We start from the raw sequence: 100423 nt of genomic DNA on the forward strand, positions 1-100423 counted from the left end.
GCCGCCGAGTACCCGTCGTTGACGTTGACAGTCCCGGCCAGCAGCCGCCGCCCCACTGATTCACCGTGGCGGGCGGACCAGACGCTGGCGTTGAGCCCGTAGCGGGAGTCGTTGGCGAGGGCCACCGCATCGTCGTCGTCCTCTACCTGATAGATGCTGACCACGGGCCCGAACGTTTCCTCCCGTGCGACGATCATGTCCTCCGTGACGCCGGTCAGGATGGTGGGCTCGTAGAAGTACGGGCCAAGGTCGGGCCGGGCGCGGCCGCCCGTGACAAGCCGGGCACCCTTCGAGAGCGCGTCCTGGACGTGGGTGGTCACCCTGTCCAGCTGTCTCTGGCCGGTGAGCGACCCCATATCGATGTTCCAGCCCGGGCCTGTGCCCAAACGAATCCCTTCCATCTGCTTGGTGAAGGCGGCCACGAACTCCTCGAAGACGGCTCGGTGGGCGTAGATCCGTTCCATGCTGATGCACAGCTGGCCCGAATTGGAGAAGCAGCCCTGTGCTGCGCCCCTGGCCGCCTTTTCAAGGTCCGCGTCTGCGAGGACGAGCATGGCGTTCTTCCCGCCGAGTTCAGCGGAGAAACCTATGAGCCGCTCGGCGCATTGCTTCGCCACGAGCTTTCCGGTCTCGGAAGAACCGGTGAACATGAGGAAGTCGGCCGCGCCAATCAGCGCGGAGCCCAGTGCCGGTCCCGGCCCGGTGACAATCTGGAAGAGGTCCCGCGGAAGCCCTGCCTCCTGCAGCAGCTCCAAGGCCAGCAGCGCTGTGAACGGGGTCTGCGAATCAGGTTTGAGGACCACTCCGTTGCCGGCCAGCAGGGCGGGGATCGCGTCCGAGACGGCGAGCGTGAACGGATAGTTCCACGGGCTGATGATCCCCACCACGCCCTTCGGGAGCCGGTGTTCCACGGTCCGGGTCAGGCCAGGCGCCGCGCCGGTGCGGCGGGCCGGCCGCAGGCACCGTTCCGCAGTGCGCTCGTAATACACCGCGGTGAGGGCGGCATCCGCCAGTTCCTCGAACGCGTTAAGCCGCGACTTGCCGCTCTCAACCTGGATCAGGTCAAGGATCCCGGCCTCCCGCTCGAGGAGCAGCCGGCGGAAACGCCGGACGACCGCGCGGCGCTCCCTGATGGGAACAGCGGCCCACTCACGCTGGGCTGCCCGGGCGCCGGCAACCGCCGCGGCGACGTCGCCGGGAGTGCAGATGGGCACTTCCCCCACGATGCCGCCGTCGAACGGCGAATAGGATGGCTGGGCCGGCCGGCCGGACGCGCTGGCCACAAGGCCCGCCAGGAGTGCCGGAGTTGTCTGCGGCTTCAGGCCGGTTACCGCCCGTGCCGGGCGCGGATCCTTCGTGCTGGTCATCGTGATCCTTCAGCCCTCAGGTGCCCGGTGGCCGGTACTTGATCTCTCCGGCTTTTTGCAGGGCTTCCATCGTGTCCTCGACGCTCATGAGCACTGTCGTTTCGAGTGAGCTGAGTGCGCCGCCTCCGCTGATGGCCAGCGCTACTGCGGCCATCGAGACGTTGTCCGGAGCTTCCCAGAGGTTGTAGCCGTCATGGCTGCCGAAGGCGTACCAGAATCCGTGAAGCTTCCCGCCCACTGATTCGATGTAGGCCTGCGCCGCTTTTCGCCGGTCTTCGGGGTTGCTAATCAGCCGGCCCCAGGTCTCGGGTGTGTAGCTGAACTTTGACAGATAAAGCGGCATCTTCTCATCCTTTGGTCGTGACGGGAGGTGCGGATCCACTCAGGATGGCAGTGCGCCGCCCCGAGGGCAACGGCCTGGTTCGCACTGCGCGGTACGCTCGGCACATGGTGCAGCGGCATAAGTATTACTACGGCGATGACGCCGGCCAGTGGGGTGAGCTGTTCCTTCCCGAACTGGCCGACGGCGGTACGCACCGAGGCGTGGTGGTGGTAATCCACGGGGGGTATTGGCGCTCGCAGTACGGGGCGGAGCTGGGGGAGCCGCTGGCAGAAGACCTTGCCGCTTACGGGCTGGCGGCGTGGAACCTGGAGTACCGGCGCGTCGGAAACGGCGGCGGCTGGCCCCATACCTTCCAGGACATTCTGGCGGGCATCGACAAGCTGGAGGACCTGGCCGCACCCCATGCTTTGGATCTGGCCAAGGTTGTGGCGCTGGGGCATTCCGCCGGCGGGCAGCTTGCGGTGTGGGCGGCAGGCCGGGACCGCCTGCGCCAGCGGGGGCTGGAGGCTGAGCACCGCGAGGTCGCGGCATCTGCCGACGGCGTCCGCCTCACCGGGGTGGTGAGCCAGTCCGGTGTCCTGAACCTCGCCGAGGCTGAAAGGCTCAATCTCAGCAATGGTGCGGTGGCCAACCTGCTGGGCGGGGCGTCGTCGGAACTCCCCGGCCGGCACCGGTACGCGGACCCGATGGCCGCGCTGCCGCTGAACGCTCCCGTCTATGCCGTCCACGCGGCGGAGGACGACGATGTGCCGCTGGCCTTGTCCACTGCCTACGCAGAGGCGAGCCTGCCGGGGCCGGTGCCGGCGCAGCTGGTGGTGGTTCCCGGCGACCACTTCGCACTGATCGGTCCCGAGGCGCCTGCATATGCAAAGTGCCGTGAACTGGTCCAGGAGCTGCTGGCTCCAGGGGAGCAAGGTGCCTAGTCTTTTCACGTGAGGCCGCCGAATGTCCTGCCACCCTTTGCCCCGGCGGTCCTACCGCTTGGCGGGCCCCGTCGACTCCCGGAAAACCAGCTCCATGGGGTCGAGCGCAAGGGTTTCCGTTGTGGTCGAAACGCCCCGTATCCGGGCTATAAGTTCGCTCATGCTCCGCGCCCCGAGCGCTTCGACGTCCATATGGACCGTGGACAAGGACGGGATGAAGTACCTTGACTCTGCCATGTCGTCCCAACCGAACACGCTGACCTGGCCGGGCACGGAGATGCCATGCTCATGCAGGGCCCGGATCACGCCCATGGCCATGGTGTCGTTTGCTGACACCACCGCCGTCACATCCTCCAGGGAGGCGATCTCCTGCCCCGCGGCGTAGCCGGAGGCCGACGACCAGTCACCTGCTGCTACCCCCGACGACACCAGGCCCAGCCGGGCGACGGTTTCCTCATAGACGGCCAGGCGGTTCCGGGCGGACGGCCAGGCAGCGGGACCGGCCACGTGGAAAAAGTTCCGGTGGCCCAAGGACGCCAGATGCTCCACGATCCTGGCAACGGCAGAACCGTCCGCCAGGCTGCCGCGGGCGCGCATGCGGTTGTCATACTCACCGGCAACCACCATGGGAACGCCCGGGTTTTGGTCCGGGAGTGCGCCGAGTTTGGCGGGCCGGGGGACGAAGGACAGGACACCTGCGATGTCTTCGCCGGCCAGCAGTCCCTGCAGCCGTTGCGCCCGGGCTTCGGCGCTTCCCTCCATGGCCAGGACGTCGATGCGGAAGCCGGCCGCGTGCGCAGTCTCCGCGGCGCCGCTCAGCATGCGGAGGGGGAAGTACAGGGACGCTTCCGGCACCACCACCACAATGCGGTACAGCTGGCGGGACCTCAGGGACCTGGCAGCGAGGTTGGGGGTGTAGTTGAGCTCCAGCAACGCCTTCTCAACGCGTTCCACCGTAGCTGGCTTGAGCTTGGCCTTGTCCTTCAAATACCGGGACACGGTCTGGTGGGACACGCCGGCCAGTTCTGCCACGTCATAGATAGTGGGTGCCTTCGACCGGCCCGGTCCTACAGCTGGTTGCACCATGGCGTCCCTTCAGGTTTTCGTCCTGCGGTTGTCGCGGGAGGGACCCGGCTCCAGCCTAATCCCTCCCGCTTCGCCGCAGCCGCACCCATCCCCTGGCTCAAGCAGGGGTGCCGGAGTCCCACTTCCGCAGCATCCCGCACATCCCGAAGAGCCGCTCTGTGCCGGCGGGCGCTGTCCGGGACACGGCTGCATCCCTGAAGTGGCTGAACCGGCCCTCGGCGAGGTCCGCGAGCCACTGCTCGGTCCGCGCCGCTTCCGGTGCGATCGTCCCGGTCCAGAGCTCCCGCCACGCCGGGACCCGTGACTGGACCAGCCGGACCGCGGCGCGGTGAAATTGCTCGACGGCGTCAAAGTCACCCGCCTGGGCAGCCTCCTTCAGCCGCTGGTAGCCTGCCAGAGCCGCGTCCCGTCTGGTGAGCGCAGCGGAAGCCAGCCCCTCCGGGGCCGAGCCGGTCCCGCCGTCGAGCCGTGCGGTCCGCTCATACCGTTCAGCATCGGCTACAACATCCGCCTCGAACGTGAGGACGGCATCGCCTGCCTCCGGCAGCCCGCCGTTCTGCATGATGGCAAGGATGTCCAGGCTGCCGCTGTTCACCAGGCGGTGAATGGTTCCGGGGCTGAACCACAGGAGGTCGTCCGGTGCAAGGTCATGGGATTCGTAACCTGAGGCAGTGACCGTTTCAACCCGCCCGGTTCCGGCCAGCACCAGGTAGGCCTCGGTGGAGACCGTGTGCATGTGCGGGGAACCGCCGCACACGCCGTCGAGCGATTCCCAGTCGTAGACGTTAAGGCGGGTGAGGGCCACCGCCCCCGGGAAGGGGGCGGCCTGCCGCAGGACGGTCATGCGTTGGATACCGCCTCCTGCTGCAGGGAAGCCGCGCCGGCCGCCGCGAGGGCTTCGAGCCTCTCCTGGTCGGAGTCGCCGTCGGCTATCACAACCGCATAGCGGTTCACCATGGTGTCCCCGGCTGCGAAGGTGACTTCCTTGCTGAAGAACGGCGCCGGGCCGAAGCAGGCAAATGGCTCCGAGCGGGCGAACCACTCGGGCGGGTGCTGGGCGTTGCTGGTGTCGTCGGCGATCAGCACCGTGGAGTGGCGGCAGCTGTCATCGTGCTGGCCCACGAAGGCGAGCCATGGTCCGCGGGTTCCGCGCAATGCTTCACCCGTTGCTCCGCCGGGTCCTTCAATCCGGCCGCCGGCAAACTCCCGGGGACCGCGCCAGAACAGGCCACCGTAGCCGGCGTTCTCCCGGCCTTCCGTCGTGGGCGAGCCGATCTGGACATCCCGTCCGGAGACGTTGGTCATGGCCGTTTCAAACACCAGGGTCCAGGAGTCGCCGCCGGGGCCGGGGAGGATCCGGATGGTACGCGTTTCATCAACCACGTGTTTCCCGTCCTGCGTCCACCAGGTCAGCGCATGAGCGAAACGGAACGCCCCGCCGGCGAGCCCGGCCTCAATGACGCGTTCGTGCCGCATGCGCCCGTTGTTGGGAAGCCATGTGTAGTCTTTTCCGCGACGGTAGCTGGGCCCGCCCCAAAAGTTGTCCTCGCCGAAGTGGGGCAGGGACCAGGCAATGCCCTTGTGCCACACATGGTCCCAGGGGCGGTAGACACTGACTGTTTCCCCGGCCGTGGTGCGCAGCGGATGGAAGAACGGCCGCGGCGATTCGCGCTGTTCGTCCGTGGCGTCATAGGTGTAGGTGGCGATCTCGAGGTCCCCGAGGGATACGGTCAGGGACTGGTTGTTGTCGCGCCAGTTGAGTGCTGTTGATGTGCTCATGCGTTCAGTGCTTCCTCTTGCTTCCAGGGTTCAAGGTGGCCGTCCATCCGGGTGAAGAACGGGCTGTCTTCGCCGATCTGGCCACGGGCGACGGTTCTGCCGCTGACGCTGGACGCATAGATTGCGGCCGCCAGTTCCATGGTGGCATAGGCATCCTTCACGGAGACCGGCGCGGGCTCCCCGTTGTGTAGGCTGCGGACGATGGCCGCGTACTGGGCGTTATGGCCGCTTGGCTGGTCCTCCCCCTGGGCCCAGGCGTCGACGACGCCGTTCTGGCCTGGTGCCGGCGTCACCGTCCAGTTGTGGTCGCTGTAGCCGTAGAGATGGTCCAGTTCCACCGTCGCATTTTCATAGTCCAGCCGAAGGTAGGAGGTTTCCCGCGGGGAGATTACGGAGTTGATGACCGTGGCAAACGCGCCGGACTCGAAGCGGACCACCGCCGCGGACGCATCCTCGGTGTCCGTCTTCCGCGCCAGTTTCCCTGCGAAGGCGGTCACCTCGGACCAGGGTCCCCACAGGTGCAGGAGGAGGTCGAACTGGTGGATGCCGTGGCCCATGGTGGGGCCGCCTCCCTCGACGTCCCAGAGGCCGCGCCACGGCACATCGAAGTAGGGCTGGTCACGGAACCACAGGGTGTTGCAGGTTCCGACGAGCTGCTTGCCCAGCGCACCGGACTGCTGCAGTGCCAGCAGCCGCTGGGCGCCGGAGCCGAACCGGTGCTGGAAGATGCAGCTCAGGGAACCGGCGGACTCTGCCTCGGCGGCCTCGAGCCGGCGCATCTGGCTCAGGGACAGGGCCGGCGGCTTTTCGATGACCGCGTGCAGGCCGCGCGCGAGTGCCTCCAGGGCCAGTGGGAAGTGGCTGGACGGGGGAGTGCAGATGGCTACGAGATCCAGCGGACCGCCGTCGAGCGCTTCTGCCAGGCTCGATGCAGTCCTGGCGACACCCCACTTGTGGGCGAAGGCCTCCGAGCGCGTGGGGTCCACGTCGATGGCCACGGCCAGCTCGATGCCTGGCTGCTGCTTGAGTGCCTCGGCGTGGGCATTGGCGATGCCGCCGGTGCCGATGAATGCGACGCGAAGGGGAGTGCCGGCGTCGTGATTGTTCTTCGTAGTCACGTCTACTTCCGGAGTGAGGATGAGAGTTCGTCGATGAAGGGCTGGGCGGCTTTTTCCGGGGTGGTGCGGTCAAAGAGAATGTCCGAGGTGTAGCGGCTGAGGATGTCCGTGATGGTGCTTCCGCCCGAGGGCGTGATGGGCGGGGCCGGCCGGACCTCCTCGGCGATGTCATTGGTGAAGGCGATCGCGGCCTTGTCCGTAGCGTTAAGCTTGGGGGAGATGGCCTCGCGGACCCTGGCGTTGGCGGGAATGCCGCGTTCAGTCAGCATGATGTCGCCCGCGGTCTGGCTGTTGGTGAGGTAGTTGAGGAACTTTTCAGCGGCTTTCTGGTGCTTGGTGCGGGAGGAGACGGACCAGAACATGGATGGCTTGTAGTAGGCGCCGCGTTCCTTGGCGCTGGACTCACCGGGCAGGCGGAGCAGTTTCAGTTCGTGGCCGCTGGCGCCCGAGTAGGCGGTGAGCTGGGTGCTGAAGACACCGGAGAAGCCCATCTCATTCTTGGCGAGCGGGGTCTGGTTCAGCGAAGCGCTGGCACTTTCGATGATGGCCGACGGCTTGGGCCCGGCGCCGGATGTCGAAAGGTCACGGACGTTCTGCCAGAACGAGACGAGCGTTTCAGGCTTGATGACCACCTTTCCGTCGTCGTCGTAGAGCCGGTCGCCGTGCTGCCGCGCCCAGATGTAGAGGTCCTGGTCGCCGTACTGCACACCGACACCCGTGCCTGCGCCGCTTTGGCTGACCTGCTGGCCGATCTTCTTGTAGTCCTCCCAGGTCCAGGTGGTGTCATCCGGCAGCGGCACGCCGGCCTTGGCCAGGACGGCAGGGTTGGCGGCGATGCAGAACGTGGCGATGCCCGTGACCAGCCCCACGAGCTCGCCGTCCACCTCCCCGCTCTTGAGGGTGTCCGGGTCCATGCCGGACGTATCCAGTCCGCTCAACTTCTTTATGTCCAGCAGGGCGCCGCGGTCGCCGTATTCGCGGACGTATTTCTCGTCCATCTGGATGATGTCCGGAGCATCGTTCGCGGCCACCTGCGTGGCGAGTTTGTCCCAGTAGCCGGTCCAGTCGCTGTACTCGCCCACAACAGTGATGTTGGGGTTTTCCGCCTCGAAGGCTTCAATGACTTGCTGGGTTGCCTTCTGGCGTGCATCGCCGCCCCACCAGGTGAAGCGGATGGTGACGGGTCCGGTTTCGTCGGCGGCGGGAGTGCCGCCGCCGGCACATCCGGACAGTGCCAGGACGGAAGCGGTGACGGCGGCGGAGAGCTTCAGGTAGCTGCGGCGCGTGGGGTTATAGCTCATAAAAGACCTTTCCAGGGTGGCGTCATCTTTGACGGTTGCGTGATGCCTGTGGTGGGGTGCCCGTGGATCAGGGAAGGGTGGAAGCTCCTTCGCAGGAGAATCGCGAATCGCTGCCTGGCCAGAAAAGTGATCGGTAACACAATTATGGTGATCGATAACTTTCTTGTCAACGACCTATCGCTGCTCCCATTGCCGGAACTGGGGCAGAGCGGGAGCTGACGGGCATCAGCGTCATCGTGCTTAGCAACGTGCTGGTCAGCCGGTCCTCTGGCAGAGTATGAGCATGCTCACAGTTATTGGCGAAGGCCTCGTCGACGTTGTCCAGCGCGCCTCCGGTATCGAAGCCCATGTCGGCGGCAGCCCGCTGAATGTCGCGGTGGGCCTGGCCCGCCTTGACCACCCCGTGCAGTTCATCGGCCGCTACGGCCGGGACGCGTATGGCGATTCCGTCGCGGCGCACCTGCGCGCCAGTTCCGTGATGCTGCCCCTGGGCCCGGATGAGCTGCCCACCAGCGTGGCCACCGCCCTGATTGACGACGACGGCGCCGCCACCTACACGTTCGACCTCGCCTGGGAGCTTCCCGGCATCGCCGATCGGCTGGCGTTTATGTTGCAGGGCACCACTCTGCTGCACACCGGTTCCATCGCCACCATGCTGGCGCCCGGTGCCACGGATGTGCTGGCCGCCGTCGAATACGCGCACCCGCGTGCCACCATCAGCTTCGACCCCAACTGCCGGCCGAGCATCATCGCCGATGTGGCCTATGCGCGCCGCCACGCGGAAAAATTCGTGACCCTCGCGGATGTGGTGAAGGCTTCGGACGAGGACCTGGCCTGGCTCTACCCGGAGCTGGACGTGCTCGACGCCGCGCGTAATTGGCTGGAGCTGGGCGGTAATGAAGGGCCCGCCATGGTGGTGGTCACCCGCGGAGCTGACGGGCCGTGGGGTGTTACCCGGGCGGGCGAGGCGCAGGTGGAGGCTCCGCGGGTTGAGGTGGCGGACACTGTGGGCGCAGGTGATTCCTTCATGGCTGCGCTGCTCTCCGGCCTGGTGGACCGCGGCCTGGACGGCGCACAAAACCGCAAGGACCTCCGGGAACTCCCCGCCGAGGGACTCGCTGAACTCCTGGCCCACGCGGCCAAGGCGGCGGCCGTTACGGTGTCACGGCCAGGCGCCAACCCGCCCACGCGCGCTGAGCTCAACGGGTCCTCGGGGGAGTAGCTGTCCCAACCTCATGCCTCGCAAACCTTGGCCGGTCGGCCACGGAAACACTGCCATCTGTCCCGTGGATACCAGCTATTCCAAATGCCTGATTCCTGAATAGTCCAACGGTTGTCACAGTGAGGGAAGTCACTTTTCAGCGCCTGAACCGCGCTGATCCCTCCGTGACCATCAAGAGGCTAAGGAAAATTCAATGGAGAATGTTCAGCTCACGGGTACTGCCAGGAATGAGGTACCGGCCCCTTCAGGGACCCGAAAGGCCGGGCGGATCCAGGCGGCCCTCCTCGTAGCCGGCAGTTGCATGCCGGTACTGGGAGCGGTCTTGCTGGCGCCCATCCTTCCCACCCTGAACCAGGCATTTGCCGACACCCCGGGAGTGGCCATCCTGGTCCCGCTCACCCTCACCCTGCCGGCGTTGTTTGTGGCGCTTTTTTCACCCCTGGCCGGCTACGTTGCCGATCGTTTGGGCCGAAAGCAACTCCTGGTGTTCGCAATGCTGGCATACGCTGCCTTCGGGACTGCACCGCTCTGGCTGGACAGTCTCGAAACAATCGCGCTGTCCAGGGTGGGCGTTGGCATCGCGGAAGCCGCCATTATGACCTGCTGCACCACGCTTCTCACGGACTACTACAAGGGTGAACAGCGGAACAAGTATCTCGGCCTGCAGACCATGGTCAGCGCTCTCGCCGCCACCGCATTTTTCGCGCTCGGCGGGGCCCTGGGCAGCATCAGCTGGCGGACGCCGTTCTGGCTCTACGCGGCCAGTGCCGTGATCGTCATTCCTATGGTTTTCAAGCTTTGGGAACCGGCAAAGAGCCAGCGCCCGACGGCGGTCCGGACGCCGGTGCCATGGCGGCAGATCGGTGCGCCCGCCGCCGTGACGCTGTTCGGCGGGATTGTGTTTTACGCCCTCATCGTTCACCTGCCGTATGTCATCACCGGCCTGGGGGTTGCCGACGCGGCACTCATCGGCCTCGCCGCAGCCATCGCATCCCTGGCCACCGCTGCTGGCGCCATTTCCTTCCGCTTCCTGGCAAAGCTGGGCACGAAGAACCTGCTGGCGCTCGCCTTCGGACTGGCCGCCGTCGGACTCTCACTCGTTTCCGTCGCAGGGAATGTTCCGCTGGCGATTGCCGGTGCTGTCATTGCCAGCGCAGGAACCGGCGTCCTGCTGCCCACCCTCCTGACCTGGGCCGTAAACGGACTCGAATACCAGCAGCGGGGCCGCGGCACGGGCATCTGGACCAGCACGTTGTTCATCGGCCAGTTCCTGACCCCCATCGTCCTCGGAGTGGCAGCGGCAGCGCTGGGCAGCCTTAGCTTCGCCTTGGGCGCTTTGGGCATCGCGTGCGCGGTGGCACTCCTGGCCGTCCTGGTCCGGGGGCCTCGGACGGTGTCCGCCAGCCACTAGAAGCCCGGGGAACGGTCACGTATGTGTTCTTTTAGGTTGCCGCTTGGGTCAGGCTTCCAAACCCGTGGCCACCGAACTGGAAGCCCTGGTCCAATCCTGCGCATCGAGAGGCTCTCGATGCGCAGGATGTGCGCGGCCTTGGATTCGTTTTGCCGCGCATCAACGCCGCTGGCCGCCTCCATTTGCACCCTCATTGAGGCTCACTGAGGGCGGCCTCCAGGGATGGGATCCCGTCCAGCAAGGGGAGCCGGACGGCGATATCGGGGTGAAACGGCATGTGGTCCCTTTACTGGGAGATTGTGACTACTTAGCTTGTGGTGATCAGGAGACGGACCCTCACGGCGCTGATGTACTTGTCGGAAAGGATCTCGAGGCGTTCGTCCCCGTTGAGGTATCTCCCTTCCTGTAAACCGGTGGAGGTCAAAACCAGCTCCCGGACTGAATCAAGCTCTACTTCAGATCCTGGCTTGTGGAAATCCACCTGCGCTCCTTGGCCAACGACGACGAACTCACTGGGACTGATGGCGAGGACCATGCCGAAAGGACGGCCGTCTCCTGGAGTGGGGCCATGGGTTGCGGCAACCGTTTCTCCGGGGAGTTCCGGCGCCGGCGGAACCCGCACACCAGCGTCCAGGAGCATATTTTCGAGGAGCTTCCTGGCATTGCGGACGCTAATGGTTACACCAGCCATTACAGCGCTAATGGAGTCTTCGTCCTGGTCAAGGGCGAAGCCGAAAATCCGGCCATCGCGCTGGGCGTCGACTATTTCTGGAGTAAGGGAAGTGATGATTCTGGATGCTGTGCTGAACTGGTTGCCTTCCCTGCCTTCTTCTACACCGAAGACGTTGTAGCCGAGACCTCCAAAGCCGCCGATTGCCAAAAACGCGTCTCCGGCACGGAAGCGGGCTTCAGGGATGAACAACGGGTTAAGGTCGGAGGCATACTGCCGCATAACTTCTGCCGCGTTGGGGACGTAAATATCAGGTGCCAGGAAGTCAAGGGCCGGCGCAGCAGCCCGCCAGACCGGGATCATTCTGGCGGTCGGACCCCCGCTTGGGTACTGGCCGGGCATGTCCTGGCCGCGTTGGGGGCCAAGCCAGGCGTTCGCGTATGCGGGAAGGGGCAGAATCGCTTTTCCGGCAGCCGCTAAACCTCCCACAAAGGACGCAAATCCCCAGGCCATGAAAGTCTCTTCACCAACGGGATTGTCATCGCCGAAATGGTCCGCCCAGCTCATGCTGCCGTCCGGATTTGCGCCGAGGACCTGCACAAATTCCGGGTCAAAAGAATCCGGTGCTTCGGAAACCGCAGCAATCAGTTCCTCGGGGAGCGGTGCATTCCAGATGGCTTCGGCCAGCGCGTTGTGGTCCCTTCCTGCGCCCAGCAGCCCTACTTCGTTTTCAACCTGAACCATGATTACTGTATGGTCCGGATCGATCAGGGCCACATGCCTCATGAGAGACGTGTAAGCAGTGCGGTCCGCCTCAAAAAGGTCGCGCGAGAATACGGACAGGCTTGGCCTCGGCATGGATCCGGGGTAAGAGAAGGGCGTCTTCAGGGGTTTGACGCCCCTGTCCGCGCGTGGGAAGCGTTTCCGGTCGGCACGCACCCAACTGGGGGCATAGGTGGAGGAAGCGTTCTTGAACGCCCCAAACCAAATCAATACCAGACGGACGCCAGTGGACCGAGCATCTTCCACCAACCCGTCCACGATCGAAAAGTCGAGCTGTCCTTCCACCGGTTCGACTTGTTCCCATGACACAGGAGCGATAACGGAGTTAATGCCGGCCGTTGCCAGTTTGTCCCAGATAGGCGACATGTAGTCCCGATCGGATGCGCTTGAATTATGCAATTCCCCACCGATGCAGAGGAACGGCTTCTCTTCAACGATGAGCCGGGTGTGGCTGCCAATTCGCTCCAGGCGCGGGAGGTTTCGTGCATCCACTCCTGATTGAGGGGTAACTTTTTCCTGAACTATGGGGTCCGGGTTGGACATGGTGATTGGTCCTCATTCTTTGGTTGTCGGGGAAGTGGCCTATTTCAGGGGTTCCGATGACCGCTGGGCCCTGTTAGGTCAGGAGGAAACGACCTTAAGGCTGAAACCTTGGGAGGAGACGCCGTCGCCAATCTCTATACGGAACTCTCCTGGCTCCACGATGTATCCGGTATGGGGATCGTTGGTCCAGAAGCCGAGATCATCAAAGCCGACTGTTAGTGACACATGGCGTTCTTGTCCGGCAGGTACGGAGACCCGGTTAAAGCCTCGCAGCCGTCTGACAGGCTGGGTAACACTTGCCACGAGGTCCGAGACGTACAACTGGACCACTTCGTCGCCATCTCTAGTCCCGGTGTTGTGAACGATCGTGGTGAAAGAAAGCTTTGCTCCATCTTTGAGCTCATCCAACGTGACCGAAAGTGCCTGATCGGGTGATGCTTCAAGCTCAAACGACGTATAGCTGAGCCCATACCCAAAGCCGAATTGTGGCCCAAGCTCCAAGTCCAGGTACTTCGATTTGTAGTAGTCATCGGTGTTGTTAGGCCCGGTCAGCCCGACGTCGGGCTGGTTGTTAGAGAGTCTTCCTCCCGTGCGGGCAGGCCGGCCTGTGGACTCGTGGTTGTAGTAGATGGGAATCTGACCAACGGATCGCGGGAAAGACATGGGAAGCTTGCCGCCGGGATTCACTGCTCCTGTAAGCACATCCGCAATAGCGGTTCCGGCCTCGGTGCCCAGGTGCCACGCCACAAGGAGGTCGGGACAGTCATCGATCCAGTCGCTGACCACGAGTGGGCGTCCCGTCATCAACACCACCGCCATGGGGGTGCCGGTGCGCGCTATCGCCTGGATCAACGCGGTCTGGTCACCAGGGAGGTCCAAGGAACTGCGTGAGCTGGCTTCGCCAGAAATTGAGCTGGGTTCGCCGACGGCGACAATCACTACGTCAGCCTCGGCAGCGGCTTGGGCAGCTTCCTCTTGCAGGGCAGGGTCCGAATCAAAGAATGCAGCCCCCGGAAGTGTCGTAATTATGGAGTTCGGGAGAGCTGCAGTGAGGGACTCAAAGATGGACGACGTCGTTGGCGATGCGAAGTACTGCACCCACGCTCCGAGGTGGTCTCTGCTTTCGGCATATGGGCCCACCAGAAGTACGCGTTGTCCCCGCGGTGCGAGGGGAAGGACTGCCCCATCGTTCTTTAGCAGGACCGTGCAGCGTGCGGCCGTGGCCCTTGCTGCTGACAGCGAGGCCTCGTCAGGGCCGGTCGAGGCCCGGGACTCGTCGACATAGGGGTTCTCGAACAGGCCCAGTGCTTGCTTTAGACGAAGCACACGAAGTACCGCGTCGTCCAGGCGTGCGGGGTCCAGGTCGCCGTCGCGGATAATGGGCTCGCCATCGTTGAGCAGGGAGCCGCCCATCTCCACATCGAGCCCGGCCGAAAGTGCGAGCCGTCCTGCGTCGGCTGGGTTGGCGGCGACGCCATGCTCAACCAACTCGCCAACGCCCCCTGCGTCAGCAACGACGATGCCGGCATGGTCCCACTCGTTTTTCAGGACGCCCGTCAGCATCTGTCGGTTGGCGTGCATGGGTACACCCGATACCGCATTGAAACTCGCCATGACACTGGCGACTCCCGCTTCAACCGCGACCCTGAAGGGCTCCAGGTACACGTTGCGAAGCCGTTGGATGGAAATGTCTGTGGTGTTGTAGTCGCGGCCTCCCTCGGCGGCGCTGTAGCCAACGAAATGTTTGGCGCAGGCGGCGATGGACTCATCCGAGGAGAGGTCGTCGCCTTGGTATCCCCGGATCTTGGCCTCCCCAAGGAGGGCGTTGAGATAAGGGTCTTCACCAAACCCTTCAACCACGCGTCCCCAGCGTGGGTCCCGGGATACATCTATCATCGGGGAAAAGGTCCAGTTGACTCCCGTGGACCGGGCTTCCTTGGCAGAGAGGCGGGCGTCAGCCGCTGCGACCTCCGGGTCGAAGCTGGCTGCTTGCGCCAGGGGAGTGGGAAAGATCGTGAACTGACCATGGACCACGTCGAGGCCGATCAGGAGCGGGATGCCGTGCGGGCTCTCCTCGACGGCCAGCCGTTGAAGCGCATTGGTGGCCTTCGCCGCCGCAGGCCAGAAGAGTGCACCTGCTCCATTTCGTGCAAGGTTTCCGGACTCGGCCGGGTCGGGCCTCCAGACGATCTGGAGCTGTGCGAGCTTCTCCGCGTGGGTCATCGCGGCCAGGATCTGTTCCGGAGTTGAAATTAGTTTCAACTGACTGTTCCTTCCAGGGTCGCTGTCTGGGTCGGCTTGACGCGGACCTCGTGTCTTATGAAATCAAGCGTTCGCATGATGCCGAGGGTGTCGCCGAGTGGCATCACGGAGCTCTGCAACTTGCCGGTTTCAAGAAGTGAGTGGAACTCGAGAATTTCGTATTTGAGTCCGCCGCCAACTATCGGCGTGTGGATGAGGTGGGACTGCATGAGCCCCGGCCCCGAGGGGTTGTAGCGTGAAACAGTCAGTTCGTGTGGACAATGGTGCGGGGCCGGCAGCTGGATGTAGCCCTCGGTCCCCAGTATCCGTGCGTCATTGGGAAGCACTGTGGACATTGAGGAGCTGATGTTTCCGGTTGCGCCGTCACCGAAGGACAAAAGGGCCGTTGTGTCCAGGTCCACCCCGCTGGTGCTGCTGCGGCCGAACGCGGCTACGGCCGGCTCATTGCCGAGGAGCCAGTGCGAGAGCTGAACAGGGTAAACGCCCATCTCCAGCAGACTTCCGCCGCCCAGCGCAAGATTGTACAACTGTGGCCGTGCCCGCGGACCAGCCTCCGGAATCGGGAAACCGAAGGACGCTTCAACCTTTCGAACCTCTCCGATGGCGCCGTCGTCCACCAGCCGCTTCAGCTCAACGTAGGCAGGAAGGAAGCGGGACCACATGGCCTCCATTAGGATTGTCCCGGTTCGCTTGGCGGTTCGAGCCAGGTCCAGGGCTTCGGCGTGGGTAGAAGTGAACGGTTTCTCAACCAAGACGTGTTTGCCCGCCTCCATAAACAGCGTGGCGTGCTCATGGTGCAGTCCTGCCGGGGTGGAAACGTACACCGCGTCTATGGTGTGGTCACGGGCAAGGTCTTGAAATGACAGGTGCTGCTTCGGGATGCCGAGTTCGGAACAGAACTTTGCTGAGGCTGCGGTGGTACGGGATGCAGCAGCAGTGAGCGAGGCTGAGGGTACTTCAGCCAGGGTCCGCGCGAATTCCCGGGCGATGGTTCCCGTGCCGGCAAGCCCCCATCTCACAGTCGTGTTGTCGGGCATGCTAATCCTTCGCTTGCAGTGCCAGGTTGGCCGGGTTGGCAGCGTTGTCTGCGGGGGCGGCGGCTTCGTCCGAAAGGCGTCCATCAGGCAGCAGTAACGCTGCAATGAAGCCCAGGATGTAGATGCCGGCCAGTGCAAGGAAAACGGGAGAAAACACGTCGTGGTAAATCGACGCGATCTCGGCCTGCAAGGCGGAGTCTGCGGCGTGGACCAGGGCCGGCGTGAGGGTGTCGGAATCAAGCCCGGTTGGCAGGAGCGCTGCGACCCCGAACCCCACCACACCACCCACTACGGCTGAGCCGATGGTGGATCCGATTTGGCCGCTAAGCCCGGCGGTTGCGGTTGCGGTGCCGAGTTCACTGCGTGGTGCAGCACTTTGCACGATGGCAATGGCGAGGCTCATGAACGCTCCCGTGCCGAGGCCGACGAACGCCATGATCAACGCCGGGACCCACAGCGGCGCACCCTCCGGAAGCACGGACATAGCCCCGAGTCCCAGGGCTCCCATCACCGTACCGACGATCGGAAATACACGGTAGCGGCCCGTCCTCGAAGCGAGCCAACCCGTCACAAGATTGCCCACCAACATTCCAAGCACGGTTGCGATGGGAACCAGCCCTGAGATGGTGGCACTCACGCCATATGCCATCTGGAAGTACGTTGGCAGGTACGCCGTAGCTGAGATGAGTCCGGCACCCATGACTGCTGATAGTCCCACACCTGCACTGAAAGTGCGGTTGCGAAACAGGTGAACCGGGATGATGGGGTTCTGCTGGCCACGCTCGACGGCGACAAGACCGGCTAACGCTGCTAGGCCTGCTCCAACGGCGACCCATGCTGACGAGTTGCCTGAGCTGAACCAAGCAACTGCCAGCACCACCGCCACGAGGACAGCTGTGAGCAGGAGCGCTCCAACGACGTCGAACCGTCGTTTGCCCGCTGGGTCGATGTGGGGAACGGCAATGACCGCCAGGAGAAGCGCGGCCAGCCCCACCGGAACGTTGATCCAAAACACCCAAGGCCACCCCCAGTGGTCTGTGATCAGACCCCCGAGGAGCGGCCCGATCAGAATCGCCACCGGAAATGCTGCGCCGATGAGTGATAAATATTGGGGACGTTGCCTTGGGGTTGTTACCTCGGCAACGATCGTCTGCGACATCAGCTGGAGACCCGCGGCGCTCATGCCCTGGAGGACTCTCGCAACGACAAGCTGCGTCATGTCATGGGCGAGTCCACAAACGAAGGAAGCGGCAACAAAGCCGACCAGCGCAACGAGGAAGACCATCCGTGGACCGACTCGATCGCCCAGCCCCCCGAGGACCGGAAGCAGGACAGTACTTGCCAGCGTGTAGCCGACCACAACCCAGCTCATGTGCTGGAGGGCTCTAAGTTCCCCGGCAACAGTGGCCAATGACGTCGAAACGATGGTGTGGTCCAGTGCTCCAAGGAACGACACCGCCAGGAGCGCTGCCATGAGGAGCCGGAGACGTGTGGGAGAAATCGGGGCCGTGCTGCTGCGGCGGGCTACGGTCACGGCGTCCCGGCGATCTCGGCCTCCAGGCGATGAAGAAGTGCATGCTGCCGGCGCACCTGTTCAATGGAACGGTAAGGCAACCTATCGCCTTCGTACTCGCTGGACAGGTAACCCGACCATTCGCTGTCCTTCAAGGTTTGAAGGATCTCGCGCCAAGGTATCTGGCCGTCGACGAGGTTCTCGTCGACGTCGAAGAACTTGGCTTGGATGAACGATACGTAGGGGAGGACATCCACTAGGTCCGACATGGGAACGGCAAGGGGTTTACGCCATCCTTCTTCCTGGGCTTCTTCGCTGAGGCCGTCGTGCTTGGCGGTGGTGATTGCCCTTTGGAAGATGCCGGTGTCGATGAGCAGGCGGAAGTTCTTTGATCCGGTTCGCTCGATGAAGGCGATGTACTCGTCCACCACCGGGTGCTTGATGGGAGTGGGCGCATGGATTTCCGGGCAAATGATGAGATCCAGCTCGGCTGCGAGATCGAGGTTGCGCTCGATCACTTCCTCCCAGATCGGATGGGGACGCAGGTCCATGGACACTACACCGATCTTCGGGCGGATTGAGGTGAATCCGAGGCGATGGGCCAGACGAAGATCACGAGCCAGCATCCCGGCGCCCTCATCGGCGGTGAGGTCGCGGTCACGCCACATGCTCGAGTCGATCCACGACCCGTAGTTGGTGGGCTCCAGCTGGTATTTTTCGAGCAACCCGTACCATTGGTCAATCCATGCGGTGGACGGTTCCGGATAGTTGGGCACGTGACCTTCACCCAGGATCTCAATCCCGGTGGCGCCGATGTCAGCTATTTGTGCCATGGCGTCTTCGAGGGTGAGGACGGTGTTGATGTCACCGGTGTAGCTGTAGAGGGAGACGCCGTACTTGAGGTTGCTCATGCGAGGACCGTGACCTTTCGCTGGGACGTGAAAATGGACGGTTGAAATTCAGCCGGAATGTAGGGTGCGTGCAGCGCAATATCAACGCGAACATCATGGACACCTACGGCCAGGCCGCCTGCGAGCGGCACCATGACGGTGGCCACTTCATCGAGCTGCCAGCGGACATCGGTGGACTGGCGCAGTTCCTGGATGCTGAAGGTGCGTCCCTGGAGTGTCCAGCGCGGTACTTCCCGGCTCCATTCCTGACCGTCCACGGTGACAGCCACCCCGTCGATGAGGCTTCCCCAGACGCCTCGGTAGTTGGGCATGCGCAGGGCTATCTCGAAGCCGATAATGTCGGTTCCTTCCTGGACGTTGCGAAAGCCCCGGCTTTGGATCAGTTCTCGTTCGAGGACCATGTTTTCCTCACTTCTCTGTGGACGTGGAGTTGATTGATTCGGCGATGTGGCGTGCACCGGCGACGGCCAGGGCCACCCCGGTCAACGTGGGGTTGCAGGCTGTAGGAGTGGGAATGACACCGTTCCCGGCAACGAACAACCCTCTGACGTCCCACACCTGTCCGGTGGGATCGCACACAGCGGTGCCGTCGTTGGATGTCCCCATCCGCAGGGTGCCTTGGTAGTGGAGGGAGGCTCCGGCATGAAAGGTGAGCGGTTCATCGCCCAGTGGTTCTCCCAAGGACCGGGCAGCGGCAACCACCGATTGGCGTGCTGCGGACAGTGTCTGCTCGTCACGTTCGGTGAAGGTGTAGTGGATGTTCATTGCCGGCAGCCCATAGGCATCCGTGGTGTCTTCGGAGAAGACAACGCGGTCCGACGCTTGAAGGTCTTTGGCGCAGAACCACCCCAGCCCCACGATCGAACCAGGGATGACGTCCCCTGAAATGGGCACGGGCGACGCGTCGAGTTGCATGACCTGTCCATGAAAGGGCTGCTCATCAGTGAAGGGCACCCAGCTCACACCGCTTTGGGCGGTGATGGTGGTGTCGTGTGACGAGGCAGCGGGTACATCATCCACGACGCCGGTCAACCGGACAGCGTGGACAATCTGAGGCTGGTCGTTCAGGTACCGGCCGAGTGCTTCGGGGCGGATACCGGAGGCGAAGAGCAGCTGCGGACCGCGGAGGGCATCGGCGGCAACTACGACGTACCGGGCAGCAATTTCATGCTCGTCTCCCGTCTTGTCGTCGCGAACCCGCAGACCGCTGACCTGATCTCCGTCGGTCAGCACCCGCACAACCACGCTTTCGTCGAACAAACGGGCCTGCGGGTTGTTCCGTGTTTCATCGCCGAACACCACGTCAGCTCCGGACCAAATGAACCTGCCGTCGTCAGTGCGGCGTACGGCCAGCGGCATGGGCTGCACGCGGCGGTCAGGGGCGCGGCCGGCGTCAATGGCTGAGGCCAGCCGTGAACGGACGAGGTCTGCCAGGGGAGCGTCAGCCAAGGCCTCCGCGCTCACGGAGAGGAGACGTTCTGCCTCGGTCAGGAGTTCGTCCATGTTCGGAAGGAAGGCAATTCGCTCGCTCGCGCCTGGACGTGGGCATGCGCCGGTCCAGTGCGCCGCCATTCCGCCAACATTGCTGGAGAATGCAAGACCCGGCAGTCCAGCCTCGCCGGGCTGCTGCCAGCCGTCATCGAGGAGGAAGGTGCCGGGCCGCACAGGGCGTGCGACGTCGCGTGCGTACTCTGCGAGGTTCCCGCCGGTTGTCAGGGCGCTCACTCTTCCCTCCGAACGGCGCTGGGCAACTTCGCGGTCCTGCACACTTGCGATGTTTTTCACGTGGGATCCGGGCGGATCACTGATGGTGGGTCCGGCCTCAAAGATGGCAATGCTCGACTGGGGGCTGAGCTCGGAGAGTATCCGTGCATAAGTGGCGCCGGCGGGGCCACTGCCGATGATTGCGACGTCGACGCCGGCCGGATAAGGGCGCGCTGAAGGTACTGCTGTGGTGGTCATGCTGTTCTCCAGGAGTCTGTAGAAGGGAGGGCTTCACGCCCTGGTGTTTGCTCAGCGGGCAGCTGTCGACAGTGCAGGTTGAGCGTCAAGAAAAAGTCGTCGTTCCCGGCGCCGCTCGGCTTGCCGGGCCGGGTTGGCGATGGGGGAGACCAGGAGGAGGGCCTTCGTGTAGGCATGGTGCGGCTTGGCAATAACCTGTTCCGTGATGCCGGTCTCCACGATTTCTCCGCGTCGCATCACTGCCACGCGCTCGCTGATGTGCCGCACCACATCCAGATCGTGGGTCACAAACAGGAGCGAAACCCCGGTCTGCTCTTGTATGTCGGAGAAAAGTTGAAGAACCCGTGCCTGGGTGGACAGGTCCAGTGCGCTGACGGGCTCATCACACACAATGAGCTTGGGATTCCTGCACAGGGACCGGGCAATGGCGATGCGTTGCCGCTGGCCGCCCGAGAACTCGCGCGGATAGCGGGTACTCGCGTTGGAGGGCAAATTCACTACATCGAGGAGTTCCCGAACCCGCCGTTGAGCATCAGTCCGGGAGGTGCCGGATACCTGCATGGGCTCCGACAAAATGTCGCTGATGGTCATTGACGGATTCAATGAGGTATAAGGATCCTGAAACACCACCTGAATGTCGCTGCTCAGTGCCCGGCGTTCCTTCTTACTGAGCTTGGTGATTGACCTGCCGTCGAAACGGATGTCGCCGCCGGTCACGGGCGCGAGCCCGAGCACGGCACGGCCGATGGTTGACTTACCAGATCCGGACTCGCCTACGAGTCCCAGGGTTTCCCCGGGGTTGATGTCCAGGCTCACGCCTTTCAACGCCCGGAATGTCCGTTTTCTGCCGAACCCGCCCACCCTGTAGTCGACCGTCAGGTCCGTGATCCGCAGGAGGGGCTCAGCTTCGGGCAGCGTCTGGCTAAGGAAAGTCATCGTGCACCTTCTATCTCGGTGGTCAGGCCTGGGGCGAGGGGATGGCCGGTTAGTGCCTTTGACGTTGAATCGAGCGCAGAGTCCAAGAGGAGCCGCGTGTACTCTTCCTGGGGGTTGTTGAACAGCTCAGTCACGGCAGCTACCTCCACAATTTCTCCATTGCGCATCACGGCCACTTGATCGCACAGATCCGCGACGACGCCGAAGTTGTGGGTCACCAGGACCACACCCATGCCGCGTTCTGCCTGAAGGCTGCGAATCAGGTCCAGCACGTCGGCCTGCACAGTAACGTCCAGGGCGGTGGTGGGTTCGTCGGCAATGAGCAGTTCAGGATTGCAGGAAACGGCTCCGGCAATGAGCACGCGCTGCGCCATTCCGCCTGAGACTTGATGCGGGTAGGACTTGAAGACCCGCTCCGGATCAGGAATGCCTACGCGGGCTAGCAGTTTGATGGCTTCATCTTTTGCAGCCTTCGCTGAGATTCCCAAATGGTGTTGCATTGGCTCGGTGAGTTGGAACCCGATGCGGAAGGCGGGATCGAGGTTACTCATGGGCTCCTGGGGGATGTACCCGATCCGGGCGCCACGTAGGCGATTGCGCTCCTTTCGAGTCATCCCCAGCAGATCCGCTCCGGCGAAACTCAACGTCCCCGCACTCATCTCGGCTTGACCGGGCAAGAGTCCCAGGACCGAGAAGGCAGTTTGTGATTTACCGGAGCCTGATTCTCCCACCAGGCCAAGGATCTGGCCGCGCTCCACCTTCAAGGAAATGCCTTTGACGACGCCGGACTTCTCACCGTTGGGGCGGGGGTAGGAAACCCGGAGATCGTCGATGACCAGGAGTGCGTCGCCAGGATCCACAGGCGCTTTCTTCATTGGCCGTGCAGGTTCAGGAGTTGTACTGGCATGCTTTGCAGCTTTTACTTTCCTGGCGGGGCCGGCAGACGATCCGTAGTTCGCCAAAGCGTCGCGGAAGCCGTTTCCTACCAAGGTGCAGGCCATGACCGTCAACACCAGGGCAACGCTTGGCCAGAGGAGCAGCCAGGGAGCGTTGAAGATGTTCTGCGATGCGTCATTGAGCATCAGGCCCCAACTGGCCTTGTCAGAGGAGCCAAGGCCAAGGAAGGCGATGCCTGCTTCGATTCCTATGCCGGCGCCTGCCAACAATGCCGCCTGGATGATGGTGGGCGTGATGACTACCGGAAGGATGTGACGAACCATGATGCGGATATCGCTCAAGCCGGAGACCCGGGCTGCGTCCACGTACAACTCTTCGCGCACGGCCCGGACCGAGCCGCGGATGAGAAGAAACACCGAGGGGGCGATCAGTATGCCGAATACCACCAGCGCAAGTGAGGTGCTGCGTCCTACACGGGCCAGCACTACAAGGAGCACAACGATTGCCGGCAGCGATAGCAGGGCGCCGCTGATCCACATGCTGACACCGTCGATCCACCCTTGGCGGTAACCCGCCAAGAGTCCGGTGGGTACTCCAATCAGCAAACTCACAGCGATAACGATCGCGGCACTTGAAAGGCTGGTCTGGGCGCCGTAGACGAGGTTTGCCAGTACGTCGCGGCCCACGCCATCAGCTCCCAAAGGATGCTCGGGGGTGAAAGGCGGTGCCAGGACATCGGCGAGGCGGGTGGCCGTGGGATCGTAGGAAGAGATCAATGGTGCGAGGATCGCCACGATCACCAGCAAGGCGAGGAACACCAACGAGATCACTGCTGCGGGTTCACGAAGGAACTTCTTGAACAGTTTGTCGCCTTGGGGTGCGGAGCTAACCACTTCCAGCGACTTGCGGGTGCCGGTGACGAGGTTATCGGTCATGAGACACGAACTTTCGGATTGATCCAGCCTTGTGCCAGATCGACGAGGAGATTGACGACGACGACGAGCACCACTGTGACCAGGACGATCCCGAGCACAACGGGCAGGTCGCCACGGCCGGCAGAGTTGTTGGCCTGGGTGCCGATCCCGGGGATGTTGAAAACTTTCTCAATGATCACCGAACTGGAGATGGCCACGATGAACATCAGAGAAACCGTGGTGAGGCTCGGGCCTGCGGCGCTGCGTAAAGCATGCTTCACCACGACGCTTCGCTCGGGGAGGCCACGGCTGCGCAGTGTCCGGACAAAGTCCTGCTGCATAACATCGATCATTGATCCCCGGACCTGCAGGGCAATGGAAGCTAAAGAACCTAAAGCCAACGCAATGACCGGGAGTGTGATGGAGGCGAGCCACTTGCCGGGAGAGTCGGTGAAGGCAGTGAACCCGGTAGCCGGGAGCAAGCGAAGTTGGACAGCGAAAACCAAGGCCAGGACCAGGGCCACCAGGAAACCGGGAATTGCCTGAACCAGGGTGGACACCACCTGGAGACCGCGATCAAGTCGTCCCCGGCGTAAAGCAGCTGTTACCCCGATCAGGGTTCCGAAACAGGCAGCGAGGACCAGTGATCCGATCACCATGGAAAGGGTGGGCGGGAGTGTTTGGGAGAGTAATTCTCCTACCGGCTGGTTGGTGAACCAGGACCGGCCCAAATCTCCACGTACGGCTGATCCGAGCCACTGGAAGTATTGCGTGATCAACGGTTCATCGAGGCCCAGTTGTTGGCGCTTGGCCTCCACCTGTTCGGCCGAAGCCACTGGTCCCAGAACCTGACGGACAGGGTCTTGCCCCGTGAGGTTCAGGAGGAAGAACGTTGCTGTGGAAATAACGAACATGAGCACCAGTCCTGAGGCCAGGCGGCGAAGGATAAACATCAGCACGGCAGCTCCTTGGGCTTCGGGAAGATGACGGATGGGCAGGGGGAGGCCGGCCCGGATGGACCGGCCACCCATGTACTACTGCGTGGGAGTAAGGCCCCAGAGCGGCGGCATAGTGGAATAACGCTGCGGCGTAACCGTGATTTCGGCGCTGCTCGCGAAGACGTTGTCAGACTGGATGTAGGGCGCAAACCAGGCTTGGTCCACCACATAGGTGTTCAGTTGACGGAACGTTTCGGTTTGGGCCTCACCGGTTTCGCCTTGGGCCTTGTTGATCAGATCGGCCACAGTGGGATCGGAGACGCGGAACGGGTTCCAGAGTGACTCGGGAGTGAGTGCGATCTGGGCGAAATCCCATGGGCGCGGGCTGTTGAGCCCGAAAATCGCTGCGGGATACTTTCCTGCCAACAGATCCGAGATGAAAGTCTGGCCGTTGACTGGCTGGTACTGCGGTGTGATGCCGATAGCCGTCAACGCTTCAGTCACAGCCGCTTGCTGGTCCGGATAGACGGGTGATACGTCCGGCATTGGCAGGGTGAAGCCGTTTGCGTAACCGGCGTCCGCGAGAAGCTTCTTCGCGCCGTCCACATCGAAGGGGTACTTCTTGTCCAGCTCCGGCATGTAAGCGTCACTGGTGGAACTGAAGACCTGGCTGGTGGCCTTTCCCTTACCGCCGAAGACTTGCGCGTGGATGGCATCGCGATCCAGTGCCATGTTGATCGCCTGGCGAACCTTGGCGTCGGCGAGCGCAGGGACGAGGGAACCCTTGCGGTCGAACAAGTACAGGCCGCTGGTGGTGTAGGCGGGGCTGGCCTGGATGTTCAGGCCAGCAGATTTGAGGCTGTTTGAATCCTTATCGGTCACCACTGCGAAGTGTGTTTCACCGGCCCGCAGAGCGTTGAGGATAGCGTTGTTGTCGTTGAAGACGGTGACTTCCAAAGTGTCGAACGGGAAGTCCTTGGCGTTCCAGTAGTCCGGATTTCTGGTGTAGGCGTACTTGATGCCGGTCTGGGACTTTGCGGCATCCAGGATATAAGGGCCGGAACCTATGGGCGTGGTGTCCAGCTCCGGGGTTCCCAAGGCCTTCGGGCTGGCTAGGACACCGGCGGTTCCGCCCAGATTCGGCACGAGCGATGGGTCCGGAGCGGAGAGCGTGACCGTGAGGTTGGTGGCGTCGGTGACGGTGACATCCTGGATGAAGCGCAGCTGTCCGCCGGCTTCGCCTGTACCCTTGCGGGCCGAATCCAGATTGGCTTTGACTGCAGTCGCATCCAGGGGCGTACCATCGGTGAATTTAACGCCTTCCCTGATGGTGAGGGACAGCTTCGTGCGGGTGTCATCGTAGGACCATTTGGTCACGATGTTCTCAGCCGGTTCTCCCTCATTGGTGTTCCGGAAGAGGGAGTCGTACACGGGCTGCAGGAACATCGTGGTGGGGCCAGTACCGAAGTTGCCCGGCGAGAAGGACTCGGGCGGGGCAATGGCTGCCAGGTCCAATTCAGTGGGGGCGGTGGAACCGCCAGGGGAGGAGCCGGTGCAGGCGGTAAGCGCCAGGACGGCTGTGACGGCGGCAATGCCGACTAGTTTGCGCATGTTTCTCCTAGACAAGGCGTCGAAAGCTCAGCTTCGAGTGATCCGACTGTTCTCCGGCGACAACGCTACGGAGATCGACAGGTATTGCGGTGAGTGGTGGCTGAAATGCCGTAAAAAGGCGCCTTGCTTCACAGGGAATCCCGCGGATTCCTTGTATGCGTTACCGGCGCAGGGCCAACGGATGCAGAGGGTGTGCTCCATGTGGTCTCCCTCGCCATCGAGGTCAATGTTGCTGGTTGAGGGCTTTGTGGCGCCTGTTACAACGATAATCCGGTGACCGGAAGAAGTCAACAACTTCTTCCGGAGTTCGGAATATTAGGCAGAAAGCCCTTCCCTGCCCTGGTTGAGAGGTTGCGTCAGCCGCTCCAGGAGCCCGGGCAGGTTGTCTTTGGAGAAGAGCTCGCCAAGAACAAGCTGGGCGGCACCTACGACGCCGCCTACCTGCTCGTCGATGGCGGATAACTCCACTATCAGGTCTGGTGCGCCCGTGGAGGGCAGCCGTTCCAGGACTGCTTGCTGTATGGGCTTGAGCACGATGTCCTTGGCCCGGGCAATGCCACCGCCAACAACCAGCATGTGAGGAGCGAAGAAACTGACCAGGGTTGCCAGGCTGCTTCCAAGGAGTGCCGCTGTTCGGTTGAGTAGCTCCTTCGCAGCGGCATCTTCGTGCTCAGCGGCCAGCGTCACGTCATAGGCGCGAACACGTCCGGTCTCCTTAAGGACTTGCGCGAGGTAGGGGCTGCGTCCCGTTTCGGCCAACATTAAGCCGTCCCGCTCAATCGCCCATCCGCTGGTGACTGCCTCAAGGCAGCCTGTGCGCCCGCACCTGCAGGCAACTACTCCGGCCTCGGGAACGGCCACATGGCCAATAGAGCCTGCCAGGCCGTGGGAGCCCCGGTAGAGCCTGCCATCGGTGATGAGGGCAGCTCCAACTCCGGCGCCGGCGCCGAAATAGAGCAGGTGCTTTGCCTTGGCAGCCCGCGGATTGCTCTCTATTTCAGCCAGCGCCAGAAGATTGACTCGATTGTCCACCCATGCTGGAACCGGCCAGCGCGCCGCGAACTCTTCCCGTACGGGGTAGTCCTCCCAGCCCGGCATGACCGGTACGCCAACGGGAGTGCCGGTATCGAAATTGACCGGACCGGAGAGTCCCACGCCGATCCCCAGCAGGTTGTTGCCGCTTTGCTCCCTGATGACGTCGTCGATGATCGCATTGACCTGGCTCAGGATCCGCGCCGGCCCTTCGCCGATCTCGCATAGCTCCCGGTGGCGGGTGCCCAGCAGGGCGCCGGCCAGATCGGAAGCGCTGACCACCATTTCATTGGACGCAATATCCACGCCTATGACGTAGCCGGCCTGGGCATTGAGTGACAACAGCTTGGCGGTGCGCCCGCCCGTAGAGGGAGCGCGGCCGGGGGAGTGGATAAGCCCGATCTGTTCGAGTTCTGCAACCCGCTCGGCAACAACACTGCGCCCCAGCCCTACCTGATCGGTCAGGCTTGCCTGCGTAATGCCGTCCTGCCAACGGATTGTCTCCAGCACTGATGCCAGTCCGGTGTACCGCTCTATGGCCATTGATTTTCCCTCCAAGCGCCTTCAGCACCTTGATGGGACCCGCGGCAACAGCCCGATCGCGCTTGACGTCAATGGCCGGCGGTCAGGGTGCTTTTTGGGTCACTATCCGCAACTTTAGCTTGCGCTTAACAGGTCCAGTCTATAACTTTTTCCGGTAAGCGGATAAACTCTATGAAACCCATCACACAAGGAGGCCGCATGCGGCGATCTGTCAGGACCACAGAAGACGGTGTCCAGTACCGCGACTTGAACGGAAACGGAGTGCTGGATCCGTACGAAGATCCACGGCTGGATGCAGCCACGCGCGCCAAGGATCTCCTGACACGCCTCTCGGTCGAAGAAAAAACAGGGCTCCTCTTCAACACGGTGATGGTTGTGGGTGAGGTGGCGGATCACGACTCAGCGAGTCCGTTCGGGCCGGAGTCTCCGCGTGACTTTGTGGTGGGCAGGTCCATCAACCATTTCAACATTGGCCAAGTCCCGTCCGCCCAGCACATGGCGCGTTGGCAGAATGCCATGCAGGAGCTCGCAGAGCTCACCCCACACGGGATCCCCATTACTTTTGCCACCGATCCCCGCCATGGCTTTGCGCAAAATGACGGTATGGCCTTTGCCGCGGGCTCGTTTTCGCAGTGGCCCGAACCTATGGGCTTTGCCGCCCTCGGCGATCCCGCTGTCATGAGCGAGTTCGCGGAGACGGCCAGGCGGGAGTATGTGGCCGTGGGTCTTCGTGCAGCTCTCCACCCGCAGATTGACCTGGCATCTGAACCGCGCTGGGCACGCCAACTGCAGAGCTTCAGTTCAAACTCCGCGGTGACCTCGGAGTACGGTGCGCTGCTCATCGCAGGTCTACAGGGCGGGACGCTGTCGTCCTCGAGCGTAGCCTGTACCGCCAAGCACTTCCCGGGCGGAGGCGCCCAGGAAGACGGGGAGGACCCACACTTCCCGTCAGGCAAAGCTCAGATCTACCCCGGCGGCAACTTTGCCGAACACCTGGCGCCGTTCCGTGCAGCGATCGCCGCCGGCACGAGCGCGATCATGCCCTACTACTCACTAGCGAAAGGCCTCGTGATTGATGGCATCGACGTGGAGGAGGTGGGCTTCTCGTACAACAAATACCTGATCACGTCACTTCTTCGAGAACAGCTCGGCTTCGAGGGTGTTGTCTTAAGCGACTGGCAGCTTGTCACTGACCTTGAGGTCTTTGGCCTGCCCTTTCCCGCCAAGGCGTGGGGTGTGGAGCACCTCAGCCCACGTGACCGGGTGCAGAAACTATTCGACGCCGGCGTAGAGCAGCTTGGTGGCGAATCCTGCACGGAGTTGGTACTTGAGCTGCTGGCCAGCGGCAAGTTGTCCCCGGAGAGAGTGGATGCATCGGCGCTGAGAATCCTCCGGGTTAAATTCGAGCTGGGGCTCTTCGACAATCCTTACGTTGACGCGGATGCGGTCAACGAGGTGGTGGGATCCGAGCCGTTCCGCAAAGCCGGACACCGCGCCCAGGCCGAATCCGTTACCGTCCTCAAGAACGAAGGGTTGCTGCCCCTGGCACCCGGTACCCGCGTATATGTCGAAGGTGTGGACCCGGCCGTTGTTACCGATCAGGTGATCCTCGTTTCGGATGTGGCGGAGGCTGATGTAGCGCTGGTACGCCTGGCAGCGCCCTACGAACCACGCAACGAGTACTTCCTGGACGCCATGACGCATCAGGGCAGCCTCGACTTCCCGGACGAAGAGATCGCAAGGGTACGAGCACTTGCAGCAGAACTCCCCGTGATCCTGGACGTCTACCTCGAACGGGCAGCAATCCTGACCCCCTTTGACACCATTGCCACTGCCATCACCGCAAACTTTGGCGCATCCGATGCTGCACTGCTGGATGCTTTGACTGCTGCGATTCCACCCAAGGGCCGGTTGCCGATCGAGCTGCCTCGCTCCATGGCCGCCGTCGAAGCTTCACATCCTGACGTCCCCAACGACACCCTAAATCCGCTCTACCCGTACGGCGCCGGCCTCAGCCTGCCATCAACTTCCCGGAGCGAGTCCGGGATACTTACGTGAACGGGATGACCGGAAAACAACTATCGAGCGAAGTTCTCTGGAGTGAGTTCGTTGACCCCCCGGATTCGGCGCGACCTCGCGCGTGGTGGCACTGGATGGACGGCAATGTGGACCTCGAGGGCATTCGCGCGGACCTTCGCTGGCTCCATTCCGTGGGCGTCCGAGGCGTTCAATCCTTCGACGGGGCGCTGGGTAACCCACTTGTGGTGGAAAAGGCTGTGATTCCCGGCAGCGAGCAGTGGCGCGAAGCTGTCACCGTTGCCGCGTCGACGGCCCACGGCTTCGGCCTGGACTTCACCGTTGCCACTTCTGCCGGGTGGAGCGCCGCAGGAGCCCCGTGGGTTGATAAGGCCGATGCCATGCGCAAGCTGGTGTGGTCGCAGACCGTGGTGGAAGGCGGCGAGCTGGTTCAACTCAACAGACTCCCGGACGTCGCAGGGCCGTACCAGGACATCCCCAGGTGGGGAGTCGAGCCGAACGAAGGCTCGGGAGATGCCAAAGACCTCTTTGCCTTGGCCATCCCGTTCCACAGCACCCACGACGCTTTGGAGCCTGCGTTCGTCCGGACTTCCGACTCGCCTGCGGAAGCGGTCACCGCTAACCATGCCATCGCCGTCGAAGGTTTCCGGCTGGCCCGCGACCCGGACGACCACTCGGTGGCCTGGATCGAACAGGCCTTTGCCACCCCCGTGACCGTGCGTTCCTGTGTCATCGAGCTCCCCGGCCCTCACGGCTTCGGTGCGGCTCCGCCCGCCACCGCCACCCTGCAGGTCCAGAATGACGACGGCGGTTACGTCACCGTCTGCACGTTGCCGGCGACACAATGCCCCTCGCGGACCATGTCTTTTCCCGCCGTTACCGGGACGCATTTCCGGTTGCGGCTGCAGGCCGACGGGATATCGACGGTTCTGGCGGCGTTCGAGAAAGGGGTGGTGCCCCCGCCGGTTTTTCGGCCGCTCAGCGAGTTCACCATCAAAAGATTCGCCCTCTACGAGTCCGGCATGCCCGCCCACCGGGAGGCGAAGAGTGGTTTCGCCACCGCGCCCGACTACGACCACCTTGATACAGACCCGAAGGCGGCATTCGCTGTAGTTCCGCTGGCCGAAATCCTGAACGTCAGCGGACACCTCTTCCAGGGAAGGCTCACGAGCCCGCTTCCTGAAGGGACCTGGAGAATCGTTCGCTTCGGAGCCTCCCTTACCGGACAGACCAACGGCCCCGCACTCCCGGAAGCCACAGGACTCGAGGTGGACAAACTTGATAGCGAAAGAGTCCGGCGCTACATCTCAACGCACCTGGCGCAGTTCGGCGATGCACCGATCGACGGCCTGCTCAGCGACAGCATTGAGGCCGGACTGCAGAACATCACGGATCACCTCGATGCCGGTTTCCGCCGTCTTCGCGGCTACGACATGATCCCGTGGATGCTCACCACAGCCGGGTTCCTGGTGGAGGACGCACGTTCCAGCGACCTCTTTCTCTCTGACTTCCGGCGGACGCTCGCTGAAGTCTTCGCGGAGTCCTACTACGGCACACTGTCCGAAGAAGCACATAAGCGTGGCGCGATCTACTACGCGGAAGCCCTTGAAGACCGCAGGCCACAGCTAGGCGACGATCTGGCCATGCGCTCGCACGCAGATGTCCCCATGGGGGCCATGTGGACCTTCAGCTCTGAAGCGGGCCCCGCGCCTACCTACGTCGCGGACCTCAAAGGCGCCTCATCGGTGGCACACGTCTACGGACGCAGCCACACCGGCGCTGAAGCCTTTACCTCAGGACGGAACCCCTGGAGTGATTCGCCGAAGTCTTTGAAGCATGTGGCTGACCTCCAACTGGCACTCGGTGTGACCCGCTTCTGCATGCATACGTCCCCACACCAACCCACCCAGGTACCACCACCCGGCATCGCCCTGGCGCCCTCACTCGGGCAATCCTTTACCCGCAACGAAACCTGGGCGTCCGCTGCCAAGCCTTGGGTGGACTATTTGGCCCGGTGCTCGCACCTTCTTTCTCTTGGCCGGCCAGCGGTGGATATCGCCTACTTCATAGGCGAGGAAGCCCCCGTCACCGCGCTTTTCGGGAATACTTGCAACCACGACGCTCCTGTTGACTACGACTACGACTACATCGGACCGGATGCACTCCGTAACGTCTTGAATGTCCAGGCGGGCGAACTGCAGGCAGGTTCATCCCGCTACAGGCTTCTTTACCTTGGCGGTGCCAGCAACAGGATGAGCACAAGAGCCCTCGAAGCGATCCTGCGATTGGTGGAGCAGGGCGCGACCGTCGTTGGCGAACGCCCGGGGGCTAAGCGCTCCTTGTCGGACGAGGACTCCGAGCACGAGCGTTTGTGCAACCTCATTTGGGACAGCTCGAACAGCGGCAAGGTTTTCGCCACCACAGATCTGGCTTCCGTGCTTAGGGAACATTTCCCACCACGCATGATGGTGGGTGACTCCAGGGTGCGGCGGATCGCTCGCTGGGTGGACGGCGATCAACCTCTGCTTTTCATCGCCAACCCTGTCAACGAAGAGCTGCGCACCACCGTGACGATGCCAAACGTGGATGGCAGATTGGTTGCCTGGGACCCGGTAACACTAAGTCAATGGGCCCTCAAGGGCGCCTATGGCGGAGACGGCTACGACGTGCGGCTACCCCCCTATGGTTCGCTCTTCATTCTCAAAGGCGAAGCGGATCCACGCCCCGAAAAGGAGTGGGTTACCGAGGCCGCGGGAGAATGGAGCCTCACCATTCCCGGCTCCGACCCGATACAGCTAACGCAAGCCGCCTATTGGACCGACCCCGGACTCTGGGCGGAGCACTTCTCCGGCACGGCCACTTACGTGGTGGAGTTCCAGCTCGACGGCCCCCACCTCCCGCAGGCAGTCCAGTTCGCCGATGTTGCTGATGTAGCGCACATCAAAATCAATGCAGAAGAGGCAGGGATTCTCTGGACTGCTCCCTACAGGGTGTCCACCAACGCGCTGAGGCCCGGGACGAACCGGATCGAAATCAGCGTCACAAATCCGTGGCGCAACCGGCTGATTGCTGAAGCCCGCAGCAACACCGGGACGCTCTACCCACCTATGACGACCGTGTTCAACCATGAAGCCGAAATCCTGCCGGCAGGCCTACTGGGCCCGTTGGGCTTGGTCTACAAGCACCACCCGTAATTTCCACTAGTGAAAAGACTGGATGAATGACATACCAAACAACGCCTCCCGCCGTGAGCCTGGAAGGCCAACGCCGGGCCGACCTCGGCGATGGAACCTACCTGAGGGCCCGGTGTTCGCCGGGGACCACCCGGACCCGGCCATCCTCCGCGACGGCGATGACTACTACGTGACCTTCTCCTCCTTCGAGTCCACGCCAGGGCTCATTATCTGGCATTCACGGGACCTGCTGAACTGGCAACCGCTCGGGCCGGCTCTACCCACACCCATCGGCTGCGTCTTTGCGGTGGACATGTGCAAGGTGGACGGCCGGTACTTCATCTACATACCGATCATTCCCACCGCTGTCTCCCCGGACCCAACTGCGCCTGTGTTGACGTATGTCATCCATGCCGAGGACATGGCAGGACCTTGGAGCGAGCCGATTAACCTGGGCATCGAAGGGCATATCGATCCGGGGCACGTGGTGGGAGAGGACGGCAACCGCTATCTGTTCCTGAGCGGAGTCAGCCGTGTCCGGCTCACCGACGACGGACTGGCTACGAACGGACCCGTGGAGCACGTCTACGACGGCTGGCGCTACCCCGACGACTGGGTGGTTGAAGCCTACGCGCTGGAAGGGCCCAAGTTGACCCGCCGCGGGGAATGGTTCTACCTCACGACCGCGGTGGGCGGGACATCAGGCCCACCAACCGGGCACATGGTCACGGTCGCCCGCTCCCGCTCAGTGCACGGCCCGTGGGAGGACTGCCCCCGCAACCCCATCATCAGGACTTGGGACGCCCTCGAACCATGGTGGAGCAAGGGCCATGCCACCTTGTTCGAGGGTCCGAACGGTCAATGGTGGAGCATCTACCACGGCTACGAAAACGGGTTCGCTACTCTCGGTCGGCAAACGCTGTTGGAACCCATCGAATGGGACGAGGAAGGATGGCCAAGAGCAGGCGGGGGAGATCTTTCGGCGGCACTGCCGGCACCCCTGCCCGTCGCTTCGCGGGCAGCCGATCAGAGCCATGGCTCGCCGTTGTCCGATGATTTTTCCACCGTGCGCTTTGGAACCCAATGGTCATTCCATGCCCCGTCCAAGGACGAGTATCTTCGGGCATCCTTTGACGGTGGCCTGGTTCTGCAAGCCCGTGGATCAGGCCCGTCAGACAGCTCGGCGTTGACATGTATCGTGGGCGACCGGCGCTATGAGATCACGGTGGAGATGGAAGCCAGTGATGGCGCGCAGGGCGGCCTGCTGCTCTTCTACAGCGACCGCCTGTTCTGCGGCATGGGCCACGACGGCGGCAGCATGACCAGCTACCGTGCCGGCAGGGCTATTCCGTACTGGCGTGAACCTGCTCCTGCGGCCCGGACCATGCATCTGCGAATAGTCAACGACAACCACATCGTCACCCAGTACTACAGCCTGGACGGGACGGACTGGACCAGGCACGGATTGCGTTTCAACGTGGAGGGTTACAACACAAATACGGCCGACGAACTCCTCAGCCTGCGCCCGGCACTTTTCGCAGCCGGGACAGGGGAGGTGCGGTTCAGGAACTTCACTTACCGCGCCTTTTAGGCTGGGCTACACCAAGGCCAGCAGCATCCAACGCATCCCCCGTCCGCAACGTAGGTGCTGTAGTCAGGACCGCAAGCCATGAGGCTCCAGGTCATTAATGGCTAGGCTATGAGCGTGAAGAACCTGGACCTGAACCTGCTGCCCCAACTTCAGGTCCTCCTGGAACTGCGCAACATCTCCCGGGCGGCGGAGCGGCTCCAGCTCAGCCAGCCGGCCACCAGCGCGGCTATGGCCAGGCTCCGGCGCCATTTCGACGACGAGCTCCTGGTCCGGAACGGCCGCACGTATGACCTCACGCCCTTTGCGCAGTCGTTGGTCCCGCTGGTTGATGAAGCCATGCTTCACATCCAGCGGGCGACCCGCGTGCGGTCCGGGTTCGACGCCGCCACCAGCGAGCGGGAGTTCATTATCGCCGCTTCGGATTACGCTGCGGCGCTGATAGTGGGGCCGCTGCGGGGGATTCTGCGGGAAGAAGCGCCGGGTGTCTCCGTGGACTTCGTTCCCACCGCCGGTTCCGGGTTTCAGGGCCAGATGGGCGATTACTCCAAGATCGACCTGCTGGTGGGGCCCACGGGGTACCAGATGCAGGGAGCCAGCAAGCAGCTCTTCCGCGACAGTTTTGTGGCCGTTGCCGACGCCGGCAACCCGCTGCTCGAGCAGCCCCGCCTGACCCTCGAAGACCTGAGCGCGGTGCCGCACGCCGTCGGCTATTTCGGTGAGGGGATAAGCACCCCGGCAGACAAGCTGTTCGAGTCCCGGGGTATCCAGCGCCGGGTTGCGGCCGTGGTGGCCGGCTTCCTGTCCCTGCCGCTCCTGGTCGAAGGGACGGACCTTGTGGCACTCGTCCCGCGGATGCTGGCCGGACGGGCGCAGCGCGGCGCGGACATCGCGGTCCTGGAGTTCTCCGGCGGGACCGAAACGTCACTGGTGGAGGCCATGTACTGGCACCCGTCCCAGGCGGAGGACCCGGCGAGCGTGTGGCTGCGGTCAGTGGTCCAGCGCTCCTGCGCCCGGCTCCACGAGCTCTTTCCCGTCAACGCGCATCCGGTGGCTATCCACGCGGCGGATACCCCGTAAACCCGCGGCTGTGCCAGCCGCCGGCAGGGGCGTTCCTGCCTAATACTTCCTCTCGTGACCGGGCCGTTTCGCAGACGTAGAATCGTGCTCAACGCGAGCTGGCAGCGTACGCAGATAACCCCCAGGAGGACTGTCATGAGCCATGTAACCACCAGCCCTGAGGCGGCAGCCGCCGCGCAGACCCTGTTCCGGGTCGGTCTCGGAGGCGTGCTCATCGCCCACGGATCCCAAAAACTTTTCGGCTGGTTCGGCGGGGGAGGCGTTGAAGGCACCAGCAAGGGCATGCACGCCATGGGGTTCCGGCCCGCAAAACCCAGTGCCGTGTTGGCGGGCGTAGGCGAAGCAGGAGCGGGGCTTGCCCTGGCACTGGGGCTCGCCACCCCTGCCGCCGGCGCCGCCGCTGCAACCACCATGGGCGTCGCGGCCAGCGTCCACGCCCCGAACGGTTTCTTCGCCACTGAGGGCGGTCTCGAGTACCCGGCGGTGCTGGGCCTGGCGGCAGCAGCCTTCACTATTGGCGGTTCCGGGCCCTTCTCCCTGGATGCTCTCACAGGTCATGTCCTGGACCGGCCCTGGATGCGGATCACCGCCTTAGCCGTGATCCCCACAGCCATCGCAATCCAGATTTTCCGTCGGCGGCAGGCTCTGGCCAGCGACACCGTTGCGCCGGCCGCAGGCGCTGCTGATGGATGAAAGCTGTACCTATCCACGCGGCGGATACCACCTAGGCCGAAAGGGCCATTCCCCGTCAGTCCCATCCCTGCGAAAGTCGAAGAAATACGCTTTCGGAAGTACTCTTTATGCCCGTCTCCAGCCGTCACCTGGCCGGCAAGACCGCCGTCACCACCGGAACGGCCAGCGGCCAGGGCACGGCGGCCGCGCTCGCCTTCGGCAGCATCCCGCTGGGCCGGGTCGGCGCACCCGAAGATGTGGCGAAGTGCGCGCTGTTCCTGGCCTCCGACGAGGCTTCCTACGTGACGGGGGCGAACTTGATGGTCGACGGCGGCTGGTCGGCGGTGCTGCCGGGCTGATTCCCGCGGCCCCCCCAACTAGGTCGCAATTAATGTCGTTATGGGTGCTCATAACGACATTAACTGCGACTCAGTTGGGGGCGAAGCGCCGGTTTCTGTCAGCGCAGGGCATCGGAGATCGACTTGGCACCGCCATGGGCTGACTGGCCGCCGTCCACCGGGATCTCGGCGCCCGTCACAAAGGAAGATAGCGGGCTGAGCAGGAAAAGCACGACGGCGGCCACCTCCTGCACGCTTCCGGTTCGTCCCAGCGGGGTTTCGGCCAGGGTCGCCTGCCGGAACCCCGGCTTGGCGCCCGCCGTCATGGGCGTTTCGATGAAGCCCGGATGGACGGTGTTCACCCTTATCCCGCGTGGCCCGAGTTCCATGGCTGCGACCTGCGACAGTCCGCCCAGCGCCCAGCGCACCGGCCGAGGCCGAAGACTCCGCGCCCAGCCCGGCCGGCATTTCCGCCGCCAGGTCGGTTGCGATCACCCGCGCCCCGGCCTCCGCCAGCAGGCGCGCCTCCGCCACACCCTGGCCTTGCCCTGCTCCGTTGACCACCACCGTCCGGCCCTCGAGCTGGAGCGAAATCACCCTATATTCCGGAATTGACCGCGGCGGCTACCCGGTTCCGCGGACGGTGCCGGGCAGGCACACGGGTCAGAGCCTCGCGCCGGTCACCTACCGTGTTCTCGATGCTGCCGATTCCTTCAACCGTCATCCGGACCACGTCGCCTGTTTTCAACGGCGGGGGAGTCTTGGAACCATTCCGTCCCCAGAGTTCTGCGAGGCAGCCGCTGCCGCAGGTGCCGGAGCCCAGCACGTCGCCGGGCCGCACCACCGAATCCTGGGAGGCGTAGGCGACCAGCTCGGCGAACGGCCAGCCCATGTTGGAGAGCAGGTCCTGTCCAATCTGTTCTCCATTGACCTGGACGGACATGGAGATCGGCAGGAACCCTCCGGTGTCGTGCAGGTCCTCGAACTCGTCCGCCGTGACAATCCAGGGGCCCAGGGTGTTGGCGAAATCCTTGCCCTTGCACGAGCCCAGGCTGACCTTCATTTCCCGGCGCTGCAGGTCCCGCGCAGACCAGTCGTTGAGCACGGTGTAGCCGAAGATGTGCCGGTGCGCCTCCTCCGCGGTCAGGTTCCTGCCGTCACTCCCGGGGACGCGTCCGACGACGGCGGCTACTTCCGTTTCAAAGTCCAGGTCCGTACAGCCCGCTGGAATACCAATTACCTCGCCGGTGCCGGTCACGGTGTGCGGGTTGGTGAAGTAGAAGGTGGGCGCCTCGTACCACTCGGGCACCACACCGGCCACGCCGTCGATGCTCTTCCGCACGCCTTCAACGTGTTCCTCGAACGCCACGAAGTCCCGGATGGTTGCGGGCTCCAGGGGGGCGAGCAGCTGCACCTCCGCCAGTGGAACGGCAGGGGCGGAACCTACGGTTTCCCGGGCAACGCGCAGGGTTTCATCCAGTCCGGCGTCCAGCAGGGTCTGGACCCCCTGGCTGGCGGGCAGCGCGTAGCAGTTTGCGCCGTCGACGAAGCCGGACTGCGTCCCGCCGTCGTGGTTCCAGCGTGCGATCTTGACCATGGAAGTGTTCCTTAAACAGAGGGGCGGGAGGTCAGGGCGGCCGCCGCGGTGATGCCCAGCGTGCGTGCGTTGCCGCCCAAGATCTGAGCTTCGTCCTCGGCAGGGAGTCCGGCAGCCTGGATCTCGTCCACAGGGAGGTCCGATCCCATGTCGAACGGGTAATCCGAGCCGAGCAGCACCTGCTCCGGCCCCGCGGCGGCCACGAGAGCCCGCAGTTCAGCGGGGCTGTGGACGAGCGAGTCGAAATACAGCTTCTTCAGGTAGGACGACGGCGGCTGGGCGCAGCCGTGTGCCTCGGGCCGGACCTTCCACGCGCGGTCCGAGCGGCCAAGCGTGGTGGGAAGGTACCCGCCTCCGTGCGCCGCCACAACCTTGAGCTCCGGGTGCCGGTCCAGGACGCCGCTGAAGATCAGGTGGGACAGGGCCACCGCATTCTCGGCAGGCTGGGAAACGGTGTTGGCGAGGTAAAAGCGGTCCAGCCGCTCATCCAGCGAGCAGCCGAACGGGTGCAGGAACACCAGAGCGCCCAGCTCCTCGGCCCGGCTCCAGAACGGCTCCAGCCGGGGGTCGGACAGTTCCACGGTGCTGCGTTCCGGGTCCTCGGGGGTGGCGGCGAACGAACCGATCTCCACCCCCAGCAGACCGCATTCCAGCACGGCGTGCTCCAGGGCTTCGACCATCAGCGCGGGGTGCTGGAGCGGGACGAGGCCCAGGCCGTTGAGCCGGTCCGGTGCGCGGTCCACGAACTCCCGCACCGCCTGGTTGGCAGCCTTGGCCAGTTCCAGGGCCAGTTCTTCCCCGGCGAAGTAGTAGAAGTGCGACGGCGACGGCGAGACCAGCTGCACATCCACACCCTGGGCGTCCATGTCCGCGAGCCGCCGGTCCAGGTCCGTCAGCTGCGGCCAGCGCTCCTTGATCATCCTGCCCGACGCGGCCATGGACTCCGGCCCGTTGCGCCGGACTTCCAGCGCCTGCTGGGCACCGAAGCCTTCGGGATCCGCCTCGGCCACCAACTGCTGTAGGGCCGGAAGCAGGATGTGGGCGTGGACATCCACGGTGGGCGCTTGAACAGAATCGGTGCTCATGCGGGTTCCTTCAGCATGGTGGACAGCGAGTTCATCAGGCCGGGCACGTTGGCGTCGCGGACGCCGTCGAGCATCCACTGGCCCAGCTGGACGGAAGCGGTGACTACTGCCTTGGCCCGGTCCAGCCGGCGGTCGGTGAATTCCTTCCACAGGGTCTCGGTGAGGTGGTCAGCCTGGATCAGCAGCTCGGCCAGCACCGCGGCGTCTTCCAGGGCCATGGCTGCACCCTGCGCAACCGTCGGCGGGCAGCTGTGCGCTGCGTCCCCGATGATCACGGTGCGGCTGCGGTTCCACGGCCCATCCACTAGGTGCGTGGTGAACCAGGTGTAGTTGATGCGCGCGCTGTGGTCCAGGTTGGCGCGGATCTCGTTCCACGGCCCGCCGTAGGCCGCCGCAAGTTCGGCCATGATGCGGGGACCGTCCTCGTGCTTGCGCTCCTGGGCCTTCTCCACCAGGTAGGCGTAGATGGTGTCCGGGCCGGTGGGGCAGTAGCCGGCGATGAAGCAGGGTCCGCCGTAGGTCAGGTCGGTGCGGACCACCTCTTCGGGCCGTTCCACGAAGGCGCGCCAGATGCCCATGCCGGTGGGCTGGGGTTCCACGTCGATGCCGATGGCCTTGCGGACCGCGGAGTGCAGTCCGTCGGCGCCAATCAGGAGGTCGTACGTGGCGCTGCCGCCGTCGGCGGTGCTCACGGTGACTGACCTGCCGTCGTCCGTTATTCCGGTGACGGCCCTGCCGTAGCTGATCCGGGCACCGGCCTGCTCGGCACGTTCGTGAAGGATGGCGGTGAGGTCCGGGCGGTACATGCCCATGGTGGCGGGAACGTCCTCGCCGCCGGTACGGATGTCCTCGAGGACCGCGATGACGGTGCCGGCGGGGTCCGGGGCGCGCAGGCCCAGGGTGCTGAACCCGTAGCCCTTCGCCTCCACCTGATCCCAGACGCCGAGCTGGCGGAGCACCCGCAGGGCGTTGCCCTGCAGGGTGATGCCGGACCCGAGGGTCTGCGGGGCGTCCGCCTTTTCGAGGATTTCGACCTGGATTCCGGCGTCGGCCAGGAGGATGGCTGCGGCCAGCCCGGCGGCTCCCGCCCCAACGATTCCGACGTTCTGTACTGCTGCCATCGCTGACTCCTTTGTATTGACGGCGATACTGCTGGTGGTTGTTGCTGTTTTAACTGAAGCTACCGGACGGCGATCGGGTTGACCGGCGATCCGACTGCCCCCGTAATCGGGAGCGGGGCCGCGGTGAGCAGGAAGTCGTACCTGCCGTCCGCCGCGCACGCCTCGGCCAGCCCGTCCGGGTCCCACATCTCGCCCAGGAACAGGCCAAGGTTGGGAATCGCGATCTGGTGCAGGGGCTGGAAGGCGGCGTCGAACTCGTTCGGACGGACCTCGAAACCCCAGGTGTCGGTGGCGATTCCGGCGATTTCGCTGCGGTGCAGCCAGGGTGCCGTGGTGAAGGACAGCCCCGGAGCCGACCCGCCGGCGTAGTCGCCCCAGCCGTCGCGGCGGACCCGCGTGTACTGGCCGGTGCGGATTATCACGATGTCGCCCCGGCCCACGGTTGAGCTGGGACCCTGGAGGTCGATGGTCCGCTGCAGGTGTTCCGGGGTGATCGCGAATCCGTCCGGCAGCTCGCCGTCGTTCCTTCCCAGCCCGGGGCCGAGCGCCCGGCCGACGTCCAGCAGCACGCCCCGGGTGACGATCTTGGCCGCGGCGGTCTCGATGCCGGTTACCAGGTCGCCCTCGGAGGTGACCACGTCGCCGGCGGCGCGGCCGTTCCAGGCCTTGCCCTGGTCGAAGATGTGGCCCAGGCCGTCCCACTGGGTGGAGCACTGCAGCGGCATGGCGATCACGTCGTCCGCTCCGCCGAAGCCGTGCGGGAAGCCCTGGTTGCCGCGTTCGGCGTCCACGCCAGTGTCCGTCATGGTGTGCACCGGGTTGGTGCGCCGGCGCCAGCCCTTCTGGGGGCCGTTGGTGTCGAACGGCTGGGACAGCGAGAACGCCTCACCGGTCTTGACCAGTGCCGCGGCTTGGACGCGCTTGGCGGCGTCGATGAAGTTCAGCGTACCCAGGACGTCGTCCTGGCCCCAGCGGCCCCAGTTGTTGTGGGCCTGCGCCATGGCCCGGATGCTGCCGAGCGGATCCTCACGCCGGATAACCGGGGAATCAGTTGATTCCCCGGTGCCGGTGGTCAATGCAGTGTCCTGGGTGGTCACTGGACACCTTCTGTTGTGGTTTCGTCCTTGCAGTGGATCAGCTGGGTGCCCAGTCCGGTGATGGTGCCTTCCATAACGTCGCCGTCCTGGAGCAGCCGGCCCCAGTGCTGTCCGTTGCCGGCCGGGCTGCCGGTCAGCACCAGGTCGCCCGGGCGCAGCGGCATGATCTGGGAGGCTTCGCTGACGAGCTTGGCCACGCCGAAGATCATGTCCCGGGTGGATTCGTCCTGCATGGCCTTGCCGTTGAGCTTCAACGTGACCTGGACGTCCTGCGGGTCGCCGAAGAACTTGGCCGGCACCAGCAGCGGACCGGTGGGCAGGAAGCCCGGGGCATTCTTGGCGCGGTACCAGTCCGAGCCGATGGCCGGCATGTCCTTTCGGAAGACGTACTCGCGCGTGGTGATGTCGTTGACCATGGTGTAGCCGAACACGTACTCCAGGGCCTCCTCAGGGGTGACCCGGAACGCCGTCCTGCCGATGACCGCCGCCAGTTCCAGCTCCCAGTCGTGGGACTTGGAGTAGGCGGGCAGGGTGAGCTCGTCCGTGGCGGACGCGATCGCCGTCGGGAGCCCGATGAAGAAGTACGGCGTGCCCTGGCCTGCGCGTTTGTCCATCATGGCCGCGGTCTTGGCGCGCACTTCCTCTTCGTCCTGGCCCGGTTCGCGGTGGGCTGCGGCGAGGTCAATCACGTGCTTGCGGTAGTTCGCGCCGGTCTGCAGGACCTGGGCCGGCTCCACCGGGGCGAGGACCTCGACGTCGGCCAACGCCAGGCCGGTATCCTCGCCGGCCGAAGCGGCAAGGGCGTCGAGCTGCGTTTCGGTGGTGCCCCAGTGCTCGATCAGGGAATTGATGTCCCCGTCCAACGGCAGGACCCGGCTGCCGACCAGCAGGCCGGCGCGGGCCTTGCTGTCACCGGCTTCCTGGAACCGGATGAGTGAGTACGTAACTTCAGCCATGGTGTCTTAGCCCCGACCCTGCTTGGCGTAAGGGTTCAGGAGGGCTTCCTTCATCGCGGGGGAAGCGCCTTCTTCGGTGGCGGTGAAGCCCTCGGCCGGCGGGAAGGATTCCGTCATGGAGTGCGGCATGGCGCCGTTCTTGTAGAAGTTGTTGGAACCGAGCGAGGGCTTCCAGGTGTTGGCTTCCCAGTCCGGGACGTAGTTGCGGTAGCCGCCTGAGTTCAGCTCCACCCGCAGGCCTGACGGGTCGCGGAAGTACAGGAAGTTCTGCTCGCCCACACCGTGGATGGAGGGGCCGTATTCCATGGGGGTGCCGTTTTCCATCATGACGTCTGCGGTGCGGAGCAGGTCTTCGGTGGCGTCCACCCAGAAGGCGATGTGGTTGACGCGGCCGGCACGGCTGGAGGTGTCCAGGACGACGCCGAGGTCGTGGGACTTTTCGTTGGTGGTGAGGACGGAGAAGACCGTGATGGGTGCTTCGTCCAGGTCAACGAATGCCATCACACGGAAGCCGAGGGCTTCGTTGTACCACTTGGCGAAACCGCGGACATCGGAGGATGCCACCGTGACGTGGTCCAGGAAGCGGGGCGCGGCGGCGTGGCTGCTGCGGCGCTCTGGACGGTCCGGGTAGGTGGATTCAAAGCCGGGTTCGGCGACGAACTTCTCCACCTCGTAGAAGAGGCGCATGTGGTGGCCGTAGGGGCCGGTGAATTCGTAGGCCTTGCCGAAGCCGTGGCCGCCGGGAGTCCAGGTGCCCTGAACGCCGGTGGCCTCGATGCGCTGGGCTGCGGCTTCGAGCGCTGCCTGGGAGTTGGTGCGCCAGGCCATCCGGCCCAGCGATGCTTCCGGTCCTTCGGTGATGACCAGGCTGTAGCGGTAGTAGTCGCCCCAGCAGCGCAGGTAGACGTTGCCGTCCACGCGGTCGATGATGCGCATGCCGAACTTTTCCTCGTAGAACCGGGCCGAGGCTTCGACGTCCGGGGTGGTGATCTCGAGGTGGGCAAGATGGGAGAGGGGAGTTTCCACGTTGAAGTCCTTCTGGTTACTGGCTGCGGTCGGTTTGGTGCAGGTCCTGTAACTACTGTGAGGCACTTCATATATTTGGGGAAGACGAGCTTTTTGATATCAACTATCTGTCCCGCTGATAGTCAAAATGCGGACGAACCGCCGGAACTGGCATCAGTTCCGGCGCTTCGTCATATGCTTCGTGGGAGCCCTACTCCTTGCCCAGCCCCGCGGCCGAGGTCTTCTCGCCGGCCACGCTGTTGAGCGCGGTCAGGTCGAAAATGCCGTTGATGTCGGCCTGCTTGGTGGTGCCTGCAGTCACGCCGTCGGCCAGGAGCTTTTGGTAGGTTCCGGCGAGCGGGTCCACGGTGAACACGATGTTCTTCAGGGACCGGTCGATCACGTCGGCCTTCAGCTCGGCGCCGGCAGCTTCCTTGAGCGCCGCGTTGATGACGCTGGCCTTCTCGCCGTCGGCGGCCTTGTTCAGCCACTCAACGGACTTCACATGACCCTTCAGCAGCGCCTTGACGGTGTCCGGATGGTCGGCAGCGAACTTCTGGTTCACGATCAGGATGGTGGTGGGGAACTCGCCCGGCTTGCCGGACAGCGAGCCGTCCCAGAGGTCCTTTTCATCCACCAGCACCTTCGCGCCGGCGGTCAGCACCAGGCGGGAGGCCCAGGGCTCAGGCAACCACGCGCCGTCGAGCTTTCCATCCTGGAACAGCTTCAGGGTCTGGGCGTTTTCGGTGGGGTTGATGGCCACGTCGCCGCTGCCGTCCACGTTGGTCTTGTAACCCTGCGCGGTGAGCCAGGCGCGGAGGGCTACGTCCTGCGTGCCGCCGAGCTGCGGGGAGGCAAGGGTCTTGCCCTTAAGGTCGGCCGCGGAGGTGATCTCCGGCTTGACCACCAGCTGGGCGCCGCCTGCCGCAGCACCGGCGATGATGTTGACCGACTCTCCGCCGCTCTTGGCGAACGAGTTGATGGCGGGGTTCGGGCCAATGTAGGTGGCATCGATGGCGCCGGCGTTCAGTGCTTCGATGGCGGCAGGCCCGGCGTTGAACACCTGGGTGGTCAGCGTGGTGTCCCCGAGCTCGTCGGCGATGTAGCCCTGGCTGACGCCGACCAGGGCAGGGGCGTGGGTGACGTTGCCGAAGTAGCCGAGCTTCAGCTCAGCAGCTGGGTTACCGGCGGAAGCTGTCTCCTGGACAGCAGCGGGAGTGCCGCTGTTGACGGCGGAGGCGACGGCGGCGCCACCGCCCACCAGCGCCAAAATTCCGGCGGCGATGCCGATCTTCAGGCCGAGGGGACGCTTGGGTGTGTTGGACTGGCCGGCCACGATGCGGGTGGAGCCTTCCTGGTTCGTGGGGCTCTGGTTCGAGGGGTCTGACATTGGGGATTCCTTTGCTGGGGCGGGTGCTGAGATGAGATTACGGAGCACCCGGCAGCGCCACAATCATTCCTGTAGCGGGCGTTCACGGGGCGTCGCGAAGGCTCAACAGGACGTAGCGCAGCGTTATGGAACGTCTTGGGAAGACACAGAACCAGGGCGTACGACGGCGGATCCTGGCTTGGCGGGGCTGCGGAAGTTCCCGCGAACAAGGGTTCTTAAGCGCCAGTGGAGCGGCACCGCCCCTGCATCGGGCTGGTACCGCTCCACTGGTGTTGCTGTTGGATGTCGCCGGACCGGGTTCAGCTGCCCGCCGCGGCCGGCCTGGACTCGCGTACCGCAGACGGCGTGAACTTTGCTCCCGTATCCGGGAAGGCGGGCACCTCGATCCGTGCGTGCGTGTGGACCTCCTGGACCGTCCTGCGCGTATGTTCGGCGATCTCTTCCATGGTGGCCACCCACATGCCGTCCATCCCCTTGACCCGCTCGATCAGCCGTTCCAGCGCCACGGCTTTCGAGGGGCGTCCGGAGATGAAGGGGTGGTTGGTGAGGACGAAGCAGCTGCCCTGGGCGTGGTGTGCCTCTGCCTCAAGCGTCCACATCTCCAGGACCTTGGCCGGGCTCTCGATGACGCCGCTGCCCGTCACGCCGGGATAGAACGCGTACTGCTCCCAGTCGTCCAGTGCCCAGTCGACCGGGATTTCCACGATGTCCCGGCTGTCACCAGGGGCGACGCTGAAGCGGTAGGGGGCATCGCCGTCGAGCAGGCTTGAATCGTAGAGGAAGCCGCGGTCCGCCAGGAGGCCGGGGGAGTGCCAGTTCAGCTCCCACCAGGGTGCCCGGTAGCCAACGGGCTCCACGCCGGCGGCTTTGGCGAGTGCCTCCAGGCCGCGGTCAATGTAGCGGGCCTCCGTCTCAGCATCGATGCCCTGCATTGGTTCGTGCAGGTAGCCGTGGTGGGCCACCTCGTGCCCCGCGTCGACGATCCGGCGGACGGTGTCCGGGTAGCACTCCGCCGTGAATCCGGGGACAAAGAACGTGGCCCGGATATCCTGCCGCTGGAGGATCTGCAGCAGCCGGGGGACTGCCACCTTGGGCCCGTAGGACTGGTGCGTCATGAGCGACATCCGGCGGGTGCTCTTGGGATCGTGGGCGATGGTGCACGATTCAGCATCGACGTCAAAGGTGAAGGATGCGGCCGCGCGCTTGCCTTCGGGCCAGGTGATCGGGTGGGCGGAGTCGGGGAATGCTTCAAGAGTCATGGTTGTCCTAGCGTTGCGGCTCGGGGAGCGGGATTCAGGAGGTGGCATCAGAGGGCGGCGGACGTGCCGGGCTGCGCCGCGGCGCCCGTCAGCTCAGTGGGCAGCTGGCCGTGGGCTGCAGGGGCCTGCGTGGACTCGATGAATTTGCGGTGCATCTTCGGGCCCAGGATGGCGTAGCTGGTGGCGCTGGCAAGGCCGCCGGCGAGCCAGGACAGGTCCCAGCCGCCCAGGGCCACGGCGACGGGGCCCTGCATGGCCGGGACGAGCCCGTACATAAACAGCCAGGTAGCGAAGATGCCCACCAGGAGCGAGGTGACGCCCGCCCAGTTGACGCCGGGGAGCCGCCTGGTGCCGACGGCGTCGAACAGCCTTTCCGGATTGCCCGGCCAGCGCTTGTCGATCCAAAAGTAGTGCACCAGCATCACGCCGCCCCAGGCAGCCACCCAGGCGACGAGCCCGATGAGCCAGGCGTCGAGGACTGCTGCGAAGTCCTCCTGGAAGATGAAGAAGACGACGGCGGCGAGCGAGAAGACGCCGACGAACAGGTTGAGCTTGCGGCGGCTGATGGTGATGTCCAGTGCCTGCGTGGCCACCGAGAAGGTGTAGATGTTCAGGATGTTCGTGGCGATGGGGCCGTGCAGCACCATCAGCAGTACGGGCAGGGCGAGTACACCGAAGTTCTGGACGATGAGCTTGCCGGGATCGATTTCGCCGCTGTTGGTGGCCAGGCTTGCGCCGAGGACGCCGAGCCAGACGACGGGGATGAACTGGCCGAGGACGGACGCCAGATAGACCTTTTTCTTGGGAACTTGGGTGCTGACAAACCGGGAGTAGTCGGCGGCGTAGGTGAACCAAGTGATGCCCCAGCCGATGCCGATGGCGGTCATCACCGCGCTCATGGCCGCGATCCGCTCGGAACCTTCCAGGATGTTGCCGGCGGGGCCGGCGTAGGACCAGTTGATGTCCATGCCGAACCAAGCCACTGCTGACATCACGGCGAGGATGACGATAGTTGGCGGGACGGTCCACTTCTCGAAGGCAGCGATTGCCTTGTAGCCGAACCAGGCGATGGCTACCTGGGCGGCCATGATTCCCGTGGCCACGGCAATCTTCCAGCCATAGTTGGTGGCCGTTGGGTCAACCCAGCCGAGTGTGCCGAAGAGCGCCATGACCAGGTCCAGGATGATCCAGGTGTTGACGGCGCACCATCCGATCACCAGGAGTGCCTGGATGGCTGCGGGGAGGTAGTTGCCCCGCCGGCCGAAGGCGGCCCGGGCCAGCACCATGCCGGTTGCGCCGGTCTTTTGGCCCAGCAGGACGAAACAGCCGAAAAGCAGCATGCCAATCAGGTTGCCCAGCACCAGCACTGTCACGGTGTCTGCGAAGCCCAACCCCAGGTGGATTCCGAGGGCGCCCAGCACCCAGTTGATGGGTGCCAGGTTGGCCCCGGCCCAGATCCAGAACTGGCCAGAAACTTTGTGCGTGCGCTGGGACTCGGGAATGGGCTGAAGCCAGGCTTCGACGTCTTCCGCGTGGGCGGACTGATCGACTCCCGGGCTTGTAGATTGTTGTTGCATCGAGGCCTCTTCGTTGAGGGGATGGGGATTCTTCAAGATTATGTGTCGGGGACCACATGCACCATCTACAATGTGTCTTGAGCTTTCCCCTTCTATGTGACGGAGCGTCATGCCAGTTCGTTTGGAAGATGTCCTTCGGCATTCCACAGTTATTGCCGCCGACCCCGTTGTCCGTGCAGCCGCTGGTGTTGTTCCGCAGACGCAGCTCCGCTGGATCCACTCCAGCGAGGTCCTGGACATTGCCTCACTGCTGGGCGGCGGGGAGCTGCTGCTGACTGGCGGGCAGGCCTTGGCGTCTGCTTCCGATGAACGCCGGACCAGCTACATCCGTGACCTGGCCGAGCGCGGAGTGGCGGCGCTCGCCGTGGAGACCGGGAGCGTGCTGCCCTCTATTCCTTCCTCGATGATTGCGGCTGCTGAGGAAGCGGGCCTTCCGCTGATCGAGCTCCGCCGTGTGGTGCCTTTTGTGCGGGTCATGGAGGCGGTCAACTCACAGCTCGTCAGCCAGTCCGCGGCCCAGTTGCAGCAGGCCGACCAGGCCAGCCATGCGATGGCGGTGGAGCTCGCACACGGCAGCGGCCTCGACCGGATTCTTGCCGTTCTTGCTGCGGCCACCGGCTCGGAGGTGGTGCTCACGTCGACGGCGGGGATCACCCTGGCCAGTGCGGAACCGAACGGGCACCTTGATGATTCGGAGCCGGTTCCCTCCGGTGAAGACGCGGCGGACGTTGGAAAGACCGTTTACGTGGAGGTGCCGGTGCGGGGGATTCCGTCTGCCCGGCTTACGCTCCATGTCCGCGGGGAGGCTGACGTGAACCTCGCGAGGATTGCTGCCAACCGCTCCGTGGACATTCTTGCCCTTGCCTTGCTGCAGCGCATGCCTCCCGGCTTGAAGGAGATGGCCGGCGCTGCCCTGATCCGGGCCATTGACTCGGGCAAGCAAAACTGGCGGCTCCAAGAGCTGGCTCCCGCCGCCGGAATTCCGGTTGCTTCGCAGGTGATGGCGGTGGTTGTCCGTTCGCCTGCGTCCAAGCAGCTCCGGAAAGATGTGGAGCGCCTGCTCGATCCCGGCGGGCAGCACGGCGCCAGCTACGCGGACAACGCGGAGCTCCTGGCGCTGGGTGTCCTCCGCTCCGGCAACGTCCAGGATGAAAGGCAGAAAATCGTGGCCGGCCTGCAGGCACTGGAAGTGCCGGAGGGAACGGTAAGCGCCGTCGGGCCTATCGCTTCCGGCATATCATCTGCCCCGTGGTCCCTCTCGGAGGCGAGGCTTACGCTGGAACTTGCTGCCGACGTCGGCCGTTCCAGGTCAGCGGCTACCGCACCCGGGCAGGTGCTTGATGCCCAGGCGTTCGCCGTGGAACGGCTCGCCGTCCAGTCGATGGATGAGCCCCAGCGCCGCGACTTTGTCAGCCAGCAGCTGGGCGCCGTCCTTGAGCACGACGCCCAGCGGCACTCCCAATTGGTGGAGACGCTGCGGGTCTGGCTGGACTCCGGCTGCAACACAGCCCAGGCCGCGCGCGGGTTGCACGTGGAGCGGCAATCCATGCACCAACGCCTGCAGCGGATCTTCTCCCTTTGCGGCGGAGATCCCCGCGGCACCGGTCGGCTGGCAGCCCTGCACCTGGCCACCCGCCTGGCCACGCTTCAGCCCAAATAGGCAACAACGCGCCATCACCTCCTGCACTCAAAACCCAAACGCTCCATCACCTTCTGTGGGATCTCTGCGGATGCGCCATCACCTTTCGCAACAAAAGCCGGAACCCTCAAGCATTGAGTGCAAGAGGGTTCCGGCTTTTGCTGCAGGAGGTGATGGGGCGTTGAGGGAAAGGGTGCAGGAGGTGATGGGGGGTCCGGAGGTTACCGGAGCACCACGGTCCGATTGCCTTGCAGGATGACCCGGCCTTCGCAGTGCCAGCGCACCGCGTTGGAAAGGGCCTTGCACTCGGTGTCGCGGCCAGCGGCCACCAGGTCCTCGGGCCCGTACGTGTGGTCCACCTCCACGGTTTGCTGCGAGATGATCGGGCCCTCGTCCAGCTCGCTGTTGACGTAGTGCGCGGTAGCGCCCACGGTCTTCACTCCGCGGGCATACGCCTGGTGGTACGGCTTGGCGCCCTTGAAGCTGGGCAGGAACGAGTGGTGGATGTTGATCGCTTTCCCGTCCAGCTTGCGGGTCAGGTTGTCGCTGAGGACCTGCATGTACCGGGCCAGGACCACGAGTTCCACATCGAACTCGTCCACAAGCTCCAACAGCCGGGCCTCGGCCGAAGGCTTGGTGGAGGCAGTGACGGGCACATGGAAGAACGGGATCCCGTGCCACTCCACCAGCGCCTGGTGGTCCGTGTGGTTGGAGACCACGGCCACCACGTCCACCGGCAGTTCGCCAATGCGTGCGCGGAACAGCAGGTCGTTCAGGCAGTGCCCGAACTTGGACACCATGATCAGCACGCGCCGCTTGGAGCCGTGCGGCTCCAGCCGCCAGCGCATCCCAAACTTTTCGGCAACGGGACCGAAAGCGGCCCGCAGCGTGTCGGCTGTGGAGGCATCGCCGTCGGACGCGAAATGCACCCGCATAAAGAAGTGCTTCTCGGAACGCTCGCCGAACTGCTGGTTGTCGATGATGTCGCAGCCGTGCTTTAACAGGAAGCCGGACACGGCATGGACGATGCCCGGCGACTCGTTGCAGTCCAGCGTCAGGACATGCTCCACGGTGGTGGCCGGCTCGGAAAGGGATGTTTCAGTCTGGATGGCAGTCATGGTTCAGCACTCGATTACATTGACGGCAAGGCCTCCGCGGGAGGTTTCCTTGTACTTGGATTTCATGTCGGCTCCTGTTTCACGCATCGTCTTGATGGCTTTGTCGAGGGATACCTTGTGGCTGCCGTCGCCGTGCAGGGCAAGGCGGGCCGCGTTGATGGCTTTGACGCTGGCGATGGCGTTGCGCTCGATGCAGGGGATCTGCACCAGCCCGCCCACCGGATCGCAGGTCAGGCCCAGGTTGTGTTCAATCCCCACCTCGGCGGCATTTTCCACCTGGGCAGGCGTGCCGCCCAGCACCTCGCAAAGCCCGGCGGCGGCCATGGAGCAGGCTGAACCTACTTCACCCTGGCAGCCGACTTCCGCTCCTGAGATGGAGGCGTTGATCTTGAACAGGATTCCGACGGCGGCCGCGGCCAGCAGGAAGCGGACCACACCGTCGTCGTTGGCGCCGGGGACGAACTTCACGTAGTAGTGCAGCACCGCCGGGACGATGCCGGCCGCGCCGTTGGTGGGCGCGGTGACGATCCGCCCGCCGGCGGCGTTCTCCTCGTTCACGGCCAGCGCGAAGAGGTTGACCCATTCCATGGCCCGCAGCGGGTCGGTCACGCCGGTGTCCGCCGTCAGGGTCTGGAACAACGACGGCGCGCGGCGGCGGACGTTGAGCCCGCCGGGAAGGATGCCTTCCGCGGCGCAGCCGTTGTCCACGCATTCGCGCATCACGGACCACAGCTTCAGCAGTTCTTCCCGCAGTTCCGCTTCCGTCCGCCACACCAGTTCGTTGGCCAGCATGACGTCCGAGATGGACATGTCTTCGCGTTTGCAGATTTCCAGGAGCTCGTCGGCGGTGCTGAACGGGTAGGGAAGGACTGTGGCGTCGGCAACCACTCTGTCGCCGGCGTCGGCATCCCCGTCAACAACGAAGCCGCCCCCAATGGAATAGAAGCTCCGTTCGCTCAGCACGGCCCCGGCGTGATCCAGCGCCCGAAAGGTCATGCCGTTCGGGTGGGCTGGGAGGGACTTGCGCCGGTGCAGCACCACGTCCTCGTCCCAGTTGAAGTCCACGCGGTGGTCCCCGCCCACCCACAGTTCGGCGTCGAGGGCTGCGGCGGCCACCTGGTCATCTGCGGTGAAGGTGTCCACGGTTTCCGGGTCCAGCCCCTTGAAACCCAGGACCACTGCCTTGTCCGAGCCGTGGCCCCGCCCGGTGGCACCGAGCGAGCCGAACAGTTCGGCCTGCACGCGCCTGGTGGAGCTCAGGTGTCCGTCGCCCTTGAGTCCGTCGGCGAACAGCTTCGCTGCCCGCATCGGGCCGACCGTGTGTGAGGACGACGGCCCGATGCCAACAGAGAACAGGTCCAGGACGCTGAGGGCCATTTAGGGGACCTCGGGGGAGGCGTACTCCCGCATTGCATCGAGGAGCCAGCGGCCCAGGAAGTCGGCGAACGACGCGCGGGGGAAGAGCCGGAAGGTCTCCTCGCCGGTCTTCCACAGGACCACCGGGATATTGCCGACCTCGGTGGACAGCGCCGTGCCGGCCTTCAGCACGCGGGGGTGCAGGTCCAGGGAGCAGCCCTTCTCCAGGACTGCCCGGGACCGCGGCCCGGTGAGTTCGAAGGTGGTGCGGTTGGCGGAGAGGTCCACCACCTGGCCTTCGCCGTCCGCCAGCGCCTCACGGAGTGCCTGGACCAGGTCGCCGCCGAGGGACTCATGGGCTTCCGTCGGCGCCACCACCAGGAACTCTTCGGGCCCGAGCCACAGCACGTTCGTGTCCCCGGAACCGGTCACGGCGCCGCACGCCGCGGGCAGGCCGCCGGTGACGGCGGCTACCCGCTGCCCGGCCTCGCTGTCGCGGTTGACCCGGAGGCCCACCATGGTCAGGAAGGCCACTTCGGACAGTTCCGCCAGGCCCCGGACGGAGCCGGTTTCAAACGCAGCCCTGAGCTGGGCAGCGGGGCTGACGCGGTGCGAGAGGTTCTTCTCGTAGGAGGTTGCGGGTGCTGCTGTTTCAGCCATCTTTGCGGGTCCCTTCAGGGTCAAAAAGTACGGTTTCGGCGACGACGACGTCCACCAGCTGATCGCCGGCGGCTGCCACCAGGGTTTCGCCGATCCGGTTGCGGCCGTTCTTGATCAGTGCCAGGCCGAACGACCTGCCCAGTGCTGCGGAGTGGTAGCTGGAGGTGACGAAGCCTTCCATCGGGACCGGCCCGTAGGCGGGGTTGGTGGAACGGCCCTTCTCCACGAGCTGGGTGCCTTCGGGGAGCCTGATTCCGCCGTCCACCGGCAGGACGCTCACCAGGTGCTTGCGGTCCTCACGCTGTCCGTCAACCCGGGCGTATGACCGCTTGCCGATGAAGTCCTTGGCCTTGGAGACAATCCATTCCATTCCCGCGTCCTGCGGCGTGACGGTGCCGTCCGTGTCCTGGCCGACGATCGGGTAGCCCTTTTCGGCGCGGAGCACGTGCATGGTTTCGGTGCCGTAGGGAGTGATGTTGAATTCGGCGCCGGCGGCTGCCACGGCTTCCCACGTGTTGAGCCCGTACCAGGACGGCACGTTGATCTCGTAGGCGAGTTCACCGGAGAAGGAGATGCGGCAGACCCGGGCGCGGACGCCGGAGGCGAGGGTGGTTTCGCGGTAGGTCATGAAGGGGAAGGCTTCGGCTTCCAGTCCGCCGTTGGCGGCGAGTTCCGGTGCCACCTTCGCGAGGACTGCGCGGGATTTGGGTCCGACGACGGCGATGGTGCTCCACTGCTCGGTCACCGAGGTGCAGTGCACGTCCAGTTCCGGCCACTCGGTCTGCAGCCATTCCTCCAGCCAGTCCAGCACCTTGGCGGCGCCGCCGGTGGTGGTGGTCATGAAGTAGCGGTCCTCGTCCAGGCGCAGGGTCACGCCGTCGTCGAAGATCATGCCGTCAGCCATGCACATCACGCCGTAGCGGGCCGAACCCGGGGCGAGCTTCTTGAACGCGTTGGTGTAGATCCGGTTCAGGAATTCGCCGGCGTCCTTGCCCCGGATCTCGATCTTGCCCAGGGTAGTGGCGTCCATAAAGCCCACGGACTCGCGGACCGCAGCGCATTCGCGCAGCACGGCCGTGTCCATGTCCTCCCCGTCCTGCGGGTAGTACCAGGGCCGCTTCCACTGCCCCACGTCCTCGAACAGTGCACCCTTGGCGACGTGCCACGGGTGGATCGAGGTGACGCGGGCGGGGTCGAACAGCTCGCCGCGCTGGCGTCCTGCCAAGGCCGCGAACGCCACCGGGGTAAAGGGTGCCCGGTAGGTGGTGGTGCCGATGTCGCCGATGCCGCGGGATGCTTCACCGGCCGTCCGGAGCGCTGCGGCGATGACACCGATAGCGTTGACGCCGGAGGTCTTGCCCTGGTCGTTGGCGGTGCTGATGGAGGTGTAGCGCTTGATGTGCTCCACAGAACGCATGCCGGCTCCGGTGGAACGCAGCACGTCAGCCACGGACTGGTCGCGCTGGAAGTCCACGAAGTGGTGGTGCCACTCGTCCGGGGTGCCCTGCTCGCCGGGAACCAGCCACAGCTGGCGGGTGGGGGCGGAGGCCTTGGGTTCGGTGAGCGGTGCAGGCTTGGTGCTTGTGCTGAAGCCGGCGGCGATGGCAGCCGAGGCTCCCGCCGAAATGCCGTCTTCGAGGCAGTCCTGCAGTTCGAAGCTGCCACGGCCGGAGCCAACAATCTGCTGGTTGCGGACTGCGGTGCTCGGCACAAAAGCTGCCAGCTCGTCATCCCAGCGCAACTTGCCCTGCCGCTGGGAGTGCAGGTGCACCAGCGGGCTCCAGCCGCCGGAGACGGCCAGCAGGTCGCAGGCGATCTTCTCGATGCCGGAGGTGAGTTCGCCGTCGGCGCTAATGCTGCGGACAGTGACGCCGTCCAGCCGGCCATCGCCCGATGCCGACGTGTTGGCCACCGCGCTGCCGATCAGCACCCGCGTGCCGGCTTCGACGGCGGCTGCAGCCACTGCGGTGAGTTGCGGACGGGCGTCCACAACGGCCGCGACCTTGACGCCGGCGGCGCGGAGATCGGCGGCCAGGGCGTAAGCGCTGTCGTTGGTGGTGCTGATGGCCACCCGCTGCCCGGCGGCCACCGCAAAGCGGTTGAGGTAGCTGCGGACGGCCGAGGCGAGCATAATGCCGGGGCGGTCGTTGTTCTCGAATACCAGCGGGCGTTCGTGGGCGCCGGGGGCCAGGACCACCTGATTGGCACGGATGTGCCAAATCCGCTGACGGGACACACCGGACGCGGCCGGGGAGGACAGGTGGTCGGTCCGGTTCTGTACGGCGATGACGTAGTTGGCGTCGTAGGCACCGAAGGCGGTGGTGCGGTTCAGGACAGTGGATTCGGCGCCGGAAACGAGCTCGGCCTCAACGTCCGCCACCCATTCCAGGGCGGGCCGGCCTTCGATGGTCTCGGCCAGTTCAGGCGCCGTTGACCCGGACAGGAGGGAACCGCCCAGTTCGGGCTGGTCGTCCAGCAGCATCACGCGGGCGCCGGTGCGGACGGCTTCGCGGGCCGCGGCCAGGCCGGCAGGGCCGCCACCGATGACCAGGACGTCGGTGTGGACGTACTTCTTGTCGTATTCGGCGCGGTCATCAGCCGGGTCCAGCTTGCCCAGGCCGTTGAGCAGCTCAGCCTTCAGGCCGTCCACCAGGGTGACCGTGGTGGCGGGGAGCATGGACTCGGCCACGTGGCCCGGGAAGCGGGGAGCCACCTTGACCAGTGCGTTGGACTCCTCCACGCCGGCGGACATGATGCCGCGGGGCCGATCCTCGTAGAGCGAGTTGCCGGCGGCGATGCGGCCGTTGGCGAGCAGGGCCGAGGCCAGGGTGTCGCCGGGGTGGCCGGTGAATTCCTCGCCGTCCACGGTGAAACGCCAGGAGATGGTGCGGTCGATGCGTCCGCCGGCGGCGAGGCGGGCGTTCTGGGAAGTTGCGGGATTCTGGGAAGTCACGGGGTTGCTCCTTCCGGGGCGGTGGTGCTGGAGATGCTGGTGGTGGACGTGCTGGGCGCCGCGCTTCCGGTGGTGGTGCTGTCAGCGGCGGTGCTGGCAGTGCCGGTTTCGGCGGTCACCCGGCCTGCTGCATCAGGCCGGGGCGTGCCCATGGGGTAGACCGCCTGGATGTCGTAGGTGACGGTGTCGCGGAGCATGTTGAACCACTGGCGGCAGCCGGTGCTGTGCAGCCAGCGTTCGGCGAAGGCGCCCTTGGTGTTGTCCCGGTAGAAAAGGAATTCGGCCCACTCGCGGTCGTTCAGCTCGTTGGGGTTTTCCGGGTAGGCCACGTGTGCCTGGCCGCCGTAGTGGAACTCGGTCTCGTCGCGTGAGCCGCAGTTGGGGCAGGAGATGAGCAGCATGTGCGTCTTCTTTCTAAAGTGCGTCGGTCGCTGGCGGCTAGTGGGCGACGGCGGCAGCGCCGTGTTCGTCGATCAGGGCGCCGGTTTCGAAGCGCTCCAGGGCAAAGGGCTTGTTCAGCCTGTGCGGTTCACCAGTGGCGATGTTGTGGGCGAAGGTCATGCCCGCCGCGGGGGTGCCCTTGAAGCCGCCGGTACCCCAGCCGCAGTTCACGAACATGTTCTCCACCGGGGTGTTGCCCACGATGGGGGAAGCGTCCAGGGTGGTGTCCACGATGCCGCCCCAGGTCCGGAGCACGTGTGCCCGGGCAAAGATGGGGAAGAGTTCGACGGCGGCTGCCATCTGGTGCTCGATCACGTGGAAGGATCCGCGCTGGCCGTAGCCGTTGTAGGAGTCAACACCGGCGCCCATCACCAGTTCGCCCTTGTGGGCCTGGGAAACGTAGACGTGCACGTGGTTGGACATCACCACCGTCGGGTGGACCGGCTCGTGGAGTTCGGACACCAGTGCCTGGAGCGGGTGGGACTGGATGGGGAGCCGGAAGCCGGCCATTTCGGCCAGGACCGAGCTGTGCCCGGCGGCACACAGGCCTACCTTCTCGGTGTTAATGGTGCCCTGGTTGGTCTTGACGCCCACCACGCGGTTGCCGTCCTTGACAAAGCCGGTGACTTCGCAGTTCTGGATGATGTCCACGCCCAGCTCGTCACACTTGCGGGCGAAGGCCCAGGCCACGTGGTCGTGCTTGGCAATGCCTGCGCGCGGCTGGTAGGTGGCACCCATAACGGGGTAGCGGATGTTGTCGCTGATGTTCAGGATGGGGCAGAGTTCCTTGACCTGCTTGGGGTCAAGCCACTCAGCGTCCACGCCATTGAGCTTGTTGGCGCCCACGCGCCGCATGCTTTCACGGACGTCGCCCAAAGTGTGGGCGAGGTTCATGACGCCGCGCTGGCTGAAGAGGAAGTCGTACTCGAGCTCCTCCGGCAGGATCTCCCAGAGCTTGAGGGCGTGCTCGTAGATGGCCGCGCTCTCGTCCCAGAGGTAGTTGGAGCGGATGATGGTGGTGTTCCGGGCCATGTTGCCACCGGCCAGCCAGCCCTTTTCCAGCACCGCGATGTTGGTCATCCCGTGGTTCTTGGCGAGGAAGTAGGCGGTGGCCAGGCCGTGCCCGCCGCCGCCGACAATCACGGCGTCATAGGAGGACTTGGGTTCCGGGTTGCGCCAGAGGAAGTCCGGGTGCTCGGGGAGGAGATCTGCGCTCACTGGGCTGCTCCAATCAGGTCTGCTTCGAGGGCGACAACTTCGGTGCCGTCATTGAGGTGGGGGTAGAGGGGGAACTCCTCGGCAAGGGCCGTGACCCGGGCGCGGAGTTCGACGGCGGTGCTGTCATCCATGGTGCCGGTGCCCGCAGCGGCGATGAGCGCCGTCGCGATGATGTCCGCAACCTCGGTAAATTCCCTGCCGCCGAAGCCGCGGGTGGCGAGGGCGGGGGTGCCGATCCGGAGGCCGGAGGAAACCATGGGCGGGCGGGGGTCGAAGGGGACGGCGTTGCGGTTCACGGTGATGCCGATCCGGTGCAGGGCGTCTTCGGCCTGCTGGCCGTCCAGCTCGGAGTTGCGGAGGTCCACGAGGACCAGGTGGACGTCCGTGCCGCCGTTGACCACGGAAATTCCTGCTGCGGCAACGTCGTCGCGGAGGAGCCGTTCGGCGAGAAGCTTGGATCCCTGCAGGACGCGCACCTGGCGTTCCTTGAATTCAGGGCTGGCGGCGAGCTTGAAGGCCACTGCCTTGGCGGCGATGACGTGCTCCAGCGGGCCGCCCTGCTGGCCGGGGAAGACTGCGCTGTTGATCTTCTTGCCGTACTGCTCCTTGGCGAGGATGACGCCACCGCGGGGTCCGCCAAGGGTTTTGTGCGTGGTGGTGGTGACAACGTCTGCGTAGGGGACCGGGTTGGGGTGGAGCCCGGCGGCCACCAGGCCGGCGAAGTGGGCCATGTCCACCATGAGATAGGCGTCCACAAGGTCGGCGATGCGGCGGAATTCGGCGAAGTCCAGCTGGCGGGAGTAGGCGGACCAGCCGGCGACGATCAGCTTGGGGCGGTGCTCCAGGGCCAGTGCCTCGACCTCGGCCATATCGATGCGCAGGTCTGATTCGCTCACGTGGTAGGGGACCACGTTGTAGAGCTTGCCGGAGAAGTTGATCTTCATGCCGTGCGTCAGGTGGCCGCCGTGAGCCAGGCTCAGGCCCATGATGGTGTCGCCCGGGTTCAGCAGGGCGAACATGGCGGCGGCGTTGGCCTGCGCGCCGGAGTGCGGCTGGACGTTGGCGAATTCAGCGCCGAACAGGGCCTTGACGCGGTCAATAGCCAGCTGTTCCACAACGTCCACGTGCTCGCAGCCGCCGTAGTAGCGCTTGCCCGGGTAGCCCTCGGCGTACTTGTTGGTGAGGACCGAGCCCTGTGCCTCCATGACTGCGGACGGGGCGAAGTTCTCCGAGGCGATCATTTCCAGTGTGGACTGCTGGCGGCCCAGCTCGCTGTTTATGGCCTGCTGGACCTCGGGATCGACTACGGAAAGTCGCTCGTTCAACTGCTCAACCACGGATGCTCCTTTTGAAATACCACATTTGCAATGACTGATATATCAGTGTGAGGTCAATGGTATGATTAGGGTCACAGCAGAGTCAATAGCTGGACCGAAAGCGGCGTAACGCGACGAGTTCGGGTTCAGCGGGTATTAAAGATTGGAGCGGCGCCTTGAATGCACTTCTTGCCCTGACCCCTGCCGAGGAGGAAGCCCCTTCGCAGGCGGAGGCCGCATACCGGCAGCTGCGGGACAAGCTCATCATGCTGGAGATCCGTCCGGGCGAGCCGATCAACGATGGACAGTTGGCGGCCGAGCTTGGCTTCAGCCGCACACCCGTCCGCGAGGCGATCAAGCGGCTCGAGGTGGACCACTTGGTCATTTCCTATCCGCGCCGGGGGACTTTCGCCACCAACGTGGACTTCACCGAGCTCGCGGACGTTTCGGAGATCCGGGAACTGCTGGAGCCCTTGGCTGCCCGGCGCGCAGCCGGCCGGGCGAGTGAGAGCATGCGCCGCGAACTGCTGGAGGTGGCCGATGCCATTGCCGGGCTTGAGCCCAGTCCGGGGGAGTCCCGTGACCTGATGCGCTACGACCTGATGGTGCACCGGCTGATTTACAAGGCGGCCGCCAACCCGCACCTGGAAGACACACTGATCCGCTACGACAACCTCGCCACCCGGATCTGGTGCGTGGTGCTGGACAAGGTCCCCTCGGTGACCGGACACATTACCGAGCATGTGGACCTGCTCAAGGCGGTAGCTGCGGGAGACGCCGACAAGGCGGGTGAGCTGGCCCTGCACCATGTCACGAGTTTCGAGGAAACCATCCGCAAGGTGCTCTAAGCTTCAGCTCAAACGCTCTCCCACCCTTCACCGCTGGAACCGGGACGCTCTCACTTTCAAAAGGATGGAAAAACGCACGATGCCCGCTGCCACCCGGAACGCCACGGACCGCACCGTCAGGATCGGCGTCGCCTTCATAGGTGTCCTGCTCATTGCAGTTAACCTTCGGGTGTCCTTTGTCAGTGTCGGACCCGTACTCGCGAACATCAGCACCGACCTTGGCCTCTCAAGCACCGCAGCAGGCTTCCTGACAGGGCTTCCGCTTATTGCTTTCGCAGTCTTCTCACCCGTGGCGCCGCGCTTCGCTTCCCGCCTGGGCCTGGACCGGGCGCTCTGGATGTCCCTGCTGATCCTCACCTCGGGCATTTTGCTTCGCTCCCTGCCTGTGCCGGGCTTCATCTGGGCGGGCACGGCACTGATTGGCTTGGCTATCGCGTTTCTCAATGTCCTGGTCCCATCGCTCGTGAAGCGGGACTTTCCCCTGAGGGTCAGCCAGCTCACCGGAAGCTACACCGCCACCCAGGCCGCCTTCGCCGCGATGGGTGCCGCCGTCGTCGTTCCCGTGGCACAGACGTCCCCCGCGGGATGGCGGCTTGCCCTCGGCATCTGGGTGGGACTGGCCCTTGTAGCTATGGCGGTGCTCCTGCCGTGGCTGCGCCGGCACAAGTCGGGCACCGTAAACGCCACGACGCCGAAGGTCTCCTACCGGTCGCCCTGGACCTCAGCCTTGGGCTGGCAGGTGACCATCTTCATGGGACTGCAGTCGATCGCCTTCTACGTCCTGATGGCATGGCTGCCCACCATCGAACAAAGCCGCGGGGTGTCCGCCACGACAGCCGGCATCCATCTGTCCGTTTTCCTGCTCATCAGCGTCTTCGCCAGCCTTGCTGCAGGGGGAGTCCTTCACCGCGGGTCGGACCAGCGGCTGGTCTCCTTCTCGAGCGGCGCCGTTATGGTCGTGACATTTCTCGGGCTTGCACTTGCGCCGGACCTCGTGTTGCTGTGGGTCCTGCTTGGGGCCATCGGGTGCGGGAGCCTCATTGTCATCGCCCTCTCGCTGTTCAGCCTCCGGACCGTTAGCTACCCGCAGGCGGCGTCCTTGTCCGGTATGGCACAATCCGTCGGCTACGGTCTGGCTGCTGTTGGGCCGGTAATGTTCGGTGGTCTTCGCGACGTGAGCGGAGGCTGGACACTTCCGCTGCTCGTCACTGCGGGCATCATGGCAGTTGTCGCCGTAACGGGTGTGCTTGCTGGGCGTGACCGGGTGATCAGGTGATCAGCGGTTCAGTGTGACGCATGGTTGGTTCGTTAGGGCGGGGCGGCAGTTTCGTTGGCGTGGTGAATTCTAGGCGGTGCCCGACGCGTGCGTCTGTCAGGTTGGAATCTAAGACTGTTCGCCGGGGCGTGCAGGAAGCGCTTTATGGACCCTATTCTGACGGTGTTTGAGGTGGTGCCTGACGTTAGGTTGGGGTGTACGTAAACTGCCGGTGGAACGAGGTCTCGTCGATAGCTGATGGCTGCGTTGCCCTTGGGGTAGGCAGCCGTCCCACGGTCCCTTATTTGCCTCGCATGAGTGGTATCGCTTCAAGGGTGTCGATCAGTCGCCTACCCATTCCGCCGTCCGTCCAAATCCAGAAGCAGGATTGGTCGGGCATTACCTCGTCCACGGTACCGCTTAGGATTTCATGTCCTATACGTACCGATACGTGGTTTCCGGGCGAGGGGATTTCGAGTTTCAGGCAAGCTCCTGATTCGCCGGAAGCGACCTCCAAAGGGAGGTTTGCAGGGATATCCAATGTGTCACCTTTCGATGACATGCCGAAGATGCTGTTGTGGTTTGGAAGGGTCTGCAGGCATGTCGTGGTGGTTCCTTTGGTCACCTCTCGGCCGGCTCATACTGCTGGCGGACCAGCCCGAAGGGGACGGCAGGATGTGCCCGAACAATATATCTGTCAGTGTCGACGCGTGATACAAGAATTCCTGTTTTGTGTTTCGTGGCGGCCTCTTGGACGACTTCGATTGCTCTGGTCACGGTGTCGTCTACTTCAGAGGCCTGTTTGGTATGTACTTCCAGCATGCCGGGGGTTTGGGATTGCCTAGTGCAATCGGTCATGGTGTCCGTCTTCCTGGTTCGAATGGTGGCGCCGGTATCGATGATCGTTGGGCCCTCGACCGCTGTGCCGGCTAGAACACGGACTCGCCTCCGTCCGAGGGGAGGATGGCGCCGTTGATGTTGACGCTGTCGTCGCTGAGCAGGAACGTGATCGAGGCCGCAAGGGCCTCGGGAACGGCGATGGGGACGTCGGCGCGCTGGGTGTCGATGCGCTCCTGGCCGAAGGGGCTGGTGTTGACGGGACGCATACCGGTGAGAGTTCCGCCTGGGGCGACGCTGTTGGTCCGGATTCCTTGCGGTTCGTACATGAACGCCATGCTTCTGGTGATGCCGACAACCGCGTGCTTAGAGGCCGTGTAGACGAGTCCGGAGGAAGAGCCACGCAGCGCCGCTTCGGAGGCGATGTTGACGACGGACCCTCGTTTAACTGCGAGCATCAGCGGGAGCACGGCGCGTGTCAGCCGGATCACGCCGAACACGTTCACGTCGAAGACCCGGTCGAGAACGGCGTCGTCGACTTCGTGCAGCGGGGCGAAATCGTCGCTGAGACCCGCCACATTAGCGAGAGCATCGACGCGCCCTTGGGTCGCCTCCAGGATCGCAGCGACGCCGTCCTCGGAGGTGATGTCCGCTGCCACTGGGACGACCGTTCCGGCGGGAAGCTGCTCGACGAGCACGGCGAGGCGGTCGGCGGACAGGTCGACGGCGATCACCGTGCCGCCCTCGCGGGCGACGCGGGAGGCGACGGCCCGGCCGATGCCGGACGCGGCGCCGGTGACGATCACCGTCCTCCCGGCAAAGCGGTCGGGGGTGATCCTCTCCGACCAGGCGACCCCGACGGCCTCCTCGTCGGACGGCACACGGCCGCCGTTAGCTCGGGCCACGAGCGAGTCGACGAGGCCAACGGGCGCACCGGGAGACGAGGCGACGAGGTAGCCGAAGGGCACCTTGCGCAGGGCGGAGAGTGCTCGTTCGTCCATGCCTGCCTGCTGGGCGATGCCGAGCAAGATCGGTGCTCCGGCAGGGTGCTGCAGCCAGGCTCCGATGGTGCTGTTCCCGGTCAGAGCACCGTGGTTGTCGGTCATCGAACGATGCTTTCCGGGGAGTCGGTGGTGGACGCGGTGATGCTCTCGCGGGCGATCTCTCCCAGCCGGGCGAGGCTGGGCTTGGGGTGCCGCTGAAACGTGTCGCGGTCGACGGCGATAAGGCCAAAGGTCGGATCCCAGTGGCCCCACTCGAAGTTGTCGAGAAGGCTCCAGTGGAGGTAGCCGCGCACGTCGACGCCGTCCGCGACTGCCTCGTGAAGGTGCGCGATCGCTTCCTCGGTGTACGCGATGCGACGGTCATCGTCGGGCGTGGCGATGCCGTTCTCGGTGACCAGGAGGGGCACCCCTCCGGACACCTCGAACGAGTGCCGGAGCGCGATGCCGAGAGCGTCAGGGCGGTACGGGGTGCCGACCATCGTGTTCTCGGGACTCGGCGGATTTGGGACTAGGCCGTTCGCGTCGATGGCCTGTACCGAGTAGGCCTGCACTCCGAGGAAGTCATCTCCGCGGGCGGCCTCTAGGAAAACGTCCTCGCGAATCTGCTGCTCGTGGACGAGCCGTTCCTCCCCTCCGGGGAGGGCGTAGAAGGCCTGGTTCGCGACGGTCCAGCCGACTTTCGCGGACGTCAGCTCACGGACGATCTCCCGCGCGGCGTGGTGCGCGTCGATGAGGCGCTGCGTCGTCTCGGGGGACGGCGAGGGGAGGGTGAAGTCTCCCTCAGGCTGGATCGTGGGGGTGTCGATCTTGGGTACCGCGTCGGAGTTGATCATGCGGCTCATCAGGATCATGAACGAGAACATATTCGGCTCGTTGATGGTGCACACCCACTCGACGCCGTCGAGGATCGTGCATGCTTGGCGTACGTAGGCGGTGAATCGCTCAAGTGCGGTGTCTCCGAGCCAGCCGCCCTCCTCGATGAACCAGCGCGGGCTCGTGAAGTGGTGCAGGGTCACGACCGGTGTCAGGCCGAGGCTGATCGCCGTGTCGATCATGCGCCGGTAGTGGGAAAGTTCCGCGCGGGAGTACTGTCCGGGCAGCGGCTCGATGCGTGACCACTCGATTCCGAACCTGTAGGCGGTGAGCCCCGCGTCGGCGAGCAGGCGCATGTCCTCCTCGTAGCGGTGGTAGGAGTCAACCGCATCTGCGCTGGCCGCGAAGTGAGGGGCGCGCTGCTCGTAGATCCACCAGTCGCTGTTAAGGTTGCCGCCCTCAATCTGGTGCGGTGCGGTTGATGCTCCCCAGAGGAAGTCCGGTCGTAGTGCGGTCATGCGGGGCTCTCCTGCTTCGAGGTGATGGTGAGGGTGGTGGCCAGCTCGGCGGTGGAATCGCCGCCGACCCAGATGTCGAACGTCGTCGCCTCCTGGACCCGTTCGCGGGTCGCGGCGCTCCAGTAGCTCAGCTCGGTCGGTCCGAGATCGAAAGTCACGGTGCGCTTCTCGGCGGCGTCGAGGGTGAGCCGGGTGAAGCCTTTCAGCTCTCGGACGGGGCGGGTGGCGCTGCCGTGCCGCTGGTGCAGGTAGAGCTGCACGACGTCGTCCGCCGAGCGCGTGGAGGTGTTGGTGACGGTGACCGATACCGACACGCTCTCGCCCACGGCGATCCGGTCGCGATCGACGGTGAGGTCGGCGTACTCGAATGAGCCGTAGCTGAGGCCATAACCGAACGGGTAGAGCGGGGTCGAGCTGTCGTTCCAGTAGCGCTTGTCCTGGTGCTCGGGCTGGAATGTGCGCATGTGCGAGTAGATCATCGGCACGTGTCCGACGTGACGGGGCCAGGTGAAGGGCAATCGGCCGGCGGGGCTGGCGTCGCCGACGAGTAGTGCGGCCACGGCATCACCTCCGCGCGTCCCGGGGTACCAGACCTCGAGGATCGCGTTGGAGTTATCCGCCGGCCAGCGCAGGTCCAGGGGCCGGCCGGACATGACGAGCACGACCACGGGCGTTCCGGTCGCGGTGATGCGCTGCAGCTGCTCGAGCTGGCGTCCGGGCAGATCGAGGGTCGACGTCGATGCGTTCTCGCCGATCTGGTTCTGGCGTTCGCCGATGACGACAATGGCGACATCGGCGTCCGCCGCCGCGCGGACGGCCTTCTCGATCTCTGCGTCATCGTCGTGGTCGGCGGGGGTAGGCGCCACGGTGGGGTCAGAGCGGTCGAACATCGAAGGAAACAGCCGCTCGGGGATGCCGGCACCAACGGCATAGGTGACGGTCGCCTCCCCGTCGAGGCGCGTCCGCAGTCCGTCGAGGATGCTTACGGCCTCGTCGACGTCGTGGTCGAACACCCATGGTCCGAGGACGTCCCGTCGGCTGCCGGCAAGCTGGCCGATGACGGCAACGGACCCGATCGTCGACGGGTCCAGCGGCAGGAGACCGTCGTTCTTCAGGAGGACGGCGGAGCGCTCGGCGGCCGTCTGCGCGAGCTCGCGGTGCTCGGCCGTGGCGAGCACGTCGCGGCCAGCGTCCTCGTCGGCATAGGGGTTCTCGAACAGGCCGAGCTGGAACTTGGCCGTCAGCACGCGGTGCGCTGCCTGATCCAGTGAGGCCTCGTCGAGCAGGCCTTGGGCGACGGCGTCAGGGAGGTTACCGAAGTGGGCCTCGAACGTGGCCATTTCCATGTCCAGGCCGGACGTGACAGCCCGGACCGCGGCGTCCATGGGGGAGGAGGCGAAGTGCTGAGTTTCGAGGGACGTCACGGCGTTCGCGTCGGAATTGACGAAGCCCTCGAAGCCGAGCTCACCGCGCAGGACGTCGGTCAGCAGCCATCGGTTCCCACTGGCCGGGACGCCGTTGAGCTCCATGTAGGCGCTCATGATATTGCGGGCCCCCGCGTCGATCGCCGCCTTGAACGGAGGGAGGTATACGTTGTGCAGCTCGGAGTCGGAGAGCTCGACGTCGTCGTAGTCGCGGCCACCTCGGGAGGCGCCGTAGCCCGCGAAGTGCTTGGGGCCTGCCAGGACATTCGAGGGGCCGAGATCTCCCTGGAAGCCCTCGACCTGGGCGGCGGCCATCGCGGAGGCGAGGTATGGGTCCTCTCCTGCACCCTCGACGATTCGTCCCCAGCGCGCGTCGCGGGCGATGTCGATCATCGGGGCGAAGGTCCAGTGGATCCCGGACGCGCGCGCCTCCCGCGCGGCGACGGACTGGCCGGCGCTGACGCCGGCGGGATCCCAGGAGGCCGCCTGAGCAATCGGCACGGGGAAGATGGTGCGGAGGCCGTGGATCACGTCGAAGCCGAAAAGTAGCGGAATGCCATGGCGGCTGCTCGTGATCGCCAGCCTCTGCAGGCGATTGGCCATCTCGGCCGATTTCACGAACAGCAGCGATCCCGCACCACCCCTCGCGATGGCCTCCTCGACCATCTCGGGTTGACGAAGGAACCGACGCTGCTCGGGCGGAAGCGACTCGATGTCCAACCCACCGGGCAGAGGACCCATGTCACCGAAGTAGAAGTACTGGCATAGCTGCCCGGCCTTCTCCTCAATGCTCATGCGGGTCAGCAGGTCCTTCGCCCGCTCCTCGGCGGGAAGAGTCGGGTCGAGATAGGGGTGGTCGGTCATGCGAGAGCCTTTCGAGGACGTGGTCGGTACGGTAAGGGGCGGATCCGCGCGATCAGTCCGCACCTGACGGCTGCCGAAGGAAGCGTGCGCGCCTGCTTCACGTCGTCCGGCGTCCAGGCCGCTTCCGGTCCTGTCTCGTTCTTCATCTGATCCTCCTCGACCGACGCCGAAAAAAATGGTGTGGCGTTGTTTTCGCCAAGGTATCATGAATTCCGGGCCGCACCATTGCTTTGGCCGAAGATTCCCAGGAGGTTCGCGTGACGGTTACATCGAGGGCCCGTGGTTCGTACGCCAAGACCGAGCGCGTGCGCAACAGGATCCTCGACGCCTCGGCCGAGGTCTTCGGCGAGTTGGGCTACCGGGCCACGACGATGAAGCAGATCGCGGAACGCGCGGGCATCAGCGATGGCGGCCTGGTGCATCACTTCGCCAACAAGTCTGAGTTGCTCGAAGCGCTGCTGGAGCGCCACGAGGCGATCGCCGCCGAACGGTACACAGAGAAGCGCCCGATCGGGATCGAGGCTTTCCTCACGATGCTCGATGTCGTCCTCGAGGATCGGAACCGACCGGGTATCGTCGAGCTTCACAGCATCCTCTCTGCGGAAGCGGCCTCGCAGGAGCATCCCGCGCACGAGCATTACCGCGATCGCTACCGCCGCGTCCGGTACTTCATCCAGGTGACGTTCGAGCAGCTCGAACGCGAGGGGCTGACGGTTGGAGCCATGTCCGGACAGGACATCGCTGCCGCCTACATCGCCCTCAGTGACGGCCTGCAGCTCCAGTGGCTCTACGACCGCGACGTCATCGACGTAAACGGGATCCTGCTCCGGTTCCTTAAGTCAGTCATCCCCTCCTTCGCGGAGAACGACAGGGCGGCACCGGGCGTCTGAGCTCGTCTGACGCGACAGCGCGGTGACGTGACCGACGGCGCAAAGCGCTCCCGCGCACGGGCGGCGCTGCTTCCGTGATGCCGCGAGGAGGGGCCGGGCGGGCTCCGGACGCGAGTGCTCCCGCACCACCGGGACCGCGCGGGCCGGCCTGACGACCGCGCTGCTTTCCCTGCGATGAAATCCGCATGGATCTCGGCCTCTCCGGCCGTGGAGGCACGGACCGCCCCTGGTGCGAGAGGGGGCCACCCGGACGCGGGAACCACCCAGAGCAGATATGCTGCGAAAAAAATGTTGCGGCATTGTTTTTTATGCTATCGTCTTCGAAAACAACGCCGCACCATTTTTTTCGGCATTAACGATCGAGGAGGATCACGTGGAGTCCGACGCGCAGAGTCCTTGGGGCCTCACGGCCGGCGAGCAGGGCGAGTGCGGCATCGTGCCCACCAGATGCCCGGTGCTCACGTGGATTCCGGCTCCTGGAGAGGATTCGCTGCCCGAGTACGAGATCGAGGCCGTCGTCAACGACGGTGAGCCGCAGACGGCCGCGGCCGGTCCGGTGCTCCGCGTCCTGTGGCCGTTCGCCCCCGTTCCCAGCCGAAGCGTCGTCCGCTGGCGGGTCCGCGAGAGCGGGGAAGCCTGGTCACCGTGGGCGGTCTTCCGCTCGGCTCTGTGGACGGAGCCCGACTGGGCGGCGCGATGGATCTCGGCGCCGGAGAGCTCTGAGCATCGCGCTGCGGAGAACCGCGGCGGGTTCGTGCTCCGTCGCACGTTCACCCTCGAGCACCCCGTACGCTCCGCCACGCTCTACGCCACCGCGCTTGGTATCTACGACGCCACCCTCAACGGCGCCCGCGTCGGCGAGATCGAGCTCGCCCCGGGCTTCACGAGCTACGACCTCACGCTCCACGCGCAGGCCTACGACGTGGCCCGCCACCTGCGCGAGGGGGAGAACGTCCTCGAGTTCACGGTGACGGACGGCTGGTTCCGGGGACGCAATGGCGGCGCCCAGCCCCGGGACTGCTGGGGCGAGCGTCTCGGCGTCCTCGCCCGCCTCGACATCGACACCGCCGGCGGTCCTCTCGCCGTCGCCACCGACACTGACTGGGTCGCGGTCTCCTCACCGATCGTACGCGCCGATCTCATGCGCGGTCAGACGAGCGACCTCCGCCGGAACGGTGGCGAGCCTCTGCCGGTGGAGGTGGACATCGTTACGGCGCCCGTCCCCACCTGGTCGCCCGCGCCATCGGTCCGCCGCATCGCCGAGCTGCCCCCTCTCGCGCTCACGGAGATCCGCGATGGCGTGTCGATCCTCGATGTGGGCCAGAACCTGACTGGCTGGATCCGGCTGAGCGATCTCGGCCCCGACGGGGCGGAGACGGTTCTTGAGTACGCGGAGCACCTCGCTCCGGACGGCGACATCACCACCGCACACCTGGACATGACCAACCGGCACGGAGAGAGGATGTCGGGCGCACAGCTCGACTCGGTCATCGCCGGCGGCGGTGCAGTTGAGTTCGAGCCACGGCATACCGTCCACGGCTTTCGCTACGTCCGCATCCGCCACCACGGTCGCCCCCTCGCCCTCGAGGATACGACCGTCGTCGTCGTGCACTCCGATCTCCCTCTGGTCGGCGAGTTCCGCTCAGACGCCCCCGACCTCAACGCGCTCCACGCCGCGGCCGTATGGAGCTTCCGCAGCAACGTCATCGACATCCCCACGGACTGCCCCACCCGGGAGCGCTCCGGCTGGACTGGCGACTTCCAGGTTTTCGCCTCGACCGCCGTACAGCTATACAACATCGACGGCTTCGCCGCAAAGTGGCTCCAGTCGGTCCGCGACGATCAAGCCGACGACGGCGTGCCGGCCTCCTTCTCGCCCGACAGTGAACGCTCTAAGCTTGACCGCGCAGCGCCGACATCCCTCACCGGGGGATCTGCCGGTTGGGGTGACGCGCTCATCGAGATCCCGTGGGTGCTCTACCGGGCCTACGGGGACACCGAAATCCTCGAGGCTAGCTGGACCTCGATGGTCGCCTTCCTCGAGTACGCCCTGACCTGCGCCCGTACCCGACGTCATCACGAGCGCGCTGCTCGTCGTCCTGAACCGGCGCCGCACGAGATCTACATCTGGGACGCACCCTTCCACTACGGCGAGTGGCTGGAACCGAAGAAGCGCCGCGCGGACGGCACACTCATCGACCCGATGGCGGAGGACATGCGGGCGTACATGTCCGCTGATCGCGGCGAGGTCGGCACGGCCTTCCTGTTCCGGTCGCTCGACACCCTCGCCCGAATCGCCGTCGTGCTCGACCGACCCTGCGACGCGGAGCACTACAGCGGTCTCGCCGGGAAGGTGCGGGACGCGTGGCGGACCGAGTTCCTCCTCGACGACGGACGCACCGACACCGACACGCAGGCCGCCTACGTGCGCGCTCTCGCCTTCGACCTCGTCCCGGCACCGCTCCGACCGGCCGCGGCCGCTCGCCTCGCGCGACTCATCGAGGATGACGGCGACCACCTCGGAACAGGATTCCTCTCGACGGGGATGCTCCTGCCCGTCCTCGCTGAGACCGGCTACGCCGACCTCGCCTCCCGCGTGCTGATGCAGCGCACCACCCCGTCCTGGCTGAATATGCTCGACCGGGGCGCAACCACGATGTGGGAGGACTGGGACGGCGTCACCGACGACGGGCAGGCCCACGAGTCGCTGAATCACTACAGCAAGGGTGCCGTGGTCCGGTACCTGCACGAATACATCGCCGGGGTCCGCCAGAGCGGGGGATCAGTCGCCTGGGAGCGCTTCGACGTCGCGCCGGTGCCGTTCTCCCCGGCGTCGGAGGCGTCGTACCGGCTCCTCACCCCTCGTGGGCCGCTCGAGGTGTCGTGGCGGAGCGGCGAGGAGTTCGTTCTGGACGTTCTCGTTCCCTCCACAGCACGCGCGACGGCGACCCTTCCCGATGCGACCGTCCATGCGCTCGGACCCGGTCGCCACACCCTGCGGTGTGCGCGAGCACCGGAGCCCGCTCACTCCGTCAAATAACTTCCGCCGCTCCTGGCCACGAGACGAGCGGCAGTCACCCTCATAGCAACCGTGGCTCGATTTCACGCACCATAACAAAGGAGTTCAGCAGTGAAGAACCTATTCCCGCGCCGACGAGTCCTCGCCGGCGCCCTGACCGTCCCGCTCCTCCTCGGACTCACCGCGTGCAGTGGCTCAAATGAGGCCGAGAGCGGCGGTCGGAGCCTGACCGTGTCGATCAGTGGACAGCCGCCGTCGTTCGATCCCGCGACCGCCGACCTCGGCGAATCCGCGTACATCTGGACCGGCCTCTACGACACCTTGCTCAAGGTCGACGTCGACGGCGCCATCCAGCCCAACGCTGCCGAGAAGTGGGAGTACTCGGAGGACGGGTTGACCCTGACGCTGACCCTGCGCGAAGGCCTCACCTTCAGCGACGATTCCAAGGTCACCGCCGAGGACGTCGCTGCAACGATCGAGCGCAGCCGCACCTCCCCGGGCCTTCGGGCGACCGATCTCGCCCTCGTCTCCTCGGTCAAGGCGACCGACGAGCGCACCGTCGTCCTCACGCTCAGCAAAGGCGATCCGGCTCTGCTGGTGAACCTCGCGACCGGCGCCGGGATCATTGCCGAGGCGTCCGACCTCAAGAACGAGAGCCTAGCGCTCAGCCCCCTCGAATCCGGTCCGTATGTCCTGGACGACGAGGCGACCAGCACCGGCGCCACCTACGTGCTGAACCGTCGCGACGACTACTGGAACGTCGATGCTTACCCGTACGAGAAGGTCACGGTCCGCGTGATCGAAGACCCGCAGGCGCGCTTCAACGCCCTGCAGTCCGGTGAGCTCGACGCCGGGAACGTCACGGCCGACCAGGTCTCCGCCATGAAGGCAGCCGGATTCACGGCGAAGCCGATCGAGGCGCAGGCCTGGGGTGGACTGATGTTCCTGGACCGCAAGGGGGAGCTCGTCCCGGCGCTCGGCGATAAGCGTGTCCGCACCGCGATTGCGATGGCGTTCGACCGCGACCTCTACGTGAAGCAGCTGCTGCAGGGGGCGGGACGGCCGACCGACCAGATTCTGAACCCGATCCAGGCCGGATACTCCGCCGATCTCGAGGGCCACTGGAAGTACGATCCCGACGCGGCTAAGGCGCTGCTCGCCGAAGCCGGCTACCCGAACGGGATCGATCTCGTCATGCCGAGCAGCTACTTCTCCACTCGCTTCGAGCCTGCCATCACCCAGTCCCTCGCCGACATCGGGGTCCGGGTGACGTGGGAGGCCGTCCCGCCGCAGGAGGTCTATGCCTCCCTCTCCAGCGGCAAGTATGCGATGGCGTGGTTCTTCGAGGGTCTCAACGCACCGTCGATCATGACGCGCAGCAGCTTCTCCGCCAACGGCAGCCTCAACCCCTCGGGCTACACCAGCCCTGAGCTGGACGGCCTCTTCGACAAGCTCTCCGCGACCCCGGACATCGACGCTCAGGCACCGATCTACGAAGCCATCAACCGCCACGGGGTCGAGGAGGCCCTCGTCGCTCCGATCTTCTACACCAGCACCACCTGGACCACGAAGCCCGGAGTCGAGTTCCTCCCGAACGGAGCGATCCCAATCTACCTGAGTAGCTTCGGCGCCAACTAGCAGCCCATCAAAACGTAGGTGCGGCCGGCTCATCCCGGCCGCACCCGCTCGACCCGTTTGGGAATCCATGACCCTCTACATCCTCCGGCGGCTGGCTGCTGGTCTCGTGCTGGCGGTACTGGTGACGTTCATCACCTATCTCCTGCTCTCTCCCTCGTTCGAATCGATCGTGCGAGGAATGCTCGGCAACTCGAGCACCGACGAGAACGTCGCCGCCGCGATGGCGTCGCACAAGTTCGATCGGCCTGTCGTGGTGCAGTACTTGGACTGGCTCGCCGGCGTCCTCCGCGGTGATTTCGGCAACTCGATGTTCACCAGCGAGCCCGTCGCGGGAGCCGTAGGACGGCGACTGGGAGTGACCCTCTCAATCGTCCTCCCGGCTCTGGCGATCAGCCTCGTCATCAGTGTGCTGCTCGGTGTCCTCGCCGCTGTCCGCGGCGGCGTCATCGACAAGGTCACGCAGATAGTCTCCCTCGTCGGCTTCCTCCTCCCCTCGCTGCTGCTGGCCATCGCGCTGGTGCTCCTCTTCGCGATCACGCTGCGATGGCTGCCCGCGACGGGCTACACCCCGGCGTCGGAGGACTTCGGGCGTCACATCGCCACCATCACCATCCCCGTCGTCGTCCTGCTCATCGCGGGAGTCGCCAACCTGGCGGCGCAGGTACGCGGCGCCATGATCGGCGAGCTCCGCAAGGACTACGTCCGTACCCTGCGCGCCCGCGGCCTCCCGGAGGGGCGGATCGTCCTCGGTCACGCTCTACGCAGCGCCGCCGGACCTGCGATCACTGTGCTGGGACTCGAGTTCCTCGCCATGCTTGGCGGCGCCCTGTTCATCGAAAAGGTCTTCGCGCTCCCGGGCTTCGGATCCTTCTCCCTGACCGCCGCCCTGCGCGGCGACGTCCCCGTCGTAATGTGCGTTACCGCATTCGTCGTCCTCCTGACCGTTGCCATCAACCTTGTCGTAGACCTCGTCAACGGTTGGCTAAACCCGAAGGCGAGACTCCTTTGACCGTCGACCAGCTCCTCAACGATCCCGACCTGCCCACCGTCGCTGGACGCCCATCCCTCGTTCGGCGGCTCCTACGCGATCCGCAGGCGATCGTCACGATCGGAATCGTCCTCGTCATCGTGGTCGCCGGATTCGTCGGACCCCTGCTGTGGACGATCGACCCGAACCAGGCCGATCTCACCGCGGCGAACGCGGAACCGGGAACCCCCGGCCATCCCCTCGGGGCCGACCAGTCCGGCCGGGACATCCTCGCGCGGCTGCTCGCGTCCGTTCAGACGAGCGTCTTCGCCGGGCTCATCGGCGTCTCCGTCGCCCTGATCGTGGGAGTGACGGCGGGGCTCATCGGGGGCTACCTCAGCAAGACCATAGCCGCCGGGACGGAATGGCTGTTCAACCTCATCATGACCTTCCCCGGCGTCCTGTTGCTGGTCGTGCTGATGCCCGTCACCGGCGGCGACTACCGCTTCACCATGCTCATCTTCGGAGTGCTCCTCTCCCCCTCGATCTTCCGCATCGTCCGGAACATGGTGGTTGCCACCAAAAACGAGCTGTTCGTCGATGCCGCACGCGTCGCGGGGCTCTCCGACGCCCGGATCCTCCGGCGACACATCCTCTCGGTGATCCGCGGGCCGATCATCGTCGCGGGCGCCTTCATGTTCGGCACGGCCGTCGGCGTCCAGGCCGGTCTCGCGTTCCTGGGCATTGGATCGAACGCGATCCCCAGCTTCGGATCGATGATCGCGGAGGGCTTCACCAACCTATATAACCGGCCACTGCAGTTCGTTTGGCCCAGCCTCGTTCTGGGCGTCCTCACGGCCGCTCTCGTGCTCCTTGGCAACGCGCTGCGCGACGTCCTGGAAGGACAGTCCCCGCACGGCTCCGGCAAGCGGGTCCGCCCCGAGACCACGGCTCCCGCTCCCACGGGCCGGGCGGCGGACACGTCCGCGCTCCTGAGCATCCGCGACCTCGCAATCGGCTACCCGACTGCCGACGGAACGGTTCGGAACGTCGTCCGCGGGATCAACCTGGACATCTCGGCAGGCGAGATCGTCGGTGTTGTCGGCGAGTCCGGCTCAGGGAAGACCCAGACCGCTTTTGCCGTCCTGCGGCTCCTCCCACCCGAGGCCGTCATAGTGAGCGGGTCCATCCACTTCCAGGGGGTCGACCTCCTCCGACTCTCCCAGACGGAGATGCGCAAGCGGCGCGGGAGCGCGATCGCCTACATCCCTCAGGAGCCAATGTCCAACCTCGACGCCTCCTACCGCGTCGGCGCTCAACTGGTCGAATCCCTCCGAGCGACGAGCGACCTCTCTCGAGCGCAAGCGAAGGCCAGAGTCCTCGAGCTGCTGGGCCGAGTGGGGATTCAAGATCCCGTCCGGGTGTTCAAGAGCTACCCGTTCGAGATCTCCGGCGGCATGGCCCAGAGAGTCCTCATCGCCGGGGCAGTGGCCAGCAAGCCGGCCCTGCTCATCGCGGACGAGCCCACCACCGCACTCGACGTGACCGTCCAGGCCGAGATCCTCGACCTGCTGCGCGACCTGCAGTCGGAGCTTGGCATGGCCGTCCTCCTCGTCACGCACAATTTCGGAGTCGTCGCCGACATCTGCGAGCGGATCGCGGTCATGAAGAACGGCGAGATCCTCGAGACGGGACCTGCGCTCCAGGTGTTCGACGCGCCGACCTCCCCGTACACGAGGAAGCTGCTCGCAGCAATCCTCGATGAAAGCAGTGTACGCACCGATCCGCCCGCGCCCGTCCACAAGGAGCAGACCGTATGACCGCCCTGTTAAGCGTCGACGCGCTCCGCGTCGCCTACCCCGGGAAAGCCTTCCGGCCCGCTACCGAAGTCATCCACGGCGTCTCCCTTGACATCGCCGCCGGAGAGACGCTCGGAGTCGTCGGCGAGTCCGGCTCCGGGAAGACGACGATCGGCCGCGCCGTCCTCGGACTCGCACCGGTCACCGCAGGGACGATCCACTTCGATGGGCGGGACATCGCCCACGCGCCCAAGCGCGTCCGCTCGAAGCTTGCGCGGGACATCCAAGTGATCTTCCAGGACCCCTATAGCTCGCTCAATCCCGCCATGACCGTGGGCGACATCCTCAGCGAACCTCTCATCGCACTGGGCGCGCGACCGGCCGCCGCACGCTCCCGGGTGAAGACGCTGCTCGACAGAGTCGAGCTCCCGTCGGATGCCGGGGACCGCCTGCCTCGCGAGTTCAGCGGCGGGCAACGGCAGCGCGTCGCCATCGCCCGTGCCCTCGCCCCGGAACCCCGTCTCATCGTCTGCGACGAGCCGGTCTCGGCGCTGGACCTCAGCACCCAGGCGATCGTGCTGGACCTCCTGCTCGAGATTCAACGCGCCACCGGCGTCGCCTACCTGTTCGTGTCGCACGACCTTGCCGTCGTCCGCCACATCAGCCACCGGGTCGCAGTCGTCTACCGTGGAGAAATCGTCGAGGTCGGCCCCGCTGCCACGGTCACTTTGGAGCCGGAGCACCCCTACACGCAGCGTCTGCTGCTGGCCGCGCCCCTGCCGCACCCGCTCGCCCAGGAGCAGAGGCGCGCCGAGAGGCTGCGGCTCCGTGTCCTGCAGGAGGAGCAGGATCGGCAGGCGAACCTCGTCTGAACGACACCGCGCCCACGGCTTGTTCTTCGCCCAGTCCTGTGCGGACACACCAATTAAACTTGCCGCCATGGTCGCGGCTGTGCAGGACAGGGCGGCACACGCATGGGTCGTCCTGATCGACTACTTGACGGTCCTCCCGCAGAACGGGGAGCCGTGCGGTGTGCTCCCGCTGCCGAAAGAGAGGCAGAAGTTCCTGCTCGAGGTAGCTCGAGGACCCTAAGGTTCGCCTCGCGCAGCCACGTGGCCCACCGGAGCGGGAGCGACGCCCTGCGAATGGAAGAACCACTCAATCGCGGCCGACATGTCGACGTTGCCAGGGTCGTACATCCACTGCGTTTGCAACCCGTCAATGAGCGCGATCAGAGAGATGGAGAGCACGTCGGGGTCAGCGTCAGCCGGCAGAACTCCCATCTCCAGCAACTTGGTGAAGGCCCGCTTATACGATCCACGGACCCATTCGTATCGCGCCTGGAAATAAGCGTGGGCGGGATGATCCGATTCAGAGGCTTCGTTGGAGAGCCGAGCGTAGAGCTCGACCAGCCCGGGAGCGTTGATATTGGCAACTACGTTCGCAAGCGTCCAGTCGCGTAGGTTTGCAGGGTCGCGGCTCAGAGCCTCCGTAGTGCGCTCAAGTTCCTGGTCGCGGCGGCGCAAGATCTCTGTGAACAAGGCGTCCTTCGAGCCGAAGTAATAGATGACTCCGTTGTGCGTGAGACCTACAGCATCGGCGAGTTCCTTTACGGTCGCCCGGCTGTATCCGTTCCGCGCAATGATCGTTAGCGCAGCCTCGAGAATCTCTGAGCGCTTCTGAATTCCTTTGTCGTACGAACCGCGTGCCATAAATCAACAATACGTGATGGGTTGCAGTTTTTAAAACTGCGTGTCATCCTGTTTTTAGGTGTCCACCGGGCACGTCTGAGGCTGCTTGCATCACGCGAGCAGCTCTTCACATCGTCGTGAAAGGCGCAGTATGTCGAAACGTGCAGTATCCGCGGATCAGCCCGAGTCTGCGGAAATTTCCTTACCGAACCGGCTCGGCTTCGGGACTGTTCTGGCCTGGTCCGGCGCCGCGGCGTCGTACTCCGTGAATTTCATCTTGTTCGGCTACGTCACCTTGTATGCGACGGACGTGCTGGGACTGAGTCCGGCGGTCATCGGTGGCGTCCTCGCGGTGACGACCATCCTCTCCGCGGTTACCGGGGTCCTTGCCGCTTGGCTGGTCGACCGCTCTCCTGAGACAAGGTGGGGCAAAGCGCGTCCGTTCGAGATCGCAGTTCCGGTCCTTTGGGTCTTCACCTTCGGCGTATTCGCCGTGCCGACCGGATTTGATCTCACGGCAAAGACGGTATGGATTGCGACAGCAATTCTCTTCGCACGCGCGTTCTGTCAGCCGTTCTTGGCGGCCAACGACCCGCTCTACATTGCTCGAGCCTTCGGACACCGCGACGTATTCGTGAAGCTCGCCGCCCGCGCCGGTGTCATCAGCATGGTCCCAACGATGGCCGTTGCAATCATCCTTCCTGGGATGCTGGCTGGTGTGGGTCGCTCCGCCTCCGGCTGGGCATCGATCGTTGGCATCACCGCGATCGCGATGGGTCTCATCGGCTTGACCCGGGGTGTCTTCGTCAAGGAAAAGTTCCCCAAGGAAGTCGGCGAAAAGCCGCCGACCTTCCGAGAGTTGCTAGAAGTCTTGAGGGCGTCGAAGTGGATCTGGGTCGTCGTTGCGATGCAGCTCGTCAGCTCTATCCAAACCGGTGTAGGCGCAGGCGCGTACTACTTCCGTTGGGTGGTCGGTGACCTTGCCCTGCAGGGGATGTTCGCCGCGCTGGCGGGCCTCATTATTCCCGCGATGCTGCTGATGCCTATCCTCGTTCGCCGCTGGTCCTTCTCGCAGGTGCTCGCCGTTGCCGCGGTGGTGGGCATCGTGGGAAACGTGCTCAACGCGCTTTCGGCCGGCAATATGGGAATCCTGCTGGTAGGTGGGCTCCTCGCAGGAATCGGCGTCCTTCCCGTCACGTACTTCCTCACTCTGCTCTTGCTCGACGTCGCTACCTTCCACGAGTGGAAAGGGCTGCGCCGCCTGGAGTCGACAATGGGTGGGCTGAATGGCATAGCAGGCGCGGTTGGCTTGGGTATCGCAGCCGGCATCGTGGGAATCGTCATGACGATGACCGGCTACGACGGGACCGCTGCCGCTCAGACAGACTCAGCGCTCGGCGGGATCACCTTCCTGTTCGGGTGGCTTCCAGCGATGTGCGGTGTGATTTCGCTGACGCTCGCTCTCGTGTACGGAAAGTTCGACCGAAAGATCTTGCCCGCCGTGCTGGCTGACCTCCGGTTGCGGGAGCGTGAATCTCCGAACGAAGTGGATCGTGCCGAGGCAGTGCTGCAGTCGACTAATGAACCGGGCATCGTATCGGTCCAGGGCATCGTCGTCCCCGTCTCCGCCGCGGAGGGAGTGGATCCCAGCGATTCACAACGCCGCGGCCTCTAGCGCCAACGTTCGAAACCCGAAGTGTCCGATACGAAAGAACGAGACTAGTTTGCCCATCACAACCGTCACCGGTCCAAATGTCGACTTCGCCGATGCGAAGTGGATCTCTCCGATCGAGCCAGAAATCCCAGCGGCCGGCCACCGCCCCGCCTACGAGTTCTCCCGCACCTTCGCCATCGACTCGCCCTCGGATGGGCAACTGACGATTACGGCGCATGGCATCTATGAGGCCTTCGTCAATGGTGAGCGAGTAGGCACAGAGGAATTGGCGCCTGGCTTCACCAGCTACCGCAGCCGACTCTATGTTCAGGATCACGACGTTTCGGCCCTCCTTCGCCCCGGTGATAACCGGCTGACTATCGTCGTCAGCGACGGGTGGTGGCGAGGCAAATGCGGCGCTGCCCGAGTGCCGGACAACTTCGGAAAGTCCGTTGCTGTGATCGTCCGGCTGCAGATGCGTGACGCCAAGGGCAAGCTTAGCGAGATGTATACGGACGGTCATTGGCAATACCGCATAGGTCCCATTGTCGCCGCCGATCTGATGGATGGGCAGACGACGGATTTGCGGCGCACCGACGTTCAGGAATGGCATGTCGTGGGCATCTGCGCCGAAGCCGCCGATTCGACACATGACCTCGAGCGATCTCCGGCGCCACCGGTCCGCAGGGTTCGCGAGTACCCTCCGGTATCGATCAGCCGGCTTCCGTTTGGTCGACAAATCGTGGACTTCGGGACCAACCTGAACGGGTGGATACGCCTTTCCCGCCTCGGCCCGGCGGGGCGCACCACCGTCCTGACCCATGGCGAAGCGCTCACCCAAGATGGTGACCTGACTACCAGTCACGTCGAGTTCGAACTCCCAGGGCAGGGGCGCCTGCCCCTGGGGCAAATAGATCGAGTCACATCTCGTGGCGTCAGCGGAGACGTGTTCGAGCCTCGCCACACAACGCACGGCTTCCGATACGTCGCTGTGGATGGCTGCGACGAAGACCTGCAACCCGATGACATCACGGCCGTTATGGTTCGTAGCGATCTCACCCCCACGGGAACATTCTGGTGCGATAGCGCCGATATCACCCGGCTCCACGCCATCACTGTCCAGAGCTGGCAGAGCAACAGCTGCGACATTCCCACCGATTGCCCGCAGCGGGAGCGTTTGGGTTACACCGGCGACTTCCAGATTTTCATCGATGCGGCCGCGTACGTCGATGACATCTCAGGTTTCGCGCGGAAATGGTTGCGGTCACTCGCCGACGACCAGCACCCGGACGGGCGCATCACCAACGTCGCGCCCGATTGCGGCCCGCTTCCCGGTTTCCCGGCCGGCGCGATGGATGGGTCTGCCGGGTGGGGAGACGCCGCCACCATTGTTCCGTGGGCGCTGTACCAGGCATACGGCGACAAGACCCTCCTTCGTGACTCCCTCCCGATGATGCGCCGGTGGGTGGACTGGGCCGCTGACCGGGCTGCAACCGAGCGTCACCCAAGCCGCAGTGCGAAGCGGGCCGTCGCCGCCCCACACGAACGGTATCTCTGGGACACCGGCTTTCACTGGGGGGAATGGAGCGAACCCGACGAACCCGAGTTCGATTACACCGCTGACCAGGCGATCATCGCCACAGCCTACCTCGCCCGTTCCAGTCAGCTCGTGTCGCTCGCCGCTCTGGAGTTGGGGCAAAAGGATCTGGCTGAGCACTACCGCGCGCTGCACGAACAGGTCCGTGCAGCATGGCAAGCAGAATTCGTCTGCGGGGGAGAACTCCGTACCGACCGCCAGGCAAACCATGTACGGGCCCTCGCCTTCAACCTCGTTCCCGAAGAACTCCGCAGCACCATCGCGGACCGGCTCGTTCAATTGATCCGCTCCGCCGGTGACCATCTCAACACCGGATTCCTCGCGACCGGGATGCTGCTTACCACTCTGGCGGAGAACGGCCACCTTGATGTGGCTTACGACTTGCTCACTCAACGCACCGAACCTAGCTGGTTCACCATGCTGGATCGAGGCGCGACAACAGTTTGGGAGAGCTGGGGGGGCATTGACGAGTACGGCCGAGCGCACGCATCACAAGATCATTACTCCAAGGGTGCCGTAATTACGTTCCTGCACCGCTACGTTGCCGGAATCTTGCCGCACGCAGACGCGCCCGGCTACCGGAAGTTCACCCTCCGGATACGACCCACCGCGCACGTGAGCGCAGCCGCCGGGAGCCTTCAGACGCGGTACGGCACTATTCACAGCGCCTGGAACGTTACCGACGGCACCGTGCACCTGACCGCTTCCGTGCCCCCGGGAACGCAGGCCGTCATCGATCTCCCCGGTCGAGCACCGTTCACCGTTTCAGCAGGCGACCACCGCTTCAGCTCCGCGCTAGAGCTTGACTTGGCCCCCCGCTGAATCGCCCCTGTGCCTACGCACGCGGCCGACGGTCGCCGTTGACGGGGCCCTCATGGCGTGCCGGTAGCCAAACCGGCAAAGCCGACCACCGAAAAGCTCCTAGTGTCCTCCGCCCTGACCAGTTAGCCACTTGCCTTGCATAGAGAGCGAGCCCCCGCGTGCCAACCCGACAGACTCAAATTGAACAGGCGTTGCCCCTTGGATCGAAGTGGGATTTCGAAACGGAGGACGTCCTCTTCGCGGAGCCCTACTTGGATGTCGACGAGTGGCGTGATGGTCCCGTGCGGCACCGTTATGTGCACGGAGGTTTCGGTGCAACGGACACACGTTTCTCGTTTTATTTCCCAGAACCGCAGGGATATGAGGGTCGCTTCTTTCAGCATGTCACCCCGTTTCCGCAAAGCGAGCACTTAGGACCGACGGTTCCGCTTGAATTTAACAAGATCGCCTTCGCTAACAGCAGTGGTGCTTTCTATGTCGAGACCAATGGCGGGGGAGCGCGGGCGGGGGATCCTTCCGCAGGTCTTGACCCGACCATTTCCGCTTACCGGGCGAATGCAGCCGTTGCCCGGTTTGCCAGGGTGGTGGCCCGTGCGATCTTTGGCGAGCACCGTATCTACGGCTACCTCTATGGGGGCAGCGGTGGCGGTTATCGCACGATCGCCGGAGCAGAGAACTCCGGAGGCGCGTGGGACGGGTACGTTCCGTACGTCATTGGTAGCTCTATGGCCATCCCCAACGTCTTTTGCGTGCGGATGCATGCCCTGAGAGTTCTCCGCGGCCGAATGCCGGAGATCGCGGATGCTTATGATGCCGGCGGTGATCTCTCGGCCCTCCAGCTCAGCGAGGATGAGTCAGCGGCATTCGAAGAGGTGACGCGCATGGGTTTCCCGTTGCGGTCCTGGTTCGGATGGAAGACCATGGACCTGCATGGCTTCAGTGCGCTGTACCCGGGCGTCCTCGCCGCCGACCCGGCATACACAAGCGACTTCTGGACGATTAAGGGGTACCTTGGCGCCGATCCCGCGGCCTCTGTTCACCGCGACCGGGTGCAGTTTAACACTCAAGTCGTGGAGTTCATCCAGGAGGCCGCCCCTACTCAGCCTGCCTCCGGAGGCGTAGACGAGTCTTTCAAGCACGCTGAAGCTGCCGGGTCAGCACGCGTCGCCGCCATCAGGCTGGCCGAGACACCCACGGGTTGGATCCTCGGGGCGGAGTTGCGGATCATCAGCGGTGAAGCAGCAGGTCAGGTTGTTCGGCTCTCAGGCGTGGACCGGGATTTGGCCAAGGTCGAGGGATGGCAAGGCTCGTTTCCTTCCGGGCTTAAAGTCGGCGACGACGTAGTGCTGGACAATTCCAACTTCCTGGCAGTGCAGACGTACCACCGTCATCAGGTCCCCGGCCCGGAATTTGAAGTCTGGGACCAATTCCGGGACGAGAAGGGCGACCCACTTTATCCGCAGCGGCCCATGCTGCTGGGGCCCCTGATGAGTCGCGGCGCGACCGGCACTGCGATGACCGGGCGTATCGACGGGAAGATGATCGTCGTGGCATGCCTGCTGGACCGCGAGGCTTTTCCCTGGCAGGCCCACTGGTATCGCTCCCTGGTCCGCCGGCAACTCGGTGCCGCCGCCGACGACCAATTCCGCCTTTGGTACGTCGATAACGCGCTCCATGGTGATGAGGGACCGCAGGAGTTCCCGGCCCGTAGCGTGTCTTATCTCGGCGCCCTAGAGACGGCCCTTCTGCAGCTGGCCGACTGGGTGGAGAAAGGCATTGGGCCGGCGCCCTCGACCAACTACGAGATCAAGGATGGTCAGGTGGCGGTCCCTTCAAGGGCTGACAAGCGCGGAGGTGTGCAACCCTTGGTGTCGATCACGGTTGGCGGCTCTTCGCGAGCTGACGTCGGCGTGGGCGAGCCCGTCACCGTACGGGTCGAGGCGGAAGCCGTCGCGGGGGTCATCGTTGATTTGGTCGAGGTCATCACTGATCTGGATGGCACTGAGAGGATCGGTGAGCCATTCCAAATCGAGTCCGGCCCGCGCCTAGCGTTCGAAACGATACGCACTTTCGATGAACCAGGCACTCATTTCATCGCTGTGCGTGCAGCTGCACAGAGTGAAGGCGACACCGCATCCCCTCACGGACAAGTGCATAACATAGCGCGGGCCCGTGTGGTGGTCTACAGCCCCAACTAAAGGGACGCCGTGACAAGACCTTCTCAGGATACGGAGAATGATTGGTCAAGGAAGACTCGCTCACCGAACTCACCACAATGCTCACTGGATTCCAATCGGTTGCAAGCGACCGTTCAAAGGTATCGTGGCTTCGCCCGGTTCGATTCGACGGCGATTTCGGCCGTGATAACTCAGCCTACGACCGCTACTACGGTGACCTTGCGGTGCACTCCAATCCATGCCTTGGACCGCTCGAAAAGGGCCCATTCACCGCGTTCAAAGTAGTGACGGGAGACCTTAGCACCAAGGGTGGCGTCGTCACCGACGCCGACGCGAGGACGGCACTGCCATCGACGGGCTCTACCCAGCGGGCAACAACTCAGCCTCCGTCGTGGGAGGACTTACCCCGGCCCAGGTCGACCATCGGACCTGCTGTCGTGTGCGATCTCCACGGGCTCGGCCGAGGGCACGCATGGCCGACTGAACCGGGCGGGAAATCTCACCCATCTCTAACCTCAACACAAAAATTTCATTCAAGCCTGGTGCCGGCTGTCCCTACTGCCGCGACAAGCGCCGCTGGTCACCCACCGTTTGACTGTCGTATTCCCTTGGCAAGTGCGTCGAATGAGTAGAGGAATCCCCCGTCGCGTCCACTAACCGTGACGAAAGCCTCGGTCGTACCCGGTTTAATGGCCACGTTGGTAGCTGAGCTGAGGCCCGACTTGTCTGCACGTGGGATGTCGATGGTTCTGACGAGCTCTCCTGCGCTGTTGTAAATGAGCACCGCGGGCCGGTTGTGCAGCCCCATATAGAGATTTCCGTTTGCATCGACCGATACTGAGTCGACTTGCGCGGTGCCCGCAGAGGCGTAAATGGCTGGGTGGGCGGTAGCGACGGCCGTGCCCGGTTCGGTCAGCGTGAGGTAATCGACGCGATTGCCGGTGTTTAGGCTTAGCCAGAGAGCGTTGTCATCCGGAGAGAAGCTAATGCCGTTCGGCGACTCCAGGTGTGCGGCCAGGACCGCGGACTGGGCGGTTGTGCCGTCGATGCGGACAAGGCGCCCCGTCGCATCCCAGTACGGGGCGCGCGCTCCAGCGGCATCGGTGACGTAAAGGTTGCCGTCGGAGTCAAAGGAGATGTCATCAGGCTGCATAGGGGTTCCGTCGACGGGCCCCGTGAAGACGTCCTGCACGTCCTGGCCGTCAGTGTTCATGCTGCGGACCGCTCCACTGAGGAAGTCGGTGACGTACAGGCGACCGTTCCTGGGATTGAATTGGGCCGAGGTCAGTGCTCCGGTCGTCCGTATATACCGGGCTGACAGTTTCCCCTTCGATGTCTACCCGCAGGACTTTGCCTGCTCCGGGAGGCGCCGTGACGTCGACGAGGTAGAGGTTGCCGTCCGGGCCGAAGGTGGGTCCCTCAAGCAGGGTCATGCCGGTCGCATGGTGCACGGATGTCACCTGCATGACGCGCACGGCTTTTTGAACCGATCCTTTGTCCCTGCTTGACGTCGCGTCCATTGGTGGGGGAGTGGCGCCGCAGCCGGCAAGCGTCGTTGTCAGGAGGAGGGCGGCCGCGGGCGCCAGGATGTGGGGCTTGGGCAGGAGGGGTTTCATCGTGCGGCACCGGCTGTTTCGCCGAGCAGTAGATCTTCGTCCAGTCCCAGGGACAGGATGTCAGCCATGTCTCCGTCGCGCCATTCGCGCAGGAGCCGGTGGAACGCTACGGGACCGGGGCTGTAGGATGCGCCTGCGATGGAGCGGGTGCCTTCGCCGTTGTAGTACCCCGGCGTGCATTCGGCCTGAAAGGCCCGGTTGTCGATTGCGGTCTCATGGACTGTGCGCACCCAGGCGTCCTCGGCGGCGGCCGTGGGTTCGATGAAACGTGCACCGACGGCCCGGCCCCGTCCGATGACTGCTGCGATGTGTTCGGCCTGTTCGAGGAGGATGTGCGCGAAATTTACGGAGTTGGCGTTCTGGATGCCGCTGAGGTGGAACAGGTTCGGGAAGCCGTGTGAGGAAAAGCCGTGCAGTGTGCGGGGACCTTTGGCCCAGGCCTCAAGCAGGGTCCGTCCGTCACGGCCGATCACGGGCAGGGTGCCGGACATGACCCCGGAGATGCCCACCTCGAAACCGGTGGCAAAGATGACGCAATCGACCTCGTACTCGGCGTCCCCGACGACGACGGAGGTTTCGGTCATGCAGGTGATACCGCCGGTGTCGGCGGTGTCGACGAGCGTGACGTTGGGCCGGTTGAAGGTCTGCAGGTAGGTGTCGCTGAAGCCGGGGCGCTTGCACATGTAGCGGTACCAAGGCTTGAGGGCTTCCGCGGTGGCGGGATCCTCGACGATCTGGTCCACCCGGGTGCGGAGCCGGTTCATCGTGAGGAAATCATCGATTTCGTCGAGCCGTTCACGCTCCTCGGCCGGGAGGGTGGTGTCCACCGAGCCGGAAAGGATTTTTCGCTGGAGGTTTGTGGTCGCCGTCCAGCCGTCCTGGACTAGGCTTTCCTCCACTGGCTCCCCGGCGAGGACGGCGAGAAAGTTCTCCATCCGCTCGCGCTGCCATCCGGGTTTCAGGGATGCGGCCCATTCCGGGTCGGTGGGGCGGTTGTCCCTCACATCGACGGTGGAGGGGGTTCTCTGGAAGACGATCAGTTCCTTTGCGTCGGCGCCGACGTGCGGGACGACCTGAAGGCCTGTTGCCCCTGTGCCCACTACTGCTACGCGTTTGCTTGCAAGGCCCGTCAGGCCGCCGTCAGGGGTGCCACCCGTGTAGGCGTAGTCCCAGCGGCTGGTGTGGAAGGTGTGCCCCCGGAAGTTTTCGATTCCGGAAATTCCGGGCAGTTTCGGCTGCGTCAGGGTCCCTGAGGAGGTGACCACGAAGCGTGCCCGGAAGCGGTCAGCGCGGTCGGTCTCAACGATCCATTCTTCTGCTTCTCCGTCCCATTCGAGCCGGGTTGTGCGGGTCTGAAAGAGGCTGTCCCGGTAGAGGTCGAACCGGTTGGCGATGGCGATGGCGTGCTGCCGGATTTCCTCGCCGGGCGCATAACGCCACTTCGGGACGTACCCGACTTCTTCGAGCAGCGGGAGGTATACGTAGGACTCGATGTCGCAGTGGATGCCGGGATAACGGTTCCAGTACCAGGTTCCTCCCACATCGCCCGCTTCGTCCATCAGCCGTACAGAATCCACGCCCTGCTCGCGGAGGCGTGAGGCAGTAAGGAGTCCTCCGAACCCGGCGCCGATGACCAGGACTTCGACCCGGTCTGTCTTGGGTTCACGTTCGGTCCGCGGCGTGTAGGGGTCTTTGGCGTAGTAGCCGAATTCGCCGGCGGTACGGCGGTACTGCTTTACCCCGTCGGGGTGGATGCGCCGGTCACGCTCTTGGCGGTACTTCGCGCGCAGGGCCTCGATGTTCAGATCCTCTGCGTCCACGTTGGCGAGAGTTGTTTTTGGGTCATCGGCCATGGTGGCTGTGCTCCTTTTGCAAATTGTCGTCGTTCCGGTGGCGTCTGAGGATTCACTCAGTTCCGGAAGCTTTGCCTGAATCGGAATCAAGATGGTCTGCGTAAACGAGGGAGTCATCCCCGCGAAGGCGAGCCCAGCGATGAGCAGATTTGGCCGCGCGTGTTTTGTGAGACGGGCTCTTCCACCATATTGACGGTGCGCTCAGTTGGGCTCCTGAACAAGTTGAGATGAAATATCCGAATTGATACTGCATCTCAGACTTTATACTAGGTCCGTGATGATGAACATTCGGGATAGAACCCGGGATGCGGTTAGGGCGGAACTGGCAAAGGCGGTACTTGAGGTATTCCTTAAACGCGGCTACGGCGTGACGGTCGATGACGCCGCCCGTGAGGCAGGGATCTCCCGGGCAACGTTCTTCCGATACTTTGGAAGCAAAGAAGACGTGGTCGTCGCATCCGTCGAAAGCGCCAAGGATGACTATTTAGCAGCCCTCAGAGAACTACCCGAAGGAAAACACCTCACGGGGTGGCGCCTTGTCCGCGCAGCCATCGAACCAGTCGTCCTGTCTGCAACCAACGACCCAGACAGCCTGCGAGCCAGGCTCCTCCTCATCGCGGGGGAACCCGCGCTGAAGCGGCGACTGCTGGAACGACGGGCCGCACACGCGGAGGCGCTTATTGCCGCCCTAGCTGAGCACCACGGTGACAGCTTTTCAGCCCGCGTTCTGGCCGCTGCGGGGCTCGCCGCGGTCGATGTCGCCTGGGAAGACTGGGCGCGACGTGAGGGCGCGGACTTCCGTGCCATCATCGATGACATCTTCGAACGCCTCGAGAGCGCCGGGGAGCCACAGCAAGACTAATACCCGCTAAGAGAATTCGGCCAAATGGGCCAGTAGAAGCAACTCCGTGTCAGCGATGGTCGAAAAGTGAGCCATTTCGTGGGCGTCACAATGGCTCACTTTTCGACCGTCACCGACACTCCGGCGCAAACGATGGAATCAGTCCGGCGTCAAGGAAGACTTGATGCGCGGTGCATGAGGAGGGCGCCCGAATGTATTCGGTTCGGATACTGCGCGCGATTGGGGCTCGATGAGACTCGCTTGCGGCAGGAGCTGACGAAGCCTCCTCTTGCGGCTGGACAGGATGTCTGAGAACAAGACCGAAGCCCCGCCGGCAGTTGGCAGGCGATTCAGTGTGCGCGGCGGATTGCCCGTACTGCGGCATCGTAGAGCTCGAAGAGGTCGACCTGGCCGCGTAGCCGGGACCATTCCTCCGTGGCGGCCTGGAGGCATGTGATTGCCGCTGCTGCGATTGCTCGCGCCTCGAGCGCTCGGTGGTCCGACGGGGGGAGCCGTTGCTCGATCTGGGGTGCGAGCAGTTCTTGCCAGCGTGCCTGTTTCTCCGCGTGCCCGGCGCGCAGTGATTCACTTCCGAAGAGGAGGGTGACGAACTCAAGCCGTTTTTCAGCGGTTGTCGCGATCTCTTCAAGCACGCGGAATGCTGCACGCAGGGAAGCCCAGATGTCTTTATCGGCAGGGGAGGCGGCGAAGCTGGCAGCGATTCGCTCGCCCTGTTCTGACAGCCCGCTGAGCGCGAGGTCCTCCTTGCTCTTGAAGTAGTTGAACAGTGTGCGCCTGGAGACGCCGGCGGCGGCGGCCACCTCGTCGACGGTGGTCTCGTCGTAGCCCTTTTCAGCGAATACCGCCATAGCGGTCTGTGCAATCAGTGAACGGACCACAGCCCGGGTCTGTTGTCGCAGGGGAGGAGGTGAAACAGCCATGCACTCATGGTACATGCTTGCACCACAAACATTTCTTTGCACTGGGTGCAACAACATGCATATGGTGTACTCATGAAAGCAATTGACTACACGAACCAGACCACTATCGTCACTGGAGCAAGCTCCGGCCTGGGCGCGGAATTCGCCCGGCAGTTAGCGAGTCGGGGCTCCAACCTTGTCCTCGTGGCCCGGCGCGCCGACCGCCTGGAGGCGCTTGCCCACGAACTCACGCTCGCCCATAAGGTCAAGGTGACCGTCCTGGCCCGCGATCTTGGCCGTCCTGACGCCGGCCGCACCCTTCGTGCCGAGCTTGAAGACCGAGGGATCCAGGCGACGAGCCTGGTCAACAACGCCGGCTTCGGCAGTCATGACGAGTTCGGCGACGAGGATCCCGAGCGCCTCCAGAGCATGATCGCCCTGAATGTCAGCTCCCTTGTCGACCTGAGCCACGCGTACTTCGAGCCGTTGAAGGCCGGCAGGGGCGTTCTTATCAATGTCGCGAGCCTTCTCGGCTTTCAGCCCACTCCCTATCTCAGCGTGTACGGCGCGACCAAGGCGTTCGTGTTGAGCTTTACCGAGTCCCTTTGGGAGGAGGCCCGTGGCTCGGAACTCCGCGTGCTCGCGGTATGCCCCGGGGCGATGGAGACAGAGTTCTTTGACGCCGCTGGCAGTCAGTCCGCTGACTACGGCACCGCCAGAGCGACGCCGCAGCATGTTGTGCGGACAGCGCTCCAGACCCTCGACCGCCGCTTTGCGCCGCCGTCGGTGGTGACCAATGGCCGGCCGCTGGCCATTGCGACCAGGTTCCTGCCCCGCCGGATAGTGGTGCAGGCCATGGGCCGGATGGCACGGCCGGCCGCGCGCGTCTAGCAACGCCCCTCGGAGTCGACCCTAGTGAGCTCCCCTGCTGTATGGGCTTCCGTCGTTTCTCTTTTCGGTTATATCTGGTTGATCGTGGGTGGCCACACCACTGATGGAGGATCCGGCGGCGACGCTACGCGGGTTCGGACGGCCATGAGGCCGGTGAAGGCGGTGCCTTCACCGGCCTCATGGCCGAGATTCTCTTGAGTTAAGACTGCACGCCCGACGCCGTCCGGTCCTTTATTTCGGCCGGCGCCGGTGTGAGTGTTGTTAGGCCCTGCCGTGGGAGGTCCGGGATCTGCGTGCGACTGAGTCGAGGGTGACGGCGAGGAGTAGCACGACGCCGGTGACCATGAAGCGGAAGGATGAATCCAGGTTGAGCAGGGTGAGTCCGCTGGATATTGATTGGATCACGATGATGCCGAGGATGGCTGCGAAGGCACTTCCCCGTCCGCCGAAGAGGCTGGTTCCGCCGATTACGGCGGCGGCGATTGCGTTCAGGTTCACGTCGCCGGTGCCGCTTCCCTGGTTGGCTGCGGCGAGCCGGGCTGCTCCGAGGAGACCGCCGACTGCTGCGAGGGTGGAGCAGGTGATGAATACGGAGGTGTAGATGGCTTTGACGTTGATGCCTGCGCGACGTGCTGCTTCGGGGTTGCCTCCCACTGCGTATACGAATCGGCCCCACTGGGTGCGTTTGAGCATGTAGTTCAGGATCAGTGTCAGGGCGATGAAGAGCACGAACATCCAGCCGATTCCGCGGCCCCGATTCAGATACCAGACGGCAATGCCGAGGGCGACGAGCAACAGGCCGGCCCTTAGGGCCATGTTTTGCAGGGACATGGCGGACAGCCCGGCTTGTTTACGTGCGCGGGCGTGGACGTAGTCGGTGGCGAACAGGCCGGCCGCGGCGGCGACGAGCACGTAGGACAGCCAGACGGGTACAAATGCCAGTTGGGCGAAGAACACCAGGGGCGAGTCGAAGGGTAGGTTGATGGAGCCCTTGGCGCCGAGGATATACAGCTGCAGTCCCAGGAATCCGAGCAGCCCGGCGAGGGTGATGACGAAGCTTGGGACGCCGAAGCGGTTGAAGACCTGGCCGTAGACCCATCCGATGACAGCTCCGAGGCCGATGGTGGAGAGGATGACCAACCAGACCGGCCAGCCCATGTTCACCGAGGTGACTGCCACGACGGCGGCGGAAAGGCCGCTGACGGAGCCGACGGAGAGATCGATCTGGGCGACGAGAAGGACGGTGACGATGCCGAGGGCGATGATGCCGACCGCGGAGCTTTCCATGGCCAGGTTTACCAGGTTGGCAGGGGAAAGAAATATGGGGTTGAGGATTTGGAGGACCGCCCAGATGACGACCAGCCCGCCAATGACGGGCAGGACGCCGAGGTCCCCGGAACGGGTGCGGTCCAGGAATGCTTTGTACTGTCCGCGCAGGCCTGTCCGGTCCTGGAGCCTTTCGTCCTGCAGGTCCAGTGCGAGGGCGCTTGGTGTGGGCTGGGTTTTGGTGTTCATGATGTCTGGGTCTCCTGGCTGGTGCTGCGCGCTGCGGAGCGCCGCGTCACGACGTTGTCGCTCGCTCCGGTGATCGCGGCAATGAGCTCTTCTGTTGAGACGTCCCCTACGCGGAAGTCTCCGTTGTTGCGGCCCAGGCGTAGTACGACCACGCGGTCGGCGACTGCCTGAACGTCAGCCATGTTGTGGCTGATCATGATGACGCCGTGGCCGCGTTCGCGCAGCCGTTCGACGAGATTGAGGACTTCTGCGGTTTGTGCCACGCCCAGGGCGGCGGTGGGTTCGTCCAGGATGACGATTTTGGGGTCGCCGAGCAGTGAACGGGCGATGGCAACGGTCTGCCGCTGGCCGCCGGAGAGGGACGCGATTTGCGTCCGGACCGAAGGGATTTTGGCCGATAGTTGTTTGAGAAGTTCCCAGGAGCGGACTTCCATGTCCACTTCGTTGAGCCGCAGCGGGGAAAGTTCCCGTCCGAGGAACAGGTTGTCCACGACGGTGAGGTTGTCGCAGAGGGCGAGATCCTGGAAGACGGTGGCGATGCCCAGGTGCTGGGCTGCGGCCGGGCTGGAAATGGATACTTCCTGGCCTTCGAACGTTACGGTGCCTGAGTCTGGTGCATGCACGCCGGAGAGTACTTTGACCAGCGTTGATTTTCCGGCCCCGTTGTCACCGACGATAGCGACGACTTCCCCCGCGGCGACGTCCAGGTCGATGTCCATGAGCGCTGCTACGGCGCCGAAGGATTTGTTGATGCCGCGCAGTGTCAGCAGCTGGCGGGTTCCTGCTGGGGCGGTGGATGGTGTTGACATGTTTTTCCCTGTTGTTCCATGGGCCTTGATGGGTGCTTGGTGGGGCGGCGTCCCGGTGCGTGATGGTTGCCGCCGGGACGCCGCTGCTGCGAGGGGTTGGCTACTTGATACCCGCGGTTGCGCAGGCGGCAGCGTAGGTTGCGGTGCAGAGCTCGGAGGTCTTTACGATTCCGGTGTCCACGAGAGTCTCTTTGAGGTTCTCGGCCGTTACGACGGTGGGAACGAAGAGTTCGGAGGGGGTGTTGAACAGGGTGGTTTTGCCTTCGGGCTTCTCACCCTTGGCGAAGGAGTAGGCGATCTGAGCTGCGGCCTCGGCCACTGTTTTGATGGGCTTGGAGATGGTGTTGTACTGGTCGCCGGCGACGATGCGCTGTGCTGCGGCGAGTTCGGCATCGTTGCCCGTCACGGGCGGAACCGGGGCTCCGGCGGCCTTGAATGCTGCGATGGTGCCGCCGGCCGTACCGTCGTTGGCGGCGACGACGCCGGCGATCTTTCCCGGGAACTGAGTGATCTGGCCGGTGACCCAGTCCTGGGCCTTTGTTGGTTCCCAGCCGGGGGTGTCGAACTCGGCCAGAAGGTCAAAGCCGCTGGTATCGACGGCGGAGTGGCTGCCCTTCTTGATCAAGCCTGCCGCCGCGTCGGTGGGGGATCCGTTGACCTGGAGCAGCCCGCCCTGGGCATTGCTGGACTTGAGGTGATCAACCAGCGACTGGGCGATCATCGCGCCGATCTTTTCATTGTCGAATGACACGTAGTAGTCGGCGGCGGCATCGGGGATCGGGCGGTCATAGGCAATGATCGGGACGTTCTGCGCTTTGGCCGAATTCACGATCGTGGCGGCCGCGGCAGAGTCGACGGGATCAATAACAATGGCCTTCACTCCTTGGGCGAGTGCCGAGTTGGCCTGTTCCTGCTGCTTGGCGGCGCTGGCGTTGGCATTGGAGTAGATGACGCTGCATCCCCCGCAGAGTTCCTTCACTTTGGCCTCAAACAGCGGCTTGTCGAAAAGTTCGTAACGTGTGGAGGCGATGTCCGGCATCAAAAACGCGATCTTGGCAGCAGAAGCATCCCCTGCCGGGCCCCCGGCTGAACCCTGGTCAGCGCAGCCAACCACTGCAGTACCCAATACGGCGGTTGCGGCCGCGACAGTCATGAGCCGCTTGTAGAAGTTCTTCATTGAATTCTCTTTCTTGAGGTGTGCAAGCCAATCAGGCCACCCTTGGCCTCAACTTGTATGTCGAGAATAACAGAAAAAATGTGAAGTAGCTCACCAAAACTGATAAATTGTTACCTAAGTTCTGAGGGCATATCCTAGGCAGGAGCACGCCCCACGATCCCCGCAGAAGCGGATCCCGCGCGCAAAAACGAAAGCGAGCACCATGAACGACAGCCCCGGACTCAAAAAGCCGCGCGTTAACCGGCAGCGGCGGATCATCGAGCATGTGGTCGAGACGGGTTTTTCCAGCGCCGCCGATCTTGCTGCGCTAACAAACGTGAGCCTCATGACGATCCATCGGGACATCGACGACCTGGCCACCCGGGGAATTCTGCGGAAAGTCCACGGCGGAGTTTCGGCGCTGCCGTCTACGGTTTTCGAAGCCAGCTCCGAAATCCGGATGCAGATCCAGCCTCAGGCCAAGGCAGCCCTGGCACGCAAGGCGTTGGAAATGGTCGAGCCAGGCATGTCAGTAATGCTGGATGATTCGACCACTGTCTTCGCGCTGGCACGGCTGCTCAATGACGTAGGTCCTTTGACTGTCATCACGAACTACAGGCAGGCCATCGAGTTGTTCCGCGAGAACGATGACATCCGCCTGATTGTCACCGGTGGCCAGTACTCCAGGACGCACGATTCCTTCATCGGCCTTCCAAACGACAGCTCCTTCAGCTCCTACGCAGTGGATGTTGTCTTCCAGTCAACGTCCACAATGGGCGCGGAGATGACCTACCACCAGGAGCAGGATGTCGTGCACATGAAGCGCGCCATGCTGAAGGCAGGTACCCGGCGGGTGCTGATGATGGACGGTGCGAAAGTCGGCCGGACATCCCTGCACCACTACGTTCCGGTAAGTGAATTCACCGATCTGATCCTCACGGACGACGTCCCGGCCGAGTTCAGGGACGCGGTGGCAGAGCACACCCGGCTGCACATCGCTCCCGTGCGTTCGGCCCACGCCCAGACAGGGTAGTCCTCTTCCCTGTGCCCCAGATTGGGTCCTTTCACCGACGTGGCCCACGGCCTGCACCAGGTGGAGACCAGGGTGCCGGTCTTTCCTCGAAGACCGGCACCACCACGCGGTTGGCAGCGCTATACGGTGCCGGCTGACACGAGGGCCTCGGGGTTTGCGCAATGGGCAAGAGGTTCCCCGGCCAGGTAGCGGCGCACGTCCTCGGCGACGATCCGGGCAGCCTTTACTGCTGTTGCCTTGCTGGCTCCGGCCAGGTGGGGGGTCATCACGATGTTCGGGGTGGTCAGCAGCCGTGAGGCGGCCGGGATGGGTTCTTCAGGGAAGACGTCGAAGGCTGCGCCGAAGAGGTGGCAGGTATCCAGGGCGTCGCAGAGCGCGTCGTAGTCCAGCAATGCCCCGCGGGCGCAGTTGACGATGATGGATCCTGGCTGCATCGCGGCGATTTGTTCGGCGCCGATCATTCCTGTTGTTTCCGGTGTGACCCGTGCGTGAAGGGACAGGACGTTGGAACGGGCGAGCAGTTCGTCGAATTCGACCTTCTGGGCCTGCCCGGCGAGGACTTCTTCTGTGACGTAGGGGTCGTGTACGAGCACGGTCGCGCCGAAGCCTTGGAGCATCCGGGCGACGCGGCTGCCGATGGCTCCGTAGCCCACGAGTCCGACCGTGCTGCCTTCGAGTTCCGGGCCGACGTTTTCGTACATGTAGTAGTCACCGCGCCAGGTGCCGACCGAAAGGTCGGCGTTGGTCTGGGGAATACGCCGCATGGCGGCCAGCATCATGCCCAGGGTGTGCTCTGCGGTTGCTGCCGCGTTGCGTCCCGGTGCAGATGTCACGGCAACGCCGTGGCGGGTTGCCGCTTCGATGTTTGCGTTGACCGGACCTCCACGGCTGATGCAGAACAATTTCAGGTCCGGGCAGGCTCGCAGGACTTTTTCGGTCAACGGGGCCATCTGGGTGACGCAGATTTCCACTCCCTGAAGGGCTGCGATCAGTTCATCTTCGGTCCCTGAGGCTTCGTCGACTTCAGCAACGCGGCCGAAGGGAACCACCGGCCAGGGCAGGGTGAGTTCCGTGAAGGAAACGTCGTGCCCGGCGGCTTCCTTGGTGACGGCGCCGGTAAGCAGGCCATTGAGGACGAAGTGATCGCCCGCGGCGAGAATCTTTGTGGTCATGACGGGTCTCCTTGGATCAGGCGTGGGATGGGGTGGCCGGCACGACACTGGCCGCAACGGGTGTGTTGAATTCGAGCACAGAGACATAGCCGTCCCTGACACTGATTTCGGTGAGGGAGCAATTTCGGATGGCGGGGAAGACCCGGCGGTACTCACTCAGGGAGATACCGATCATGTGGCACAGGGCCAGACGGATTGCCGTGGTATGGGCGACGACCAGCACCCGTCCGTCCGGGTGCTTCCGGTTAATCTCCTGGAGGCTTTCCACAAAGCGGGCTGCCGCCTTGAAGGGGTCCTCTCCACCCGGGAGGTGATGCTTCGCGGGGTCGGATCGGAAGTGCGCCAGTGCCTTCGGGAACTGTTGTTCCATCTCCGCGGTCGTCATTCCTTCGCCCTCGCCGAAGTCCAGTTCGCGGAGCCGCTGGTCCACCTGCACGGTAAGGCCAGTGGTCCTGGCGCTGGCGGCAGCAGTGGTTTGGGCCCGGCTTAGCGTGGACGCGTAGATGGCTGTGAGTCCGGCACTTTTGGCCCAGTCGGCGAGCTGGGCTGCCTGATCGCGGCCCCGGGGGGTCAGATCGATGTCGCTGATGCCGGCGTAGCGGTTTTCGGCGTGCCAGACGGTTTCACCGTGGCGGCACAGGATGATGTTGGTCATGCGTTGGTCCTTTTGATGGCGTGTTCAGCGGCGGTGGAATCCAGCCACCCGCGCTGTTCGAGTTCGGTGATGAGGCGGACGTAGGAGTCATCGAAGCGCCCTGCGGCGCCGGGGCGGGGGTCGATGACCTCGCGGACCTTGACCATTTCGGCTGCGACGTCGGCGGTTGCACGGTCGGGGGAGGCAGCAAGAACGGCCATGCCGAGGGCAGGCTCGGCGTTGTGGGGAAGCGTTACCGGGCGGCCGAGGACATCGGCGCGCAACTGGTTCCAGTAGGAGCTTTTGGTGGCACCGCCGGTGAGCACGAGGCTCCCGTCAATGGGGGCCCCGAGGAGGTCCAGGTAGTCAAAGCAGAGCCGTTCGATGAACGCCACACCTTGAAGGGCTGCGGCGTACCGGTCGCCCTCGTCATCGGATGTTCCCAGCGTGAAACCGCGGGCCTGCGGGGCCGCGAACGGAAACCTTTCACCCGATGAGACCAGGGGATAGGTCAGGACGGGAGACGGTTCCCGCTGTGAAGCCATGCCTTCCAGGATGCTGAGGTCTTTGCCGGCGAAGTCCCGGGAAATAACCCCTGCCCCGGTGCTGGAGGCGCCCCCCGGAAGCCAGTCCCCGTCAGGGCTCTTGTGGGAGTACACGACGCCGAGGGGGTCCTGGATGAGGTCCCGGGTCACCCCCTTGAGTATCAAGGTGGTGCCGACAACAGAATTCCAGCTGCCGACTTTCAAGGCACCGGAACCCAATTGGGCCGCGCACCCATCCGTTGCGCCTGAGATGACGGGAGTGCCTGCCGGGATGCCGGTGGCACGGGCGGCTTCAGCCGAGACGGTCCCGATTCGTGTTCCTGACCGGACCAGCTCCGGAAGCATCTGCTGGGGGACACCCAACTCGTCAAAGACCGCTTCGGGCCATTGCTCGTTAATCAGGTGTGCCCCGGTTTTGAGGGCGCTGCTCAGGTCTGTGGGGACGGGATGGCCCGTGAGCCGCTCGTTGATGAAGTCTGACTGGTGCAGCATCCGGGTCCCGGCGTTCGGGGTTGCCGGATCGTTGATGAGCCAGAGCAGCTTCGGAAGGGCCCAGGGCGCTTGCATCCGTTTGTAGCCCAACGCGTTCCAGACACTGGAGCCGGCCTGGTTTACTTTGTCGACTTCATAGCCGACACGACCATCGTCATACATGATTCCGGGTGTGACGGGGTTGCCGTGGGCGTCAGCCAGGAGGATTGTTCCCGAGGTTGCGTCCACCGCGACGCCCAGGACTTTGTGCTGGTTCAGGCCTTGAAGTGCTTCCGAGGCAGCTGTCGAGACGGCAGTCCACCATTGCTCGGGGTCCTGCTCGTGCCGTTGTCCGTCGCGGCGGCTGGTGAGCTTTTGGGTGCCGGATCCCAGGACGTCGCCCGCGGCGTTGACGGCCAGAGCGCGCACGCTTTGTGTTCCGAGGTCCAGGCCGACCCAGATGCCGTCGCTGTTCGTTGTTGTCATGGGGTTCCTTCCAGCGTTGCCGGGTATCTGCCGGGAACGGTGAGGTCGGCTGATCTTTCAGCCGGATTCGGGACGATGGCCGGCAAGGGTCCTGTGGTCCCGGGCTTGGGATTGCGGGCCCGCATGGCTGCCAGCCGCGGCCATGTTTGGCTGACGGAGGCCCTCAGCACTTGGAAGTCTGCATACAGGCCGGAGTAGATATCGGCTCTGTGCGGGTCGGGGGTGAAGGTGTCCCGAACACGCACATACCAGGAGGAGACCTCTTCAACGCGGGCTGCGCCGCCAGTGGCGACGAGTCCGACGAGGAAGGCACCCTTGGCGCCTACCTCGGTGTCGGTGGATCGCAGGACCGGGACTCCGGTGATGTCGGCGATCAGCTGGAGCCAGATGGGGTTGGCCGCGCCGCCGCCGCAGACCCTGAGTTCGGTTGGGGTGACTCCCGAAGTGCTGAGGCAGTCACGGATGACCAGGGTGAGTCCTTCCATCACCGCCCGTGCGAAATGTTCACGCCCGTGATCGAACGACAGGCCAAGGAACGAGCCACGGGCCTGCGCGTCAAGGAAGGGAGCCCGTTCCCCGGCCGGTGAAAGGTAAGGCACGAAAGCAAGGCCACCCGCACCGGGAGCGCAGGTGTCGGCGAGTTCGGCGAGTTCGGTGGGGTTGTCCAGGTCCAGGAGCTGGCACGCCCACTGGATTACTTCACCGCCGGCCAGGGTGGGGAATGCGTTGAGGTATTTGCCGGGAAGGCCCAATGCGACCGTCAGCCCGGCTGACTTTCCTGCTGTGGTGACGGTGTCGGCAACGATTTCCGTGCACAGGGTCGTGCCGAGGATGCTGCAGGCCTGGCCGGGTTCGACCGCTCCCACGCCTATTGCCGTGGAGGCTATGTCGTAGGAGGACATCACGATCGGCAGTCCTGCGGGCAGGCCCATCTCCAGGGCCGCCTCTTTGGACAGGCCTGCGACGCGGCGGTCATCGCTCCGCAGTTCCGGGAGCATTGGTTGCGCCCATTCCATGCCGTAGAGCTTCAGCAGCTCAGGGGAGTACTGGCGGGTGCGGATGTCCATGAACGGGGCGGCACCGTCTGATTCGTCAATGGCGAACTCGCCGGTCATCCGGGCGAAGAGCCAGCCGCCGCAGGTAAGGGACGCGTGGGAGCGGTCAAGCCTTTCGGGGTCGTTCTGCTGCAGCCAGGTGAGGATGGCGTTCGGCAGTCCCGGAAAGGTCTGGGACCCGTTGATCTGGAAAGCCTGCTCGAGCACCCCTTGGCGCGACCAGTCCTCGACGATTGCCGCGGCCCTTCCGTCGTTCCACAGAATCGCAGGCCCGGTTGGTTCCACGGCCGCATCAACGAGCCAGCATCCGTCGCCCTGGGCGGTGATCGCCAGGAAGTCGATATCCGACTTTAGTTGGCGCTGGACACTGCGGACGGAAAAGACCACCGCATCCCAGACGGCGAGCATGTCCTGCTCGGCCCAGCCCGGCTGAGGGCGGCTGACGGACGTGGCCTGACGGACAACCACCATTTCAGTGCCTTCTTCGTCATAGCCGACCGCTTTGATCATTGTGGTGCCGGCATCAACAGCGATGACCGCCATGGTGTGGACCTCTCATTTGTTGTTGGAGCATCTGCCCGCAATGGGCGACTCGGAACTGAAGACTTTGGACTTTTTGCCGCTGTATCAGGTCTAGCGGAGACTACCGGCTGCTACCAGATGCAACGGCGTGCCGGGAGGCGGCGGGGAGTTTCAGCTGCCAGCTCATCACCGCGCTGAGCAGGTAGAGCCCGGCGAAGATCCACATCACACCGCCGACTCCGACCAGGGAAAGGAACAGCGTCACGATGAGGGGTCCGAGGAAGACGGACAGGCCGGCGCCGAAGTTCAGGGCTGACATGGCGGCGCCTTTGTGCTCCGGCGCCAGTGACGGCATCAACGCCGACAACGGGACGAATCCGGCCAGGGTGGCACCATAGGCTGCGCCGACAGCCATCGCCACGATGAGGTTTGGTCCGGTGGCCAGGGGCACGTAGTAGAACGCCAGAGTGGTGATTGCACACCCGACGCCGCCGAACAATGCGATCGTCTGCCGCCAGCCGAACTTATCGCCGACGATTCCGAAGATCAGGTTGAAAAAGATGTTGGTCAGGAACACCACGCTGAGGATTTGAAGCCACTCGCTGAGCTCAAAGCCGATGTCCTTGGTGAAGAAGACCGGCAGGAACACCAGGAAACCAAACTGGGACGCGGTGTTGATGGCCCGTACTGCTGCGCCCATGCCGATGCGTGGGTTGCGCCAAAGGATGGTCAGGCTCGAGGCCAGGGTTGCGACAGGCTTCTCGCCTTCCGGGGCCAGCCTCGAATAGCCTGTGCGTTCCCGGACTGTTGTGAGGACGACAAGTCCGCCAAGGATGACGAGGCCAAGGGCGATCCACAGCGTATTGAAAGCGCCTACTGCCGGGATGGTGGCGCTTGCCAGCAGGGAGCCAAGGGTCGGCAAGCCACCGGTGAAAGCAAACCAGAACCATCCCACGGCCGAACCAAGCCGGTGGGTGGGGGTGCAGGCGGCAATCCAGACGAGGAAGCCGTAGGCGAAGAGCGGGTAGCCCAATCCTCGAAGTCCGTAACTGACAAGCAGGAGGGTGAAGTCCAGGGAAGGAAGGGCCACGGTGAGAAGGATGATCTGGAACGACACCCACAGGACAAGCCCCAGGATCATTACCCGGCGTGGACCCCACAGGTCGGATAGGGCCCCGGAGGCCCAGGCTGCGACGCCGGCTGCAACGCCATAAACAGTGAAGAGGAGCCCTACCTGGCCCTGTTCAAGACCCCTGTCCAGCAGGAAGGTGGAGAGGTATCCGGATTCGACCCCGTCACCAATCATGAAGACGAGCAGCCCGACAAATCCCCAACGCAAAGCGTGGGGCATGCCAAGACGATTGGCCCACGAGCGGGAAGTAACGAGCTGTTTTAGTGCTGAATTAGTGGGGGAAGCGGAAGGTGCGACCATTGCAATCTCCTGGGTGGCGGCACCGAAACCGCTTCTTTGCGGAAGGCTTTCAGGTGCCAGGGGATAAGACTATGTGATCAATCTAACGCCTTCCTCGGGCGGTCTGTCAACTTTTTTGTTATTTCTAACAATATTTATGTTACCCACTGCGGTCCAAGCGGGGCCGATGCCTGCTGGCCGACGCCCTATGGGAAACAACGCGCGCTGGTAATGTCCAGCGTGGCAAGCATCGAGAGGCTGTTCTAACTTGCCCCCCTCGGCAAAGTCGACCGGCTGCGGCCTCGCGCGGGCGTTGGCATAGGCCTTTCCTCTTCCGGTTTAGTAGGGGAGGCAAGTTACGGCACCGCTTTTTTGGGGAATTCTTCCAATGTCCTGTACGTTGCAGGACCGGTAACCCGCCCCAACAGAGAAGAGATGCACCGCCGTGGCAACCGATTACGACGAACTGCGCACCGACGTTAAGGAGTCCCAGGAAAATTCGCTGGAGGCCCTGAAGTCCGCCAAAGCACCGGATGCGAAGTCTGTGGTTCAGGAGCTCGACGAGGCGGATACCCTCGACGGCCTGACCCCGGGCGGCGAGTTCATTGCCGAAGAGCTCGTTGTGCAGGTCATTCCGCAGGCTGATGATGAGTTCACCTGTTACTCGTGCTTCCTGGTCCGGCACCGTTCGCAGAAGGCGCGCGAGAAAGACGGCCATGCCTACTGTGTCGAATGTGAGGGCTGAGCCCCGCTACTGGCCGGCTGTCCCGGAGCAGGTCTGGGACGGCATCGGCGAAGAATTTACCCTGCCAACCGCGGCAGAGATGGAAACCCGCTTCCGGTCTCTCGGCGAGTCCGAAGGGATGCGCCGGACCGTCCGGGTGTTTATCGGCGAGGAAACCTTCTGCCGGGGCTTCCAGCTCAAAGACGGGGTTCTCCACGAACCCGTACTGCGGCTCTTTGACCACGCCATGGCGCTGAAGATCCGGCATAACGTGTTCGCCGCGTGGATGGTCAGCCCGCTGTCAGCCGGGGCGCGCTTCAGACCCGTGGACATGCTGGACAGCTTGACGCTGCTCCAGAGCTCCCTCGCTGCTTTCGCAGACAGGTACCGTCCGGTCGAAAAACGACGCTGACGCCTTGATGGCTACTCTCTTTGGCCAGGCGTGCATGAGTCGAGGTCTTCAGCTGGTTTTGGGTTCTGGTCCTCAACGGTGCCACGTGAGGCTCGACTCTCTTGGAGCGAAAAAGGAATAGGGACGCCTTCCAGCGCCTTGTTGCTGATGGGGCCGCTGACCGTTGGCTGCCTCATTCGAAAGGACCCTCTTGCCCACAGCTTTCATTCCCTTCACCATGCGCGCGTCAGCCCGTAATGACCACCGCGGCACCTTCCGCACTGACATTGAACGACTGAGCGCCGGACACCGGCACTGGGCGCCCCTTGACGTGCTCAGGTCCACGAATACCCAAGCAATTTTCCGCGGTGCCGTCCCGAAGGGCGCACACACCGCGACTGATGCGAGCCTTGCACGCTTCCTCCAGGACCGTCTCGCCACTGTTGACATCCATCTGGACCTCAGCGTCACGATCGAGCGATAGCCTGCCCCAAAGTCCCGGACCCTCGGTCCGGGGCTTTTCTTGTGCCCGCTATAGCCACCAGTCCGGTCACACCAAAGGAAGGCCAAAGGAGCAACGATCGGCGTGGCGTCAGAATAGGGCGAAATTTCCCCCTTTATTGACAGTCGCTCATGATGTTCTCAAATCCCACCCTGACAGTCGAAGGGCAGGAAACCGAGGTGCGGTAGCCCGAAAATCATCGAGATAGGCCAAAGAATCGGGACTCGATGAGACTCGCTTGCGACAGGAGCTGACGAAGTCCCCTCTTGCGGCTCGACAGG

General features: G+C 64.2%; 79 protein-coding genes (1 of these 79 running past the window's edge). 27 read left to right on the forward strand and 52 right to left on the reverse strand.

Going from position 1 to position 100423, the window contains the following annotated elements:
• Window positions 1-1367, reverse strand: the 5' portion of a protein-coding gene (locus M1E07_RS21055) for a succinic semialdehyde dehydrogenase (RefSeq protein ID WP_461188534.1). It extends 208 nt beyond the left edge of the window; 1367 of the gene's 1575 nt are visible here — the first part of the coding sequence; it begins with the start codon at window positions 1365-1367; its stop codon lies off the left edge, out of view.
• A gap of 16 nt (window positions 1368-1383) precedes the next feature.
• Window positions 1384-1710 (reverse strand): GYD domain-containing protein, encoded by a 327-nt coding sequence (locus M1E07_RS21060; protein ID WP_461188535.1) that lies wholly within the window; start codon window positions 1708-1710, stop codon window positions 1384-1386.
• Window positions 1711-1814: 104 nt separating this feature from the next.
• On the opposite strand from M1E07_RS21060, the gene M1E07_RS21065 reads away from it, so the two are divergent.
• On the forward strand, window positions 1815-2633 hold the full coding sequence (locus tag M1E07_RS21065) for an alpha/beta hydrolase (protein WP_461188536.1): 819 nt from the start codon (window positions 1815-1817) through the stop codon (window positions 2631-2633).
• A 51-nt stretch (window positions 2634-2684) separates the two neighbouring features.
• Here the strand turns inward: M1E07_RS21065 and M1E07_RS21070 are convergent, their stop codons facing one another.
• The 5 genes from M1E07_RS21070 to M1E07_RS21090 all read right to left on the reverse strand — a co-directional run bounded on the left by M1E07_RS21070 (window position 2685) and on the right by M1E07_RS21090 (window position 7917).
• Window positions 2685-3719 (reverse strand): LacI family DNA-binding transcriptional regulator, encoded by a 1035-nt coding sequence (locus M1E07_RS21070; protein ID WP_461188537.1) that lies wholly within the window; start codon window positions 3717-3719, stop codon window positions 2685-2687.
• Between the two features lie 97 nt (window positions 3720-3816).
• Window positions 3817-4563, reverse strand: a complete 747-nt coding sequence (locus tag M1E07_RS21075) for a cupin domain-containing protein (RefSeq protein ID WP_461188538.1) — start codon at window positions 4561-4563, stop codon at window positions 3817-3819.
• Window positions 4560-5498: a DUF6807 domain-containing protein gene (locus M1E07_RS21080; RefSeq protein ID WP_461188539.1), complete on the reverse strand. Its 939-nt coding sequence runs from the start codon at window positions 5496-5498 to the stop codon at window positions 4560-4562. The genes M1E07_RS21075 and M1E07_RS21080 overlap by 4 nt, the downstream gene beginning before the upstream one ends.
• Window positions 5495-6616 (reverse strand): Gfo/Idh/MocA family protein, encoded by a 1122-nt coding sequence (locus M1E07_RS21085; protein ID WP_461188540.1) that lies wholly within the window; start codon window positions 6614-6616, stop codon window positions 5495-5497. The genes M1E07_RS21080 and M1E07_RS21085 overlap by 4 nt, the downstream gene beginning before the upstream one ends.
• A 2-nt stretch (window positions 6617-6618) precedes the next feature.
• Window positions 6619-7917, reverse strand: a complete 1299-nt coding sequence (locus tag M1E07_RS21090; RefSeq protein WP_461188541.1) for an ABC transporter substrate-binding protein — start codon at window positions 7915-7917, stop codon at window positions 6619-6621.
• A gap of 283 nt (window positions 7918-8200) precedes the next feature.
• On the opposite strand from M1E07_RS21090, the gene M1E07_RS21095 reads away from it, so the two are divergent.
• Entirely contained in the window at window positions 8201-9139 is a 939-nt protein-coding gene (locus tag M1E07_RS21095) for a carbohydrate kinase family protein (RefSeq protein ID WP_461188542.1), read from the forward strand.
• Window positions 9140-9332: 193 nt separating this feature from the next.
• A complete protein-coding gene (locus tag M1E07_RS21100) occupies window positions 9333-10550 on the forward strand; it encodes an MFS transporter (protein WP_461188543.1) in 1218 nt (405 codons plus the stop codon).
• A 307-nt stretch (window positions 10551-10857) separates the two neighbouring features.
• On the opposite strand, the gene M1E07_RS21105 is transcribed toward M1E07_RS21100, so the two are convergent.
• From M1E07_RS21105 to M1E07_RS21160, 12 genes are all read right to left on the reverse strand, one after another.
• Window positions 10858-12546 (reverse strand): DUF5597 domain-containing protein, encoded by a 1689-nt coding sequence (locus M1E07_RS21105; RefSeq protein WP_461188544.1) that lies wholly within the window; start codon window positions 12544-12546, stop codon window positions 10858-10860.
• Between the two features lie 78 nt (window positions 12547-12624).
• Window positions 12625-14808 carry a glycoside hydrolase family 3 N-terminal domain-containing protein gene (locus M1E07_RS21110; RefSeq protein ID WP_461188545.1) on the reverse strand — a complete coding sequence of 728 codons (2184 nt, stop codon included), beginning with the start codon at window positions 14806-14808 and terminating at the stop codon, window positions 12625-12627.
• Window positions 14805-15845 (reverse strand): Gfo/Idh/MocA family protein, encoded by a 1041-nt coding sequence (locus M1E07_RS21115; protein ID WP_461188546.1) that lies wholly within the window; start codon window positions 15843-15845, stop codon window positions 14805-14807. Before M1E07_RS21115 ends, M1E07_RS21110 begins: the two co-directional genes overlap by 4 nt.
• A gap of 1 nt (window position 15846) precedes the next feature.
• Window positions 15847-17319 carry an MDR family MFS transporter gene (locus M1E07_RS21120; RefSeq protein ID WP_461188547.1) on the reverse strand — a complete coding sequence of 491 codons (1473 nt, stop codon included), beginning with the start codon at window positions 17317-17319 and terminating at the stop codon, window positions 15847-15849.
• A 56-nt stretch (window positions 17320-17375) separates the two neighbouring features.
• The gene (locus M1E07_RS21125; RefSeq protein WP_461188548.1) at window positions 17376-18269 is read right to left on the reverse strand and encodes a sugar phosphate isomerase/epimerase family protein; all 894 of its coding nucleotides are present in this window, start codon (window positions 18267-18269) and stop codon (window positions 17376-17378) included.
• The gene (locus tag M1E07_RS21130; RefSeq protein WP_461188549.1) at window positions 18266-18670 is read right to left on the reverse strand and encodes a C-glycoside deglycosidase beta subunit domain-containing protein; all 405 of its coding nucleotides are present in this window, start codon (window positions 18668-18670) and stop codon (window positions 18266-18268) included. The genes M1E07_RS21125 and M1E07_RS21130 overlap by 4 nt, the downstream gene beginning before the upstream one ends.
• A gap of 7 nt (window positions 18671-18677) precedes the next feature.
• On the reverse strand, window positions 18678-20231 hold the full coding sequence (locus M1E07_RS21135) for a GMC oxidoreductase (RefSeq protein WP_461188550.1): 1554 nt from the start codon (window positions 20229-20231) through the stop codon (window positions 18678-18680).
• A gap of 51 nt (window positions 20232-20282) precedes the next feature.
• The gene (locus M1E07_RS21140) at window positions 20283-21167 is read right to left on the reverse strand and encodes an ATP-binding cassette domain-containing protein (RefSeq protein ID WP_461188551.1); all 885 of its coding nucleotides are present in this window, start codon (window positions 21165-21167) and stop codon (window positions 20283-20285) included.
• Entirely contained in the window at window positions 21164-22999 is a 1836-nt protein-coding gene (locus M1E07_RS21145) for a dipeptide/oligopeptide/nickel ABC transporter permease/ATP-binding protein (protein ID WP_461188552.1), read from the reverse strand. The genes M1E07_RS21140 and M1E07_RS21145 overlap by 4 nt, the downstream gene beginning before the upstream one ends.
• The gene (locus tag M1E07_RS21150) at window positions 22996-23931 is read right to left on the reverse strand and encodes an ABC transporter permease (RefSeq protein WP_461190458.1); all 936 of its coding nucleotides are present in this window, start codon (window positions 23929-23931) and stop codon (window positions 22996-22998) included. Before M1E07_RS21150 ends, M1E07_RS21145 begins: the two co-directional genes overlap by 4 nt.
• A gap of 81 nt (window positions 23932-24012) precedes the next feature.
• Entirely contained in the window at window positions 24013-25527 is a 1515-nt protein-coding gene (locus M1E07_RS21155; protein ID WP_461188553.1) for an ABC transporter substrate-binding protein, read from the reverse strand.
• 315 nt (window positions 25528-25842) lie between these two features.
• The gene (locus tag M1E07_RS21160) at window positions 25843-27102 is read right to left on the reverse strand and encodes an ROK family transcriptional regulator (protein WP_461188554.1); all 1260 of its coding nucleotides are present in this window, start codon (window positions 27100-27102) and stop codon (window positions 25843-25845) included.
• A 198-nt stretch (window positions 27103-27300) separates the two neighbouring features.
• Here M1E07_RS21160 and M1E07_RS21165 point away from each other — a divergent pair, with 198 nt between their 5' ends.
• From M1E07_RS21165 to M1E07_RS21190, 6 genes are all read left to right on the forward strand, one after another.
• Window positions 27301-29160 (forward strand): glycoside hydrolase family 3 protein, encoded by a 1860-nt coding sequence (locus M1E07_RS21165; protein ID WP_461188555.1) that lies wholly within the window; start codon window positions 27301-27303, stop codon window positions 29158-29160.
• Window positions 29161-29165: 5 nt separating this feature from the next.
• Window positions 29166-32333 (forward strand): glycosyl hydrolase, encoded by a 3168-nt coding sequence (locus M1E07_RS21170; protein ID WP_461190459.1) that lies wholly within the window; start codon window positions 29166-29168, stop codon window positions 32331-32333.
• 22 nt (window positions 32334-32355) lie between these two features.
• Complete coding sequence (locus M1E07_RS21175; protein WP_461188556.1) at window positions 32356-33903, forward strand: family 43 glycosylhydrolase; 1548 nt, start codon at window positions 32356-32358, stop codon at window positions 33901-33903.
• Window positions 33904-34017: 114 nt separating this feature from the next.
• Window positions 34018-34980: a LysR family transcriptional regulator gene (locus M1E07_RS21180; RefSeq protein ID WP_461188557.1), complete on the forward strand. Its 963-nt coding sequence runs from the start codon at window positions 34018-34020 to the stop codon at window positions 34978-34980.
• A gap of 135 nt (window positions 34981-35115) precedes the next feature.
• Window positions 35116-35673 carry a DoxX family protein gene (locus tag M1E07_RS21185; RefSeq protein ID WP_461188558.1) on the forward strand — a complete coding sequence of 186 codons (558 nt, stop codon included), beginning with the start codon at window positions 35116-35118 and terminating at the stop codon, window positions 35671-35673.
• 107 nt (window positions 35674-35780) lie between these two features.
• Window positions 35781-36011: an SDR family oxidoreductase gene (locus M1E07_RS21190; RefSeq protein WP_461188559.1), complete on the forward strand. Its 231-nt coding sequence runs from the start codon at window positions 35781-35783 to the stop codon at window positions 36009-36011.
• Between the two features lie 98 nt (window positions 36012-36109).
• Here M1E07_RS21190 and M1E07_RS21195 read toward each other — a convergent pair whose 3' ends face one another.
• The 10 genes from M1E07_RS21195 to M1E07_RS21240 all read right to left on the reverse strand — a co-directional run bounded on the left by M1E07_RS21195 (window position 36110) and on the right by M1E07_RS21240 (window position 47077).
• Window positions 36110-36379, reverse strand: coding sequence for an SDR family oxidoreductase (locus M1E07_RS21195; RefSeq protein WP_461188560.1), 270 nt, complete (start codon window positions 36377-36379; stop codon window positions 36110-36112).
• A gap of 209 nt (window positions 36380-36588) precedes the next feature.
• Window positions 36589-37587: a fumarylacetoacetate hydrolase family protein gene (locus M1E07_RS21200; protein ID WP_461188561.1), complete on the reverse strand. Its 999-nt coding sequence runs from the start codon at window positions 37585-37587 to the stop codon at window positions 36589-36591.
• A gap of 11 nt (window positions 37588-37598) precedes the next feature.
• Window positions 37599-38672: an amidohydrolase family protein gene (locus M1E07_RS21205; RefSeq protein WP_461188562.1), complete on the reverse strand. Its 1074-nt coding sequence runs from the start codon at window positions 38670-38672 to the stop codon at window positions 37599-37601.
• A complete protein-coding gene (locus tag M1E07_RS21210) occupies window positions 38669-39793 on the reverse strand; it encodes an FAD-dependent monooxygenase (protein WP_461188563.1) in 1125 nt (374 codons plus the stop codon). The genes M1E07_RS21205 and M1E07_RS21210 overlap by 4 nt, the downstream gene beginning before the upstream one ends.
• Before the next feature lie 59 nt (window positions 39794-39852).
• Window positions 39853-40890: a cyclase family protein gene (locus tag M1E07_RS21215; protein WP_461188564.1), complete on the reverse strand. Its 1038-nt coding sequence runs from the start codon at window positions 40888-40890 to the stop codon at window positions 39853-39855.
• The gene (locus tag M1E07_RS21220; protein ID WP_461188565.1) at window positions 40887-41846 is read right to left on the reverse strand and encodes a fumarylacetoacetate hydrolase family protein; all 960 of its coding nucleotides are present in this window, start codon (window positions 41844-41846) and stop codon (window positions 40887-40889) included. The genes M1E07_RS21215 and M1E07_RS21220 overlap by 4 nt, the downstream gene beginning before the upstream one ends.
• A gap of 6 nt (window positions 41847-41852) precedes the next feature.
• Window positions 41853-42872 carry a VOC family protein gene (locus M1E07_RS21225; protein WP_461188566.1) on the reverse strand — a complete coding sequence of 340 codons (1020 nt, stop codon included), beginning with the start codon at window positions 42870-42872 and terminating at the stop codon, window positions 41853-41855.
• A 190-nt stretch (window positions 42873-43062) separates the two neighbouring features.
• Window positions 43063-44241, reverse strand: a complete 1179-nt coding sequence (locus M1E07_RS21230; RefSeq protein ID WP_461188567.1) for an ABC transporter substrate-binding protein — start codon at window positions 44239-44241, stop codon at window positions 43063-43065.
• Between the two features lie 299 nt (window positions 44242-44540).
• Window positions 44541-45500: a polysaccharide deacetylase family protein gene (locus M1E07_RS21235; protein ID WP_461188568.1), complete on the reverse strand. Its 960-nt coding sequence runs from the start codon at window positions 45498-45500 to the stop codon at window positions 44541-44543.
• Window positions 45501-45547: 47 nt separating this feature from the next.
• Window positions 45548-47077, reverse strand: coding sequence for a purine-cytosine permease family protein (locus M1E07_RS21240; RefSeq protein ID WP_461188569.1), 1530 nt, complete (start codon window positions 47075-47077; stop codon window positions 45548-45550).
• A 109-nt stretch (window positions 47078-47186) separates the two neighbouring features.
• On the opposite strand from M1E07_RS21240, the gene M1E07_RS21245 reads away from it, so the two are divergent.
• Entirely contained in the window at window positions 47187-48737 is a 1551-nt protein-coding gene (locus M1E07_RS21245; RefSeq protein WP_461188570.1) for a PucR family transcriptional regulator, read from the forward strand.
• A 200-nt stretch (window positions 48738-48937) separates the two neighbouring features.
• On the opposite strand, the gene purU is transcribed toward M1E07_RS21245, so the two are convergent.
• From purU to glyA, 7 genes are read right to left on the reverse strand one after another with little or no spacing between them, the layout of a single operon-like run.
• Window positions 48938-49834 carry a formyltetrahydrofolate deformylase gene (purU, locus tag M1E07_RS21250; protein WP_461188571.1) on the reverse strand — a complete coding sequence of 299 codons (897 nt, stop codon included), beginning with the start codon at window positions 49832-49834 and terminating at the stop codon, window positions 48938-48940.
• Window positions 49835-49837: 3 nt separating this feature from the next.
• The gene (locus tag M1E07_RS21255) at window positions 49838-51211 is read right to left on the reverse strand and encodes an L-serine ammonia-lyase (RefSeq protein ID WP_461188572.1); all 1374 of its coding nucleotides are present in this window, start codon (window positions 51209-51211) and stop codon (window positions 49838-49840) included.
• The gene (locus tag M1E07_RS21260) at window positions 51212-51850 is read right to left on the reverse strand and encodes a sarcosine oxidase subunit gamma (protein ID WP_461188573.1); all 639 of its coding nucleotides are present in this window, start codon (window positions 51848-51850) and stop codon (window positions 51212-51214) included. It abuts the gene before it with no gap.
• Window positions 51843-54803 carry a sarcosine oxidase subunit alpha family protein gene (locus M1E07_RS21265; protein ID WP_461188574.1) on the reverse strand — a complete coding sequence of 987 codons (2961 nt, stop codon included), beginning with the start codon at window positions 54801-54803 and terminating at the stop codon, window positions 51843-51845. The genes M1E07_RS21260 and M1E07_RS21265 overlap by 8 nt, the downstream gene beginning before the upstream one ends.
• The gene (locus M1E07_RS21270; RefSeq protein WP_461188575.1) at window positions 54800-55204 is read right to left on the reverse strand and encodes a sarcosine oxidase subunit delta; all 405 of its coding nucleotides are present in this window, start codon (window positions 55202-55204) and stop codon (window positions 54800-54802) included. Before M1E07_RS21270 ends, M1E07_RS21265 begins: the two co-directional genes overlap by 4 nt.
• Before the next feature lie 37 nt (window positions 55205-55241).
• Window positions 55242-56462 (reverse strand): sarcosine oxidase subunit beta family protein, encoded by a 1221-nt coding sequence (locus tag M1E07_RS21275; RefSeq protein ID WP_461188576.1) that lies wholly within the window; start codon window positions 56460-56462, stop codon window positions 55242-55244.
• On the reverse strand, window positions 56459-57799 hold the full coding sequence (gene glyA, locus M1E07_RS21280) for a serine hydroxymethyltransferase (RefSeq protein ID WP_461188577.1): 1341 nt from the start codon (window positions 57797-57799) through the stop codon (window positions 56459-56461). Before glyA ends, M1E07_RS21275 begins: the two co-directional genes overlap by 4 nt.
• A gap of 155 nt (window positions 57800-57954) precedes the next feature.
• On the opposite strand from glyA, the gene M1E07_RS21285 reads away from it, so the two are divergent.
• The gene (locus M1E07_RS21285; RefSeq protein ID WP_461188578.1) at window positions 57955-58626 is read left to right on the forward strand and encodes a GntR family transcriptional regulator; all 672 of its coding nucleotides are present in this window, start codon (window positions 57955-57957) and stop codon (window positions 58624-58626) included.
• Window positions 58627-58705: 79 nt separating this feature from the next.
• Window positions 58706-59902, forward strand: a complete 1197-nt coding sequence (locus M1E07_RS21290; protein ID WP_461188579.1) for an MFS transporter — start codon at window positions 58706-58708, stop codon at window positions 59900-59902.
• A 908-nt stretch (window positions 59903-60810) separates the two neighbouring features.
• Here M1E07_RS21290 and M1E07_RS21295 read toward each other — a convergent pair.
• The 3 genes from M1E07_RS21295 to M1E07_RS21305 are packed head-to-tail and all read right to left on the reverse strand — an operon-like array spanning window position 60811 to window position 65341.
• Window positions 60811-61824: an SDR family NAD(P)-dependent oxidoreductase gene (locus M1E07_RS21295; RefSeq protein ID WP_461188580.1), complete on the reverse strand. Its 1014-nt coding sequence runs from the start codon at window positions 61822-61824 to the stop codon at window positions 60811-60813.
• Entirely contained in the window at window positions 61821-63053 is a 1233-nt protein-coding gene (locus tag M1E07_RS21300) for a glycoside hydrolase family 1 protein (protein WP_461188581.1), read from the reverse strand. The genes M1E07_RS21295 and M1E07_RS21300 overlap by 4 nt, the downstream gene beginning before the upstream one ends.
• Window positions 63050-65341: a glycoside hydrolase family 3 N-terminal domain-containing protein gene (locus tag M1E07_RS21305; RefSeq protein WP_461188582.1), complete on the reverse strand. Its 2292-nt coding sequence runs from the start codon at window positions 65339-65341 to the stop codon at window positions 63050-63052. The genes M1E07_RS21300 and M1E07_RS21305 overlap by 4 nt, the downstream gene beginning before the upstream one ends.
• A gap of 257 nt (window positions 65342-65598) precedes the next feature.
• Here M1E07_RS21305 and M1E07_RS21310 point away from each other — a divergent pair, with 257 nt between their 5' ends.
• From M1E07_RS21310 to M1E07_RS21335, 6 genes are all read left to right on the forward strand, one after another.
• Complete coding sequence (locus M1E07_RS21310; RefSeq protein ID WP_461188583.1) at window positions 65599-66231, forward strand: TetR/AcrR family transcriptional regulator; 633 nt, start codon at window positions 65599-65601, stop codon at window positions 66229-66231.
• A 373-nt stretch (window positions 66232-66604) separates the two neighbouring features.
• Window positions 66605-69271 (forward strand): family 78 glycoside hydrolase catalytic domain, encoded by a 2667-nt coding sequence (locus M1E07_RS21315; RefSeq protein WP_461188584.1) that lies wholly within the window; start codon window positions 66605-66607, stop codon window positions 69269-69271.
• Window positions 69272-69361: 90 nt separating this feature from the next.
• Window positions 69362-70888: an ABC transporter substrate-binding protein gene (locus M1E07_RS21320; protein WP_461188585.1), complete on the forward strand. Its 1527-nt coding sequence runs from the start codon at window positions 69362-69364 to the stop codon at window positions 70886-70888.
• A 67-nt stretch (window positions 70889-70955) separates the two neighbouring features.
• Window positions 70956-71897, forward strand: a complete 942-nt coding sequence (locus M1E07_RS21325) for an ABC transporter permease (RefSeq protein WP_461188586.1) — start codon at window positions 70956-70958, stop codon at window positions 71895-71897.
• A complete protein-coding gene (locus M1E07_RS21330) occupies window positions 71894-73675 on the forward strand; it encodes a dipeptide/oligopeptide/nickel ABC transporter permease/ATP-binding protein (protein ID WP_461188587.1) in 1782 nt (593 codons plus the stop codon). The genes M1E07_RS21325 and M1E07_RS21330 overlap by 4 nt, the downstream gene beginning before the upstream one ends.
• On the forward strand, window positions 73672-74526 hold the full coding sequence (locus M1E07_RS21335) for an ATP-binding cassette domain-containing protein (protein WP_461188588.1): 855 nt from the start codon (window positions 73672-73674) through the stop codon (window positions 74524-74526). Before M1E07_RS21330 ends, M1E07_RS21335 begins: the two co-directional genes overlap by 4 nt.
• Before the next feature lie 216 nt (window positions 74527-74742).
• Here the strand turns inward: M1E07_RS21335 and M1E07_RS21340 are convergent, their stop codons facing one another.
• The gene (locus M1E07_RS21340; RefSeq protein ID WP_461188589.1) at window positions 74743-75366 is read right to left on the reverse strand and encodes a TetR/AcrR family transcriptional regulator; all 624 of its coding nucleotides are present in this window, start codon (window positions 75364-75366) and stop codon (window positions 74743-74745) included.
• Window positions 75367-75496: 130 nt separating this feature from the next.
• On the opposite strand from M1E07_RS21340, the gene M1E07_RS21345 reads away from it, so the two are divergent.
• From M1E07_RS21345 to M1E07_RS21355, 3 genes are all read left to right on the forward strand, one after another.
• The gene (locus tag M1E07_RS21345) at window positions 75497-77020 is read left to right on the forward strand and encodes an MFS transporter (protein WP_461188590.1); all 1524 of its coding nucleotides are present in this window, start codon (window positions 75497-75499) and stop codon (window positions 77018-77020) included.
• Between the two features lie 49 nt (window positions 77021-77069).
• Window positions 77070-79418, forward strand: a complete 2349-nt coding sequence (locus M1E07_RS21350; protein WP_461188591.1) for a family 78 glycoside hydrolase catalytic domain — start codon at window positions 77070-77072, stop codon at window positions 79416-79418.
• A 251-nt stretch (window positions 79419-79669) separates the two neighbouring features.
• Window positions 79670-81616 carry a hypothetical protein gene (locus M1E07_RS21355; protein ID WP_461188592.1) on the forward strand — a complete coding sequence of 649 codons (1947 nt, stop codon included), beginning with the start codon at window positions 79670-79672 and terminating at the stop codon, window positions 81614-81616.
• A gap of 559 nt (window positions 81617-82175) precedes the next feature.
• Here the strand turns inward: M1E07_RS21355 and M1E07_RS21360 are convergent.
• The 3 genes from M1E07_RS21360 to M1E07_RS21370 are packed head-to-tail and all read right to left on the reverse strand — an operon-like array spanning window position 82176 to window position 85064.
• Window positions 82176-82916 carry an SMP-30/gluconolactonase/LRE family protein gene (locus M1E07_RS21360; protein ID WP_461190460.1) on the reverse strand — a complete coding sequence of 247 codons (741 nt, stop codon included), beginning with the start codon at window positions 82914-82916 and terminating at the stop codon, window positions 82176-82178.
• Window positions 82798-83211 (reverse strand): hypothetical protein, encoded by a 414-nt coding sequence (locus tag M1E07_RS21365; protein WP_461188593.1) that lies wholly within the window; start codon window positions 83209-83211, stop codon window positions 82798-82800. Before M1E07_RS21365 ends, M1E07_RS21360 begins: the two co-directional genes overlap by 119 nt.
• Window positions 83208-85064, reverse strand: a complete 1857-nt coding sequence (locus tag M1E07_RS21370) for a flavin-containing monooxygenase (RefSeq protein ID WP_461188594.1) — start codon at window positions 85062-85064, stop codon at window positions 83208-83210. Before M1E07_RS21370 ends, M1E07_RS21365 begins: the two co-directional genes overlap by 4 nt.
• Window positions 85065-85341: 277 nt before the next feature.
• On the opposite strand from M1E07_RS21370, the gene M1E07_RS21375 reads away from it, so the two are divergent.
• Window positions 85342-85926 (forward strand): TetR family transcriptional regulator, encoded by a 585-nt coding sequence (locus M1E07_RS21375; RefSeq protein ID WP_461190461.1) that lies wholly within the window; start codon window positions 85342-85344, stop codon window positions 85924-85926.
• A 329-nt stretch (window positions 85927-86255) separates the two neighbouring features.
• Here M1E07_RS21375 and M1E07_RS21380 read toward each other — a convergent pair whose 3' ends face one another.
• A complete protein-coding gene (locus tag M1E07_RS21380) occupies window positions 86256-86846 on the reverse strand; it encodes a TetR/AcrR family transcriptional regulator (RefSeq protein ID WP_461188595.1) in 591 nt (196 codons plus the stop codon).
• A 72-nt stretch (window positions 86847-86918) separates the two neighbouring features.
• Here M1E07_RS21380 and M1E07_RS21385 point away from each other — a divergent pair, with 72 nt between their 5' ends.
• A complete protein-coding gene (locus M1E07_RS21385; protein WP_461188596.1) occupies window positions 86919-87716 on the forward strand; it encodes an SDR family NAD(P)-dependent oxidoreductase in 798 nt (265 codons plus the stop codon).
• Between the two features lie 261 nt (window positions 87717-87977).
• Here the strand turns inward: M1E07_RS21385 and M1E07_RS21390 are convergent, their stop codons facing one another.
• The 3 genes from M1E07_RS21390 to M1E07_RS21400 all read right to left on the reverse strand — a co-directional run bounded on the left by M1E07_RS21390 (window position 87978) and on the right by M1E07_RS21400 (window position 91217).
• On the reverse strand, window positions 87978-89231 hold the full coding sequence (locus M1E07_RS21390) for a sugar ABC transporter permease (protein WP_461188597.1): 1254 nt from the start codon (window positions 89229-89231) through the stop codon (window positions 87978-87980).
• On the reverse strand, window positions 89228-90040 hold the full coding sequence (locus tag M1E07_RS21395) for an ATP-binding cassette domain-containing protein (protein ID WP_461188598.1): 813 nt from the start codon (window positions 90038-90040) through the stop codon (window positions 89228-89230). Before M1E07_RS21395 ends, M1E07_RS21390 begins: the two co-directional genes overlap by 4 nt.
• A 100-nt stretch (window positions 90041-90140) precedes the next feature.
• Window positions 90141-91217 carry an ABC transporter substrate-binding protein gene (locus tag M1E07_RS21400; protein ID WP_461188599.1) on the reverse strand — a complete coding sequence of 359 codons (1077 nt, stop codon included), beginning with the start codon at window positions 91215-91217 and terminating at the stop codon, window positions 90141-90143.
• 202 nt (window positions 91218-91419) lie between these two features.
• On the opposite strand from M1E07_RS21400, the gene M1E07_RS21405 reads away from it, so the two are divergent.
• Window positions 91420-92229: a DeoR/GlpR family DNA-binding transcription regulator gene (locus tag M1E07_RS21405; RefSeq protein WP_461188600.1), complete on the forward strand. Its 810-nt coding sequence runs from the start codon at window positions 91420-91422 to the stop codon at window positions 92227-92229.
• Window positions 92230-92348: 119 nt separating this feature from the next.
• Here the strand turns inward: M1E07_RS21405 and M1E07_RS21410 are convergent, their stop codons facing one another.
• From M1E07_RS21410 to M1E07_RS21430, 5 genes are all read right to left on the reverse strand, one after another.
• On the reverse strand, window positions 92349-93401 hold the full coding sequence (locus tag M1E07_RS21410) for a 2-hydroxyacid dehydrogenase (RefSeq protein WP_461188601.1): 1053 nt from the start codon (window positions 93399-93401) through the stop codon (window positions 92349-92351).
• Window positions 93402-93417: 16 nt separating this feature from the next.
• The gene (locus M1E07_RS21415) at window positions 93418-94056 is read right to left on the reverse strand and encodes a histidine phosphatase family protein (RefSeq protein WP_461188602.1); all 639 of its coding nucleotides are present in this window, start codon (window positions 94054-94056) and stop codon (window positions 93418-93420) included.
• Window positions 94053-95537, reverse strand: a complete 1485-nt coding sequence (locus M1E07_RS21420; protein WP_461188603.1) for an FGGY-family carbohydrate kinase — start codon at window positions 95535-95537, stop codon at window positions 94053-94055. Before M1E07_RS21420 ends, M1E07_RS21415 begins: the two co-directional genes overlap by 4 nt.
• On the reverse strand, window positions 95534-97135 hold the full coding sequence (locus M1E07_RS21425; RefSeq protein WP_461188604.1) for an FGGY family carbohydrate kinase: 1602 nt from the start codon (window positions 97133-97135) through the stop codon (window positions 95534-95536). The genes M1E07_RS21420 and M1E07_RS21425 overlap by 4 nt, the downstream gene beginning before the upstream one ends.
• A gap of 100 nt (window positions 97136-97235) precedes the next feature.
• The gene (locus M1E07_RS21430; protein ID WP_461188605.1) at window positions 97236-98465 is read right to left on the reverse strand and encodes an MFS transporter; all 1230 of its coding nucleotides are present in this window, start codon (window positions 98463-98465) and stop codon (window positions 97236-97238) included.
• A gap of 505 nt (window positions 98466-98970) precedes the next feature.
• Here M1E07_RS21430 and M1E07_RS21435 point away from each other — a divergent pair.
• The 3 genes from M1E07_RS21435 to M1E07_RS21445 all read left to right on the forward strand — a co-directional run bounded on the left by M1E07_RS21435 (window position 98971) and on the right by M1E07_RS21445 (window position 100124).
• On the forward strand, window positions 98971-99270 hold the full coding sequence (locus M1E07_RS21435; RefSeq protein ID WP_440154199.1) for a DUF4193 domain-containing protein: 300 nt from the start codon (window positions 98971-98973) through the stop codon (window positions 99268-99270).
• Window positions 99242-99661: a hypothetical protein gene (locus M1E07_RS21440; protein WP_461188606.1), complete on the forward strand. Its 420-nt coding sequence runs from the start codon at window positions 99242-99244 to the stop codon at window positions 99659-99661. Before M1E07_RS21435 ends, M1E07_RS21440 begins: the two co-directional genes overlap by 29 nt.
• Before the next feature lie 190 nt (window positions 99662-99851).
• The gene (locus tag M1E07_RS21445) at window positions 99852-100124 is read left to right on the forward strand and encodes a hypothetical protein (protein WP_461188607.1); all 273 of its coding nucleotides are present in this window, start codon (window positions 99852-99854) and stop codon (window positions 100122-100124) included.
• Window positions 100125-100423: the final 299 nt, after the last annotated feature.

This window comes from Arthrobacter sp. Z4-13 (assembly GCF_054792705.1).

Excerpts from the sequence above, each read along its gene's own strand:
- M1E07_RS21375 (WP_461190461.1), top strand. The coding sequence starts at position 85,342 with ATGATGAACATTCGGGATAGAACCCGGGATGCGGTTAGGGCGGAACTG.
- M1E07_RS21220 (WP_461188565.1), bottom strand. The coding sequence starts at position 41,846 with ATGGCTGAAGTTACGTACTCACTCATCCGGTTCCAGGAAGCCGGTGAC.
- M1E07_RS21115 (WP_461188546.1), bottom strand. The coding sequence starts at position 15,845 with ATGCCCGACAACACGACTGTGAGATGGGGGCTTGCCGGCACGGGAACC.
- M1E07_RS21440 (WP_461188606.1), top strand. The coding sequence starts at position 99,242 with ATGCCTACTGTGTCGAATGTGAGGGCTGAGCCCCGCTACTGGCCGGCT.
- M1E07_RS21065 (WP_461188536.1), top strand. The coding sequence starts at position 1,815 with ATGGTGCAGCGGCATAAGTATTACTACGGCGATGACGCCGGCCAGTGG.
- M1E07_RS21270 (WP_461188575.1), bottom strand. The coding sequence starts at position 55,204 with ATGCTGCTCATCTCCTGCCCCAACTGCGGCTCACGCGACGAGACCGAG.
- M1E07_RS21300 (WP_461188581.1), bottom strand. The coding sequence starts at position 63,053 with ATGACCGCACTACGACCGGACTTCCTCTGGGGAGCATCAACCGCACCG.
- M1E07_RS21380 (WP_461188595.1), bottom strand. The coding sequence starts at position 86,846 with ATGGCTGTTTCACCTCCTCCCCTGCGACAACAGACCCGGGCTGTGGTC.
- M1E07_RS21205 (WP_461188562.1), bottom strand. The coding sequence starts at position 38,672 with ATGAGCACCGATTCTGTTCAAGCGCCCACCGTGGATGTCCACGCCCAC.
- M1E07_RS21090 (WP_461188541.1), bottom strand. The coding sequence starts at position 7,917 with ATGAGCTATAACCCCACGCGCCGCAGCTACCTGAAGCTCTCCGCCGCC.
- M1E07_RS21145 (WP_461188552.1), bottom strand. The coding sequence starts at position 22,999 with ATGACCGATAACCTCGTCACCGGCACCCGCAAGTCGCTGGAAGTGGTT.
- M1E07_RS21385 (WP_461188596.1), top strand. The coding sequence starts at position 86,919 with ATGAAAGCAATTGACTACACGAACCAGACCACTATCGTCACTGGAGCA.
- M1E07_RS21160 (WP_461188554.1), bottom strand. The coding sequence starts at position 27,102 with ATGGCCATAGAGCGGTACACCGGACTGGCATCAGTGCTGGAGACAATC.
- M1E07_RS21245 (WP_461188570.1), top strand. The coding sequence starts at position 47,187 with ATGCCAGTTCGTTTGGAAGATGTCCTTCGGCATTCCACAGTTATTGCC.
- M1E07_RS21415 (WP_461188602.1), bottom strand. The coding sequence starts at position 94,056 with ATGACCAACATCATCCTGTGCCGCCACGGTGAAACCGTCTGGCACGCC.
- M1E07_RS21370 (WP_461188594.1), bottom strand. The coding sequence starts at position 85,064 with ATGGCCGATGACCCAAAAACAACTCTCGCCAACGTGGACGCAGAGGAT.
- M1E07_RS21155 (WP_461188553.1), bottom strand. The coding sequence starts at position 25,527 with ATGCGCAAACTAGTCGGCATTGCCGCCGTCACAGCCGTCCTGGCGCTT.
- M1E07_RS21305 (WP_461188582.1), bottom strand. The coding sequence starts at position 65,341 with ATGACCGACCACCCCTATCTCGACCCGACTCTTCCCGCCGAGGAGCGG.
- M1E07_RS21425 (WP_461188604.1), bottom strand. The coding sequence starts at position 97,135 with ATGGCGGTCATCGCTGTTGATGCCGGCACCACAATGATCAAAGCGGTC.
- M1E07_RS21150 (WP_461190458.1), bottom strand. The coding sequence starts at position 23,931 with ATGTTTATCCTTCGCCGCCTGGCCTCAGGACTGGTGCTCATGTTCGTT.
- M1E07_RS21125 (WP_461188548.1), bottom strand. The coding sequence starts at position 18,269 with ATGAGCAACCTCAAGTACGGCGTCTCCCTCTACAGCTACACCGGTGAC.
- M1E07_RS21060 (WP_461188535.1), bottom strand. The coding sequence starts at position 1,710 with ATGCCGCTTTATCTGTCAAAGTTCAGCTACACACCCGAGACCTGGGGC.
- M1E07_RS21340 (WP_461188589.1), bottom strand. The coding sequence starts at position 75,366 with ATGGCACGCGGTTCGTACGACAAAGGAATTCAGAAGCGCTCAGAGATT.
- M1E07_RS21255 (WP_461188572.1), bottom strand. The coding sequence starts at position 51,211 with ATGGCCCTCAGCGTCCTGGACCTGTTCTCTGTTGGCATCGGGCCGTCG.
- M1E07_RS21210 (WP_461188563.1), bottom strand. The coding sequence starts at position 39,793 with ATGGCAGCAGTACAGAACGTCGGAATCGTTGGGGCGGGAGCCGCCGGG.
- M1E07_RS21075 (WP_461188538.1), bottom strand. The coding sequence starts at position 4,563 with ATGACCGTCCTGCGGCAGGCCGCCCCCTTCCCGGGGGCGGTGGCCCTC.
- M1E07_RS21095 (WP_461188542.1), top strand. The coding sequence starts at position 8,201 with ATGCTCACAGTTATTGGCGAAGGCCTCGTCGACGTTGTCCAGCGCGCC.
- M1E07_RS21190 (WP_461188559.1), top strand. The coding sequence starts at position 35,781 with ATGCCCGTCTCCAGCCGTCACCTGGCCGGCAAGACCGCCGTCACCACC.
- M1E07_RS21260 (WP_461188573.1), bottom strand. The coding sequence starts at position 51,850 with ATGGCTGAAACAGCAGCACCCGCAACCTCCTACGAGAAGAACCTCTCG.
- M1E07_RS21325 (WP_461188586.1), top strand. The coding sequence starts at position 70,956 with ATGACCCTCTACATCCTCCGGCGGCTGGCTGCTGGTCTCGTGCTGGCG.
- M1E07_RS21165 (WP_461188555.1), top strand. The coding sequence starts at position 27,301 with ATGCGGCGATCTGTCAGGACCACAGAAGACGGTGTCCAGTACCGCGAC.
- M1E07_RS21405 (WP_461188600.1), top strand. The coding sequence starts at position 91,420 with ATGAACGACAGCCCCGGACTCAAAAAGCCGCGCGTTAACCGGCAGCGG.
- M1E07_RS21080 (WP_461188539.1), bottom strand. The coding sequence starts at position 5,498 with ATGAGCACATCAACAGCACTCAACTGGCGCGACAACAACCAGTCCCTG.
- M1E07_RS21135 (WP_461188550.1), bottom strand. The coding sequence starts at position 20,231 with ATGACCACCACAGCAGTACCTTCAGCGCGCCCTTATCCGGCCGGCGTC.
- M1E07_RS21195 (WP_461188560.1), bottom strand. The coding sequence starts at position 36,379 with ATGGAACTCGGGCCACGCGGGATAAGGGTGAACACCGTCCATCCGGGC.
- M1E07_RS21295 (WP_461188580.1), bottom strand. The coding sequence starts at position 61,824 with ATGACCGACAACCACGGTGCTCTGACCGGGAACAGCACCATCGGAGCC.
- M1E07_RS21230 (WP_461188567.1), bottom strand. The coding sequence starts at position 44,241 with ATGTCAGACCCCTCGAACCAGAGCCCCACGAACCAGGAAGGCTCCACC.
- M1E07_RS21140 (WP_461188551.1), bottom strand. The coding sequence starts at position 21,167 with ATGACTTTCCTTAGCCAGACGCTGCCCGAAGCTGAGCCCCTCCTGCGG.
- M1E07_RS21185 (WP_461188558.1), top strand. The coding sequence starts at position 35,116 with ATGAGCCATGTAACCACCAGCCCTGAGGCGGCAGCCGCCGCGCAGACC.
- M1E07_RS21200 (WP_461188561.1), bottom strand. The coding sequence starts at position 37,587 with ATGGTCAAGATCGCACGCTGGAACCACGACGGCGGGACGCAGTCCGGC.
- M1E07_RS21105 (WP_461188544.1), bottom strand. The coding sequence starts at position 12,546 with ATGTCCAACCCGGACCCCATAGTTCAGGAAAAAGTTACCCCTCAATCA.
- M1E07_RS21420 (WP_461188603.1), bottom strand. The coding sequence starts at position 95,537 with ATGACAACAACGAACAGCGACGGCATCTGGGTCGGCCTGGACCTCGGA.
- M1E07_RS21400 (WP_461188599.1), bottom strand. The coding sequence starts at position 91,217 with ATGAAGAACTTCTACAAGCGGCTCATGACTGTCGCGGCCGCAACCGCC.
- M1E07_RS21410 (WP_461188601.1), bottom strand. The coding sequence starts at position 93,401 with ATGACCACAAAGATTCTCGCCGCGGGCGATCACTTCGTCCTCAATGGC.
- M1E07_RS21240 (WP_461188569.1), bottom strand. The coding sequence starts at position 47,077 with ATGCAACAACAATCTACAAGCCCGGGAGTCGATCAGTCCGCCCACGCG.
- M1E07_RS21390 (WP_461188597.1), bottom strand. The coding sequence starts at position 89,231 with ATGAACACCAAAACCCAGCCCACACCAAGCGCCCTCGCACTGGACCTG.
- M1E07_RS21130 (WP_461188549.1), bottom strand. The coding sequence starts at position 18,670 with ATGGTCCTCGAACGAGAACTGATCCAAAGCCGGGGCTTTCGCAACGTC.
- M1E07_RS21235 (WP_461188568.1), bottom strand. The coding sequence starts at position 45,500 with ATGACTCTTGAAGCATTCCCCGACTCCGCCCACCCGATCACCTGGCCC.
- M1E07_RS21070 (WP_461188537.1), bottom strand. The coding sequence starts at position 3,719 with ATGGTGCAACCAGCTGTAGGACCGGGCCGGTCGAAGGCACCCACTATC.
- M1E07_RS21170 (WP_461190459.1), top strand. The coding sequence starts at position 29,166 with ATGACCGGAAAACAACTATCGAGCGAAGTTCTCTGGAGTGAGTTCGTT.
- M1E07_RS21290 (WP_461188579.1), top strand. The coding sequence starts at position 58,706 with ATGCCCGCTGCCACCCGGAACGCCACGGACCGCACCGTCAGGATCGGC.
- M1E07_RS21100 (WP_461188543.1), top strand. The coding sequence starts at position 9,333 with ATGGAGAATGTTCAGCTCACGGGTACTGCCAGGAATGAGGTACCGGCC.
- M1E07_RS21345 (WP_461188590.1), top strand. The coding sequence starts at position 75,497 with ATGTCGAAACGTGCAGTATCCGCGGATCAGCCCGAGTCTGCGGAAATT.
- M1E07_RS21120 (WP_461188547.1), bottom strand. The coding sequence starts at position 17,319 with ATGGCAGCGCTCCTGGCGGTGTCGTTCCTTGGAGCACTGGACCACACC.
- M1E07_RS21395 (WP_461188598.1), bottom strand. The coding sequence starts at position 90,040 with ATGTCAACACCATCCACCGCCCCAGCAGGAACCCGCCAGCTGCTGACA.
- M1E07_RS21365 (WP_461188593.1), bottom strand. The coding sequence starts at position 83,211 with ATGAAACCCCTCCTGCCCAAGCCCCACATCCTGGCGCCCGCGGCCGCC.
- M1E07_RS21430 (WP_461188605.1), bottom strand. The coding sequence starts at position 98,465 with ATGCCCCACGCTTTGCGTTGGGGATTTGTCGGGCTGCTCGTCTTCATG.
- M1E07_RS21175 (WP_461188556.1), top strand. The coding sequence starts at position 32,356 with ATGAATGACATACCAAACAACGCCTCCCGCCGTGAGCCTGGAAGGCCA.
- purU (WP_461188571.1), bottom strand. The coding sequence starts at position 49,834 with ATGACTGCCATCCAGACTGAAACATCCCTTTCCGAGCCGGCCACCACC.
- M1E07_RS21335 (WP_461188588.1), top strand. The coding sequence starts at position 73,672 with ATGACCGCCCTGTTAAGCGTCGACGCGCTCCGCGTCGCCTACCCCGGG.